Genomic DNA, 115343 nt, shown 5'->3' with positions numbered 1-115343 from the left:
TGTCCGTCTTCGCTGCCCGGCTCGTGCAGCTGCAGGGCGTCGACCCCGACAAGTACGCCGAGATGGCGGCTGCCGAGGGCTCGCAGACGGTGATCCTGCCGGCGACCCGCGGCGAGATCCTCGACCGGCTGGGCGAGCCGCTCGCCGTGTCGATCGACGGCAGGATGATCGTGGCCGACCCGTCGATGACGGCCGACGACGCTCCCGAGCTCGCGACCCTCCTCGCCCGGCGGCTCGACCTCGACTACGTCGAGGTGCTCGAGCGGCTCCGGGTCGAGGGCAGCCGGTTCCAGTACATCGCCCGCCAGGTGCCCACGTCGAAGGCCGAGGCGGTGGTCGCGGAGGCCGAGAAGAAGGGCTTCGTCGGCCTCTTCATGCACCGCGACCCCGTACGGCGGTACCAGTTCGGAGACCTCGCCGCGAACCTGCTCGGCTTCCTCGGGACGCCGAAGAAGGACGGCTCGGCCCGCGCGCTCGCCGGTCTGGAGGACTCGTTCAACGACTACCTCTCCGGCGAGGACGGCGAGGCGCGCTACGAGATGGGCGCCGGCAACCTGATCCCGCTGGGCGACAACACGGTGAGCCCGGCCATCGACGGCTCGGACCTCACCCTGACCCTCGACAAGCGGCTGCAGTTCTACACGCAGAAGGTCCTGCAGCAGACGGTCGAGGGCTCGAACGCGGAGTCCGGGATCGCGATCATCATGGACAGCCGCACCGGGGAGCTGCTCGCCCTGGCCGACTATCCGACGTACGACGCCAGCGAGCCGCAGGAGTGGCCCAAGTCGCGCTACAAGTCCAGCGCCCTGACCGACGTCTACGAGCCGGGGTCCACCGAGAAGGTGCTCACCCTGAGCGCCGTCATCGACGCCGGCCTGGGCCGGCCGCGCCAGCAGTACGTCGTACCGGCGTCCCTCAACCGGCAGGACCGGCCGATCCACGACCACTGGGTGCACGGCATCGAGCACCTCACCCTCGCCGGGATCCTCGCCAAGTCCTCGAACATCGGCACGGTGCTCGCCGCCGACCGGTTCGAGCCCGGGCAGCTCCGGTCCTACCTCACCGCGTTCGGCTTCGGCGAGGAGACCGGGATCGGCCTCCGGGGTGAGACGAAGGGGCTGCTGCCCGACGGCGAGGCATGGACCGACCAGGTCGACGACCGGATCGCGTTCGGCCAGTCGCTCTCGATCAACGCGGTCCAGATGATCGCCGCCGTCAACGCCGTCGCGAACGACGGCATCCGGATCGACCCGAGCCTGGTCGACGGCTCCGCCACTCTCGACGACGGCACCGAGGTCGGCACCGACCAGGCCGAGGAGCGCCGGGTGATCAGCACCGAGGCGGCACGGCAGACTGCCCTGATGATGGAGCGCGTGCTCGACCCCGTCGACGGCGTGGCGCCGCTGGCCGCCGTGCAGGGCTACCGGATCGCGGGCAAGACCGGCACCGCGCAGCGGGTCGCCGACAGCTGCGGCTGCTACGACGGCAGCCACACCGCGTCGTTCGTCGGTTTCGGCCCGACCGACGACCCCCGGTTCACCGTCTACGTCGTCGTCCACGACTCCCGCACCGGTGGCGGTGGCGCGGTCGCCGGTCCGGCGTTCGCGAAGCTGATGAGCTACGCCCTGCGGCAGTACGGCGTGCCCCCGACCGAGACCCGCCCCTCGCGGCTGCCCGTCGAGTGGTGACGGACCCCCTGATGATCCCAGGGACCGCACGCCCGCAGCACCAGGACCCCATGCCCCTCGACGACGTGGTGGCACTGGTCCGGGAGCAGACCGATGCCCGGTTGGTGGGCGCCGACGCGGCCGCCGTCGTCACCGGCATCACCCTCGACTCGCGGCGGGTGCTGCCGGGCGACCTCTACGCCGCCCTGCCCGGCGCCCGCGCGCACGGCATGGACTTCGTCGACCAGGCCGTCGCCGCCGGCGCCGGCGCGGTGCTGACCGACGAGTCGGGCGCGGCCGCCGTACCTCCCGGGCTGCCGGCCGTCGTCGTGGCGTCGCCGCGGTCGGTGCTGGGCGCCGTGTCCGCCGGCATCTACGGGCACCCGGCCCGGGCGATGCGGATGATCGGCGTCACCGGCACCCAGGGCAAGACCACGGTCACCCGGCTGCTCGACGGCGGTCTCGGCGCCGCCGGCATCTCGTCCGCCGTCGTCGGCACCGTCGGCACCCGGATCACGGGCGTCGACCTCAAGACCACGCTGACCACGCCGGAGGCACCCGACCTCCACGCCCTGTTCGCGGTGATGCGCGAGGAGGGGGTCGAGTGCTGCGCGATCGAGGTGTCGAGCCACGCGCTGGTGCTGGGCCGCGTCGACGGCGTCGTGTTCGACGTCGCCGTCTTCACCAACCTCGGCCGCGACCACCTCGACTTCCACGCCGACGTCGACGACTACTTCGCGGCGAAGGCGACCCTGTTCACCCCCGAGCGGGCCCACCTCGGACTCGTCAACGTCGATGATGAGCACGGCCGGCGACTGGTCGAGATCGCGACGATCCCGGTGCGGACGATGTCCACGCGGGGCGCGGAGGCGGACTGGTCGGCGGTCGACATCGACCTCGGTCCGGAGGGCTCCACCTTCACCATCCGTGGCCCCCGCGGCTTCTCCCTGCCCGCGGCGGTCGCGCTGCCCGGCGACTTCAACGTCGCCAACGCCCTGTCGGCGGTGGCGGCTGCCGTCGAGGCCGGACTCGACCCGGAGGCCGTCGTTGCCGGCATCGCAGCGACCGGGGGAGTGCCGGGCCGGCTGGAGCGGGTCTCCGCTGCCGCTGATCCGGGCTTCGCGGTTTACGTCGACTACGCGCACAAGCCGGACGCCCTCACCGCGGTGCTCGGGACGCTGCGGCCGGTGACGGCCGGCCGGCTGATCGCCGTGATCGGCGCCGGCGGCGACCGGGACCGCGGCAAGCGGCCGGTGATGGGGGCGATCGCGGCCGCCGAGGCGGACCTCGTGATCGTGACCGACGACAACCCGCGCAGCGAGGACCCGGCCGCCATCCGGGCGGAGGTGCTGGCCGGCGTGGCCGACGTCGAGGCCTCCCGCCGGGCCGACGTGCGCGAGATCGGCGACCGGCGGGCCGCGATCGCGGCCGCCCTCGAGGAGGCGGGGGCCGGCGACGTCGTACTCGTGGCCGGCAAGGGGCACGAGACCGGCCAGGAGGTCGCCGGCGTCGTGCACCCGTTCGACGACCGCGAGGTCGTGCGCGAGCTGCTGGGCGGAGGCGGCCGATGATCCCGATGCGGCTCGAGGAGATCGCCGCCGTCGTGGACGGCGAGGTGCACGGCGACCCGGGCCTGGTGGTGTCCGGTCCCGCATACGTCGACAGCCGCAACCCGGTCGCCGACGGGCTGTTCCTCGCGATCGTGGGGGAGCGCGTCGACGGCCATGAGTACGCCGCCGGCGCGCACGCCGTGCTCGGCAGCCGGCCGACGGACGCGCCCACGGTCGTCGTCGCCGACCCGGTCGTGGCGCTGGGCCGCCTCGCCCGCCACGTGGTCGACCGGACGCCGGCCATGGTGCTGGCGCTCACGGGCTCGGTCGGCAAGACGGGCACCAAGGACTACCTCGCGAGCGTGCTGCGCTCGTTGGCCGGCGCCGACCGGGTCGTCGCCACCGGCGGCAACCACAACAACGAGATCGGCGTCCCGCTCACGGTGCTCCAGTCGGGCGCCGACACCGACTACCTGGTCGTCGAGATGGGCGCTCGGGGCATCGGCCACATCTCCTACCTGTGCGACATCGCGCCACCGCGGGTCGCTGCCGCGCTCAACGTCGGCACCGCGCACGTGGGGGAGTTCGGTGGCCGCGAGCAGATCGCGACGGCGAAGGGCGAGATCGTCGAGGCGCTGCCCGCCGACGGTGCGGCCGTCCTCAACGGCGATGACCCGCTCGTCGCGGCGATGGCGTCGCGGACAGCGGCGCGCGTGGTCACCTTCGGCAGCTCGGGCACGGTGCGGTGGGAGTCGGTCCACCTCGACGAGCTCGGCCGGCCCGGCTTCCGCCTCGTCCACGGCGATGAGTCCGCGGTCGTCCAGCTGCTCCAGGTCGGAGCGCACCAGGTGCAGAACGCGGCCGCCGCGGCCGCGATGGCGATCGCCGCGGGGTTCCCGCTCGCCGACGTCGCCGCGGCGCTCTCCGGTGCCACCGCGGCGTCCCGGTGGCGGATGGAGGTGCACGAGCGTCCCGACGGCATGGTCGTCATCAACGACGCCTACAACGCCAATCCGGATTCGGTGGCGGCAGCCCTGGCGGCGCTGGTCGCCATCGGTCGTCCGCGAAGCGGACGGACGATCGCCGTGCTCGGCCAGATGCTGGAGCTCGGCAGCGAGCACGAGGCCGGCCACCGTGCCGTCGGAGCCGACGCGGTCCGCCTCGGCGTCGACGTCGTCGTGGTGGTGGGCGAGCCCGCAGCGTCGATCGCCGACGCGATCGCGGCGGCGGAGGGACCGATCGTGGTCAGGACCGAGGGGCGCGACGAGGCTCTCGCGTGGGTGCGGCAGAATGCCGCCCCGGAGGACGTGGTCCTCGTGAAGGCGTCCCGGGGGGCGGCGCTCGAATGGGTCGCCGAGCAGCTGCTGGGTGATCCCGAGGACACTGACAGTGCGTGAGAGGACAGCAGCGTGCTAGCGATCCTGCTCGGTGGGGGCATCGCCCTGCTGGTCTCGTTGCTCGGCACCCGGACCGCGATCCGCGTGTTCACCAAGTGGGGCTACGGGCAGGAGATCCGCGAGGACGGCCCGACCAGCCACCACACCAAGCGCGGGACGCCCACGATGGGCGGTGTCGTGATCATCGCGGCGGTGGTCCTCGGCTACGGGCTCGCCAAGCTGCTGACGATGGACGCGCCGAGCGCCTCGGCGCTGCTCCTGCTCTTCCTCTTCGTGGGCATGGGCCTGGTCGGCTTCCTCGACGACTTCATCAAGATCTACAAGCAGCGCAGCCTCGGCCTGCGCAGCAAGGCCAAGATGGTCGGCCAGACCGTGATCGCGGTGGCCTTCGGCATCCTCGCCCTGGCCCCGTGGCTCGAGGACGAGAACGGTCGGTCGCCGGCGTCGGAGAAGGTCTCGTTCCTGCGTGAGATCGAGTGGCTGCAGCTGCCGATCGTGCTCGCGCTGCTGCTGATCTGGCTGCTGGTCACCGGGTTCAGCAACGCGGTCAACCTCGCCGACGGCCTCGACGGCCTTGCCGCCGGCGCGAGCGTGATGGTGTTCGGCGCCTACACGCTGGTGAACATCTGGCAGAACAACCAGTTCTGCCAGGAGGCGCCCAGCGCCAGCTGCTACAACGTGCGAGACCCTCTCGACCTCGCGATCATCGCCGCGGCGATCACCGGCGCCTGCTTCGGGTTCCTGTGGTGGAACGCTTCGCCGGCGGCGATCTTCATGGGCGACACCGGCTCGCTCTCCCTCGGCGGGGCGCTCGCGGGCTTCGCGATCCTCACCCGCACCGAGCTGCTGCTGGTGATCCTCGGCGGGCTCTTCGTGCTCGAGACCGCGTCGGTGATGCTGCAGGTCACCTGGTTCAAGACGACCAAGAGGCTCACCGGCGTCGGCAAGCGGGTCTTCCGGATCGCGCCGATCCACCACCACTTCGAGATGCTGGGCTGGGAGCAGGTCACCGTCGTGATCCGGTTCTGGATCATCACCGGGCTGTTCGTCGCGACCGGCCTGGGCGTCTTCTACGCCGAGTGGGTGGCCAGGCTTTGACCGACGTGCTCACCCTCGGCCGCAAGGACTCCTGGCGCGGCGTGCGGGCGGTCGTCGCGGGCTTCGGCGCGAGCGGGGCGGCCGCGGTCGACAACCTCCTCCACCTCGACGCCGACGTGACGGCCGTCGCCGACGCGATCAGTCCCAAGCTCCAGCCGCGCGCGGAGCTGCTCGAGGCGCTCGGCGCACGGTTCCGGGTCGGCGCGGACGCGGCCGTGCTGCCGGACGACGTCGACCTCGTGGTCACGTCGCCGGGGTTCCGCCCCGACGCGCCGCTGCTCGTCCAGGCGCGGGAGCGGGGGATCCCGGTGTGGGGCGAGGTCGAGCTGGCCTGGCGGCTGCGCGATCCCGATCACCCCGCGCCGTGGCTCTGCGTGACCGGCACCAACGGCAAGACCACGACCGTGCAGATGCTGGACTCGATCCTGCGCGCCGCGGGGCTGCGCAGCGTCGCCGCCGGCAACGTCGGCCTGCCGCTGACCGAGGCGGTGATGGACCCCGAGCCGTACGACGTGATCGCGGTCGAGCTCTCGAGCTTCCAGCTGCACTACGTGTCGACGATGACCGCCGAGTCGGCTGCGGTGCTGAACTTCGCCGAGGACCACTTGGACTGGTACGCCGGTGAGTCCGGCATGGACGACTACGCCCGCGACAAGGGCCGCATCTACCAGGGCGTCGAGCGCGCCTGCGTCTACAACGTCGCCGACCCGACGACCGAGCGGCTGGTCCGCGACGCCGACGTCGTCGAGGGCGCCCGCGCGATCGGCTTCACCCTCGGCATCCCGTCGGTGGGGATGGTCGGCGTGGTCGAGGACGTCCTGGTCGACCGGGCGTTCATCGACGAGCGGCAGAGCGCAGCGGCCGAGCTGTGCGCGATCTCCGACCTCGCCTCGTCCGCCCCGCACTTCGTCGCCAACGCGCTGGCCGCTGCGGCGCTGGCCCGGGCCCACGGCATCAGTCAGGCCGCCGTACGCGACGGCCTGCGGGCGTTCCGTCCCGACGGGCACCGGATCGCCGTGGTCGCCGAGCACGAGGGCGTCACCTGGGTCGACGACTCCAAGGCCACCAACCCGCACGCCGCGCAGTCCTCGCTGGCCGCCTACGACCCCGTCGTGTGGGTGGCCGGCGGCCTGGCCAAGGGAGCCACCTTCGACGAGCTGGTGCAGAAGGTCGGGGACCGTTTGCGCGCGGTCGTGCTCATCGGCCGCGACCGCGCGGTGATCGCGGACGCGCTTGCGCGACACGCGCCGGATGTCCCGGTGATCGAGGTGACCGCCGGAGAAACTGGACCGGTAGACGGGGCTGACCTGATGGGACGCGTCGTCGGGGCGGCGGCCGCGGCTGCTCGCCCCGGGGACACGGTGCTCCTCGCACCGGGGTGCGCCTCGATGGACCAGTTCACCGACTACGCCGCACGGGGCGACGCCTTTGCAGCAGCGGTCCGAGCGGCGATCGGCCAGGGCTAGCCGCACGAGGACAGCGTTCAGACGGGAGGGGGTCGCCATCACCGCCGCGCTCCCCGACTCGACGGTCGGCACCCGTGCCTGGCTGTCGGCGCTGCGCGAGGCGATGGCCCGGCCGCTGACGAACTACTACCTGCTGCTCGGCTCGATCTCGCTGCTGCTGACCATCGGCCTGCTGATGGTCCTGAGCTCGTCGAGCGTCGAGGCCTTCGAGAAGACCGGCGACTCCTACGCGATCGTGAAGCGGCAGCTGATGTGGGTCGCGATCGGCGTGCCCCTGGCGTTCGCCGCGTCCCGGGTCCCGCTCAGCTGGGTCCGGCGCCTCGCCTACCCGGCGTTCTCGGTGTCCCTCATCCTGCTCCTGGCGACCGCGAAGTTCGGCGTCGAGATCTACGGCAACAAGAACTGGCTGGCCCTGGGGCCGGTGCAGATCCAGCCGTCGGAGATCGCCAAGCTCTCGATCATCATCTGGGCGGCACACATCTACGCCAACAAGGACCGCCGGCTCGGCAACCTGCACCAGATGATGGTCCCCGTCGTGCCGGGCATGGTGCTCGCGACCGGGCTGGTCGTCGTCGGGCGCGACCTCGGCACCGCGCTGGTCTTCCTCGCGATCCTCGTCGGCATGCTCTGGGTCGTGGGTGCGCCGGCACGGCTCTTCGTGCTGTGCCTCAGCGTGGTCAGCGTGCTCGCGCTCGGACTCGCCGCGACCTCGTCCGAGCGGCTCGACCGGATCACGACGTTCGTCGATCCGTTCAAGGACTACCACGGCACCGGCTGGCAACCCGCCCACGGCCTCTACGCGATGTCGAGCGGTGGCATTTTCGGCGAGGGCATCGGGGCCAGCCGGCAGAAGTGGGGCACGCTCCCCGAGGCCCACACCGACTTCATCTTCGCGGTGCTGGGCGAGGAGCTCGGACTCGTCGGCACCCTGCTCGTCATCGGGCTGTTCCTCGCCATCGCCTACGCCACGCTGCGGATCGCGCTCCAGACCAAGGACCCGTTCGTCCGCTACTGCAGCTTCGGCATCGTGATCTGGCTCCTCGGCCAGATGATGATCAACGTGGGCATGGTCCTGGCTCTGCTGCCGGTCATCGGCATCCCGTTGCCCCTGGTCTCGTACGGCGGCTCCAGCCTGCTGCCGACGCTGATCGCGCTCGGTCTGGTGATCGGCTTCGCCCGCCGTGAGCCGGCCGCTGCCCGCGCCCTCGCACAACGGCGCCGGACGCGTGCGACCGGGCTGTCGGCCCGCCGGTAGCCTCGCCGTCGATGAAGGTACTGCTCGCCGGCGGTGGCACTGCCGGGCACACGTCTCCTCTGCTCGCGACCGCCGACGCGCTGGTGCGGCTCGATCCGGCGACCGTGATCACCTGCCTCGGCACGCCCCGCGGCCTGGAGAGCACGGTGGTCCCGGCAGCTGGCTACCCGCTCGAGCTGATCCCGCCGGTCCCGCTGCCGCGGCGCCCCAACAAGGACCTGGCGATGGTGCCGTCCCGCCTCCGCGGCGCGGTGAAGGCGACCCTCGAGGTGATCGACCGGACCCAGCCCGACGTGATCGTCGGCTACGGCGGCTACGTGTCGATGCCGGCGTACCTCGCGGCCCGGCGCCGCAAGCTGCCGCTCGTGATCCACGAGCAGAACGCCCTCCCCGGCATCGCCAACAAGGTCGGTGCGCGGATCGCGGACCGGGTCGCCGTCAGCTTCCCCGACACCCCGCTGAAGAACGCCGAGTACGTCGGACTGCCCCTGCGGCGCATGATCTCCCAGCTCGACCGGCCCGCTCTGCGCGCGGAGGCCCGTGCCTTCTTCGGTCTCGATCCCGACCTGCCGACGCTCGTCGTCACGGGTGGGTCACAGGGTGCGTGGAAGCTCAACCGCGCGGTGTCCCGCGCATCCGCCGCGCTCGGCGCGGCCGGTGTCCAGGTGCTCCACGTCATCGGCGCGCGCGGCAAGGAGGACCCGGAGTGGGTCGAGCCGGTCGAGACCGGTACGCCGTACCTCGTGGTGACGTTCGTCGAGCGGATGGACTACGCCCTCGCCGCCGCCGACCTGATGGTGTGCCGCGCCGGTGCCAACAGCGTGGTCGAGGCCGCGGCGAGCGGGGTGCCGACGATCTTCGTTCCGCTCGCCTACGGCAACGGCGAGCAGGTCCACAACGCCCGTCCCGTCGTCGACGCCGGGGGAGCGCTGATGGCCGAGGAGGCCGCGTTCACGGCCGACTACGTCGCCGACACGGTGCCCGGGCTCGCGGGCGACCCCGCGCGGCTCGCCGCGATGAGTGCGGCCGCGTCGGGACTGGTGCCCGCGGACGCCGACGACAGGCTGGCCCGGCTCATCGCCGAGACGGCACGATGAGGGCGGCGCTCCGATGAGAATCCCTGTCCCCGACGAGATCCCGGCCGCTGACCGGCTCGGCCGGGTGCACTTCGTCGGGATCGGCGGTGCCGGTCTCTCCGCGATCGCGCGACTCATGCACCAGTCCGGGATCGCGGTCAGCGGCAGCGACGCCAGCGACTCGGCCGTCGTCCAGGCCCTGCGGAGCGAGGGCATCGTGGTGCACCTCGGACACGACGCCGCGAACCTCGACGGCATCGACACCGTCGTCGCCACGACCGCAGCCCGTGAGGACAACCCGGAGATCGTCGCGGCGACCGCCCGGGGCCTCCGGCTGTGGCCGCGGTCGGCAGGCCTGCAGTCGGTGCTGGTGGGCAGGTCGGTGGTGGCGATCGCCGGCACCCACGGCAAGACGACGACCACGGCGATGACGACCGTCGCCCTGCAGGAGGCGGGGTGCGACCTGACGTTCGCCATCGGCGCCGAGGTCGAGTCGCTCGGCACCAACGCGCGACTGGGCACGGGACCGGTCGCCGTCGTGGAGGCCGACGAGTCCGACGGTGCCTTCCTCGTCTACACACCGGACATCGCCGTCATCACCAACGTCGACGCCGACCACCTCGACCACTGGGGCACCGAGGAGGCCTACGAGGCGGCGTTCGCGGAGTTCGCCCAGCGCGCCCGCGTCACCATCGCCGATCGCCGCGACCTCGCCGACGTGACCGCGGGGTTCTTCCCGGGCGCGACCGTCCGCGGCCACGAGCTGACGACCGCCGACGGTGGCACCCGGTTCCGGGTCGAGGCCCACGGCGAGGACCTCGGCTGGGTCGAGCTCGCCGTCCCGGGACGGCACTACGCGCAGGACGCGCTGTACGCCCTCGCCGTAGGGCTGGAGCTCGACGCCGACCCGGGCGCACTGATCCGTGGCCTGGCGCGCCATCGCGGCGCCAAGCGGCGGATGGAGCCGATCGGCGATGTCTCCGGGATCCGCGTCTACGACAGCTATGCCCACCACCCCAGCGAGATCAAGGGCGACCTCGAGGCCGCCCGGTCGGTGGCCGGAGACGGCCGCCTGGTCGTGTGCTTCCAACCGCACCTGGTCTCCCGCACCCGGATCTTCGGCGCCGAGATGGGCGCCGCGCTCGGTGCCGCGGACGAGGTCGTGGTGCTCGACGTCTACGTCGCGCGCGAGGACCCCGATCCGTCGGTCACGGGAGCGGTGGTCGCGGACGCCGTACCCCTGCCTGCGGAGCAGGTCACGTTCGTCGCCGACCGTGACCGCGCGCTCGACGTCCTTCTCGACCGGGCCCGGCCGGGCGACGTCGTCCTGACCCTCGGAGCGGGCGACGTGACCGCCCTGGCGCCGCAGCTGGTCGCGGCGCTCGAGGAGCGAGCCGGTGGCTGAGCGCGCCGCGCAGGACCGCACCCGCCGCCGGTTCGCACGGCGTCAGTGGGCACGGCGCTGGCTGGTCTGGCGCCGGGTGCTGGTCGGGGTGCTCCTGGTCGCGAGCGTCGCCTTCGCGATCTACGGCATCTACTTCTCGCCGTGGCTGCGGGTCGAGGGCGCCGAGGTCACCGGGACGTCGCAGCTCACGGAGACCGAGGTCCTCGCGGCGGCGGAGGTCCCGACCGGCGACGCCCTGGCCCGGGTGGACCTGGCCGAGATCGAGGCCCAGGTCGAGGGTCGGCTCACGGCGGTGAAGGCAGTCGACGCGTCCCGCCAGTGGCCGCGCGACATCCGCATCGAGGTCGAGGAGTGGCAGCCGCTCGCGGTGGTGACCGAGGGCTCGGGGTACGTGTTCCTCGCCGAGGGCGGCGACACCTTCACCTTCGACCGGATGCCGCAGCAGCCCCCGGCCTCCCTGCCACAGGTCGTCGTCGGCTCGCGGGCCGACCGGTTCGCGCTCGAGGAGGCCGCCGCGGTCGTGGCCGCGCTGGACGAGGAGGTGACGCGGCTCGTCGACCACATCCGGGTCGAGAGCGCGGACGAGATCCTGCTGCAGCTGGGGGAGGGCCGGACGGTCACGTGGGGGAGCTCCGACGAGTCCGACCAGAAGGCCGAGGTCCTCCTCACCCTGCTCGAGGCCCGCCCGGACGCGACGTCGTACGACGTCAGCGTGCCCGGTCTGCCGGCCACGAAGTGACCGGGGTCTGATCCGACCCCACTTCCTTCGGCGTGTCTCCCGAGCAGGGGAGGCCGCTCTCCCTACTGTCATGGGAACCAAGAGGTTGACATAACTATAACCCTCAGGATGAGGGTAAGGGTTGCCAACCAGACCCGGGCACCATCACTGGGACAGTCGAGAGGGGAAGACGGCGTGGCTGCTGCACAGAACTACCTGGCCATCATCAAGGTCGTAGGCATCGGTGGCGGCGGGGTCAACGCCGTCAACCGGATGATCGAGGTCGGACTCAAGGGCGTCGAGTTCATCGCGATCAACACCGACGCGCAGGCGCTGCTGATGAGCGACGCCGACGTCAAGCTCGACATCGGCCGCGAGCTCACCCGCGGGCTCGGTGCCGGTGCCAACCCGGACGTCGGCGGCAAGGCCGCCGAGGACCACGCCGAGGAGATCGAGGAGGTCCTCAAGGGGGCCGACATGGTCTTCGTGACCGCGGGCGAGGGCGGCGGCACGGGCACCGGCGGTGCGCCGGTCGTGGCCCGGATCGCCCGCTCGCTGGGCGCGCTGACCATCGGCGTCGTCACCCGGCCATTCACCTTCGAGGGAATGCGCCGGAAGAAGTCGGCCGACGAGGGCATCGAGCGGCTCCGCGAGGAGGTCGACACCCTCATCGTGATCCCGAACGACCGGCTGCTGCAGATCTCCGACCGCAACGTGTCGGTGATGGACGCGTTCCGCCAGGCCGACCAGGTGCTGCTGCAGGGTGTCTCCGGCATCACCGACCTGATCACCACCCCCGGCCTGATCAACGTCGACTTCGCCGACGTGAAGGCGGTCATGAGCAACGCCGGCTCGGCGCTGATGGGCATCGGCTCCGCCCGCGGCGAGGACCGCGCGCTCGCCGCGGCCGAGATGGCGGTGAGCAGCCCGCTGCTCGAGGCGTCGATCGACGGCGCCCACGGCGTGCTGCTGTCGGTCGCCGGTGGCTCCGACCTCGGCATCTTCGAGATCAGCCAGGCGGCCGGGATGGTCGCCGAGGCCGTGCACCCCGAGGCCAACATCATCTTCGGTGCGATCATCGACGACGCGCTCGGCGACGAGGTGCGGATCACGGTCATCGCCGCGGGCTTCGACGGGGGCACCCCGCCGCGGAAGCGCGAGACCGGCAGCTCGCTGCGCCGGCCGGACGCCCGTCCGCAGCAGACCCAGGAGGAGATGCGGGCAGCCATCGCCACCCGTCGCGAGCCCGAGCCCGTGGCCGAGCAGGCCCCGGTCCGGCAGGAAGCCCCGGCCCGGCAGGAAGCCCCGGTCCAGCAGCCGTCCGTACCGGTGGGTGCGCGGCCGACGTCGCCGCCGATGGACTTCGACGACGACCTGGACGTGCCGGACTTCCTGAAGTAGATCGCGATACCAGCATTCGTGTTCGCCTTCCGTGACACCTGCGCCCTCGACCCGAGCCCCGCTGACGGGGTCCGGGTCGAGGTCGCGTTCACGGACGCCACGCTCGACCTGGAGAACGAGAACGAAGGCTTCGCCGCCTCCCTCGCTGCGGTAGTCGAGGCGACCGGGGTGCCGTTCGCACGGCTGAGGCAGGTCCACGGCGACGAGGTCGTGCAGGTCGTCGACGACCCGGCCGGCGACGACGTACCCGAAGCCGACGCGCTGGTGACCACGCGCCGCGGGGTGGGCCTGATGGTCCGGGTGGCCGACTGCGTGCCGGTCCTGCTGGCCGATCCCGGCGCCGGTGTCATCGGCGCCGTGCACGCAGGCCGGCTCGGCATGACGCTGGGCATCGTCGGCACCACGGTCGCTCGGATGCGGGCACTCGGCGCAGAGGAGATCCGGGCGTGGATCGGGCCGCACGTGTGCGGTCGCTGCTACGAGGTGCCGGAGGAGATGCGTCGCGAGGTCGCGGCGGTCGTCCCTGCCGCGATGTCGGAGACCTCGTGGGGCACGCCCGCCCTCGACCTCGGCGCAGGGGTCGAGGCGCAGCTGGCCGAGGCCGGCGTCTCCGCGACGCACGTCGGCCGGTGCACGCTCGAGGACGAGCAGCTCCACTCCTACCGGCGCGACGGCGGCGACGCGGGCCGGTTCGCAGGGCTGGTGTGGATCCGATGACCGCGAGGCGTGCGCAGGTGGCCGCGGGTCTCGCCGCCGTACGGGAACGGATCGCAGTGGCGTGCGAGGGCTCCGGCCGCAGTCCCGACGAGGTCACCCTGGTGGTCGTCACGAAGTACTTCCCCGCCTCCGACGTCCGGCTGCTCGCCGACCTCGGCGTCACCGACGTCGGCGAGAACCGCCATCAGGAGGCCGAGGCCAAGCAGCAGGAGTGCGCCGACCTGCAAGCTCCTGGGGGTCCCGGGCTGCGTTGGCACTTCGTCGGCGGCCTGCAGAGCAACAAGGCCGCGGCGGTGGCGGCGTACGCCGACGTCGTCCACTCCGTCGACCGGAAGAAGCTCGTCGGCCGGCTCGACTCCGGCGCCCAGGGCCGCGCACACCCCGTCGACGCACTCCTGCAGGTCAGTCTCGACCCGCCGGACCGGCCGGGCCGCGCGGGCGCCGACCCTGCGGAGCTGTCGGCGCTGGCCGCCGCGGTCGAGGCCGCCGGGGCGCTCCGGCTGCGCGGTCTGATGGCGGTCGCCCCGCTCGGGGAGGACCCGGCTGCGGCGTTCGCCCGGCTGTCCGACGTACGCCGCGACTTCCTCGTCGACCACCCCGCTGCCGACTGGCTGTCGGCCGGCATGAGTGGCGACCTGGAAGCGGCGATCCAGGCCGGCGCGACACACGTGCGCGTCGGCACCGCGGTCCTCGGATCGAGGCCCTCGGTCCAGTAATGTCCACAACAAGCCAAGCGGTGTCCCGACCGGGACGCAGACTGAAGAAGACGAGGCGGAGGCAACAGCCATGAGCGGTGCGATGCGCAGGATCGGTGAATACCTCGGCCTGCTCGAGGACACCGGTTACGACGAGTTCGACGTCGACGGGTACGACGCCCAGGAGGCCGCTCCTGCTCGCGACGCCCGTCAGGACCGCGCCCCACGCGCGCGCACGGCTTCCGTCGCCGACATCAACGAGCGCCGCCGCCCGGCGCCGGCAGCGGCGACCGCGGCCCCGGCCGTCGGTGTGGTGGCCGAGCTCTCCCGGATCACGACGCTGCACCCGCGCACCTACAACGAGGCGCGCGCAGTGGGGGAGCAGTACCGCGACGGCACGCCGGTGATCATGAACCTCTCCGAGATGGACGACGCCGACGCCAAGCGCCTCGTCGACTTCGCTGCCGGCCTCATCTTCGCCACCCGCGGCAGCATCGAGCGGGTGACCAACAAGGTGTTCCTGCTGTCGCCGCAGAACGTCACCGTGGCCGCGGCCGACAAGCAGCGGATCGCCGACGCCGGCTTCTTCAACCAGAGCTGAGTCGGAATACCCGCCCCCAGACGAGCCGGATTGGGCGACGCCCCTAGGATCGCGGCAGTCCCATTCAGCCATTGCTAGGAACGGTCGTTGACGCTCGTCGGTCTGATCATCGAGGTTGTCCTCTGGGTCTTCATCGGGCTGCTCTGGATCCGGTTCATCGTCGACTGGGTCCAGGTGTTCGCCCGGTCGTGGGAACCGCGCGGGGTGCTGCTGGTGCTGCTCGAGGTGGTCTACTCGATCACCGACCCGCCGATCAACGCGTTGCGGCGCGTGGTCAAGCCGCTCCGGATCGGCAACTTCGCGCTCGACCTGAGCTTCATCCTGGTCATGATCCTCGCCTACGTGGCGTTGTACCTGAACCGCGCACTGCTCTTGTCCTGATCGGTCGAATCTCTGTTGACACTGGTCAGGCGCTATTGTTCGCGGGACAGTAAGTCCCCGTTTCTCAAAGATAGGTGAGGTCATGCCGCTGACGCCCGAGGACGTGAGCAACAAGCGCTTTACCCCCGTCCGGCTCCGCGAGGGCTACGACATGGGTGAGGTCGACCAGTTCCTCGACGAGGTGGAGGCCGAGCTTGCTCGCCTGACCGCCGAGAACGACGAACTGCGCGCCAAGCTCGCTGCGGCCCAGTCCGGCTCGCCGTCGTCCGAGGCTGCCACCACGCAGCTGACCGCGGTGCGCGAGGCGCCCGCCCCCGAGCCGCCGGCGCCTGTCGTCGCGGCGGCCCCGCAGCCCCCCGCGGCTGCTCCCGTCGAGACCGCCGGTGGCGTCGAGACGATCCGGGTCGAGACCGTCCCCGAGGCGTCGAACGCCGCGGCGCGGCTGCTCGAGATCGCGACGCGCAACGCCGACGAGCTGGTCGAGGACGCGAAGAACGAGGCCGACCGCATCGTCGGCGAGGCCCGCACCAAGGCCGAGCGTCTCGAGAACGAGTCGAAGGGCAAGGCGGACCGGATGGAGTCCGACGCGCGGACCCGCTCCGAGATGCTCGACTCCGAGACCGCGGAGCGGCGTACGCAGCTGTTCGCGGACCTCGAGAAGGAGCGCGACAAGCTCAGCGTCGAGGTCGAGAACCTGCGCTCGTTCGAGCGCGAGTACCGCTCCCGCCTGAAGAGCTACTTCACGCAGCAGCTCGAGGCGCTGCAGGCTCCGGGCGACACCGTCGCCCCGACCGACGAGTCCCCGGCGCCCAAGCGGCTCCGGTCGATCCTCGGCGAGGAGGAGCGCTGACCGGACGGTCACGCAACCAACATCGGCACCGGCCGGCCCCTGCGGGGGCCGGCCGGTGTCAGTTTTCCTCGGGCCCGTGATCTCGGTGGGCGGAGTGGCTCCTTGGTGACGACCGTCGCAGCGGCTAACCTCCGTGCAGCCCGTGGCCCCCGCCGCGGGTGAGACGGTCCGGAGGAGGCCCGAACATGGCCCGCACCACGAAGAAGTCGTTGGCAGGGCGAACGGTGTCGGCAGCCGGCAAGATCATCGGCCGCCGACGCACCGACCAGCCCGCGGCGGCAGCCGCGAAGACCGCGCCGGCCAAGAACGCGAAGAAGGCCGCACCGGCGAAGAAGACCGCGCCCGCGAAGACCGCGCCCGCGAAGAAGGCCGCGCCCGCGAAGAAGGCCGCGCCCGCGAAGAAGACCGCGCCCGCGAAGACCGCGCCCGCGAAGAAGGCCGCGCCCGCGAAGAAGGCCGCGCCCGCGAAGAAGGCCGCACCGGCGAAGAAGGCCGCACCCGTGAAGAAGGCCGCACCCGTGAAGAAGGCCGCACCCGTGAAGAAGGCCGCACCCGTGAAGAAGGCCGCACCCGTGAAGAAGGCCGCCGTGAAGAAGGCTCCCGCGAAGAAGGCAGCCGCGAAGAAGGCGGCGCCCGCGAAGCTGGTCGTTCTCGAGGGCGAGGAGGCGTGGTCGAAGGCGGAGCTGGCCGAGGTGCTCAAGGAGCTGCACGAGCAGCGCGACCACAGCCAGCAGATCGTCGCCGAGCAGGAAGCGGATCTGTCCGGCCTGCTGCGCGACGCAGGCGACGGCGCCGGGCAGGACCAGGCGGACCTGGGTGCGACCAGCTTCGAGCGCGACCACGAGCTCACGGTGCTCAACCATGAGCGGGACAAGGTCGCGCAGATCGACCGTGCCCTGGTCCGCATCGACGACGGCTCGTACGGCGTGTGCGAGTCCTGCGGCAATGCGATCGGCAAGATGCGGTTGATGGCTTTCCCCCGTGCCACACTGTGCATGACATGCAAGCAGCGCGAGGAACGTCGGTAGACAGCAGCAAGAGCGGCCCTGCCGACCACCCGCGGACCGTGCTGACGAGCCGCCGGTCGTGGGCCGTCTTCGCGGTCGTCGCGGTCGTGGTCTACGTCATCGACCAGCTCTCCAAGCGCGCTGCCGTCGAGCAGCTGACGGATCGTGACGACGTCCGGGTCGTCGGCGACCTGCTCCAGCTCCACCTGACCCGCAATCCCGGCGCGGCGTTCTCGCTCGGCACCGAGTTCACGGTTGGTCTCTCCTGCCTGGCGATCGCGGCAACGATGTTCGTGCTCGTCGCGAGCCGGAAGGTGGTCGACCGGGTCTGGGCGGCCGGACTGGGCGCGCTGCTCGCCGGCATCACCGGCAACCTCACCGACCGGATGCTCCGCGAGCCCGGTCCGTTCCGCGGGCACGTCATCGACTTCCTCCAGCTCCCCAACTGGCCGATCTTCAACGTCGCCGACATCGCGATCAACGTCGGCGCGGGCCTGATCCTGCTCCAGGTCTTCCGCGGCATCCGGATGGACGGGACGCGGCATCCCGAGGACGCCGAGGACACCGGGGACACCGACGGGGCCGACGCGTGAGCAGCGTCGACCACCGGAGCCTGCTGGTTCCGGACGGACTCGACGGTCAGCGGGTCGATGTCGCGATGGCGCAGCTCTTCGGGCTGTCCAGGTCGCGCGCGGCCGAGCTGATCGCGGACGGCCGGGTGCGCCTCGACGGGGCGGATGTCAGCAAGAGCGACCGGGTGCTCCAGGGGGCCGCGCTCGACGTCGAGATCCCCGTCGAGGCCGATCCGCTGGAGATCGTTCCCGAGCTGGTCGAGGGCATCAAGATCATCCACGACGACTCGGCCATCGTCGTGATCGACAAGCCGGTCGGCGTCGCCGTACACCCCTCACCGGGATGGCGGGGACCGACCGTCGTCGGGCACCTGGCGGGGGCCGGGTTCCGGATCTCGACCTCGGGGGCCAAGGAGCGCGAGGGCATCGTCCAGCGGCTCGACGTCGGCACGTCCGGCGTCATGGTCATCGCGAAGTCCGAGCACGCCTACTCGATCCTCAAGAACGCGTTCCGCCACCGCACGGTCGACAAGACCTACCACGCCCTCGTGCAGGGTCACCCGGACCCGCTCTCCGGCACCATCGACGCGCCGATCGGTCGACACCCGGGTGCGGACTACAAGTTCGCGGTGATGGACGGCGGCCGGGCGAGTGTCACCCACTACGAGACCCTCGAGGCGCACCGGTTCGCGAGCCTGCTCGAGGTGCACCTGGAGACCGGTCGCACTCACCAGATCAGGGTGCACATGACGGCGCTCAAGCACCCGTGCTGCGGCGACCTGACCTACGGGGCGGATCCGACGCTGGCCAAGCGGCTCGGCCTCACCCGGCAGTGGCTGCACGCCGTACGTCTCGGGTTCGAGCACCCGGAGACCGGCAAGCCGGTCGAGTACGAGTCGTCGTACCCCGACGACCTCCAGCACGCCCTCGACGTGATCCGTGACAGCGACTGACGGCCTGACCATCCGTCCGGCGACGGCCGAGGACCTCGCGCCGATCGCCGAGGTGTTCATCGCCTCCCGAGCGGCCGCGGCTCCGGCGATGCCGCCGTCGATCCACCCGCCGCACGAGGTCCACGCGTTCTACGGCGCCCTCGACCTGCTGGCCGGCGAGCGGGAGCCCTGGGTGGCGGAGGACGAGCGCGGGATCGTCGCGTTCACCGAGCTCAAGGGCGACTGGCTCGACGACCTCTACGTGCTGCCCGAGGCGCAGGGCGAGGGGATCGGGTCCGCGCTGCTCGACCTGGTCAAGACGCTGCGCCCCGGCGGCTTCTCCCTGTGGGTCTTCGAGACCAACACGCCTGCGCGGGAGTTCTACGCGCGGCACGGGCTGGTCGAGCGTGAGCTCACCGACGGCAGCGGCAACGAGGAGAAGGCTCCCGACATCCGGATGGAGTGGCGCGGGTCCGGTGTCGGTGGGTCGGCCTAGTCTCGGGTCCGCGGTCGCGTAGGCTGATGCCCTTCCCCGACCGCTTCTGTCCACGACCCTTTCGAGGAGCCTTCCGCACCGATGGCAGCCCCCGGGGACTTCGTCCACCTCCACGTCCACACGGAGTACTCCATGTTGGACGGGGCCTCGCTCCTCGACGGCCTCTTCACCCGCGTCAGCGACCTCGGCATGCCGGCGATCGCGATGACCGACCACGGCAACCTGCACGGCGCCTACGACTTCTACTCCAAGGCCCGCAAGCACGGGGTGAAGCCGATCATCGGCATCGAGGCCTACGTCACTCCCGGCACTGACCGGTCCGAGCGCCGCCGGGTCCGATGGGGCAAGGGCAACACGGCCGAGGAGGGCGGCGACGACGTCTCGGGCGGCGGTGCCTACACGCACATGACGATGTGGGCCGAGACGACCGAGGGCATGCACAACCTGTTCCGGCTGTCGTCGAAGTCGAGCCTGGAGGGCTACTTCTACAAGCCGCGGATGGACAAGGAGCTGCTGCAGACCTACAGCAAGGGCCTGATCGTCAGCACCGGCTGTCCCAGCGGCGCGATCCAGACCCGGCTCCGGCTCGGGCAGTGGGACGAGGCGGTCCGCGAGGCCGGCGAGCTCCAGGACATCTACGGCCGCGACAGCGTGTTCCTCGAGCTGATGGACCACGGGATCGACATCGAGAAGCGGGTCCGCGACGACCTGCTCAAGCTGGGCAAGCAGCTCGGGATCCCGCCGATCGCCACAAACGACTCGCACTACAACAACCCCGAGGACGCGAGCGCGCACGAGGCGCTGCTCTGCGTCCAGTCCGGCAGCAGGATGTCCGAGCCGCCCTACAGCCAGGGCGGGAGGCGGTTCGCCTTCGAGGGGACGGGCTACTACATCAAGTCCGCGGCCGAGATGCGAGAGCTCTGGGGCGACCACAACGACCTGCGCGAGGCGTGCGACAACACGCTGCTGATCGCGGAGCGGTGTGACGTCGAGTTCACCGAGTCGACCGGCGGCTACATGGCGCGTGCCGACGTGCCGGCCGGGGAGACCGAGGAGTCCTGGTTCGTCAAGGAGGTCTGGCGCGGGATCGAGTCGCGCTACCCGGGCGACCGGCTCACGCCCGAGGTCAAGCAGCGCGTCGACATGGAGCTCGGCGTCATCGCCAGCAAGGGCTACTGCGGCTACTACCTGGTGGTCGCCGACTTCATCCAGTGGGCCAAGGACAACGGCATCCGGGTCGGCCCGGGCCGGGGGTCGGGCGCGGGCTCGATCGCGGCGTACGCCCTGCGCATCACCGACCTCTGCCCGCTCGAGCACGGCCTGATCTTCGAGCGCTTCCTCAACCCGGAGCGCCCCTCGATGCCCGACTTCGACATCGACTTCGACGAGCGTCGGCGCACCGAGGTCATCCAGTACGTGTCGGACAAGTACGGCAGTGACCGGGTCGCCTACATCGCCACGTTCGGACGGCTGAAGGCGAAGGCCGCGATCAAGGACGCCGCCCGGGTGCTCGACTACGGGTTCGCGGTCAGCGACCGGATCACCAAGGCGCTGCCGCCCGACATCATGGGCAAGGGCGTGCCGTTGAAGGAGATCTTCAACGCCGACCACAAGCGCTACGGGGACGGCGCGGAGTTCCGCGCGCTCTACGAGAACGAGAACGACGTCCGCACGATCTACCAGACGGCGCTCGGGCTCGAGGGCCAGATCCGCAACTGGGGCGTCCACGCCGCCGGCGTGATCATGTCCAGCGAGCCGCTGATCGACATCGTGCCGATCATGGCCCGTCCGCAGGACGGCGCGATCATCACCCAGCTCGACTACCCGATGTGCGAGGCGCTCGGGCTGGTCAAGATGGACTTCCTCGGCCTGCGCAACCTGACCGTCCTCGACGACGCGCTCGACAACATCCGCGCCAACCGGGGCGAGGAGGTCGTCCTCGAGGACCTCCCGTTCGACGACCCGGCCACGTACGAGCTGCTGTCGGCCGGTGACACGCTGGGTGTGTTCCAGCTCGACGGCGGTCCGATGCGGGCGCTGCTGCGCAGCATGCGCCCCGACAAGTTCGCCGACATCTCCGCCGTCGGCGCGCTCTACCGCCCGGGTCCGATGGGCGCGGACTCCCACAACAAGTACGCCCGCCGCAAGAACGGCCGCGAGCCGATCGACCCGATCCACCCGGAGCTCGAGAAGCCGCTGGAGACGGTGCTGGGGGAGACCTACGGCCTGATCGTCTACCAGGAGCAGGTGATGGAGATCGCCCAGGTCCTGGCGGGCTTCACGCTGGGACAGGCGGACAACCTCCGCCGCGCGATGGGCAAGAAGAAGAAGGAGGAGCTGGACAAGCAGTACGCCGGCTTCCAGAGCGGGATGCTCGAGCGCGGCTACTCGCAGGCGTCGATCACCGCCCTGTGGGAGATCCTGCTCCCGTTCTCCGACTACGCCTTCAACAAGGCGCACTCGGCGGCGTACGGCGTGGTGTCGTACTGGACCGCCTACCTCAAGGCCAACTACACCGCCGAGTACATGGCCGCGCTCCTCACCTCGGTGAAGGACGACAAGGACAAGATGGCGATCTACCTCGGGGAGTGTCGCCGGCTCAAGATCCAGGTGCTGCCGCCCGACGTCAACGAGTCCGCCAAGAACTTCACCCCGGTCGGCACCGACATCCGCTTCGGCATGACCGCCATCCGCAACGTCGGCGCCAATGTCGTCGAGCAGATCGTCGGCGCCCGCGAGAGCAAGGGGCGCTACGAGTCGTTCAACGACTTCCTCGACAAGGTGCCAGCGCTGGTCTGCAACAAGCGGGTCATCGAGTCGCTGATCAAGGCCGGCGCGTTCGACGACCTCAAGCACCGGCGGCGGGCGCTGGTCGCGATCCACGAGACCGCGGTCGACCAGTACGTCGACATCAAGCGCAACGAGGCGATCGGCCAGGACTCGCTGTTCGCCGGGCTCGACGACCTCGACGGGGGTGACTTCGGGGTCAGCGTGACCATCCCCGACCTCGACGAGTGGGACAAGACCACGCTGCTCGGCCACGAGCGCGACATGCTCGGGCTCTACGTGTCCGACCACCCGCTGCTGGGCCTCGAGCACGTCCTCGCCGGCAGCGCCGACTGCACCATCGGCGAGCTGATGACCGACGAGGAGCGGCCGGACCAGGCGACGGTGACGGTGAGCGGGCTGGTCACCTCCGTCCAGCGCAAGATCACCAAGAAGGGCGACCCGTGGGCGATGGTCACCCTCGAGGACCTCGAGGGTGCGATCGACGTGCTGCTGTTCCCGAGCGCCTACCAGCTGGCCAGCCCGCACCTGGTCCCCGACGCGATCATCACGGTCAAGGGGCGCCTCTCGCGGAGCAAGGAGCAGCCCGAGCTGCACGGCCAGGAGGTCAGCGTCCCCGACCTCGAGACGGGCACCGACGGCCCGGTGGTCATCAGCCTCCCGGCGACCCGCTGCACCGCCCCGGTCATCGCCCAGCTCAAGGAGGTGCTCGGCACCCACCCGGGCCTGACCGAGGTGCGGCTGCGACTGCTGACGCGGGAGGCGACCAAGCTGATGCGGCTCGACGACCGGCTCCGCGTCGCCCCCAGCCCGGCCCTGTTCGCCGACCTCAAGCAGCTGCTCGGTCCCGGCTGCCTGGCAGGATGAGCGAGTGATCGAGCAAGACACCCTGCCGCCGCCTGCGCCCGCGGACGAACGTCGACCGCTTCCGTGGCGGGCCATCGCGGTCGTCGTCGTCGCGGTCATCGCCGGCAGCGCCGCACTGGGTGCGCTCGGCGGCTGGCTCTGGTACCGCTGGTGGGGGCCGCCCAACACCGGCGCGATCGTCGATCTCGGCTACGGCCCGACGTGGTACGACCTCAGCAGTGACGCGGGCCTCACGCACCAGTTCGACGGCCCGGCGCAGTACGCCGTGATCGGGCTCGGGCTCGGGATCGTGCTGGGGGTTCTCGCCGCCGTACTCGGTCGGCGGCAGGCGCTGGCAGCGATGGCCGCCCTGGTGGTGGGCGGCGCGCTCGCGGCGTACCTCTCCTGGGCGGTCGGCACCGCGATGAGCCCGCCCGACCCGGAGCGGTACGCCACCGAGGCCAATCTCTGCACGAAGGGGCCCTGCGAGGAGTACCCCGCCGCCATCGAGGTGAGCGGCTGGACGCCGTTCCTCTGCTGGCCGATCGGCGCTCTCGGCGGCTTCTGTGCGGCGATCGCGGTCATGTCCTTCACCGGCGAGGTGCGGCGACAGCAGGTCGATCAGCAGCAGGCCGGCAACTGGCTGGAGCCGGTCAAGAGCGACCGATCGGAGCAGTCACCGCTGCTGTGAGGTGGACCAGGTCGTCCGGCGCGAGCTCGACCTCCAGGCCCCGTCGTCCGGCGGACACGAAGACCGTCGGATGGTCGAGCGCGGTGGCGTCCACGACGGTCGGGTGCGCGCGCTTCTGGCCCAGGGGCGAGATGCCGCCGACGACGTACCCGGTCGACCGCTCGGCCGCCCGCGGGTCAGCCATGACCGCCTTCCGGCCACCCACCGCGCGGGCCAGGGCCTTGAGGTCCAGCTGTCCCGACACCGGCACCACGGCGACCGTGAGCGCACCGTCGACGTCCGCCAGGAGGGTCTTGAACACCCGGCCGGGTGCGATGCCCAGCGCGGCGGCCGCCTCCTCGCCGTACGACTCCGACCGGGGGTCGTGCGCGTAGTCGTGCACCGTGAACGGGACCGATGCGGCGGTCAGCGCCGTGGTCGCGGGCGTCAATTGGGGGACCACCGCGTGCGGGCGACCTCGGTCGCCGGCAGCGACGTGATCACGTTCATCGCCCGGAGCTCTCCGCGCAGCAGCTCGGTCACCAGCACCAGCCGCTCCTCGGCGTCGGACGCCTCGAGCAGCTGCTGTCGCTCGGACATCGGTAGCGGTGCGCAGGCCGCGAGCACCCAGGAGAGGTACGTCGTGTCGGTCGGCAGCGCGCCGCGGTAGGGATCGGCGGAGATCTCGCCGAGCGCCTGCCGGTACGCCGTGAACGTCGCCCGAGCGAGGACGACCAGCTCCTCGGGGACGCGCACCTCGGGCTCGGGAAGGTCGTCGACCTCACCGACGGGGAACAGGTCGCCGCGATCGAGTCGGTCGAGCCGGATCCGGTCGCGGCCGACGGCGACGATGTCGAAGGTGCCGTCGGGCCGCACCTCGGCTTCGGAGAGCTGGAGCCGGACGCCCACCCGGAACAGCGACTGGGCACCGTGGTCGCCGACCTCGTAGCCCTCCCGGATCGCGACCGACCCGAACACCCGGTCGGCCGGGTCGTCGATCCGGAGCAGGTGGTGCATCAGGGCGCGGTAGCGGTCCTCGAAGACGTGCAGCGGCACGGTGACGCCCGGGAACACCACGCTGTTCAGCGGGAACATCGGGATCCGGTCCGTCACACGTCAAACCTACGGTGCCGGGCTGTCCAGCGGTCGTCAGGACACGGGTACGCGCGGTCCCGGCGAATAGAATCGACCCATGTCCCTCATCCGTCGCATCGACCTGCGCGCGACCGACCCCGCATCGTCGGGCGTCGACTACCGCGCAGCCGTGCCCCGCGCCGACTTCGACGTCGAAGCAGCGGTGCCGGCGGTGCATGCGATCTGCGAGGAGGTCCGCACCGGCGGGCTGGAGGCGATCCGCGATCTCGGCGAACGCTTCGACGGCGTCCGTGTCGAGGACATCCGGGTGACCCCCGAGGCGTTGGCCACGGCGCTCGAGCAGCTCGACCCCGACATTCGGGCCGGACTGGACGAGTCGATCCGTCGGCTGCGGGCGACCTGCGCCAACGAGCTCGAAGCGGACGCCGTGACTGACCTCGGTCCGGGCGCCCGGGTCACCCACCGCAAGGTGCCGGTCGACCGCGTCGGTCTCTACGTGCCGGGCGGGCTTGCGCCTCTCGTGTCGAGCGTGCTGATGAACGTGGTGCCCGCGCAGACGGCCGGGGTGGCGTCGATCGCACTGGCGAGCCCGCCGCAGCAGGAGTTCGGTGGCTCGGTGCACCCGACGATCCTCGCCGCGTGCGCGCTGCTCGGCGTCGACGAGGTCTACGCCGTCGGCGGCGCACAGGCGATCGCGATGTTCGCGTACGGCGTCGCGCCGTGCCGCAAGGTCGATCTCGTCACCGGCCCGGGCAACATCTACGTCGTCACCGCCAAGCGGATCCTCAAGGGCCTGGTCGGCATCGACTCCGAGGCCGGCCCGACCGAGATCGCCATCCTCGCCGACGACACCGCCGACCCGGCCTTCGTCGCCTCCGACCTGATCAGCCAGGCCGAGCACGACCCGCTCGCGGCCTCGGTCTTGGTGACGACCTCGGAGGCACTGGCCGACGACGTCGACGCCGAGCTCGACAAGCAGGTGTCCGCCACGAAGCACGTCGACCGGATCCGGACGTCGCTCAGCGGTCCGCAGTCCGGCATCGTGCTGGTGCGCGACCTGGAGCAGGGCCTCGCCGTGGTCGACGCGTACGCCGCGGAGCACCTCGAGATCCACACCGCGGACGCGGCGTCCTGGGCGGCCCGGGTGCGCAACGCCGGCGCGATCTTCGTCGGCCCCTACGCCCCGGTCAGCCTCGGCGACTACTGCGCGGGGTCCAACCACGTGCTGCCCACGGGCGGCTGCGCGTGCCACTCCTCGGGCCTGTCGGTCCGCGCGTTCACCAAGTCGGTGCACGTCGTCGAGTACTCCCGCGAAGGGCTCGGCGAGGTCGCCGACCACGTCGTGACGCTGGCCGACGCCGAGGACCTCCCGGGCCACGGCGCCGCCGTCAAGGTCAGGTTCGCGGAGTGAGCTTCCCTCCGATCCGCCCCGAGCTCGCCGGGATCGAGCCGTACGGGGCGCCGCAGCTCCCTGTCGACCTGGTGCCCGTCCAGCTGAACGTCAACGAGAACCCGTACGGTCCGTCCGAGGAGTGCGTCGCCGACATCGCCGCGTCGGCGGGGGAGGCGGCGCGCACCCTGAACCGGTACCCCGACCGTGAGTTCGTCGCGCTGCGGACCGCGCTGGCGTCGTACCTCTCTCGCGACGTCCCCGGTGAGATCGTCCCTGAGCAGGTGTGGGCGGCCAACGGGTCCAACGAGGTCATGCTGCAGCTGCTCCAGGCGTTCGGCGGCCCGGGTCGGACCGCGCTGAGCTTCGCGCCGACGTACTCGATGTATCCGGAGTACGCCCGCGACTCGATGACGGCGTGGGTCGCCGGTCGTCGGGAGGACGACTTCTCCCTCGACCTCGACCGCGCCCGGGCGCTGATCGCCGAGGTCCGGCCCGACGTGGTGCTGCTGCCGAGCCCGAACAACCCGACCGGCACCGCGCTGCCGCCGGAGGCGATCACCGTTCTCTGCGAGGCGGTGGGCGACCGCGGGGTCGTCGTCGTCGACGAGGCGTACGGCGAGTTCCGGCGATCCGGCGTCCCGAGCGCGCTGGAGCTCCTGCCCGCGCACCGCAACCTCGTGGTGACCCGGACGATGAGCAAGGCGTTCGCGGCAGCCGGGCTGCGGTTGGGCTACCTCGCGGCCGACCCGGCGATCTGCGACGCGATCCGCGTCGTCCGCCTTCCGTACCACCTGTCCGCGGTCACCCAGGCGACGGCGCTGGCGGCCCTGCGGCACGCTCCGGAGCTGCTCGGCAACGTCGACCAGCTGCGGGCGCAGCGGGACAAGACGGTGGCCTGGCTCCGCGACCAGGGACTGCAGGTGGCGGACAGCGACGCCAATTTCTGCTTGTTCGGGACCGTCGGGGATCGTCATGCTGTCTGGCAGGGACTGCTCGACCGGGGTGTGCTGATCCGGGAGACCGGTCCCGACGGCTGGTTGCGGGTGTCCATCGGGACACCCGAGGAGATGGCGGCGTTCGAGGACGCTCTCGTCGCAGTGATGAAGGAGATGGCATGAGTAGAACTGCCCGCATCGAGCGGCAGACGAGCGAGTCCAAGGTGCTCGTCGAGGTCGACCTCGACGGCTCGGGGCGCCACGACGTCTCCACCGGCGTCGGCTTCTACGACCACATGCTCATCTCGTTCGCCCGGCACTCGCTGGTCGACCTCACGGTCCAGACCTCCGGCGACACCCACATCGACGCCCACCACACGGTCGAGGACACAGCGATCGTGCTCGGACAGGCCCTGCGCGAGGCGCTCGGCGACAAGGTCGGCATCCGCCGCTTCGGCGACGCGACCGTGCCGCTCGACGAGGCGCTGGTGCAGGCCGTGGTCGACGTCTCGGGCCGTCCCTACTGCGTCCACACCGGCGAGCCGGAGGGCCAGCCGTACGTCGCGCTCGGCGGCGGTGGCGAGGCCGTCCCCTACCTCGGCTCGCTGACCCGGCACGTCTTCGAGACGATCGCGTTCCACGCGCACCTAGCGCTGCACGTGCGGGTGCTGGCCGGCCGCGAGCCGCACCACATCGTGGAGACGCAGTTCAAGGCGTTCGCCCGGGCGTTCCGCGACGCGATCGCGATCGACCCGCGCGAGACGGGGATCCCCTCCACCAAGGGCGCCCTGTGAGCGCAGCGAACGGTCGGACGGAGTGACCGGTCCTTCTGTTGTCGTCCTGGACTACGGGTCGGGCAACCTGCGCTCCGCCGTGCGCGCAGTCGAGCGCGCCGGCGCGACCGTCACGCTGACGTCCGACCTCGACCTCGCCATGGAGGCCGACGGGCTGCTGGTGCCGGGCGTCGGTGCCTACGCCGCGTGCATGCGGGGGCTGCTCGGGATCCGGGGGGAGCGGGTCATCGGCCGGCGCCTCGCCGGAGGCCGCCCGGTGCTCGGCATCTGCGTCGGCATGCAGATCCTGTTCGAGCGCGGCATCGAGCACGGGGTCGAGACCGAGGGCTGTGGCGAGTGGCCCGGGGTCGTCGAGCGGCTGCAGGCGCCGATCGTGCCGCACATGGGCTGGAACACGGTCGACGTCCCGGAGGGGTCGCGGCTGTTCGCCGGCATCGAGGACGAGCGGTTCTACTTCGTGCACTCCTACGGCGTGCGGGACTGGACGCTCGTCACCAACGACCGCACCCCCGGCCCGTACCAGCCGCGAGTGATCTGGGCGGAGCACGGTGGCGACCGGTTCGTCGCGGCCGTCGAGAACGGTCCTCTGTGCGCGACCCAGTTCCACCCCGAGAAGTCGGGCGATGCGGGTGCTCAGCTGCTGCGCAACTGGGTCACCGGGCTCTGACGCGGCTCGGATAGCGTTTCGCCATGGCCGCTGACCTCAGCATGAACCAGATCATCCACGCCGCCGTACGCCGCGACCTCAGTCGTACGGCGGCCGCGTTGCGGTCGATGGCCGACGGCGACGCCGAGCGTGCCCGGGACATCCAGCGTGCCTGGAACTTCCTCCGCGCCGAGCTCAAGCACCACCACGAGGGCGAGGACCACCACATCTTCCCGTTCCTCCGTGCCCAGGGTGTCGACGGCGCCCTGCTGGACGCGATGGAGGCCGAGCACGGCGAGCTGCACGACGCGCTGGTCGCCGGCCAGGACGCCATCGACGGAGTCGTCGCCGATCCGTCCGCCACGAAGGCCGCCGAGGCGGCCGCGGTGATCGACGCCTCCAGCGCGGTGGTCGACCGGCACCTCGAGCACGAGGAGCGCGACGTGGAGCCGTTGATCGCCGAGCACCAGGGCGACCCCGGGTTCAAGGTGGCCGAGAAGGAGGTGCGGCACACCGACCTGTCCAAGGCCGGCGACTTCCTCGTCTGGGTCCAGGACGGGGCCACCGAGCGCGAGAAGACCGCACTCAAGCAGACCATCCCGGCGCCCGTCGTACTCATCGTCGGCGCCCTGTTCGGTCGCGGCTACCGCCGTGACATCGCTCCGATCTGGAAGGCATGACCCCGTGAGCGACTACCTCGAGCTCCTGCCCGCTGTCGACATCAAGGGCGGCCAGGCCGTCCAGCTGGTCCAGGGCGTCGACGGGTCCGAGAAGCGCTTCGGCGACCCGATCGAGGCCGCCCTGCGCTGGCAGGAGGCCGGCGCTGAGTGGATCCACCTGGTCGACCTCGACGCGGCGTTCGGGCACGGCAACAACCGCGCGCTCCAGGCCGAGATCGTCGGCAAGCTGGACATCCAGGTCGAGATGAGCGGCGGCATCCGCGACGACGAGTCGCTGGAGGCGGCGATGGCGACCGGCTGCCGGCGCGTCAACATCGGCACGGCGGCGCTCGAGCAGCCGGAGTGGTGCGCGCAGGCGATCGCGACGTACGGCGACCGCGTGGCGGTCGGGCTCGACGTCCGCGGCCGCACGCTCGCGGCCCGCGGGTGGACCCAGGAGGGCGGCGACCTCTACGAGACGCTGGCGCGCCTCGACTCCGAGGGTTGCGCGCGTTACGTCGTCACCGACGTCAACAAGGACGGCATGCTCCAGGGGCCCAACCTGCAGCTGCTGCGCGACGTCTGCGAGGCCACGGACCGGCCGATCGTGGCCTCCGGAGGCGTGACGACGCTCGGCGACATCCGTGCCCTGATGGAGCTGGTGCCGATCGGCGTCGAGGGCGCGATCGCCGGCACCGCGCTCTACACGGGCCAGTTCACGCTCGAGGACGCCCTCGCGCTGACGCTGCCTGCTGCGGGCCGATGAGGGGCTGGCGATGAGCCTCGCGGTCCGGGTCATCCCGTGCCTCGACGTCGACGCGGGCCGGGTCGTCAAGGGCATCAACTTCAAGGAGCTGCGTGACGCCGGTGACCCCGTCGAGCTGGCCCGGACCTACGACGCCGAGGGCGCCGACGAGCTGACGTTCCTGGACATCTCCGCGTCCCACGAGGGTCGGGCGACGACGCTGGAGATCGTGTCGGCCACGGCGGAACAGGTCTTCATCCCGCTCACCGTCGGCGGCGGCATCCGCAGCGTCGACGACGTCGACCGGATGCTCCGCGCGGGCGCCGACAAGATCGCGGTCAACACCGCCGCCATCCACCGCCCCGAGCTGGTCGCCGAGATCGCCGACCGGTTCGGCAACCAGGTCCTGGTGCTGTCGGTCGACGCGCGGCGGGCGCCTGGGACCGACTCCGGGTTCGAGGTCACGACCCACGGTGGCCGCAAGTCCGCCGGCCTCGACGCCATCGCGTGGGCGGTGCAGGCTGCCGAGCTCGGCGCAGGGGAGATCCTGCTCAACGCCATGGATGCCGACGGGACCACCTCGGGGTTCGACCTCGAGCTGATCCGCGCGGTGCGCACCGAGGTCTCGATCCCGGTGATCGCCTCGGGCGGCGCCGGCGCTGTCGAGCACTTCCCACCTGCGGTCGAGGCCGGGGCGGACGCGGTGCTCGCGGCCACCGTCTTCCACTTCGGCACCCTGCGGATCGGTGACGTGAAGCAGACACTGGGCGACGCGGGTTATCCGGTCAGGTGACGGGTAGGACAGCGCCGTGAGCCAGTACGAGGTGTATGACGCCGGCGGCGACGAGGTGCCCTGGGAGCTTCGCGAGGACCCGGTCGCCCCGCGGGGCACGGATGCGGGCGCATGGATGGTCGCCGTCGAGTACTCGAACAAGGGGCAGGCGAAGCCGCCGACCATCGTGAACGTCCTGGGTGGGTCGTACCCGACCCGCGAGGAGGCGCTGGTCGCGGCGCAGAAGGAGGCGTTCGCCTACGACCCGCCCGACCCCTTCTCGCCGCAGGGCCGCCAGGTCTACCGCGACGGTCCCGATGGGTTCCTGACGATCATCCAGGGCGCGATGACGACGTTCCACCTGAGCGTCCGCGTCGTGCAGCACCTCGGCGACGCCTGAGGTCGCCCGCGTTGGGCAGATAGTCGAACAGACGCGCAAGAACGAACAAGGAGCGACGACGCTACTTCTTCTTCTTGCCCTTGCGGCCCTTCCCGTGACCCTTCCCCGACTTCCCGTGCTTCGTCGTCTTGGCCTTGTGCGGCTTCGACTTCTTGGCGCCGTGTGCCTTGTGCTTGCTCCTCGCGGGCCGATCGACCTTCACCGGCGCGACGTCCGTCGCGGAGGAGGTGGGTGAGGACGGGGGAGCGGTCGTAGGTCGGATGCCGTCCGCCCTGGGGCCCGGAGCGCGGGAGTTCTCGACAGCGTCGGCGGCGGACGGCGTGGAGTCCGTCCCGCCCGCGATGCCCCAGGTGATGCCTGCGGCGAGGAGGACGAGAGCGACTGCTGCCGCGCCCGCCAGTGTCCGTCGTCGTGCCCGTCGCTTCTTGCCTGTGCCCGTGCTCGAGTCCGCCCCCGCGACCGACATCGAGGCGGCAAGTGGAAGTGCCGTCGTGCTGGTGGGGTCGAGCCCGGCGGCAGCGGCCGGCGTGGCGCCACCGCGGATCGCCGCCAGCTGCGCGGCGACCTGGTCTGCTCCCGGCCGGTCGGTCGCCTCGCCGGCGGTCATCGCGTCGAGCAGCTGGACCCAGGCGGCGCCGAGGGAGACGGGGATGAGGGGACTGCGGTGGAGCCGGGCCAGCGCCGCCTCGACCGACGTGCCGGTGTAGGCGCGCTGACCGGTCAGCGCCTCCAGCAGGACCAGGCCCAGGGCGTAGACGTCGCTGGCGCCGGTCTGCGGCAGCCCGCGCACCTGCTCGGGGGCGAGGTAGGCCACCGTGCCGATGGTGAAACCGGTGCCGGTGAGGTCGGACTGCTCGTCGACGAGACGGGCGACGCCGAAGTCGGCCAGCTTGGTCAGCCCGGTCCCGGTCACGAGGACGTTGGAGGGCTTCACGTCGCGGTGGACGATGCCGTTGGCGTGCACGTGGCTCAGCGCCGTCGCGAGGCCGGACCCGATCGCGGCCACCTCCTCGGCCGGCAGCGGCCCGCCCGCGAGGCGGCTGGCCAACGTGCCGCCGGTGACCAGCTCCATCACCAGCCACGGGCGGGATGTGCCGTCCCGGTCGTCGACGCCGGCGTCCAGCAACGTCACCAGGTGCGGGTTGTTCAGGCCGGCCAGCAGGCGGGTCTCGGAGGCGAACCGTTGCCGGTCGACATCGGCGACGAGCGCGGCGTGCATGACCTTGACGGCGACCTCGCGGCCGAGCACGTGATCGAAGCCGCGGTAGACCTCCGCCATCCCTCCCCGACCGAGGAGGCCGCGCAGCTCGTAGCGGTCGTTCAGCACGATGGGTGCTGGGTCGGTCATGTCAAGCTCCACAGATCCTTGGGTCGAGCTCTGACAGATGCCCCGAGAGGTGCCGGGCTCGCAGCGACGAAAGGGTGAGTGGAGGAACTACCCGGTACGCCGGGTCGTAGACGGCCTGGGTCGACCCGCCCCGCTAGATTCCGAGCCGCGCCTCGCGCAGCTGGGCGATCCGGTCGTCCGGCCCCTCGAAGGTGAGGCCACGGGTCTGGTCGCGACCGTAGAGGAAGAGCACGATCTCGGACGGCATCCCGGACACGACGACCGGGTCGGAGCCCGCCCGGAGGTTGGTGTCGGCACCGGTGTCGGTCCGTCGCGCGACCACCGGCACGCCGGCCGGCCGGATCAGGCCCTTGCCCGAGATCCGGACGATCCGCCACAGCGCGTCCTCCTCGTCCGGCTCGAGCGTGCGCGGCTGCCAGTCCGGAGCCGCACGGCGGACGTCCTCGTGGTGCACGAAGTACTCCGCGGTGTTGAGGGCCGCGTCGACACCGGGTAGCGCCATCGGGTTCCGCGCCTTCCGGACCCGTGCGACCAGCTTGTCGAACGACTTCTTCGCCACCCGCTCCGTCTCGCGCTCGGTCACCGAGGCCAAGGGGGGCACGACGATGCCGACCGAGAGCGGGCTCGTCTCACGGACGACGAGGTGCGCCATCAGCTCGCGCACCGTCCAGTCGCCGCAGAGGGTCGGCGCATCCGGGCCGGTCTCGAGAGCGAGATCGCAGAGGCGGATGCGCTCGGAGCGGGCGAAGGACGTCATGGGGGCAGGATGGCACGGCGCGGGAATAGACGACCCCTCCGGTCGGGTTGCGACCGGCGACGGACAGGAGCAGGACCGAAGTGACGGACGAGCGGCAGAGCGGCGCCGGTACGACGGGCGCCGGCTTCGCCGTACTCTGGATCGCCATCAAGCGCGAGCCGTGGGTCTTCGCGGCGTCGACCGTCGGCAGCCTGCTGTTCGGCGCGCTGACCGTCGCCGACGCGTGGGTGCTCGGGTGGTCCACCGATCACGTGGTGCTGCCGGCCTTCCGCGACGGCGAGATCGGCGCCGACATGCTCTGGGCGGTGCTCGGGCTCTTCCTCGCCGTCGCGATCCTGCGCGCGGTCGGCATCGTGGCCCGCCGCCTCGGCGCGGGTGTCATGCAGTACCGGATGCAGGCGCGCACCCGCCGCGCCGTGACGCGGCAGTACCTCTCGCTCCCGATGGAGTGGCACCAGCGCCACCCGACCGGAGAGCTGCTCTCCAACGCCAACTCCGACGTGGAAGCGGCCTGGGGACCGATCGCGCCACTGCCGATGGCCGTCGGCACCGTCGCGATGATGGTGATCGCGGTCATCCAGATGCTGTTCGCCGACCTGGTGCTCGCGATCGTCGGGCTCCTGGTCTTCCCGCTGGTGATCGCGACCAACGTCGTCTACCAGAACCTCGCGCAGGGCTGGGCGACCCGAGCACAGCAGCTGCGCGCGGAGCTCAGCGAGATCGCGCACGAGTCGTTCGACGGAGCGATGGTCGTCAAGACGCTCGGTCGCGAGCCCGAGGAGACCGCCCGCTTCCGCGCCAAGGCGGCCGACCTCCGCGAGACGAACATCAAGGTCGGCCGGATCCGCGCGGCCTTCGACCCCACCCTCGCCGCACTGCCGAACCTCGCCGTCCTGGTCGTGCTCGTGCTCGGCGTGCACCGCGTCCTGTCCGGTGCGGCGGACGCCGGCGCTGTCGTCACCGTGGCGTACCTGCTGACGATCGTCTCCTTCCCGATCCGGTCGATCGGCTGGTTGCTCGGTGAGTTCCCCCGCAGCGTGGTCGGCTACCGGCGGGTCGACGCAGTGCTCCGTGCCTCCGGCTCGATGGAGTACGGCGCCGCGCCGGCGCCCTCGGCGACCGCCGGCGCCCGGCTCGACGTCGAGGGTCTGCGCTACGGCTACCACGCGGATCGGGCACTGCTCCGCGACGTGACGTTCTCCGTCGAGCCCGGGCGTACGGTCGCCGTGGTGGGCGCGACGGCCTCGGGCAAGAGCACGCTGACCACCCTGCTGACCCGGCTGGTCGACGTCGACGACGGCAGCATCCGCATCGACGGCGTGGACCTCCGCGACCTGGCCCGCGGCGAGCTCTCCGAGGTGCTCTCTGTGGTGCCGCAGACCGCGTTCCTCTTCGACGACACCGTGCGCGGCAACGTGACCCTGGGCGCCGACGTGCCCGACGAGGACGTGTGGGCGGCGCTGCGGACGGCCCAGGCCGACGGGTTCGTCGCCGCGCTGTCCGACGGGCTCGACACCCGGCTCGGCGAGCGGGGCACCTCGCTGTCGGGCGGTCAGCGGCAGCGGATCTCCCTCGCCCGGGCACTGGTACGGCGCCCGCGGCTGCTCCTGCTCGATGACGCCACCTCGGCGGTCGACCCCGAGGTCGAGGCGCGGATCCTCGCGGCCCTCAAGGGCGCGGATCGCGACGCGACCCTCGTCGTGGTGGCCTACCGCAAGGCGACGATCGGGCTCGCCGACGAAGTGCTCTTCCTCTCCGACGGGGTGATCGCCGACCGGGGTCCGCACCGCGACCTGGTCGCCCGCAACGCCGACTACGCGCGCCTCGTCAACGCCTACGAGCAGCAGGACCATGCGCTCGGCGAGCCCGAGGGGGTCGCCGCACCATGACGACCACGGCACCTGCCGGCACCCGGATGGAGACCGGCGAGGACATCGGCGGCTGGGAGACCATCCGGCGCGGCATCGGCCACTCGCCCGAGCTGGTCGAGGGCATCGGCAAGACACTGGCGCTCGCCCTCGTCGCCTCGGTCGGCCAGGTCGTCGTACCCATTGCCGTGCAGCAGACCATCGACCGAGGTCTGCGTGGCCCCGACGGCCCGGACGCGACCTTCACCACCTGGCTGGCCCTGGCCGCGGCCGCCGCGATCGTCGCGACCAGCTGGGCGTCGTACGCCATGACCGCTCGGCTCTTCGCCAGCTCCGAGCGAGGTCTCGCGACGCTGCGGGTCAAGGCGTTCCGCCACGTCCACGACCTGCCGCTCCTGACCCAGAACACCGAGCGCCGAGGCGCGCTGGTGTCACGGGTGACCAGCGACGTCGACCAGGTCAGCCAGTTCCTGGTGTTCGGCGGCCTCCTGTTCGTCGTCAGCATCGGCCAGATCCTGGTCGCGACCGTCGTGATGATCGTCTACAGCTGGCAGCTCGCGCTCGTGGTGTGGATCTGCTTCGCGCCGCTGTTCCTCAGCCTGCGCTACTTCCAGCGCAAGCTCTCCACCGCCTACGGGACGGTACGACGCCAGGTCGGCGCGCTGCTGTCGGCGATCTCCGAGCCCGTGGTCGGTGCCGCCGTGGTGCGGTCCTACGCTGTCGAGGCACGCACCCAGGAGCGGATCGACGTGGCGGTGGCCGCCCACCAGGCGGCGTCGACCCGCGCCCAGGGATTCACCGCCTTCTCGTTCTCCCTCGGCGGGATCTCGGCCGGGCTGGCCAACGCCGGCGTGCTGATCGTCGGCATCTGGCTCGGGCAGGGACGGCTCTGGGGCGACGACATCACCGCCGGCGAGGTGCTCGCCTTCGCGTTCCTGGTGACCCTCTTCGTCGGCCCGGTGCAGTTCGGCACCCAGGTCCTCACCGATGCCCAGAACGCGATCGCCGGCTGGCGGCGGGTGATCGGCATCCTCGACACCCCGGCCGACCTGGTCGACCCCGGCGCCGATGGCCAGGTGCTGCCCGCCGGTGCGCTCGACGTCGCGTTCGAGGGCGTCGGCTTCGCCTATCCCGGCGGGCCGCCGGTCCTGCGCGACATCGATCTCGCGATCCCGGCCGGTCGCCGGGTCGCCGTCGTCGGCGAGACCGGGTCGGGGAAGTCGACGCTCGCCAAGCTGCTGACCCGGCTGATGGACCCGACCGAGGGCCGGGTGCTGCTCGACGGCGTCGACGTGCGGGACATCACGGAGACTTCGTTGCGGTCGAGCGTGGTGCTCGTGCCGCAGGAGGGCTTCCTGTTCGACGACACGCTCGCCGCCAACGCGCGCTACGGCCGGCTCGACGCCACCGACGACCAGATCGCGGCCGCCGCCGGAGAGCTCGGCCTCGGTGACTGGCTCGCCGGGCTGCCCGACGGGCTCGCGACCAGGGTCGGCCAGCGCGGGGAGTCGCTGTCGGCGGGGGAGCGGCAGCTGGTGGCCCTGTTGCGGGCGCAGCTGGCCGACCCCGACCTGCTGGTGCTCGACGAGGCGACGAGCGCCGTCGACCCCGAGCTCGAGACCCGGATCGGGCGCGCCCTCGACCGGTTGATGACCGGTCGCACCTCGGTGACCATCGCGCACCGGCTGTCGACGGCGGAGGCAGCGGACGAGGTGGTGGTCGTGGACCGGGGGAGGATCGTGCAGCGGGGCCCGCACGCCGATCTCGTCCGGGAGGCCGGATCGGTCTACGCCGGACTGCACGCCTCGTGGATCGCCCAGCACGGCTGAACCACCGGCCGGGATAATGGGGGAGTGAGCTCACTCGATCCCGCCCTGGCCTCCCGGCTCTCGCGCAACGACGACGGCCTGGTGCCGGCGATCGTCCAGCAGCACGACACAGGTGAGGTGCTGATGCTCGCGTGGATGGACGACGAAGCACTCCAGCGCAGCCTCACGACGGGGCGGGCGACGTACTGGAGCCGCTCGCGGCAGGAGTACTGGGTCAAGGGCGAGACGTCCGGCAACCGCCAGCACGTCAAGGAGATCCGGGTCGACTGCGACGGCGACACGCTGCTGGTCAAGGTGGACCAGGAGGGACCGGCCTGCCACACCGGCACCCGCACCTGCTTCGACGACGGGCTGGTCGGATGAGCGGGACGAAGGCTGCTCCTGCGCAGGCCGACCGGCGACGTCGTACGTTCGCGCCCGTCGCCCTCATCGGCATCGGCGCGACCGGCGCCGCCGCTCTCGCCGGCCACCAGCCGATGCTGCGCGTGTCGACCGACGACCTCCGCACGCTCGGGATGGAGTCGATGGCCGGCGAAGGCGCTGCCGACGTGGGCTTCCCCCTTGCCGGCGCCCTCTCGCTGGTCGCCCTCGCTGCCTGGGGGATCGTGCTGGTCGCCCGTGGCCGGGCCCGGCAGGTACTGGCCGTGGTGGCCACCCTCGCCGCTGCTGGCGTCCTCGCCGTGATCATCGTCGGCGGTTTCCTCCAGAACGACGACGCGGGATCGGCGATCTCCGACCAGCTCGGCATCCCCGGCCTCGCCGACGACCTCCCGCTCTACTCGACGCCGTGGTTCTGGATCGGGCTGGTGGCGTCGGCCGTGGCCACCGTCGCGGCGGCGGCAGCGGCGGTGCTCGCGCCGGCCTGGCCCGAGATGGGCAGCCGGTACGACGCCCCCTCGGCCCATGAGGGCAAGTCCTCCGACGCTCCGCCCGAGGAGCGCACCAGCCTCGACCTCTGGAAGTCGATGGACGAGGGCGACGATCCGACGGACGACAAGTCGCACTAGAATCCCCGCGTACCCCGAACCGAGGAGCACCTGCATGTCTGACAACCACGGCAACACCCCTGCGGCCTGGACTGCCGTCATCGTGGCGCTGGCCGGCTTCGTGGTGGGTGGCATCGGTCTGATGCTGAGCCCGATCAGCATGGTCCTCTTCTGGATCGGATTGGTCATCGTGCTCGCCGCGGGCGTCGTCTTCGTCGCCATGGACAAGGCCGGCCTCCACACCTCGAGTCACTGACCGCGGGCCGTGCCGTGAGCACCGTGCAGCCGACCCGCCCGGACAACCGGGTGACGACGGCTGCCCGGGACAGCACCTCGCGGTGGCGCACGATGCTGCCGCCTGCCGCGGTCCTCGGCACGCTGGCCGTGGCGACGATCGCGCTGCACGTCCGCGACCCGCACGAGCAGGGGTCGTGGGGAGAGTGCCCCACGAAGGCCTTCTTCGGGCTGGACTGCCCGGGGTGCGGTGGCCTGCGGGCGGTCAACGACCTGACCAACCTGCGGATCATCGACGCCGCGTCCAGCAACCTGCTCTTCGTCGCGACTCTGCCGGTGATCGCCTACGTCTTCGGGCGGTGGAGCCTCGGGTGCTGGCGGGGGCAGGCCTGGACGCCGTCCGAGCGCGCCAGTACCTGGTCCGCGCTCACACTCGTGGCCGCCTTCCTGGTGTTCGCCGTGCTGAGGAACGTGCCGGCGGGGTCCTGGCTCGCGCCCTGACCCCGCCGCCGTCCGGTCGAGGCCGAGTCAGCTCGTGTAGAAGCTGAAGCTCCCCGTGGTGATCCACAGGATCGTCCAGATCACGCTGATGACGATGCCGACGGCGCCCAGGATCAGGCCCGCCAACGCCATGCCGGCGCCGGTCTTGGCCCCACCCGACTCGGCGATCTCCTTGCGCGCGAGGACGCCCAGCACGATGGCCGCGATGGCGAAGATCCACGACCCGCAGCACACGACGCCGAGGATCCCGGTGACCAGCGAGATGATTGCCATTACCGAGGTGCTCTGCGGCTGGGCGCCGCCGTAGCCCGGCGGGGGACCGCCGTAGCCGCCGCCTCCGGGCGGGGGCGCGCCGTAGCCGCCGCCTCCGGGCGGAGGCGGACTGCCGTATGCGGGAGGTTCGTAGCTCAAGTGATGCCCCTTCGGCGCGAGCCCGGGCACACTCCCGGGCGAGGGCAAAGACTCTAACGGCACCCCGCGCCGGGTTGTGTCGGCCATCGGCCGGATCCCGGGCACTGTCGTGACCAGAGCGGCCGCATGGGAGACTGGGACCCCGCCGATCGAACGCATCCGGGTCGGAGAACAGCAAGTCACGGAGGGTCCATGTCGGTGCTCGACGACATCGTCGCCGGAGTCCGGGAGGACCTCGCTGCCCGCGAGGCAGCCGTGCCAGCGGCAGACCTGCGGGCACTGCTGGCCGAGGCACCCGCGCCCCGCGACCCCATGCCGCACTTCCGGAGCGCCGGCTCGAGCGTGATCGCCGAGGTCAAGCGGCGCAGCCCGAGCAAGGGCGACCTCGCCGACATCCCCGACCCCGCCGCGCTGGCCCAGGAGTACGCCGCCGGCGGTGCAGCCGCGATCAGCGTGCTCACCGAGCAACGCCGGTTCGGCGGCAGCCTCGACGACCTGCGTGCCGTGCGGGCCGCGGTCGACGTACCCCTGCTGCGCAAGGACTTCATCGTCGCCGACTACCAGCTGCTCGAGGCTCGGGCGGCGGGAGCGGACCTGGCGCTGCTGATCGTGGCCGCGCTGCCCGACGATGCGCTCCGCCGGCTCTACGACTCGGCGCGCGAGCTGGGCCTGACCGTGCTCGTCGAGGTGCACGACGAGCCGGAGACGGAGCGCGCGGTCGCTCTCGGCGCCGAGCTGATCGGTGTCAACGCCCGCAATCTCAAGACGCTCGCCGTCGACAACGACACGTTCGGCCGGCTGGCGCCACTGGTGCCGGACGACCGGGTGCTGGTCGCCGAGTCGGGCATCAGCGGCCCGACCGACGTGAAGCGCTACGTCGCGGAGGGCGCGCGCGTCGTCCTCGTGGGTGAGGCACTGGTCAAGGACGGAGCGCCCCGCGAGGCGGTCGCAGCAATGACCCGCATCGACGCCTGAGACGACATCGCCCGGACGCGGACGCGTCCGGGCACTGTGCGGCGGTGGGTCAGTTGCAGCCCTGCCTCTTCGCGGCTTCGGCGATGTTGCTGAGACCCGAGTTCGGGTCGCCGCAGCGAAGCGCGCCCGAGTCGCTGTCCTGCCAGGAGACCCAGCGGCCGCGGCGCCGCTCGACGTGGCCGAAGAACGGCTCGTCGCCCTCCGTGACGCACGTCGTGTAGGTGTACTTGCCGCGGACCCGCTCGATGCCGCGGAAGAACACGAAGCTGGCGCTGTTGCGCAGTACCAGGGTGCGATTGATGCGAACCCGGCTCCTGGTCGCCCAGGTGGCGCTCCCCGCAACCGCCAGGTCCAGGTTGAAGGTCGCCTCCGCCTTGCCGAGCGCCTTCTTGGCGAGCCCCGACGCCTCGATGGAGCCCGAGGAGCTGTACGACGCGCCCGCCTTGACCCGGACTCGCACCCGGGCCTTACGGGAGTACGTGGACTCGTACCGTCCGGGTGCGAGGGTGATGTTCGGTGCACGGCGGTGGATGACGACGTCCTTCTCCCGGTCGAAGACGCGGACGACCCTCGGGACGAAGTGCTCGGTGTGGCAGCCGGTCCCTGCCGCTCGGGTCTCGACGTCCGGCGCCGCGTGGGCTGTCGACGTCGGCGCTACTGCCAGGGCCAGAGGGAGGAGTGCCAGGCAGAGAACGTGTGCGAGCCACTGCCCTGTGCTCGATGCTGGTGCGTTCATGATGCTCCTTGACTGGGGGCGGGGGTCGCCGTGCGGCCAGCGGTCACGCCCGAGATTGGTGTCGGTCCTGAGAACGTCGCCTCGACGCCGGAGGTTGCATCGTCGATCCGACGAGACCGGATCGGAGCGACGCCGGACGGCGTGAAACACTCGACCTGACCCCGAATGGGCCCCGCTGAGCGAGACAGGACTCGAGAAGTGACGCAGTACGACGCCGACCTGCACGGCTGGTTCGGTGGTGCCGGCAGCTTCGGCGGCCGGTTCATGCCGGAGGCGCTGATCGCGGCTCTCGACGAGCTCGAGATCGCGTGGCAGAAGGCCATGGTCGATCCGGCCTTCGTCCAGGAGTTCGAGGGGATGCTGCAGAACTACGCGGGCGTCCCGAGCATGCTCTACGAGGCGCACCGGCTCTCCGACCACGCCGGCGCCCGGATCCTCCTCAAGCGCGAGGACCTCAACCACACCGGCGCCCACAAGATCCGCAACGTGCTGGGCCAGGCCCTGCTGACCAAGCGGATGGGCAAGACCCGGGTGATCGCCGAGACGGGGGCCGGCCAGCACGGTGTCGCGTCGGCGACCGCGGCCGCCTACCTGGGCCTGGACTGCACGGTCTACATGGGCGAGGTCGACACCGAGCGCCAGGCACTCAACGTCGCCCGGATGCAGCTCCTCGGCGCCGAGGTGATCCCCGTGAAGAGCGGGAGCCGCACGCTCAAGGACGCGATCAACGAGGCGCTGCGCGACTGGGTCGCGAGCGTCGACCACACGGCCTACCTGTTCGGCACAGCGGCCGGGCCCCACCCGTTCCCCAGCCTGGTGCTCAGCTTCGTCCGGAGCATCGGCGACGAGGCGCGACGCCAGTGCCTCGACCTCACCGGCCGGTTGCCCGACGCGATCGCGGCCTGCGTCGGGGGCGGGTCCAACGCGATCGGCCTGTTCGCCGGCTTCCTCGAGGACCCCGAGGTCGCGATCTACGGCTTCGAGGCGGGCGGCGACGGTGTCGAGACCGGCCGGCACGCGGCCACGATCGCCGCCGGCAGCGTCGGTGTGCTGCACGGCGCCCGCACGTACGTCCTGCAGGACGAGGACGGCCAGACCGTCGAGTCGCACTCGATCTCGGCCGGGCTCGACTACCCGGGCGTCGGCCCCCAGCACGCTGCGCTCGCGGCGAGCGGGCGGGCGTCGTACTTCCCGGTGACCGACGCCGAGGCGATGGACGCGATGGCGCTCCTGGCCCGCGCCGAGGGCATCATCCCGGCCATCGAGTCCGCGCACGCGGTCGCCGGAGCGCTCCAGATCGCCCCGGAGCGGCAGGGGCAGACGATCCTGATCAACCTGTCCGGCCGCGGCGACAAGGACATGGGCACCGCGCTGGACTACTTCGGCCTCGGCACGGCCGGGCCGTCCCCGGTCTCGGAGCAGGGAGAAGAGGCGTGAGCACCAGCGTCAGCGTTGCGTTCGAGAAGGCCCGTGCCGACGGCCGGGCCGCGCTCGTCGGCTACCTGCCTGCCGGCTTCCCGACGGTCGACGGCGGCATCGCCGCGCTCACGGCCATGGTCGAGGCGGGCTGCGACGTCATCGAGATCGGGCTGCCCTACAGCGACCCGGTCATGGACGGTCCCACCATCCAGGCGGCTGCTCAGCAGGCGCTCGACGCCGGCGTCCGCACCACCGACGTCCTGCGCACGGTCGAGGCGGTCGCCGCGACCGGCACCCCGACCCTCGTCATGACCTACTGGAACCCGATCGAGCGCTACGGAGTGGAGCGCTTCGCGCAGGCGTTGTACGACGCCGGCGGGGCCGGTCTGATCACCCCCGACCTCACGCCCGACTTCGCCCCCGAGTGGATCGCGGCCGCGGACGCGCGCGACCTCGACAAGGTGTTCCTCGTGGCGCCGTCGTCCACCGACGAGCGGATCGCGCTGACGACGGCCGCGAGCCGCGGGTTCGTCTACGCCACCGCCGTGATGGGCGTGACGGGCGCCCGCGCCGCGACGAGCGACCTCGCCGGGCCGCTCGTGGCCCGCACCAAGCGCGCCATCGAGACCACGGCACCGGGCCTCCCGGTCGGCGTCGGCATCGGCGTCAGCGACGGCGCGCAGGCGGCCGAGGTCGCGTCGTACGCCGACGGTGTGATCGTCGGCTCGGCCTTCGTCCGCACCCTGCTCGACCACCCCGGTGACCTCGACGCCGCCCGCCGTGCGCTGGTGGCCCTGACCGAGGACCTCGCCCAGGGAGTGCGTTCCTGATCGTGCGTACCGTCGCGCTCGGTGTCGCTGCCGCCCTGGTCCTCGCCGTCTCCGCCTGCACCTCGGAGGAGCCGGAGACGTTCACGGGCGCCCGGCTCGACCAGCCCTACGCCGCGCCGACGGTGGAGCTGACCGACACCGACGGCGCGCCGTACTCCTTGGCCGCCGACACGGACAAGCCGATGACGGTCGTGTTCTTCGGCTACACCCACTGCCCGGACCTCTGCCCGCTCGTGATGAACAGCCTGTCCGCCGGGCTCAACCGGCTCGACGAGGACGACCGCGAGCAGGTCGACATGGTCTTCGTGACCACCGACCCCGAGCGTGACGACGCGGCGGCGCTGCGCGACTACCTCGACGGCTTCGGCGACGGCTATGTCGGGCTCACCGGCGACCTCGACGACATCGTCGCGGCCGGCGATCCGCTCCACCTCTACGTCAACGACGGCAAGCGGTTGCCGAGCGGTGGTTACGATCTCGGCGGGCACTCCACCTATGTGCTCGGCATCGACGAGGACGACGAGGCCGTGGTCGTCTGGAACCAGGAGACGTCGGCGGTCGAGTTCGCGACTGACATCCACCTTCTGCTGTCCGAGGACTGACCTTGCTCCCTGACCTGATCACTCAGCTGGTTCCGGCGACGATCCCGAGCCCGTCCGACGGGGTCTGGAACATCGGCCCGGTGCCGCTCCGCGGCTACGCGCTGTGCATCATCCTCGGCATCGTCGCGGCGATCTGGATCGGCGAGCGGCGCTGGGTCGCTCGCGGTGGTCGTCCCGGCGACGTGCAGGACATCGCGATCTGGGCGGTGCCGTTCGGCATCATCGGCGCCCGGCTCTACCACGTGGCCACCGACTGGGAGTGCTACTTCGACCAGGCCGCGTGCGTCGCGGCCGACAAGATGTACGGCGGCCCGTGGGCGGTCCTGTACGTGTGGCGCGGAGGACTCGGCATCTGGGGCGGCGTCGCCCTCGGTGCGGTGGGTGCCTACCTCGGGTGCCGGGCGAAGGGCATCCGGTTCCTGCCGATGGCCGACGCGCTCGCCCCGGGAGTCCTGGTCGCCCAGGCGATCGGCCGGTGGGGCAACTGGTTCAACCAGGAGCTGTTCGGCGGCCCGACGGACCTGCCGTGGGCCCTCGAGGTCAGCCCGGACACCGCCCTCGACGCCGGCTACCCGATCGGTACGACGTTCCATCCCACGTTCCTCTACGAGTGCCTGTGGAACCTCGCGGCGTTCGTGGTCGTGCTGTGGCTCGAACGCCGGTTCCGGCTCGGCTACGGCCGGGTGATGGCCGTCTACGTCATGGCCTACACGCTCGGCCGGGGCTGGATCGAGTACCTCCGGGTCGACGACGTGCAGCTCGACAACGTCCTGGGCCTGCGGTTCAACGTGTGGACCTCCATCGTCCTGTTCGTCGCCGCCGCGATCTACCTCGTCATCTCGACCCGGCGACATCCGGGCCGTGAGGAGTCCGTCTACCGGGACGGGTCCGAACCCGAGACCGAGACGGAGTCCGAGGGGGAGTCCCAGGCGGACGCGGAGGCGGACGAGGAGGCTGAGTCCGAGGCTGAGGACGTGTCCACCGAGGACTGACGAGTGACGCCGTCATGTCACGCGGTGGTAACCTGATGCCTCCGCCGCGTGGGCCACTGACGTCCCTTGCGCCCCACCTTCTGTGGACCCTGCCGCTCGGCAGACCCACGGACGAAGCCGACGGGAGAACACTGGTGCCCTACTCGCACGCGTTCCCGCCGCCCGAGGGTCTTTACGACCCGCGCAACGAGCACGACGCCTGTGGCGTCGCCTTCGTCGCGACCATGACCGGAGAGGCCAGCCACGACATCGTGGCCAAGGCCCTCACTGCGCTGCGCAACCTGGACCACCGGGGCGCAGCCGGCGCCGAGGTCAACTCGGGCGATGGCGCCGGCATCCTGATGCAGGTTCCCGACGCGTTCCTGCGTGCGGTCACCGCCGAGGCGGGCTTCGAGCTCCCCGAGCGCTTCTGCTACGCCGTCGGGACCGCGTTCCTGCCCGGCGACGCGGAGCAGGTGGCCAAGACTCGTCAGCGCATCGAGGAGATCGCGGTCGAGGAGGGCCTCGCCGTCGTCGGCTGGCGGGAGGTGCCCGTCAACCCCGAGATCCTCGGCACCATGGCCGCCAGCGTCATGCCGACGTTCAGCCAGGTCTTCGTCCAGGGCGCGGGCCAGCGGCTCACCGGCATGGCGCTCGAGCGCCGCGCGTTCTGCCTGCGCAAGCGCGCCGAGCGCGAGACCGACGTCTACTTCCCGTCGCTGTCAGCGCGGACCCTCATCTACAAGGGCATGCTGACGACCGACCAGCTCGACAACTTCTTCCCCGACCTGGTCGACGAGCGGATCGCCTCCGCTCTCGCGGTGGTCCACTCGCGCTTCTCGACCAACACGTTCCCGAGCTGGCCGCTGTCGCACCCGTTCCGGTTCATCGCCCACAACGGCGAGATCAACACAGTGATGGGCAACCGCAACTGGATGCGGGCCCGCGAGGCACTGCTCGAGAGCGACGTCATCCCCGGTGACCTGGAGCGGCTCTACCCGATCTGCACCACCGGTGCCTCCGACTCGGCCTCGTTCGACGAGGTCCTCGAGCTGCTACACATGGGCGGGCGCAGCCTGCCGCACTCGGTGCTGATGATGATCCCCGAGGCGTGGGAGAACCACACCGAGATGGACGCGCAGCGGCGCGACTTCTACCGGTTCCACTCCGCGCTGATGGAGCCGTGGGACGGCCCCGCCTGCGTGGTGTTCACCGACGGCTCCCAGATCGGCGCCGTGCTCGACCGCAACGGCCTGCGTCCGTCGCGGTTCTGGGTGACCGACGACGGTCTCGTCGTACTCGCGTCCGAGGTCGGCGTGCTCGACCTCGACCCGGCCACGGTGGTCCGCAAGGGCCGCCTCCAGCCCGGCAAGATGTTCCTCGTCGACACCGACGAGCACCGGATCATCGAGGACGAGGAGATCAAGGCCGAGCTCGCGGCCGAGAACCCGTACGGCGAGTGGCTGCACGCCGGTCTGATCCACCTCGATGACATCCCCGACCGTGAGCACATCGTGCACACCCACGCGTCGGTCACCCGTCGCCAGCAGGTCTTCGGCTACACCGAGGAGGAGCTGCGCGTCCTCCTCACGCCGATGGCCAACACCGGCGGTGAGGCCCTCGGCTCGATGGGCACGGACACGCCCATCGCTGCGCTGAGCGACAGGCCGCGGCTTCTGTTCGACTACTTCGCCCAGCTGTTCGCCCAGGTCACCAACCCGCCCCTGGACGCGATCCGCGAGGAGCTGGTCACCTCCCTCAACGGCACCATCGGTCCCGAGGCCAACCTGCTCGAGCCGACGCCGGCGTCGTGCCGCCAGGTCGTCCTGCCGTTCCCGGTCATCTCCAACGACGACCTGGCCAAGATCCGCCACATCAACCGTGACGGCGACATGCCGGGCTTCATCACCCACGTCTCCCGCGGGCTCTACCCCGTCGAGGGCGGGGGAGCGGCGATGGCCCAGCGGCTCGACGAGATCTGCCAGGAGGTGAGCGAGGCGATCGCGGGCGGTGCCCGGATCATCGTGCTGTCCGACCGGCACTCGACCGCCGACCTGGCGCCGATCCCGTCGCTGCTGCTGACCGGCGCGGTCCACCACCACCTGGTGCGCGAGAAGACCCGCACCCAGGTCGGCCTCCTCATCGAGGCCGGCGACGTCCGCGAGGTCCACCACGTCGCCCTGCTGGTGGGCTACGGCGCGGCCGCGGTCAACCCCTACCTCGCGATGGAGTCCGTCGAGGACCTCGCCCGCGAGGGCTACTTCGTCTCGGCCGACCCGGAGAAGGCCGTCGCCAACCTCATCAAGGGGCTCGGCAAGGGCGTCGTGAAGGTGATGAGCAAGATCGGCGTCTCGACGGTCGCCTCCTACACCGGAGCCCAGATCTTCGAGTGCATCGGCCTTTCCCAGGCCGTGGTCGACAAGTACTTCACGGGCACCACGTCGAAGCTCGGCGGCGTCGAGCTCGACGTCATCGCGGAGGAGGTCGCCCGGCGCCACGCCACGGCGTACCCCCGCGGCGGCATCGCGCCCGCCCACCGCGAGCTCGAGATCGGTGGCGAGTACCAGTGGCGTCGCGAGGGCGAGCCGCACCTCTTCAACCCGGAGACGGTGTTCCGCCTGCAGCACGCCACCCGGACCGGTCGCTACGACATCTTCAAGCAGTACACGCAGGCGGTCGACGACCAGTCCGAGAAGCTGATGACCCTGCGCGGGCTCTTCAAGTTCAAGGACCCGTCCGAGATCGGCCGGGCGCCGATCCCGATCGACGAGGTCGAGCCGGTGTCCGAGATCGTCAAGCGGTTCTCGACCGGAGCCATGTCGTACGGCTCGATCAGCCAGGAGGCGCACGAGACCCTCGCCATCGCGATGAACCGGCTGGGCGCGAAGTCCAACACCGGTGAAGGTGGCGAGGACCCCGACCGGCTCTACGACCCGGAGCGCCGCAGCTCGATCAAGCAGGTCGCGTCCGGCCGCTTCGGCGTGACCTCGGAGTACCTCACCAACTCCGACGACATCCAGATCAAGATGGCGCAGGGCGCGAAGCCCGGCGAGGGCGGCCAGCTGCCCGGCAACAAGGTCTACCCGTGGGTGGCCAAGACCCGGCACTCGACGCCGGGCGTCGGCCTGATCAGCCCGCCGCCGCACCACGACATCTACTCGATCGAAGATCTGGCGCAGCTGATCCACGACCTCAAGAACGCCAACCCGGGCGCCCGCGTCCACGTGAAGCTGGTGTCCGAGGTGGGCGTCGGCACGGTGGCCGCCGGTGTGTCGAAGGCGCACGCCGACGTCGTACTCATCTCGGGACACGACGGTGGCACCGGCGCGTCGCCGCTGACGTCGCTCAAGCACGCCGGCGGTCCCTGGGAGCTCGGTCTGGCCGAGACCCAGCAGACGCTGCTGCTCAACGGTCTGCGCGACCGGATCGTCGTCCAGACCGACGGTCAGCTCAAGACCGGCCGTGACGTCGTCGTCGCCGCGCTGCTCGGCGCCGAGGAGTACGGCTTCGCGACCGCGCCGCTCGTGGTGTCGGGCTGCATCCTGATGCGGGTCTGCCACCTCGACACGTGCCCGGTCGGTGTCGCCACCCAGAACCCGGTCCTGCGCTCGCGCTACGCCGGCAAGGCCGAGTACGTCGTGAACTTCTTCGAGTTCATCGCCGAGGAGGTCCGCGAGCTGCTCGCGTCGCTGGGCTTCCGCTCGCTCGACGAGGCCATCGGCCAGGTGCAGGCGCTCGACACCCTCGACGCCCAGCACCACTGGAAGGCCGCCGGGCTCGACCTGGCGCCGATCCTGCACCAGGTCCACGTCGGCGACACGCACTTCCCCGAGCAGGACGTGCGCAACACCGGCACGCAGGACCACGGCCTGGACAAGTCGCTCGACGTCACCGAGCTGCTGCCTCTTGCAGCGGCGGCCATCGAGAGCGGGGAGCCCGTGCGGGCCCAGCTGTCGATCCGCAACGTCAACCGCACCGTCGGCACCATCCTCGGTCACGAGGTGACCAAGAAGTACGGCGGCGCCGGCCTGCCCGACGGCACCATCGACCTCACGTTCACGGGGTCGGCGGGCCAGTCGTTCGGCGCCTTCGTGCCAGGCGGGATCACGCTGCGGCTCGAGGGCGACGCCAACGACTACGTCGGCAAGGGCCTGTCCGGCGGCCGGATCGCGATCCGGCCCGACCGGTCCGCGCAGTTCAAGGCCGACGAGCACATCATCGCCGGCAACACGATCGCCTACGGCGCCACCTCGGGTGAGATCTTCATCCGCGGCGGGGTCGGCGAGCGGTGCTGCGTCCGCAACTCCGGTGCCACCGTGGTGACGGAGGGCGTCGGTGACCACGGATGTGAGTACATGACCGGCGGCCGGGTCGCCGTCCTCGGCAAGATCGGCCGCAACTTCGCGGCCGGCATGTCGGGCGGCATCGCCTGGGTGATCGACCTGAAGGACATCCGCGTCAACCGGGAGCTGGTCGAGCTCGGTCCCGTGGCCGAGGCCCACGAGGAGGAGCTGCGCAGCATGGTGCAGCGCCACTTCGAGGAGACCGGCTCGAAGGTCGCCGAGGAGCTGCTCGGCGACTGGGAGACCGCGCTCACCCGGTTCACCGAGGTCATGCCGCGCGACTACCGGATCGTGCTCGAGGCCGCGGCGAAGGCCGAGGCCGACGGTCTCGACGAGGACGGCGTGGCCAACGCGATGATGGAGGCCCTCCATGGCTGACCCGAAGGGTTTTTTGAAGGCTGACCGGCAGGTCGCTGAGCGTCGTCCGGTCGAGGAGCGCATCAACGACTGGCAGGAGGTCTATCCCGGTGGGATGGGCCGCGCGCTGCTGCCGATCATCACCGAGCAGGCCGGCCGCTGCATGGACTGCGGCATCCCGTTCTGCCACCAGGGCTGCCCGCTCGGCAACATCATCCCCGAGTGGAACGACCTGGTCTGGCGCGACGACTGGCGGGGCGCGATCGAGCGGCTGCACGCGACCAACAACTTCCCGGAGTTCACCGGTCGCCTGTGCCCGGCCCCCTGCGAGACCGCGTGCGTGCTCGGCATCAACCAGCCGGCCGTCACGATCAAGAACGTCGAGGTCTCGATCATCGACAAGGCGTGGGAGGCGGGCTACGTCTCTCCCCAGCCGCCGGAGTGGCTCTCGGGCAAGACGGTCGCGGTCGTCGGCTCTGGTCCGGCGGGTCTCGCCGCGGCGCAGCAGCTGACCCGCGCGGGCCACACCGTCGCCGTCTACGAGCGCGACGACAAGCCGGGTGGCCTGCTCCGCTACGGCATCCCCGAGTTCAAGATGGAGAAGCAGCACCTCGACCGTCGCCTCGAGCAGATGAAGCGCGAGGGCACGGTCTTCCGGTCCGGCGTGGAGGTCGGTGCCGGCGTCCTGACCGGCGGTGCCCTCAAGGACCGGTACGACGCCGTGGTGCTCGCGATCGGTGCGACCGTGCCGCGCGACCTGCCGGTGCCCGGGCGCGAGCTCAAGGGCATCCACCAGGCGATGGAGTTCCTGCCCCAGGCCAACCGGGTGGCACTCGGCGAGACGGTCGAGGACCAGATCCGCGCCGACGGCAAGCACGTCGTCATCATCGGCGGCGGCGACACCGGTGCGGACTGCCTCGGCACGTCGACCCGGCAGGGTGCCGCGTCGATCACGCAGCTCGAGATCCTGCCCGAGCCGCCGACCGACCGGCCCGAGGGCCAGCCGTGGCCGACGTACCCGATGACCTTCCGGATCTCCTCGGCACACGAGGAGGCCGGCGACCGCGTCTACTCGGTCTCCACCAAGGAGTTCCTCGGCGACGACGAGGGCAACGTCCGGGCGCTGCGCCTGGTCGAGGTGAGGTTCGAGGGCGGCACGTTCGTCGAGGTCGAGGGCAGCGAGCGCGAGATCCCGGCCGAGCTGGTGCTCTTCGCGATGGGCTTCCTCGGCCCCGAGGGTCCGGGTCTGGTCGACCAGCTCGGCGTCGAGCTCGACGGCCGGAGCAACGTGGTCCGCGACTCGTCGTACATGTCCTCCGTGCCGGGCGTCTTCGTCGCCGGCGACGCCGGCCGCGGGCAGTCGCTCATCGTGTGGGCGATCGCCGAGGGACGGGCCGCTGCCTCGGCTGTCGACAAGTACCTCACCGGGTCCACCACGCTGCCGGCGCCGATCCCGCCGACTGCTCGCCCACTGGTCGTGTGAACGTTCCAACTCGATAGGGTGCACACGTGCGAAGAGCAAAGATCGTGTGCACCCTGGGCCCGGCGACCAATTCGGAGCGCCGGATCCGTGAGCTCGTCTACGCCGGGATGGATGTCGCCCGGCTCAACATGAGCCACGGCAGCCACGCCGACCACGCCGAGGTCTACCGCCTGGTGCGGGAGGCGTCGGACGCGAGTGGCCGTGGGGTCGGGATCTTCGCCGACCTCCAGGGCCCGAAGATCCGGCTCGAGCGGTTCGCCGACGGCCCGGTCACGCTGCGCCGCAGTCAGCGGTGGACGATCACCACGCGCGACGTGCTCGGTGACGGCGAGATCTGCGGTACGACGTACAAGGGCCTCCCCGGTGACGTCGGCCCCGGCGACCCGCTCCTCATCGACGACGGCAAGGTCCGGCTGCGGGTGGTGTCGGTGACCGACACCGACGTCGTGACCGAGGTCCTCGTCGGCGGGCAGGTCAGCAACAACAAGGGCATCAACCTGCCGGGCGTGGCCGTCTCGGTGCCCGCGCTCTCCGAGAAGGACGCGGCGGACCTGCGGTTCGCGCTGCGCCTCGGCGTCGACTTCATCGCCCTCAGCTTCGTCCGCAACGCTGCCGACGCCGAGGACGTGCGGGTGATCATGCGCGAGGAGGGCGTGCTGCTCCCCGTGATCGCGAAGATCGAGAAGCCGCAGGCGATCGAGAACCTCGACGAGGTCGTCGAGGCGTTCGACGGCTTCATGGTGGCTCGCGGCGACCTCGGCGTGGAGTGCCCGCTGGAGGAGGTGCCCTTCCTCCAGAAGAAGGTCATCGTCGCCGCCCGACGCAACGCGAAGCCGGTCATCGTGGCGACCCAGATGCTGGAGTCGATGGTGGTCAACCCGGCGCCCACCCGGGCCGAGGCCAGCGACGTCGCCAACGCGGTCCTCGACGGTGCCGACGCCGTGATGCTGTCGGGCGAGACCAGCGTCGGCGAGCACCCGATCCACACCGTGGAGACGATGGCGCGGATCATCTCCGCCACCGAGGACCACGCGCTCGTCGACGACACGTTCAGCCGGTTCGGCCGGATCGACTGGGACCCCCACACCCGCGCCGGCATCATCACGAAGGGCGCCGAGGAGGTGGCCCAGCGGGTCGGGGCGAAGTACGTCGTCGCGTTCACCCAGTCGGGTGACTCGGCCCGGCGCCTGGCCCGGCTGCGCAGCGGCATCCCCGTGCTGGCGTTCACGCCCGAGGCGCGGTGCCGCTCGCAGCTCGCGCTCACCTGGGGCGTCGAGGCGTTCCAGACGGTCACCGTCGAGCACACCGACGAGATGGTGCGTCAGGTCGACGAGGAGCTGCTGCGCATCGGACGGGTGACCGAGGGCGACCTGGTCGTGATCGTCGCCGGCAGCCCGCCCGGCATCCCCGGCTCGACCAACGCGCTGCGCATCCACCGGATGGGCGACGCGATCAACGAGGTCGCGCCCGCCTACCGCCGCGGCTGAGCGCGGCGCGACGGACTACGTCGCTTCCGCCTGAACGTCAAGGCGTCCGTCGGAGGCTCCCTCAAGTACGACGCGGGGGCCGAGGCCGCGCTGAAGAAGGTCGTGGGCGTCTACACGCGAGTGTCGGGCACGTTCAACTGGTCGGTGCGGCTCGGCATCAAGCGCAGCCGGACCTCCGCCGTCGAGGTGGAGAACACCGTCACGATCCCGGGTGGCAAGACCGTGATCTGGTTCCGCGGCCACGTCACGGTGCGGGGGACCTACCGCTACTCCTGGTGCCGCAGCAACGGAGATGGCGGCACCGGCGGCACCAAGAGCCTCTGCATCTGACGGACGCGACGCGTTGACCCGGCCCCGGTGCCGGGTCAACGCGTCGGGCGGTTGGCCCGCGAGCTGAACACCGACTCCGGGCGCTCCTGCGGAACGCCGTCGACGGTGATGTCGGCGACCTCGTTGTAGAACGCGATCCGCCCCTCGACCCGCGCGACAGCAGGGAACGGCGCGGCGTACGACCAGGCGACGTTGTCGCCGTCAGGCACGCCCGGCAGGCTCCAGTACTCCTCTGCGAAGCCCTTGTAGGGGCAGACGCTGGAGTTCGAGTCGGGACCAGGAGGTCGAGCCGGACGTCCTCCCTCGGAAGGTAGTAGCGGGTCGGCAGGTCGGTCTCGAACAGGAGGACGGGGGAGTGGCTGTCGGCCACGACGGTCCCGCCGAGCGACACCTGGACGTGGCGCGAGCTCGCCAGCGCCTCGACCCGCTTGTGCGGGTCCCGCGGGTGGGCGATGACCTCCTCGTCCTCCTCGAGCCACCGGTCGAGCACGCCCGGCTCCCAGCTGACGACGATCCGGTCGCTGATCGCAGGGTCGTCGCGGACCCAGGCAGCGTGCTCCATGACCCGGTCGTCGGCCACGACGTCGTACCACTCCGAGACCGGGCCCTTCGCCGTGTAGAACGACGGCCTCGGCCGGGAGTCCGCCGACGGCCGCAACAGGTCGGTGCGGACGTCGTCACGGGGGAACGCGTACGCCGGCACCGGGAACCTCTCCTCCCAGAACAGCAGCGCGTTACGGCTGTCCACGAGCGCCGCCGCGCCGACGTACCCCCGGATCCATTTGTCCGTCGCCTCTGTCCGCATGGTCATCTGAGCAGCCTACGACTTCGGGCCGATGAGGCGGTCGAGCGCTGCAACGGCTTCGCGCCGGGACACGCTGATCACCCGTGGGTTCGACTGGCGCCAGGCGATGTCCACCAGATCGAGCGCCCAGCAACAGAGCTCCCGGATGTCCGCCGAGGCATTGCTGAACTGCCACCGGGGATAGTGGTAGGTCTTCAGCTCACCTGCGACGACACGACGGGTGGAGTTCATGACGCGACATCCGTCGGAGTGGAACAGGCCGCGGAGGAACGGTCCGGGATACGCCTCGACGATCCGACGCTGCCACTCGTCGAGGAGGATCGGACGTTCGTGCTTGCGCCCTTCACCGTTTTGGGGGAAGAGACAGGGCCAGTGCTGCCAGTTGCTCTGGACGACAGTCACGCCCGGAGCCGCAGGGTGGAACACGCGCCCGCCTGGTCGCACGCGATGGATGAGGTCGGTGACATCGGCGACGATGCATTGCTGGGTGCGGTCGCATGCGACGCGTAGGAAGTGGCATCTCGGCGCGCGGGAGATGCACCCGTCGCCGAGGTAGAAGCCGAGAAGGGCGGCGTACGCCCCGGCGTCGAGATCGCCCGCGCCACAGACCGGACAGTCGTTGGTGCGCATGCTGTGCCCGTTCGCCCAGTCGCGGAGCGTGGACCGACTGACGCCGAGGATTCGCGCGACGCTCGACCAGGACTCGCCAGCCGCACGAAGCCGCGCAGCCTCGTTCCTGAGCCTCGCTGGATACACGCTTCGAGGGTCGAGATGACCTCCGACTCAAAGTGCCCCGGGTGAGATTCGAACTCACACTGAATGGTGTTTGAGACCATCGCCTCTGCCGTTGGGCTACCGGGGCCGGCAGCAGTCGAAAACCGTAGCCGATGAGCTCACCGGGGACCGCATGCGGGCCGCGCACCGCTACCTCGGACATCCCGATGAAATGCAGATCCCGATAGCCTTTCCCGCGTGACCGAGACGCCTACGCCCCGCACTGTCGTCATCGCGGAGGACGAGACCCTGATCCGAATGGACCTCGCCGAGATGCTGGCGGAGGAGGGGTACGACGTGGTCGGCCAGGCGGGTGACGGAGCGAAGGCGGTCGAGCTCGCGGAGGAGCTGAAGCCGGACCTGGTGATCCTCGACGTGAAGATGCCGGTGCTCGACGGGATCGCGGCCGCGGAGGCCATCGCCGGCCAGCGGATCGCCCCGGTGGTCATGCTGACGGCGTTCTCCCAGCGCGACCTCGTCGAACGCGCCCGCGACGCGGGCGCGATGTCCTACCTGGTCAAGCCGTTCACGAAGGCCGAGCTGGTGCCGGCGATCGAGATGGCGGTCAGCCGGTACGCCGAGATCGCCCAGCTCGAGGTGGAGGTCACCGACCTCAAGGACCGGCTGGAGACCCGCAAGGCGGTGGACCGGGCCAAGGGGATCCTCCAGGAGCAGCTGTCCCTCACCGAGCCCGAGGCGTTCCGGTGGATCCAGAAGACCGCGATGGACCTTCGGATGTCGATGCGGCAGGTCGCCGAGGGCGTCATCGACCACGGGCCGGAGGTCGGAAGCGGGCCGTCCTGACACCGGCGAAGGTCACGAATCCGCAACGACGCGGAACGATCCTTGTCGTGGGCGGTCACAACGTGCCCGTTCGGAGTTAGGTTGCACCTGCAGTTCGGTTCCGGACGTGGTCCGGATTTTTCTAGTAAGCCGGAGGTCTCATGATCCGCCCAACACCTGCCCGTCGCATTGCGGCAGTGCTTGCAGCAACCGCTCTCGTTCTTTCCGCCTGCGGTGACGAAGGCGGCGATGACGACGACGACAGCCCTGGAGCCGAAGACTCGCCCACCACCACAGAGCCCAAGGGCGACGGCACCCTGACCTTCGGCACCCTGCTGCCGGCGACCGGTGACCTCGCGTTCCTCGGCCCCCCGGAGTTCGCGGGTGTGACCCTGGCCGTCGAGGACATCAACGCCGCTGGCGGCGTGCTCGGCCAGGACGTCGTCCAGGTGAAGGGCGACTCCGGCGACGGTACGCCGGACATCGCCGGTTCCCAGGTCGACAAGCTGCTCAACGCCAACTCCGACGTGATCGTCGGCGCAGCCTCCTCGGGTGTGTCGATCACGGTCATCGACAAGATCACCGGTGCCGGCGCCGTCCAGTTCTCGCCCGCCAACACCGCGGCCGGCTTCGACACCGACGAGATCGACCCGAACCGCCTGTACTTCCGTACTGCGCCGTCGGACTACCTCCAGGGCGAGGTCCTGGCCAACGAGGTCATCGAGGACGGTTTCGACAACGTCGCGATCATGGGCCGCCAGGACTTCTACGGCGAGGGCCTGGCCGAGCGGACCCGCGACGTCCTCGAGGAGAAGGGCGCGACTGTCAGCGAGTTCATCCTCTACAACAAGGACGCGACGACGTTCACCGCAGAGGTCAACCAGCTCGCCGCGGCCGAGCCGGACGCCATCGTGCTCGTCACGTTCGCCGAGATCACGACGTTGATCCCGCAGCTGATCGCGAAGGGCCTCGGCCCGCAGGACGTGCAGCTGTACTTCGTGGACGGCAACCTGTCCAACTACCCGGACGAGGACTTCAACCTCGACGGCGTCAAGGGCACGGCACCGACCTCGGCGACTCCCGACCCTGAGTTCGAGGCGCGGCTCAAGGCGACTCCGCCGATGGGACCGGACGACGCGTTGCTCTACGGTCCGGAGAGCTACGACGCTGTGATCATCAGTGCGCTCGCAGCGATCGCAGCCGGTGACGACTCGGGCGAGGCGGTCGGCGCCAACATCGTCGACGTCACCCGCGAGGGCACGAAGTGCACGACCTTCGAGGAGTGCAAGACGCTGCTCGAGGACGGCGAGGACATCGACTACGACGGCAAGAGCGGGCAGGCCGACATGACCGACACCGGCAGCCTGGCGGCCGGCACGTACGGCATCTACGAGTACAGCGGAGGCGACAACGCCTACGAGGAGATCGACAAGGTCTCCGGCGTCGTGCCGCCGAGCGAGTGATCTGAACCCGACACACCAGCAAGAACCAGAAAGGGCCCGGCTTCGGCCGGGCCCTTTCGCATGGGCAGGAGTGCGGTCGTGGGGACCGTCGGGGTTCAGCGCTCGCCGAGCGTGCCCAGGTAGAGCTCGATCACCTTGGGGTCGTGGGACAGGTCCTGGCCGGTCCCGGTGTAGGCGTTGCGGCCCTGGTCGAGGACGTAGCCGCGATCGCAGATCTGCAGGCAGCGACGAGCGTTCTGCTCCACCATGACCACGGAGACTCCGGCCCGGTTGATCCGGCGCGTCTGCACGAACACCTCGTCCTGGAGCACCGGCGACAGTCCGGCCGACGGCTCGTCGAGGAGCAGGACCGACGGCTCCATCATCAGGGCGCGACCCATCGCCACCATCTGGCGCTCGCCACCGGAGAGGGAGCCGGCCCGTTGGTTACGCCGGTCCAGGAGCGCGGGAAAAAGCTCGCCGACGAACTCGAACCGCTTCCGGAAGCTGCTGGGACGCTGGTAGCAACCCATCTCCAGGTTCTCCTGGATCGTCAGCGAGGGGAACACGTTGTTCGACTGGGGAACGAACCCGATGCCGCTGGTGACCAGCTTGTCCGCACGCTGGTTGGTGACGTCCTCGCCGTTCAGCAGGACGGTGCCCTCGCTGATCGTGACCAACCCGAAGAGGGCCTTGAGCAGCGTGGACTTGCCGGCCCCGTTGGGACCGATGATGCCGACCAGCTCGCCCTCCTGGCAGTAGAGGTCGGCGCCGTTGAGGATGTTGACCCCCGGCAGGTAGCCGGCGACCAGGCCGTCGGCGCGGAGCACCGCGCCCTCGGCCGCTGCGAGGTGGGCACTCCGCTCCGGGGTGAGCGTGGCTTCGTCACTCATTGCTGTGGGCCTCCTGCTCGATCTCGGCCTCCGCCTCGGCGAGGATCTGCTCCTCCGCCTCGAAGGTGAGCTCGGTGTCGTGGTGCGCTCCGAGGTAGGCGTCGATCACGGCTGGGTCGGCCATCACCGCGTCCGGTGGGCCCTCCGCCACGATCCTGCCCTGAGCCATGACGACGACCCAGTCGGAGATGTCGCGCACCATGTCCATGTCGTGCTCGACGAACAAGACGGTCCGCCCCTCTTCGCGCAGCGACTTCACGTGCCCGAGCAGGGACTGCTTGAGGGCCGGGTTGACCCCGGCCATGGGCTCGTCGAGCATGACCAGCTCCGGCTCCGTCATCAGCGACCGGGCCATCTCGAGGAGCTTGCGCTGTCCTCCGGACAGCGACCCGGCGAAGTCCTCCCGCTTCTTGTCGAGGAGGAACCGCGCGAGCAGCCCGTCCGCGCGCTCGGTGTTGTCGGTCTCCTGCGAGCGCCAAAGCGGGGCGAACAGGGCGGCCAGCAGGCTCTCGCCGCGCTGACCCGTTGCGCCGACCCGCATGTTCTCGATCACCGTGAGCTTCGACAGCACCTTGGTGAGCTGGAAGGTGCGCACCATGCCCATCCGGGCGACCTTGTACGCCGGTGCCCGGTTCAGCGACCGCCCGTTGAAGGACCAGTCGCCGCTGTCCGGACGGTCGAAGCCGGTGAGCAGGTTGAACAGGGTCGTCTTACCGGCTCCGTTGGGACCGATCAGCGCCGTGATCACCCCGCGCTGCACCTCGAGGTGATCGACATCGACCGCCGTGAGACCCCCGAAGGTGCGGACGACGTTGTCGGCCTTCAGGATCGGGTCGGGCTTGGCGACCCCGGGCGTGTGGTCGACGTCTGCGAGCGCGCGCTTCGATGCCGCGACGTCGACGCTGAACGCCGGACCCGCCGGCCCCGCCGGCCCCGCCGTTGTCGTGCTCACGGGCTGGGCGACCGCCCACTCATCGCTGCTGTCCGGGCGTTCCTGCTGCTCATCGGGCATCGATCGCCAACTCCCTTCGGTCACCGAACAGGCCTTGTGGTCGGAAGATCATCAGCAGCATCAGGCCCAGGCCCATGAAGATGAGGCGCATCAGGCTGGCCTGCGTGTCGTTCATGATCGACGCGGGAATGATCGGGTTCGCGCCGGAGGTGGCCTGCCCGAAGAAGAGGTCGAGCACGGTGATCAGGAAGTAGAAGATCACCGCTCCCGCAACGGGGCCCAGCACCCGGGCCGCGCCACCGATCAGCAGCACGGTGTAGGCGAAGAAGGTCACGTCCGTGGCGAAGAAGGAGGGCCCGACCGTCGCCGATCGCAGCGTGACCACCAAACCGGCCAGCGCACCGAACATGCCGCCGATGATCAGCGACTGCATCTTGTAGGCGTAGACGTTCTTGCCGAGCGAGCGGACGGCGTCCTCGTCCTCGCGGATCGACTTCAGCACCCGGCCCCACGGGCTGCGCATCAGCAGCCAGGTGATCAGGCAGGCGGCAGCGACCAGTCCCCAGCCGATCACCATCACCCAGAAGTCGTTGGCGCTCCACATCACGACGCCCTCGATGCCGACGGGTTCGGAGAACGGATTGACCTCACGGAAGGGCCCGATGAACCCGGTCAGCCCGTCCTGGCCGCCGAGGTCCTCGGAGAACTTCGCCGCACTGATCACCTGGCGGATGATCTCGGCCGCGGCGATGGTCACGATGGCGAGATAGTCGGCGCGCAGTCGCAAGGTGGGTACGCCGAGGAGCAGGGCGAACACGATCGTCAGCACGATGCCGAGCAGGACCCCGAGCCAGAGGCTCAGTCCCCAGATCGTCGACATGGTGACCATCGCGTAGCCGGCGATCATCATGAAGCCGGCCTGTCCGAAGTTCAGCAGCCCGGTGTAGCCGAAGTGGATGTTGAGGCCGATGGCGGCCAGGCAGTAGACCGCGGCCGTGGGCCCCAGCGCCTGCTGCAGTGAGCCGGTCAGCAAGTCGTTCCAGTCCATGGGAGCCTCCTCAGCCGATTCTCTGCGCTCGGCCCAACAGGCCCTGTGGCCGGATGAGCAGAATGATGATGAGCAGCAGCAGCGCGCCCACGAACTTGAACTCGGGATCGATGAACAGCGTCGAGAGCTCGGTGAAGAGCCCGATGACGAACGCGCCGACGATGGCACCCCAGATGGTGCCGAGTCCGCCCAGCACGACGGCGGCGAAGACCAGGAGCAGGATCCGGAAGCCGATCTGGAAGTCGAAGCCCTGGGTCACGCCCAGGAGCGCCCCGGCGAGGCCGGCCAGCGCGGCGCCGCCGATCCAGACGATGCCGATCACCCGCTCGACGTTGATGCCCGTGGCGGACGCCAGCCCGGGGTTGTCGGCGACCGCCCTGGTCGCCTTCCCGAGCCGGGTGAACTGCAACAGGCTCGTGGCGGCGACCAGCACCGCTGCCCCCAGCAGGATCACGATCAGCTCCTTGGGCGTCAGCAGGATGTCGCCGATCTCCCACGGCTGCACCGCGCCGTACTGCGAGTAGTTGCGCTGCTGCGCGCCGGCGAAGTACTGGTAGATGTTGCGCAGGAAGAGCGACAGGCCGATGCTCACGATCATCATCGCGACCAGGCCCGTGCCGCGGCGGCGCAGCGGCCGCCACAGGGCGGAGTCGTTCAGCCAGCCGAACACGCCGCCGGCGACGAACGCGGCGAAGACACCGACGATCACCGTGATCTCGGCTCCGCCGACCTCGATCCGGCCGGGCAGACGATCGACGAAGAACGCGGCCAGCGCGCCGAAGGTCACGAGCTCGCCGTGCGCGAAGTTGGTCAGCCCGGTGGTGCCGAAGATCATCGAGAGCCCGAGCGCCGCCATGGCGAGGATCACCGAGAACACCAGCCCGCCGACCGCCAGCTGCAGGGCCTCGGTGAACTTGCTTGGTTTCGACGGGCCGACGTCCCCGATCGGGAAGAGCACGGTCTGGTCGTTGTCGATGTTGATCGACAGCGTGCGGCTGGTGATCTCGGGCTTGGTGCCCTCCGGCAGCGTCGACTCGTCGAGCGCGACTGTGTAGGACTTGCCCAGATGTTCGATGGCTGTTCCCGGCAGGTCGATGACGAAGGTGCCGTCCTCACCCGACGTGGCTTCGCCGATGACGTTTCCGTCCTCGTCCTCGACGGTCACCGCCACGCCCGGGACCGCGATCGGGGGCTTCTCGCGGCGGTCGCAGATCCGGCCGAGGATCGAGATGGTGTCGTCGTCGGTGGGCTTGACGAGCGCGCACCTGACCGCCTCGTCGTCGGCTGTTGACGTGTCGGCATGCGCCGGCTGCGCCGCGAGGATCGCCAGCAGCGCCCCGAGTACGGCGACGAGCAGCACCAGGGCTGCCGCAGATCGGCTGCGCCTCCGTGTCGCGATGAACATGGATCTCCTGTCCTGCCGCCCTCCGGCAGTCGATTCTTTGGCGTCGACAGCCGAACGTTATTAGTGATCCGACCGTAGGGCACGCCGCGGCGGGTAACGACACGGGAACAAAATGCCGCCCCTACCAGGGTTGGGGACACGATGCCACGCCTGTCGTCGCGACGCGATCCAGGCGTAGGGTGTCCCCCACCAGGAGGGGGAGACGGGATGAGCCGCTTCAGCTTGACGCCCAGGATCGCTCAGCGCGAGGACGCGCCGGTCCTCGCTGAGCTCTGGAGCGACGTGCTGCGGCGCGTCGACCGGGCCGAGCAGATCGCCGACCTGGAGCTCGTCATCAAGGCTGCGGCCGAGTCCCCCGAGCACCGCTTCATCGTCGTCGACCTCGACGGCGAGCTGGCGGGCGCCGTCTACCTGCGGCTGACGACGGTGTCACCGATCAACCTGGATCCCTGCGTGCAGTCGATCCAGCCACGGGTCTTCGACCACCTCCGCCGCCGTGGCGTGGGTCGGGCCCTGATGGAGGCGTCCGTCGCGTTCGCCGAGGAGAACGGCGTCCTGCACGTGACCACCGCTGTACCGGCGACCGCCCGCGACGCCAACCGGTTCATGGCGCGGCTCGCGCTGGCGCCCGTGGCGACGCTCCGGCTGGCACCCACCTCCGTCGTACGGAGCCGGCTCACGCCGCCCGCACCCGGGTCCGGGCGCAGCACGCCTCGGGTGCTGGTCGCGCGGCGCAACCAGCGGCGGGCCCGCGCGGCGCAGGTCCAGGTCCCCTTCCCGGACTGACGGTCCGCTCGGCCAGCTCGGCCAGCTCGGCCAGCTCGGCCAGCTCCGTCAGCGGGGGTCGATCAACGCGCAGGTGATGCGCGAGGTGCACAGGCGCTTGCCGCGCTCGTCGGTGATGACGACCTCGTACGCAGCGCTGGTGCGGCCCAGGTGGATCGCGGTCGCAGTTCCGGTGACGGTGCCGGACGTGGCCGAACGGTGGTGGGTGGCGTTGATGTCGACGCCGACCGGGATCTTGCCGTACTGCTCGGCGTGGACCATCGCCCCGGTCGAGCCGAGCGTCTCGGCGAGCGCCACCGAGGCGCCGCCGTGGAGCAGCCCGTAGGGCTGGGTGTTGCCCTCGACCGGCATCGTCCCGACCATTCGTTCGGCCGAGATCTCGAGGAGCTGGACGCCGAGCTTCTCGTTGAGGGCGCCCATGTGATCGGAGGTCATGGGCACCATTCTGCTGTCCGTGGCCACGGCTAGAGTCGTCGGGTGCCCGAAGCTTCCGCCGTTCGTCCGCGCCTGCTGCTCCTCGACGGCCACTCCCTGGCCTACCGAGCGTTCTTCGCCCTCCCGGTCGAGAACTTCTCGACCGCCACGGGGCAGAACACCAATGCTGTCTACGGATTCACCTCGATGCTCGTCAACGTGCTGCGCGACGAGCGGCCGACCCACGTCGCGGTGGCCTTCGACATCTCGCGCCAGACGTTCCGGCTCGCGGAGTACTCCGAGTACAAGGCCAAGCGCAACAAGACGCCGACCGAGTTCAGCAGCCAGCTGCCGCTGATCGAGCGGGTGCTCGACGCGTTCTCGATCCCCTACCTCAAGGCCGACGGCTACGAGGCCGACGACATCATCGCGACCCTGGTCACCCAGGCGCTCGCCGCCGATGATGCAGGGACCGACGGCTTTGAAGTTCTCATCCTCACCGGCGACCGCGACTCGCTGCAGCTGGTGACCGACCGGTCGACGGTGCTCTACCCGATGCGCGGGGTGTCCGACCTGGCCCGGATGACCCCGGATGCCGTCCTGGAGAAGTACGGCGTGCCGCCGGAGCGCTACCCCGAGCTCGCCGCGATCGTGGGCGAGACCTCCGACAACCTGCCGGGCGTGCCCGGGGTCGGCCAGGGCTTCGCCGCGAAGTGGCTCAACACCTACGACGGTCTCGACAACGTGATCGCGCACGCCGACGAGATCACCGGCAAGAAGGGCGAGGCACTCCGTGAGCACCTCGGCGACGTGATCCGCAACCGCAGGCTCAATGCGCTGGTGACCGACCTCGACCTGGGGGTGCGGCCGTCCGAGATGGCGCTCCAGCCCTGGGACCGCCAGGCTGCGCTCGCGCTCTTCGACGAGCTGGAGTTCCGCGGCGAGCTTCGCACCCGCACGATCGAGACCCTGGCGGGCGAGGAGCCGATCGAGGAGGGCGGCTTCGAGCTGGCCGGGCGCACCCTCGGCGAGGGCGAGGTCGCTGCGTTCCTCGAGGGCCTCGGCCTCGACGACCAGGTGGTCGGGCTCCACGTCCGCGGCAGCTGGGCCGCCGGCACCGGCGCCGTCGACGGCCTCGGGTTCGCGGTCGCCGACGGCCAGGCGGCGTACGTCGACGTGGCCGGGCTCGGCGCCGACGACGAGGCCGCTCTCGCGGGATGGCTGGCCGACCCGAACCGTCCCAAGGTGCTGCACGACGCGAAGGGCCCCGAGCTCGCCCTCGCGGCGCAGGGGTGGACGCTGGCCGGCGTCGTGAGCGACACCGCCCTCACGGCGTACCTCGCGCGTCCGGACCAGCGCTCCTACGACCTCGCCGACCTGACGCTGGCTTATCTGCGGCGTGAGCTCAAGGGTGAGGCCGACAGCGACCAGGGCGCCCTCTTCGACGCCGACGGCGGCTCCGACGCGGCCTCGACGGCGATGCTCTACGCCCGGGCGGTGATCGACCTGTCGAAGGCGCTCGAGGGGGAGCTGGAGCGCGCCGGCGGCTCGAGGCTGCTGACCGACGTCGAGCTGCCGCTGGTGCACCTGCTCGCCCGGATGGAGCAGACCGGCATCGCCGTCGACATCGACCACCTCACCTCCCTCGAGCAGCACTTCGGCGACGAGGTGCGCAACGCCGCGGAAGAGGCGTTCGCGGTGATCGGCAAGGAGATCAACCTCGGCTCGCCGAAGCAGCTGCAGGTCGTGCTCTTCGACGAGCTCGGGATGCCGAAGACCAAGCGCACCAAGACGGGCTACACGACCGACGCCGACGCGCTCCAGGGTCTCTACGCCAAGACCGAGCACCCGTTCCTGCTCCACCTGCTGCGGCACCGCGACGTCATCCGGCTGCGGCAGACCATCGAGGGCCTGCTCAAGACCGTCCAGCCCGACGGCCGGATCCACACCACGTTCAACCAGATGATCGCCGCGACCGGGCGACTCTCGAGCACCGAGCCCAACCTGCAGAACATCCCGATCCGCACGGAGGAGGGGCGCCGGATCCGCGAGGGCTTCGTGGTCGGGAGCGGCTACGAGTCACTGATGACCGCCGACTACAGCCAGATCGAGATGCGGATCATGGCGCACCTGTCGGAGGACAAGCTGCTGATCGAGGCGTTCCGCTCGGGCAGCGACTTCCACTCGATCACCGCCGCGAGGGTGTTCGACGTACCGGCCGACGAGGTCACCCTCGAGATGCGCGCGAAGATCAAGGCGATGAACTACGGCCTCGCCTACGGCCTGTCCGCGTTCGGCCTCTCCCAGCAGCTCGGCATCGAGCCGGGTGAGGCCCGCGGCCTGATGGACGAGTACTTCGAGACCTTCGGCGGCATCCGCGACTACCTGGCCGGGGTCGTCGTCGAGGCGCGCAGCACCGGCTTCACCGAGACCATCATGGGCCGCCGTCGCTATCTCCCCAACCTCACCAGCGACAACCGGATGCAACGGGAGATGGCCGAGCGGATGGCGCTCAACGCCCCGATCCAGGGATCCGCCGCAGACCTGATCAAGGTCGCCATGCTGCAGACGCAGCGGGCGATCGACGAGCAGGGCCTTCGGTCACGGATGCTGCTCCAGGTCCACGACGAGCTCGTGTTCGAGGTCGCGCCGGGGGAGCGGGACGTGCTCGAGGCCGCGGTCCGCGAGCGCATGGGCGGCGCGGCCGACCTCGCGGTCCCGCTCGACGTCTCGGTCGGCACCGGCGCGAGCTGGCACGAGGCAGCGCACTGACGCTGGATCAGCGGCGGCGGGCGATGATCACGCGGCGCGACTCGGAGTCGGTGAAGCAGACCTGGTCGTCGCCGACCAGCCGGCAGGCGATCATCGAGACGTTCGCGCGGGCCGGACCCGGCCGGAACGACTGGTCGAGCGGCGAGAAGCGGGCGGTGTGCGCGCGCTCGACGCCGTCGCAGACGACCGTGCCGTCCAGCCCGCCCTCGCCGCCGGCGCCGGTGCGCGGCTGAGCGATGCCGGCGTGGACCTCCTGGAAGTCCTCGGCGCCCGGCAGAGGTCCGCACCGGACGAAAGCCCGGATCACCACGCTGCCGTCGGCCGTCAGCCGGGCGTGCTTGGCGATCGTGATCGTGATCTGGTCGTCGGCGTGCGCCGAGGCCGGGGACAGCAGTACGGCGGCGAGCGCGAGCCCGATGGCCACGGACAGTCTCTGGAGCATGCGGCACCCCCTTGGGTTGGGAGGGTTCCATCGTCGCACCGGGGTGTGGGCGTGGCGAGGAAAATGTTCGCCGCACAGCCCGGTCATTCCTCGAGCGTCTCCGTGCCCTTCCTGCCGCGGAACACCTGGAGCGCGACGAGCAGTGCGACGACGGTCATGTCGACCACGGCGACGGTGACGGCGAGGCCGGTCACCGTCGAGGCGAGGGCACCCGCGGCGAGCATCGCGATCACGCCGAGCGTGACGAAGTACTTCGTCCAGCGGCCGCGCTTGGCGAGGCCGGCGTAGACGAGCAGCTGCAGCACGGCCAGCAGCCCGCCGAGGGCCGCGAAGAGCCACAGCCTGCCCTGCACGTCGTCGTACTCGTCGCCGCCGATGAAGACCAGGGCGAGGTCGCTCAGCAGGTACGCGCCGGCGACGCAGGCCACGCCGATCCCGGTCAGGAACGCCAGCCCGCGCAGGACAGCCGCCCGGCTCTCGCCGGCGGTGGACATCGACGGGAACAGGATGACGACGGCGAACTGCGGCAGGAACAGCACGGCCTTGGTGACGATCAGGCCGCCTGCGTAGAGGCCGGCCAGGTGGTCGTCGAGGACGTTGCGGGCGACGACCACGTCGAGGTTCGAGAGGGCGACGAACGCGAGCAGCGCCGCGGAGCTGCCGTAGGTCTCACGGCGGACGTCGCGGCGGACCTCGCGGTCGTGCGCGGTGACGATCGCGTCGTGCGTGCGGTTGCGGAGCGTCCAGCTGCCGATGAGGACCGGCAGCCAGGAGGCGGCGAGCACACCGACCATCGCGCTCGTCTCGGTCGCCGCGATCAACAGGCAGCCGCCGCCGAGCAGCACCCGCGGGACGCCGACCGAGAGGTAGACCAGGCTCAGCGGCAACCAGCGGCGCTCGCCCTGCAGCACGCCCGCCTGGCCGCCCATGACTGTCACCGGGACCACGCACATGCCGAGCAGCACCGCGGGCAGGAGGCCGTCCAGGCGCAACAGCCACGCGACCGCTGGTGACGCGGCAACGGCGACCGCGCCCAGCAGGAGGGCGGCGCGCCAGGTCGTGGTGAGGATGGTCTGCTCGATCGCCGCGACGTCGGCGGGAGCGGCGGCGATCCGGCGGGCCGCGGTCGCCTGCAGGCCGAGCTGCACGACCGAGAGCACCATCAGCAGCGCCATCATGCCCGCGACTGCGCCGTACTGACTCGGGCCGAGCAGCCGTGCGGCGACCATCTGGAAGGCGTACGTGCCGATGTTCATGACGGCCATCGCGATCGCGATCCCGGCACTGCTGCGCAGCACCTTGACCAACCGCGAGCGGCCCGCCGACGGGGAGCCGGCGTCCCCGGAGCGCGTGCGGTCGACCGTGCTCGTCACGATCCGAGAGTAGACGGAGCTGCGGAATAGGGTTGCCCCGGCCAGGAGGGAGCACGCGTGCGGGAAGCGGATCGGACAGGGGCGGCAATCGCGTCGTGCCTCTATGCCGTCGTCACCGTCGTGATGCTCGTCCAGCAGCCCGGAGCGACGACGTACGACACCCGCGCCGAGCTCACCGAGCGACCCGGCAGCTTCCTCTCCGGCGCGTTCACGCTCTGGCACCCGGAGTCGAACTTCGGGGAGTTCCAGAACCAGGCGTACGGCTACCTCTTCCCGCAAGGCACCTGGTTCGTCCTTGCCGACGCTCTCGGCTCGCCGGGCTGGGTGAGCCAGCGGCTCTGGTCGGCGCTGCTGCTGATCGTCGCGTGTGAGGGTGCGCGGCGGGTGGCCCGCGCGATCGGGCTCGACGACATTCCCGCCCTGCTGGCCGGGGTGGTGTTCGCGTTCTCGCCGCGGCTGCTGGGCACGGTCGCCGTCCAGACCGGCGAGTCCCTGCCCGGCGCGGTCATGCCGTGGCTGGTGCTCGCGGTTGTCCTGCACCTGAGGGGACGGCTGCCCCCGGTGCGCACCGCCGTCCTCAGCGGCGGAGCCGTGGTCTGCATGGGCGGCGTCAACGCCGTCGAGACGGCAGCCTGCCTGCCGCTGGCGATGATCCTGGTCGTCTGGGGCGTCCGGCGGAGGCTGACGACAGCGCGGACGGCCGTCGGCTGGTTCGCGGCGGTGGGCGCGGGCTGCGTGTGGTGGGCGCTGCCGTTGCTGCTGCTCGCGCGCTACGCGCCGCCGTTCTACCAGTACGTCGAGAGCGCGCGGGACACGACCGCGCTCGTCGGCTGGTCCGAGGCCGCACGCGGCGACTCGTCCTGGATCGCCTACCTGGTCTCCGGCGACCAGCCGTGGTGGCCGGCGGCGTTCCACCTGGCGACCGACCCGGTGCTGGTCGTGGTCGCCGCGGTGGTCGCCGGCGTCGGCCTCGTCGGCCTCGTCCTCATGGACGCCGGGATCAAGCGGCCACTGATGCTCGCCGTCGTCCTCGGCGTCGGGTGCCTGACCGTCGCCCACGGGGGTGCCGCCGGGGCGCCCACCGCCGAGGTGGTCCGCGACCTGCTCGACGGCGCTCTCCAGATCTTCCGCAACGTCCACAAGGTCGACCCGGTCGTCCGGCTGCCGCTGGCGATCGGGTTCGGCGTCGCCGTCGCCCGCGGGACGGCACTGCTGGTGGCGCGCGCTCCGCGGGTCCGGTCCGCCGAGCGGCTGATCCTGCTCGCGCCTCTGCTGGTGGTGCTCGTCCTCGGCCGCCCGTTCCTGCAGGGCGACACCCGCACCCCGGGATGGGACGAGATCCCGTCGTACTGGCACCAGACCCGCGCCTACCTGGCCGAGCACGCGCCGGGCGGTGCCGACGGTGGCCGGGCGCTGGTCGTCCCGGGTTCGCGGTTCGCCCAGCAGGAGTGGGGCTGGACGTTGGACGAGCCGCTGGCGATCCTCGGCGCCGCGCCGATGGTGAGCCGCAGCCAGGTACCGCTGATCCCGGGTGAGTCGATCCGCTACCTCGCCGCGCTCGACCAGCAGATCGCCACCGGGCGGGCGACGGAGGCACTGGTGGGTGAGCTGGCGCGCGCCGGGATCACCCACGTCGTCCTCCGTCGCGACCTGCTGCGCGGGCTGACCGGCTCGCCGCACCCGGGTGCGGCCGCGGTCTCCTTGTCCAGGGCCGGCCTCGAGCGGGTGGCCGGGTTCGGGGAGGTCGCCGACGGTGCGGCGCAGGTCGAGGTCTTCGCGGTGCCCGAGGTGCTGCCGCCACTGCGGACGACGCCGGTCGACGACGTGGTGACCGTGCGGGGCGCTGCCGAGAGCGTGCTCGCGGTGGAGGGCGGCGGGCACGTCGGGCCGGACGTGGCCACGGTGCTCGAGGGGGAGCCGGGCTGGGACCGGCCGGCCACGGTGGTGACCGACAGCGACCAGCGGCGTGAGCGCGCGTTCGGCAACAACGACGAGTCGCTGTCCGCGGTGATGACGGCGACCGAGCCGTGGCGGGTGGACCGCGCCGTGCACGACTTCCCCGGCGGGCCCGGCGACCAGGTCGTCGCGGACTACGACGGGCTCGCCTCGGTCACCGCGTCCTCGGCGCAGGGCTATGCGGACAACTACGGGCCGGTGCTGGTGCAGGCCGGTCCCGCGGCCGCGATCGACGGTGACATCGACACCCAGTGGGTCAGCTCGGTCGCCGGCGACCCCGACGAGCAGTGGCTCCGGCTCGACTTCGACGCTCCCCGGGCGGTGCACGAGGTGACGGTCACGCCGGTGGCGGACGACCGCGCCGTCGCACCGATCCGGACGCTCGAGGTGGTCGCCGGCTCGCAGCGAGCACGGGTCGACGTGAACGCGTCGGGCGCCCCGGCCGTCGTCGCGCTCGACGGCAGCGAGGTCGACAGCGTCGAGATCCGCGTGGTCGCCGCGGCCACCGCCGCACGCGGCGCCCGGGTCGGCCTGCGTGAGGTCTCGGTCGACGGCCTCACGCCCGACCGCACGCTCGTCCTGCCCGGCAGCGTCCCGGCCTCGGCCGCCTGGGCGTTCAGTACGACGCCCGGCCGGCGCGCCTGCTTCGTCGTACTCGATGCCCCGGACTGCGAGGTCGCCCGGATCCGCTCCGCCGAGGAGAAGGCCGGCCTGGACCGGACGTTCACCCTCGACGGTCCGCAGCAGGTCACGCTGACCGGGCACGTGGTCGCCCGCAGCACTCCCGAGGCGGCCCGTCTGCTCGACCTCATCCAGCGCCGGCCGCCGGTGACCGGCTCGTCGGCCTTCGGGCAGGACCCGAGAGTCGCGCCACGGTTCGCCTACGACGGGCAGCCGACCACGGCCTGGGTGTCCGACGACGGCGACCTCTACCCGACGCTGACGTTCCGCTGGGACAAGCCCCGCACCGTCACCGGGATCGCGGTCGCCTCGGACGAGCAGGCCCCGGTGGGCGCCGTGGTGACCGCGCGCGGCCGCACCCAGTCGGTCCCGCTCGGCGGAGACACCGCGGTCGGCATCGAGCCGGTGCGGACCCGCACTCTGCAGGTGCGGTTCGAGAAGGCGCCCACGGCCTCGCACGTCGTGGTTCCGGAGATCGAGCTGACCGGGCCCGACGTCACGCGGCCCCTGGACCCGGCGACCGAGAGCGGCGCGATCTGCGGCCTCGGCCCCGTGCTGCGCATCGACGGACGGGAGGTCGCGACCCGGGTCACGGGGACGATGGCCGACGTCCTGAACGGGAGCCCGCTCGCGCTCGAGGCGTGCGACAAGGAGACCGGAGACCCGGTCGAGATCGACCTCGCGGAGGGCGAGCACCGGCTGCACGCCGTTCCGACCGCCGATTTCGAGGTGATCGACCTGCTGGCCTCGCCTGGGGGGCCTCGGCACGCTGGGCGGGCGACCGAGCGGGCGGTCGAGATCACCGAGTGGGGCGGCACCGAGCGCACCGCGGTCGTCGCGGCGGGCGGGGAGTCCCTGCTGTCGCTGCCCGAGAACTACAACGAGGGCTGGGTCGCCGAGGTCGACGGCGAGGAGCTGACCCCGGTGCGAGTCGACGGCTGGCAACAGGGCTGGGTGCTGCCGGCGGGGGAGGAGGCCACGGTCGAGCTGCGCTACCGCCCGCAGACGACGTACGACGTGGTCCTGCCGCTCGGGCTGGTGGTGAGCGGATCGCTGCTGGTGGGCGCGCTCGTCATCGGGCTCGTCGGCGGCTACCGGCGGCTCCGCCGCTCCTCGCCGCGACCCCCGGAGCCGGAGCAGGTGCCGTGGCCCGCAGCCGAGCCGCCGGGCCGGATCCTGTGCGGTGTCGCTGCCGGTGCCGGGTTGCTGTTCCTCGGACCGGCCGCGCTGGCCGGACTCGTCGTGGGAGCACTCTGCTCGACCCGGCGCGTCCTCGCGCAGGTCGCGGTCGGCGGAGGCGTCCTGGTCGCGCTGTCCGGCCTGCTCGACGCGCTGGGCCGGCCGGAGGCCCTCGAGACCCCCGCCGACCTGGTCGCCGCGGTCGGTGTCGGCCTGCTGGTCGGCCTCGTGCTGGGACTGCCCAGGAGGGAGTCATGAACGCGTGGCGCGGACGCCAGGGCGCGGCCGCGATCGGCGTGATCGCGGTGATGCTGGTCGTGCGCGGCCGGCTGCTGGCCGGCTCGTACTTCAACCAGGACGACTTCTACATGACCGGCCGGGCCCACCGGGCCGACCTCGGCTGGGACTACCTGTTCTCGGACTTCGCCGGCCACGTCAACCCGTTCCAGCAGTTGACGCTCTGGCTGGTCGCGCACCACGCGCCGTACGACTGGGCGGTGATCGCGGCGGCGATCCTCGCGGTCAACCTCGCTGCGACCGTCCTCGTCTGGCTGATCCTGTCCCGGCTGCTGGAAGAGCAGTGGTCGCGGGTGGTGCTGCTCGCGGTCTTCGCGTGGGCGCCGATGACGCTGGCGCCGACGCTGTGGTGGAGCGCCGCGATGTTCCTGTGGCCGCACGTGCTCTGCTCGCTCGCCGCTGTCTGGCTGCTCGTCCGGTGGCGCCAGGGTGACGGCCGGGGCTGGGTCAACGCGGCCGGGATCGTGCTGGTCACCGCGGTCGCGCTGCTGTGGCACGAACGCGCGGTCCTCATCCCGCCGCTCGTCTTCGGCGTCGCGGTCGCGCTGGCCGACGAGGCCAGCGGCTGGCGCCGATTGGTCGCGGCCGTGCGCCGCTACCGGTGGCTGTGGCTGGCGATGGTCGCCACCGCAGCCGGGTTCCTGGTCCTCCACGGGCTGCTGACCGACGTCGAGGGCGGGGGCGGCACCGCCCGGCAGCAGCTCGAGGTGTCCTGGTCCTTCGTCGGCAGGAGCGTCGCGCCCGGCCTGGTCGGAGGGCCGTGGGACGGCGCCACGGCCGGCGGCGCCGTCGTGCCGGCCACCTGGGTGACGGTGGTCAGCGTGATCCTCGTCGTGGCCGTCGCCGGGCTGCTGCTGTGGCGCGGCGGGCCCGCGCGCCGGTGGGGGCTGGCCGTGCTGGCCGGGTACGTCGCCGCGGACCTCGGGCTGCTCCTCGCCGGCCGGTCCGGCTTCGGGCAGATCATCGGGCTCGACCCGCGCTACTCCTCCGACACCCTCCACGCCGCCGTCGTCTGCGTCGCGCTGTGTCTCCGGGGCGCCCCGTCGTGGCCGGCACCGGCCACGAGCCGGCGCCGGGCGCTGGGGGTCGGCGGGCTGCTGGCGTCGTACGGCGTCGCCTCGGCCTTCGGTACGGCGCTGCTCGTGCCGCACTTCCAGAACAAGCAGGACCGGGACTTCGTCACCAACCTCCGTGCCGACCTGGCCGCCGACCCGACCCAGGTGATCTTCGACGGGCCCGCACCCGCCGAGCTGGTGCTGCCGCTCGTCGGCGACGACAACCGCTACTCGGTGATCCTCGGGCCGCTGCCGGAGCTGCCCGCGTTCGACCAGCCGTCGCCCCGGCTGCGGACCGTGGCGGAGGACGGCAGCCTCCGCCCGATCGAGCTGGTCGGCCGGGTGGCGAGCGAGCCGGGTCCCGACGACGACTGCGGGTACGCCGTCTCCGGCGGCTCCACCGAGGTCGAGCTGGCCACCCCGGTGGACGGTCGGGTGCTGCTGCGGGTGCGCTACTACTCGGGCGTCGAGTCCACGGTCGAGGTCGCGGTCGCGGACTGGAGCGCCGAGTTCCTCGCCCGGCGTGGGCCGAACGAGGTGTGGCTGGTGCTGCCGGACATCGACGGTGAGGTCGACGAGCTCGTGCTGACGGGCGACGGCCGCGGCGACGTCTGCGTCACCGAGGTCGCCGCCGGCCTCCCGGAGGAGCAGTGAGACGACCGAGTCGCGCGACTGTCGCGACTGCCTTCGACGTGGCCTGGAGTGCCGGGCTCGCGCTGGTGGTGTTCGGCCCGCTGCTGCTCGGCCCCGGCTACTGGCTGTTCGGAGACATGGTCTTCGTCCCCGAGCAGCCGTGGAAGGCCGCCTGGCTCGGCCTGGACGGCGCGCTCCCGCGGGCGGTGCCGATGGACGCGCTGGTCTCCCTCGTCACCCAGGTCGTGCCCGGGAGCTGGGTCCAGCGAGGGTTGCTCGTCGGCGGCTTCGTGCTCGGCGGCGTCGGCATCGGCCGGGCCACGCGCGACCACGCGTGGTTCGCGCGGGCAGCCGCGATCACGCTGCTGCTGTGGAACCCCTGGGTCTACGAGCGGCTGCTCATCGGACAGTGGGCCATCCTGCTCGGCTACCTCGCCCTGCCCTGGGTCGTGCTGGCCGCCCGGCGGCTCCGCGCCGATCCCCGGCGCGGCTGGGCCGAGGCCGCGATCGCGGTCACGGTCGCGGCGGTGTGCAGCCCGTCCAGCGGCGTGATGGCCGCGGTGGTGCTGGCCGTCCTCGGCCTCACCCGTGACCGGGCGACCTGGCTGGTGACGGCCGTCGTCGGCGTGGTCGCGAACCTGACCTGGCTGGTGCCGGCCGTGACCGCCGACGCGGTCGAGGTGTCCACGGACGGCGTCTTCGCCGGCTTCGCGGCGCGGGCGGAGTCGGGCGCGGGACTGCTGGCGAGCCTCGCCTCGCTCGGCGGCATCTGGAAGACCTCGATCCTGCCCGACGCCCGCACCGGGTCCGTCCTGGTCGTGCTCTCGTGCCTGCTCACCGTCGCCGCGGCGGCGGGGCTGCGCCGCGCGGTCCGGGAGCATCCGGGGGAGTGGCGCCGGCTGGCCGCGCTCGGGATCGGCGCTCTCGTGATCGCGGCCGCGCCCGCCGTCCCCGGCGGCGCCGAGGTGCTCGAGGACCTGGCCTCGCGGCTGCCGGGGCTCGCGTTGCTGCGTGACTCGCACCGGTTCCTCGCCCCGCTGGCCGTCGTGCTCGCGCTCGGCGCGGCCGGTGCCGCGACGGCCGTGCGGGAGCAGGTCCGACCGGGCCGGGGCGCGCTCTGGTCCGTCGTCGGGCTGATCGTGGTCGCTCCGGCGCTGCTGCTCCCGGCACTCGCCTGGGGAGCCGCGGGGGAGCTGGAGCGGTCGTCGTACCCGTCGGAGTGGGACGAGGTCGCGGACGCGCTCGGGGACGACCCGGGCCGCGTCGTCGTACTGCCGTGGGCGGGGTCGTACCGCGGCTACGACTGGAACCACCGGCGTGCCGTGCTCGACCCGGCGCCGCGCTTCTTCCCCGGTGAGGTCCTCGTCGACGACCGGGTGCTCCTCGACGACGGCGTGGTGCCGGCCGAGGACCCCCGGGTCGAGGAGGTACGACGCGCGCTGGCGGCTGCCGATCCGGCCGCGGCGCTGCGCGCGGCCGGCGTGCACTGGGTGGTCGTCGAGAAGGGCATGGCGGCGGTGGAGCGGCCCGAGGGACGCGTCGTCCACGAGGGCGATGAACTGGCCCTGATCGCGATCCCTGCCGCAGATCCTCCGGTGACCGTGGGGCGCGACCGCGATATCGGATCCGGGACAATTGTCCTGATCGTTACCGGACACGCCGCGTCGGCGGTTTTGCTTTTGTCGGGCGGGGCCGTCAGAATCCGTCGTGAGAGACCTGCGTCACTCATCGTGACCGGGTCACACGGCCTGCATAGCCGGGTCGTGAGGGGTCTTTGGGAGGGGACCTTTCGCATGAACTTGATCATTTCTTCGATTGTCGGAGCACTCGCTGCCGGCGCCGTGCTCGTCGGCGGCGTCCAGGCGGCGCAGCCGGACCAGAAGCCCGTCAACAAGTCTGACCTGTACAGCTACTCCAGCGAGTAGCGAGCTCGGTCGCCCGCAGCTGGGGAGCACGCGGTCGACCGTCCTAGGAGACAACGCCCTTCGGGAGCGGGGCGGGTCAGGCGCAGACGGCTTGGGAGGGTCCGATGCTGCATATCGTCATTCCTGCGTACAACGAGGAGCTTCGGCTGCCGCGTACGCTTCGCGCGCTGCGCCGGTACGTCGCCGCGCGCCGGTCGGTGCTCGGCGAGGTCGAGGTGATCGTCGTCGACAACGGGAGCACCGACCGCACCGCTGAGGTCGCGCACGCCGCGGCCACGCCGGCGCTGCCGGTCCGGGTGGTGCACTGCGGCCGCCGCGGCAAGGGTGCCGCGGTCCGTGCTGGCCTGCTCGCGAGCGACGCCGAGCTGGTGGCGTTCATGGACGCCGACGGCGCGACCGACCTCGCCGCGATCGACGACGCGTGGCGCCGGATCCACCTCGGCGCCGACGTCGTCATCGGCTCGCGCGGCCTCGCGCACTCCGTGGCCGAGGTGCGGAGCTGCCGCACCCGCGCGGCCGGCGCCGCGGCCTACCGCCGCATCGCGCGGCTCCTGGTGCCCGGCATCGCCGACACCCAGTGCGGCTTCAAGCTGATGCGCGGTGCGTTCGCGCGCGCCGTCGCCGGCGACCTGGCTGCCACCGGCTTCTCCTTCGACGTCGAGCTCCTGGTCCGGCTGCGTGCCGTGGGTGCCCGGATCGCCGAGATCCCCGTGGCCTGGACCGACGTGCCCGGGTCCACCTTCGTGCCGGCCCGCCACGGCGCCGGCGCCTTCACCGAGCTCGCTGCGATCGCCTGGCGCACGCGGCACCTCGGTGCCCCAGTCGCCGGCAGGGCGGCTGTTGGTGTGCGTGTGCAGTCCCCCATGCCGCTGCCCGCACCCGTCGCCCTGCCGGTCGCGCTGGCCGTTCCTGCCGCCGCCTCGCTCCTGGGTGAGGCCTGAGATGGCCGCCGCGCCCGAGCCGTTCCCGCGGCCGACACCGCTCGCCGGACGGCGCGTGGTCGTGGTCAACTGGCGCGACCTCGACCACTCCCTGGCCGGCGGGTCGGAGATCTACGCCTGGCAGCTCGCCCGCGCTCTCCGCGAGGGCGGCGCCGAGGTCGAGTTCCTCACCGCCCGCGATCGCGGCCAGGCGGCGACGGACACCCGCGACGGCATCGTCGTACGACGACGCGGTGGCGCGCTGTCGTTCTACCCGCACACCGCGCTCCGGCTGATCGCCCGGCGGCGCCGCATCGACGCGGTGATCGACCCGTCGTGCGGGCTGCCGTCCTTCGCGCCGCTGTTCGTGCGGCGCCGTACCCCGGTGCTGCTGGTGATGCACCACGTCCACCAGGAGCAGTTCGCGACGCACTTCCCGGCACTGGTCGCGGCGCTCGGCCGATGGTTGGAGCGGGTCCTGCTGCCCCTGGTCTACGGCCGGAGCCGGGTCGTCGCCGTCTCGGAGTCGACCGTCGAGGAGATGCGCCGCCAGCTCGGCTGGACCGGGCCGGTCGGGCTGCTCCACAACGGTGCGGACCTCCCGCCCGCCGGGACCGGCAACCCGGCACTCAAGGACCCGGACCGGGTAGCGGTGCTCGGCCGGCTGGTCGCACACAAGCGGGTCGACCTGGTCATCCACGCCCTCGACGCCCTGCGGTCGGAGCGTCCGCGGCTGCAGCTCGACATCATCGGTCAGGGACCGGAGCGCCTCCAGCTCGAAGGCCTGGTCGCCCGGCTCGGACTCGCGCACCGCGTCACCTTCCACGGTTTCGTCGACGAGGCGACCAAGGCGGTGCTCCTCGCCCGCGCCGCGGTGCACGTGTGCGCCTCCGACGCCGAGGGCTGGGGACAGGCCGTGATCGAGGCCGCGGGGCACGGCGTCCCGACGCTGGCGCGCGACGTGCCGGGGCTCCGGGACTCCATCCGTCCGGGCGATACCGGCTGGCTGGTGCCCGACGCCGACGACCTCGACGAGGTCGGCCGCCGGCTGACCACGCAGCTGCGTGAGGCGCTCGCCGAGGCGGACCTGCCGATGCACCGGGCCCGGCGGTTCGAGGCCTGCCAGGCCTGGGCCCACCAGTTCGACTGGACGCAGATGCGTCGACAGGCGCTCGGCCTGGTGAACGAAGCACTTGCGGTGCGCACTCCCGTGCCCGCCGCTCAAACTCGCCCGCGAGAAGAACGCGTGGCCGTCATGGGAGGAACGACATGCGTCGACTGATCGGACCCACACTCGTCGGACTGGGGGTGTTCCTCATCGTCGCGGCGGGCCTGGCCCGCTTCTACGCCTACCCGGCGCTGGCCAAGGTGCCTGAGGGCTACAACAGCACGACCGACCTGGAGGCCACCGGCGCCCAGATCTTCAACTCCGACCCCGAGGTGCTCGCGGCCGAGACCCACGACCTCTCCATCACGTCCGACACGCGCGAGGACGTCAACGCGGACGCGCCCGAGGGCGCCGTGGTCTGGGTCAACCTCACCACGATCGAGCGGGCCGACGGCACCGAGTTCCAGAAGTCCACCGAGCGGGTCCCGTTCGGCGAAGCGAGCGGCGAGGCCGTGGACTGCGACGAGTGCGACCCGTTCGTCGAGGTCAGGCGCATCGAGGACAACGAGCTCGAGCGGGTGCCGACGACGTTCGAGGGTCAGGTCTACAAGTTCCCGTTCGGCACCGAGCGCAAGGACTACGACCAGTGGGACGGCACCCTCGGGGAGGCCGTTCCGGCGACGTACGAGGGCGAGGACGACATCCAGGGCGTCACGGTCTACAAGTTCGTGCAGGAGATCGAGCCGACCGTGGTCCAGACCCGGGACCTTCCGGGGTCGATCTTCGGCTCCGACGAGTCCTCGGTCTCGGCCGAGGTGGTCTACGCCATGAAGCGCACGTTCTACGTCGAGCCGGTCACCGGCTCGCCGATCGACCGGGTGGAGGAGCGGACCCAGGAGCTGGTGTACGACGGCGTGCGGGTGCCCGCGTTCGTCGGGACCGTCGAGTACACCGACGCCCAGGTCGACGAGAACGTCGAGAAGGTCGACAGCAAGGCGACGCTGCTCGGCGGGTTGCGGGTCCTGTTTCCGATGATCCTGCTGGTGCTCGGCGCAGTGCTGCTGGGCCTCGGCCTGGTCATCAACCGGCGACTGGAGAGTGACGTCGCCGACCGCGACCACCAGGACCGGCCCCTGGTCACGGCCTGAGCCCCCGACGGCTCCCGGAGGGAGCGGGCGGGCTGGGAGATCCGCTTAATCCACCAGCCTGCCCACGACGGCCTCGAGCACCCGCTCGAGGCCGTCGGCGTCCCAGTCGGAGGCACGGGCACGGAGGCTGATCACGGTGCGGCCGCGGTGACCCACGGCGCCGAGCGAGATGCCCGTGCCGCCTGCCGTCACCGGGTGGAACGCGATCCGGTCGACCTGGGGCGCGGTCACCTCGCCGAGGTGGGAGACGAGCAGGGTCGAGCCGAGCCGGCGGGCCAGCACCCGCATCCCCGCCGCTGCCACCCGGTCGACGGCACCGGACCGGCTGACAGGCGGCCGCTCGACCGGTGCCTCCCGCAGGGCTCGCTCGATCCCCGCGAGGTCGAGCAGCTCGACGTCGCGGAGCCGGAGCAGGACGCTGCGGTCCTGGAGGTCGTCGCCCACCGCGGCCCGCCTCGCCCCTACCGCCACCGCCACGTGCCGGCGTGCGCCGAGCGCGGCGACCGCCCGGCCGGCGGCGTGGATGATCTCAGCGGTGCGCACCGATCCGGGGACCTCCGCCTCGACCATCGTGTCGCCGGCCACCGGGGCGCCGGTTCGTGGTGGCGGGATCGCCGCCGGACGGCGGAAGGCAGCCTCCGCGAGGCGGCGGGCGACGGTGCCGACGTACCCATGACCGGCAGGGCGGTCGCCCACCCCGCGCGCCGCGGAGGTCGCCGGCCCGTACCCGAGCTGCTCCAGGATGCGGAGCAGGCCGAGCCCGTCGACGGTGCTGTGGTGGGCCGACACCACCAGGTCGCGCCCGGCCACGCCGACCAGGACGGGCTCGGGAGCCGGCATGACCAGCGCCCGGCGCAGCTCGGCCGCCGTGGCGGCGGTGCGGTCGGCGGGGATGCCGGGTGCCTCGGGAAGGGTCGCCGTCAGCAGGATCCGCCATCCGATCGTCGGGTCGGCGACCCACCGTCCCGCGGCCGTCACGGCTTGCGCGCCGAGACCACCAGGCTGACTCCCGGCAGGCGCCGCAGCGGCAGCACCCGCTCCAGCGCGACCGCCGTCCGGAGCCCGGCGTTGAGGACCGGGTTCACCGGCTCCATCTCGCTCTCGGCCTCGCTCCGCTTCCGCCGCCGGGCCCGTACGACGGGGCGCAGCAGGACGTTCCACGACCGGAGGTCGACGACCTCGAGGCCGACGCCGGCGACGAGGCGCGCGAGCTCGTCGCGCTCGTAGCGGCGGAAGTGGCCGAGGGCGACGTCGTGACCGCTCCACAGCTTCATGCTGCAGGGGACGGCGACGAGGGCTCGCCCGCCCGGGCGCAGCACCCGCGCGGTCTCCCGCGCGACCGCGCCGTCGTCCTCGATGTGCTCCCAGACGTCGGTCGCCATCACCAGGTCGAAGGACGCGTCGGGGAACGGCAGCGCGGTGGCGTCACCACGGACGACGTCCAGGCCCCGCGACGCAGCGATCTCGGCGCCGGCGGGGGAGTACTCCAACCCGGTCACCGACCAGCCCAGGTCCCGCAGCACCGCGGTGTTGCCGCCGCCGGCGCAGCCGACGTCCAGCGCCCGCCCCGTCGGCCAGTCCGCGGCGGTACGGCGCACCATCGCGCGCCGTTCGGCGTACCACCAGTGGCGCTCCTCGAGCGCCGCCGACTTGGCGATCTCAGCGTCATCCACGGGGAGACCCTAGATCGGCGCCGAAGATCGCCGTACCGGGCGTCAGCCGCCCGCGGACCGCGGACCATCCGCCCCACAGCCGGTCGTGGTCGGCCGGCCATTCGGGCTCGAGCAGCGTGGTGAGACGGAACCCGGCGGCGGCCAGCAGGGCGACCCAGTCGCCGAGGGTGCGGTGGTGCTCGACGTACGCGATGACCCCGGTGGAGTCATCGACCTCGACGTACGGCGTCCGGTCCCAGTACGACTGGGTCGCCGTCAGGCCCTCCTCGGACGGGTCGTCGGGGAACATCCAGCGTGTCGGGTGGGTGATGGAGAACGCGAACCGACCGCCCGGTCGCAGCACCCGCGCGGCCTCCGCGACCGCCTGCTCGATGTCGGCGACGAACTGGAGCGCGCCGAACGCGCAGAAGACGACGTCGAAGCTCCCGTCCGCGAACGGCAGCGCGGTGGCGGTGCCCCGCACGCTCGGCACCACGACGCCGGTGGCGTCGTCGATCCGCAGCGAGTGCTGCAGCTGGCGGTGCGAGAGGTCGAGCCCGAAGGCCCGGCCGCCCTGGCTGCGGATCCACCGTGAGCACTGGCCGGCGCCGGATCCGACCTCCAGCACGTCGCGGTCGGCGAGCGGTCCGAGGATGCCGGCGTCGGCCTCGGTCAGCCCCTCCGGACCCCACACGAAGCCGATGTCTCCGAGGAAGTCGCCGTGCGTCGCCTGGTACTCGTCGGCGTACCGGTCCCAGTCAGGACCGTTGGCGCGACGCGACTCCTCCTCGGACACTGCCCGCCGGTGCGCCGTCACCGGGGGATAGGGCCAGTGCTGTTGACTGGGCTGCTGCCTGGGTTGCCCGGCCTGCTCCACGCGGGAGAGGGTACGCCGCCGGTTGGACTCCGGCATCGGCACCCGCGTACCCTGGAACGTCTGCGGTCACCCGACCGCCTTCATTCCATGCCCTCTACTTCTGCCCATCCAAGGACTGACCTCTCCATATGACCAGCACCCTTTCGACCCCGCTGTACAGCCAGTATGACGACAACGCGCCCCAGGTGGCCGTCAACGACATCGGCTCCGAGGCGGACTTCCTGGCCGCGATCGACCTGACCATCAAGTACTTCAACGATGGTGACATCGTCGACGGCACCATCGTGAAGGTCGACCGGGACGAGGTCCTCCTCGACATCGGTTACAAGACCGAGGGCGTCATCCCCTCGCGCGAGCTCTCGATCAAGCACGACGTCGACCCGTCCGAGGTCGTCTCGGTCGGCGACAAGGTCGAGGCCCTGGTCCTCCAGAAGGAGGACAAGGAAGGCCGCCTGATCCTGTCCAAGAAGCGCGCCCAGTACGAGCGCGCCTGGGGCACGATCGAGGAGATCAAGGAAGCCGACGGCGTCGTCGAGGGCACGGTCATCGAGGTCGTCAAGGGCGGCCTCATCATCGACATCGGCCTCCGCGGCTTCCTCCCGGCCTCGCTGGTGGAGATGCGCCGGGTGCGCGACCTGCAGCCGTACGTCGGTCAGACCCTCGAGGCGAAGATCATCGAGCTCGACAAGAACCGCAACAACGTGGTCCTGTCGCGCCGTGCCTGGCTCGAGCAGACCCAGTCCGAGGTTCGCCACGGCTTCCTCACCCAGCTCCAGAAGGGCCAGATCCGCAAGGGCGTCGTGTCCTCGATCGTCAACTTCGGTGCGTTCGTGGACCTCGGCGGCGTCGACGGTCTCGTCCACGTCTCCGAGCTGTCCTGGAAGCACATCGACCACCCGTCCGAGGTGGTCACCGTCGGTGACGAGGTCACCGTCGAGGTGCTCGACGTCGACATGGACCGCGAGCGGGTCTCGCTGTCGCTCAAGGCGACGCAGGAGGACCCCTGGCAGCACTTCGCCCGGACCCACCAGATCGGTCAGATCGTGCCCGGCAAGGTCACGAAGCTCGTCCCGTTCGGCAGCTTTGTCAGGGTCGAGGAGGGCATCGAGGGCCTGGTCCACATCTCCGAGCTGGCCGAGCGCCACGTCGAGATCCCGGAGCAGGTCGTCCAGGTCAACGACGACGTCATGGTCAAGATCATCGACATCGACCTCGAGCGTCGTCGGATCTCGCTGTCGCTGAAGCAGGCCAACGAGACCACGGCCGCGACCGACGTCGAGGAGTTCGACCCGACCCTCTACGGCATGCCGGCGACCTACGACGAGCAGGGCAACTACGTCTACCCCGACGGCTTCGACCCGGAGACCGGCGAGTGGCTCGAGGGCTACGAGGAGCAGCGTGGCGTCTGGGAGGACCAGTACGCCAAGGCGCACGCCCGCTGGGAGGCGCACGTCAAGCAGCAGGCCGACGCCAAGCAGGCCGAGATCGAGGCCGGCGAGGCGACGTCGTACTCCTCGGGTGGTGCAGTCGACGAGCACACCGAGGACACCGGCGGTTCGCTGGCGTCCGACGAGGCGCTCCAGGCGCTCCGCGAGAAGCTGACCGGCGGGGGCAACTGACCCGAACGCACGACGGCCCGGACACCCATCAGGGTGTCCGGGCCTTCGGCTTTTTTGCTGCTAGCGGAGGGCGGAAGGGGGCGTGAAGGTCGGGTCGGACCGGCGGGATCCGGGAGGCGGCAGCTGGCCGCGGTCGTCGCGCACGATGGCGTCCAACGTGGCTGCGACGCCGGCCACGATGACGAGGATGATGAGGAGAGTGGTCATGGCAGAAAGTCTGCTCTTTGCGAGATCCTGCCACCAGTGGCAGATATGCCGTCGTACGTTGATTTTCTGCCATGTGGGTGCAACCATGGCCGAATGCTGACCAACGTGGCGGTTCTGGCCTACGAGGGCGTGGCCCCGTTCGAGCTCGGCGTGCTGTGCGAGGCCTTCGGCCTCGACCGCACCGAGCACGGCGTGCCGAGGCTCGAGTTCGCCGTCTGCGCCGAGTCGCGTGCGCCGATCCCGACGTCGATGGGCTTCTCCCTGATGGTCGAGGAAGGCCTGGAGCGAGTGCGGGACGCCGACCTGGTTGCGGTCCCGGCACTGCCGCGCGGCAAGGCCGCTCCCGAGCCGGTCCTCGACGCCATCCGCGAGGCCTACGACCGTGGCGCGCGGATCCTCTCGGTCTGCAGCGGGGCGTTCACCCTGGGGGCCGCCGGCCTGCTCGACGACCGCGAGTGCACGACGCACTGGATGTACACCCAGGAGCTCCAGCGCCGCTTCCCGCGGGCGAAGGTCGTGCCCGAGGTGCTGTACGTCGACACCGGCCAGGTCGTGACCAGCGCCGGCACCGCCGCCGGCCTCGACGCCTGCCTGCACATCTGGCGGCAGGAGTACGGCGCAGCCGTCGCGAGCATGGTCGCCCGGCGCGCCGTCGTACCTCCGCACCGGGACGGTGGCCAGGCGCAGTACATCGCCCGCGCTGTGCCCGACTGCGACGCCGACACGCTGCGGCCGCTGCTGACCTGGATCCTCGAGAACCTCGCCGAGGAGCACAGCGTCGACTCGCTCGCGAAGCGCTCGCTGATGTCGCCGCGCACGTTCGCCCGGCGGTTCCGCGACGAGACCGGCACCACGCCCCACAGCTGGGTGACCGCGCAGCGCGTGGCTGCGGCGGAGGAGCTGCTCGAGACGACCGAGCAGCCCGTCGAGTGGATCGCCACCGAGGTCGGCTTCGGCAACGCCGCCGCGCTCCGTCACCACTTCCAGCGGGTCCGTGGAGTCAGCCCGAAGCAGTACCGGCGGACCTTCTGCCCGGCGCCGTCGGCCGCCACCGCCTGACGACGAGGGTTCAGCAGTCTCCTCCCGCAGTCTCCTTTAGGCCAAACGGACCAGGAAGAAAGGGCCCAACGGCCGGTCCGCGCCGTGGTGTTGCCGCCTTAGCCTGCGGTGATACCTCGGGGGGAGGGGACGGCGGTGCGCGCAGGGCGGTGTGCGCGAGCAATGCTCGCGATCGTGGTGGCAGGGGTGCTCGCGATGCCGGGACTCGGTCCGGTCGCGGCGCCGGCTGCCGCCGCCGACGAGGCCGACCCGGTCCGGATCCTGCTCTTCGGTGACTCGATCACGCAGGGGAGCACCGGTGACTGGACCTGGCGGTACCGGCTGTGGCGTGACCTCACCGACGCGGGCATCTCCGTCGACTTCGTCGGCCCCCGCCGTGACCTGCTGACCTATACGCCGCCCGCCTTCGGCAGCCTGCACTACAAGGACCCCGCGTTCGACATCGACCATGCGGCGGCGTGGGGCAAGCGGCTCACCGGCAAGGGCTTCAGCGTGAGCGACGTGACCGAGACCTACCAGCCGGACGTCGTCGTCGGGCTGATCGGGTTCAACGACCTGCGGTACGGCGTCACGCCCACCGCTCTCGGCGAGAAGTGGCGCGCCGAGATCGCTCTCAGCCGCGACGCCGCCCCCGGCGTCGACGTCCTCCTCGTCCCGCTGCCGCACATCGGAGTCGTCGGTGTCCGGGCCTACAACGACGAGCTGGCCGTCGTGGCCGCCGAGATGGACAGCCCGGACCAACGTGTGGTGCTGGCGCCCCGCGCGGACTTCGGGAGCCTCGACGTCTATGACTGGGTGCATCCCAGCGCTTCGGGAGAGCGGAAGCTGGCGGCGGTGGTCGAGGACGGGCTGGCGGTGCTCGGGGTCAGCGGCGGTGCGCGGATGCTCGAGCTCCAGGACCCGGTCCTTGCCGAGCGTTGGGCGCCGTCGCCGACAGCCGGCGCGATCGGGACCGAGATCACGGTCCGGTGGCCCGCTGTCGACTACGCGTCGAGCCAGCGCGTGCGGGTGGCCGACCTGACCACCGGTGTGGTCCGCACCGTGAGGGGCGTCCTCGGCACGTCGTACGTGATGACCGGCGAGCCGGGGCACGCGTACCGGTTCCGGCTCTACCCGGTGAAGGGCTACCTCCCGACCGGGGCCGTGTCCACGGCGGCCCGGGTCACGATCAACTGACCGCCGGGACCCCGGCGCCGTCCGCGCGGCTGCCCTGAGCCGTTTCGCTGCGCGCGGCGCCCGGATGGAGCACCATCGTCGTGGGGAGGCTGGGAAGAAACGGAACCGGTCATGGGGACCCTTCGCATTTTCCGTCTCGGGGTCGTCATCCTGCTCGCCTGGCTGGTCGGCGCACCCGCCGGCGTCTCGACCGCCGGTGTCGCTGCCAGCAGCGCGGCGACCACCACCTGGTCCGTCGAGCTGCGCACGCTGGAGGACGGCCGGACGTACTACATCGACGCGCCGTCCTGTGCGCCTGCTGACGCGACCGAGTGCGTCGCGTTCCTGGGCCGTGCCCGCGAGGTGGTCGTGTGGTTCCACGGGGCGGGTGGCCACGAGGACCTCGACACCGCGACGCGATGGCTGACGTCGCTCCACAGCTGGGGCCGCGACACCCTGTTCGTGTTCGCGACGAGCAAGGGCGGCACCCGGGTCTTCGACGCGGGTGTCTGCTGCACGCGAGCGCCCGTCGACGACGTGGGCTACCTGGTGCGGGTCATCGACGACGTCGCGTCCCGGTGGTCGGTGGACCGAAGCCGGGTCGGCGCCGCCGGCTTCTCCAACGGGGGCATCATGGCCGAGCGGCTGGCCTGCGAGCGTCCCGACGTCGTCGTTGCCGCCAGCTCCCTCGCCGGCACGTTCGCCGGCACCTGCGACCTCGCCACGACCCACATCGCACAGTGGCACGGTGCGCTCGACAAGCCGGTGCCTCTCAACGGCGGCACCACCTGGGTCGTCGGTGCCGAGCGGACGTTCCCGCCCGCGGCGTCGCTCGGTCAGCGGATGCTCAGCGGGTCGACCTTCGCGCTGCGGGTGCGTCCGGGCGTGGGCCACGGACTGCCGTGGGCGGACTACCGGGAGTCGGTGCGGTGGCTGCTCGTCACGATCCGGGCGGGGTGACCGCCTCGGCGGTGAGCTCGGTGCGTCGTACCTTCCCGGTGAGGGTGCGGGGCAGGACGTCGCGGAAGACGTAGGACTTCGGCCGCTTCGGTGGTGCCAGGTGGCTGCGGGCGTACGACGCCAGCTCGTCCTCGTCGACCTCGCCCACGACCGCGGCGCAGACCCGCTGCCCCCACTCCGGGTCCGGCACGCCGTAGACGGCGACGTCGTCGACGCCCGGGCACTCGCCGAGCACCTGCTCGACCTCGGCGGGGTAGACGTTGACCCCGCCGCTGATGATGAGGTCCTCGCGCCGGCCGTCGAGGTAGACGTAGCCGTCGTCGTCGATCCGGCCGTGGTCGCCGACGGTGAAGGCGGGGCCGTCGTCGGTCTCGCGCCAGGCCGCGGCGGTCTTCTCGGGGTCGCCGTAGTAGGTGAAGCGCGCGTGGTCGGGAACGACGCACCAGAGGGTCCCGTCGGGATCCGCGGTCAGCCGGCGGCCGGGTCGCGCCCGGCCGACGGTGCCCGGTCGTTCCCGCCACTCCTCGCTGCGACACGCGGTGAACTGGCCCTCGGTCGAGCCGTAGAACTCCCAGGTCGACCCGGGTGGGAACAGCTCGATCAGTCGCCGCTTGACGTCGGTGGGGCAGGGCGCACCGGCGTGGGCAACCAGCCGGAAGCAGGTCAGGTCGGGGACGCTCGCCCCGGAATCCAGCAGAGCGTCCCAGTGCGCGAAGAGTCTCTGCAGGTGGGTCGGCACGCAGAACATCGTGGTCGGCCGGTCCCGCTCGATCGCCGCCGTCACCGCCTCCGGGTCGAAGGGCCCCGGGATCACGACCCGCCCGCCGGCGAGCAGCGTGCCCATCGCGAACCGGAGCGGGGCGGAGTGGTAGAGCGGGCTCAGCACCAGGTTGACGTCGTCGGAGCGGAAGCCCCACAGCTCGCGTTCCTCGTCGACCAGGGCAGCCGCCGCCGCATCGTCGAGGAGGCCCGACCACACACCCTTCGGCGTACCGGTGGTGCCGCTGGTGCAGTGCATCGGCCGGCCCCGCGGGACGCCGGCCTCGGGCAGGGTCGCGGCGAGCTCGGCGAGATCCTGCTCGTCGTCGACGAACAGGGTCGGGTCGAGGCCGGACAGGATGCGCTCGCGCTCCGCCGTGGTGAGCCGGGGGTCGAGCGGGATCGGGAAGACCCCGCCGGTGAGCAGTCGGAGCACGACGTCGAGGTAGGCGTGCGACCCGGGCACCAGCAGCGCCACCCGGTCGCCCTCGGACAGTGCGCGGTTCGCCACGGGATCACAGTAGGGTCCGGATGTGCGGATCGGACTGACCGGGGGCATCGCCTCGGGCAAGAGCGCGGTCTCGGGCATCCTGCGGGACCTCGGCGCGGTGGTGATCGATGCCGACCTCCTCGCGCGCGAGGTGGTCGCGAAGGGCACGCCCGGGCTGGAGCGGGTCGTCGACGCCTTCGGCTCGGAGGTGCTCACCGAGGACGGTGAGATGGACCGCGCCAAGGTGGGTGCGATCGTCTTCTCCGACGAGGCTCAGCGGCGCGTGCTCGAGTCGATCGTGCACCCGCTGGTGTTCGAGCGGATCGTCGCGCTCGAGGAGGCGGCGACCGAGGCGGACCTCGTCGTGCACGACATCCCGCTGCTCGCGGAGTCCGGTCGGGCCGCCACGTTCGACGCCGTGATCGTGGTCGACGCCCCGCCCGAGGTCCAGGTCGAGCGGATGGTCCGTGACCGCGGCTGGACCCACGAGGAGGCTGAGGCGCGGATCGCCGCCCAGGCGAGCCGCGAGGACCGCCGGGCGATCGCGACGCACGTCATCGACAACACCGGGACGCTCGACGACCTCCGCCAACGGGTGGCGGAGGTCGTCGCAGAGCTCAGGTCGTCGGGGGCCTAGGCAGCCAGGTCCGGGTCTCCGAGGCGGCGCAGCTTCTGGAGGGCCTCGCGCTCGAGCTGGCGGACCCGCTCGGCGGAGATGCCGTGCTTGGCGCCGATGTCGGCCAGCTTGTGCTGGCGGCCGTCCACCAGGCCGTAGCGGGAGCGGATGATGTCGGCGGCGCGCTCGTCGAGCTGGCCGACCAGGCTGTTGAGCCGGTCGCGGGCCTCGGTGTCGAGCACCGTGAGGTCCGGGCCGGGGGCGGTCTCCTGCGCCATCAGGTCACCGAGCGAGGTGTCGCCGTCCTCGTCGACGGGGGTGTCGAGGCTGATGTGCTCGCGGCCCCACGACATCAGGTCGAGGACGCGGTCGAGGTCCATGCCGAGCTCCGCGGCGATCTCGGTGGGGTCGGGGTCCCGGCCGAGCTGACGCTCCAGGGTGCGACGGGCGCCGCCGACCTGGTTGAGCTCCTCGACGACGTGCACGGGGAGGCGCACGACGCGCGCCTGCTGGGCGATGCCACGGGTGATGGCCTGCCGGACCCACCAGGTCGCGTAGGTCGAGAACTTGTAGCCCTTGGCGTAGTCGAACTTCTCGACGGCGCGGATCAGGCCGGTGTTGCCCTCCTGGATCAGGTCGAGCATCGGCATCTGGGCACGGCCGTACTTGCGGGCGATCGAGACCACCAGGCGCAGGTTGGCGTTGATGAACTCGGTGATCGCCTTCTGGCCCTCCTCGGCGAGCCACTCCAGCTCCTCCTGCGTGGCGCGCTTGGGGGCACCGCCCTTGGCCCGGGCGATCCGGCCCTGGTCCAGCAGGTGCTGGGCGAAGAGACCGGCCTCGATGGTCTTGGCGAGCTCCACCTCACGGGCGGCGTCGAGCAACGGGGTGCGCGCGATCTCGTCGAGGTACAGGCCGACGCTGTCGCGTCCCTCGATCTCGCGGCCCCTGCTCCTGGTTGCCACTGCTGCCATCGCGACCCTCCTTCACGTACCTGGCGCGCGGAACGCCGGTACTTCGTCTCCAACGCACTGCCGCCGTGCGGTGTTCCCTTGCGGGCGCCCGGAGAAGTGCTCTCGACTGATCAGACGTCCCAGAAGGCCGGAGAGTTGCCGCCGGAACCAACTCTCAGGGACTTCTCAGGGCAGCGCTCCGGGTTCAGGAGGGGTACCCACGCCTGCCAGCCCCATCCGGTCGAGGATCCAGGCCAGGGTGAAGGCCCGGTCGTGCCAGGCCCGGTAGCGGCCGGAGACACCGCCGTGGCCGGCCGCCATCTCGGTCCGGAGGAGTACGTCGGCGCGCGCCGCTGTCGCTCGCAGGCGGGCCACCCACTTCGCGGGCTCGACGTAGAGCACCCGGGTGTCGTTGAGGGAGGTCTCGGCCAGGATCGGCGGGTAGGGCAGGTCGGCGACGTTCTCGTACGGCGCGTACGACGCGATCAGGTCGTAGGCGGCCGGGTCTGCCTCCGGGTTGCCCCACTCGTCGTACTCGGTGACCGTGAGCGGCAGGCTGGCGTCGAGCATGGAGGTGAGGGCGTCGACGAACGGCACCCCCGCGACGATGCCGCCGAACGCGTCCGGCGCCTGGTTGGCGACCGCGCCGGTCAGCAGCCCACCCGCGCTCGCGCCCTCGGCGATGAGGACGTCCGGCGTGGTCCAGCCGGTCGCGACCAGGTGCCGCGCACACGCGACGAAGTCGTCGAAGGTGTGCTGCTTGTGCGCGAGCTTGCCGTCGTCGTACCAGTGCCGGCCGAGCTCGCCGCCGCCACGGACGTGCGCGATCGCGAAGCCGGCCCCGCGATCGAGGAGGGAGAGGCGACCGACCGAGAAGTACGGGTCGATCGACATCTCGTAGGCGCCGTAGCCGTAGAGCAGGATCGGGACCGGCTGAGCGTCACCGGCGTCGCCAGGGACCCGGGCGTCCTTCCGGACCACGAGCGAGATCGGGACCCGGACGCCGTCCGGCGCGGTCGCCCACAGCCGGTGCTCGGCGTAGTCGGCGGGCTCGTAGCCACCGAGGACCGGCGCCTGCTTGAGCAGGGTGCGCTCGCGGGTGCGGACATCGAGGTCGTAGACCGAGGACGGCTGGATCATGCTGGTCATGCCGACGCGGACCGTCGGCTGGTCGAAGGACGGGTTGCTGCCGGCGCCGGAGGTCGCGAGCTCGCCCGGGAACTCGACCAGCCAGTCGTCGGCGACCGGTTGCTCCGGGTCGGAGCCGAGCTCGAGGATGCGCACCCGCGGCAGGCCGTCGCTGCGCTGCTGGACGACGAGGTGGGTCGCGTAGGCGTCCACGTCCTCGAGCCGTACGGCGGTGTCGTGCGCCAGGAGCGGGACCCAGTCCGCGCGCGGGGTCGGCCGCGGGGGAGCGGTGGCGAGCTCGAACTCGGGGCCACTGGCGTTGTGGAGCACCAGGAAGGTGTCCTCGCCGCCGATGACGGCGTGGTCCAGGGAGTACTCGACCCCCTCCTCCCGGTCGGCGAAGCACCACGGCTCAGCGGTCGGGTCGTCGGCGTCGAGGACGTGGTACTCCGAGGTGTTCCTGGCCGAGGCGGCGATGACGATGTAGCGCCGGCTGCGGGTGCGGCCGACGCCGACCCAGTACCGGCCGTCGGGCTCGTGGAAGACCAGCTCGTCGGCGGACTGGTCGGTGCCGAGCCGGTGCCGCCACACCCGGTCGGGTCGCCAGGTCTCGTCGATGGTCGAGTAGTAGAAGTGGTCCGGCGTCGCGCCCCAGGTGACGCCGCCGAGGACGCCCGTCAGCTCGTCCGGCAGCAGGTCGCCGGTGGTCAGGTCCTTGACCCGCACGGTGTAGCGCTCGTCGCCCACCAGGTCGGTCGCGTAGGCGAGGAGCCGGTCGTCGGGGCTGATCGAGGAGCCGCCGAGCGAGAAGAACTCATGGCCCTCGGCGAGCTCGTCGAGGTCCAGCAGCCGCTCCTCGCCGGGCAGCGCGGGCTCGTCGGGCCGCGCGGCCTCGGCCGGCCGCGGGGGAGCCCAGTCGGTGGGGTCGGAGACCGGCACCCGGCAGCTGGCGCCGTACTGCCGGCCCTCGAAGGAGCGTCCGTAGTACCAGTACCCGCGGACCCGGGTGGGCACCGACAGGTCGGTCTCGAGGGTCCGGGCCTTGATCTCGTCGAAGATCTGCTGCCGGAGGTCGGCGAGGTGGGCGGTGCGGGCCTGGGTGTGGTTGTTCTCGGCCTCGAGGTAGGCGATCACCTCGGGATCGTCCTTGGCCCGGAGCCAGTCGTACTCGTCGGTCCGGGTGCGGCCGTGGTGGGTGGTGGTGACCGGCCGTCGGGCGGCGATCGGAGCCGCCGCTATCGGCGTCGGCGAAGGGGACTCTGCAGGCACGTCGGTCACCGTATCCGGCGGTCCACGATCCACAGGCACCGGTGGAAACCTGTGGAGTCAGCGGTGTTCCTGTGGAGGAATCCGTGCTTTGCTGTGGAGGAGCCTGTGGGACTCGAAGAATGTGGAACTTCTTCGGAGAAAGGCCTTGTGCTGGAGTTCCGGCGCAGCGTAGAACTCTCCCTACCGAACCGGATCGCAAGGCCTTCGGGCCAGGCGAGAAGGATCGGGGAGTCGGACGGAAGTCCTCTCCTACTCGCGGGGCAACCTGCGGGCGTCGGCCCCGGTGGCGGGTCTGACGGAGAGGGTGGAAGCTCGACTCGATCGGAGCCACCGCAGCCGGTCAAGCCGAGGGCCTCCTGATGCTCATACCATCAAGAGGCCCTCACCCTTTTTTCGCGGCCTCCGAGCGCGTCGGCCGACCGCGACGAGACCTATGGTCCCGTTCGCGGCAGCGCCCGGCAACGCTCAGTCCGTGACGACTGGGTTAATTCGGGACAGGGCCGGGTCGTCCACCGCGAACGTGCGGACCGGGCCGGGCGGCGTCTCCGCGGTCTCGAACCGCACCGTCACCACGCCCTTGCCGGCACCCCAGACCCAGCCGCGGCCGTGCTCGTCGTGCACCACGTCGTTCCCGGGACGGAAGCCGCCGGACGGGTCCGGCGGCGGTGGTACGGCGGTCGCCGCCCGGTCCAGCGGCGTTGCCGACCCCTCGGAGGCCGCCTCCGGGTCGGGGTCGTCCTCGGCGGCGAACAGCTCGTCCTGGACCCAGTCGGCGAGCCCGGAGACACCTACGCCGAGGAGCCGGACCCCTCCGGAGGTGTCGAGGTCCTCGAGCAGCCGACGTGCCTGGCGCCCGATCACGGCTTCGTCGTCGGTGGGCGAGGCGAGGGTCGTCGACCGGCTGAGGGTGGTGAAGTCGTAGAGCCTGACCTTGATGGTGACCGTGCGGCCGGACAGGCCGCTCTTGCGCAGCCGCCGTGCCACGTCGGTTGCCTGACGGGTCAGCAGGCTCTCCATCAGCTTGCGGTCGGTCAGGTCCTGCTCGTAGGTGCCTTCGACACTGACCGACTTCGTCTCCCGCTCCGCCTCGACCGGTCGGTCGTCCCGGGCGAAGGCCAGCTGGTGGAGTCCGTGCCCGTGCGCCTTGCCCAGCATCCGCACGAGCTCGTCCTCGCTGATCTGCTGGAGGTCCGCGATCGTGTGGACGCCGACCCGGCGCAGCCGCTCGACCGTCGCCGGGCCGACGCCGGGGACGACCGAGACGTGCATCGGGCGGAGCAGCTCGAGCTCCGTCCCGGGGGGCACCACGACCAGACCGTCGGGCTTCTCCAGGTCGCTGGCCACCTTGGCCACGAACTTCGAGCTGGCCACGCCCACCGAGGCGGTCAGGCCGCCGGTGACGTCGTGGACCCGGTCGCGCAGCTGCTCGGCGAACACCGTCACGGTGTCGATCTCCAGGTCGGGGAGATCGGCCCGCGCCAGGTCGACGAACGCCTCGTCCAGCGAGAGCGGCTCGACGAGCGGGGAGCAGGACCGCAGCAGCCCCATCACCGCGGCGCTGGTGGCGCGGTAGGCCTCGAACCGCCCCGAGAGGTAGGCGGCATGGGGACACCGCGCGCGGGCCTCGCGGGTCGACATCGCGGAGCGGACGCCGTACGCCCGGGCCTCGTAGGAGGCCGTGGCCACCACGCCGCGGCCGCTGACGCCCCCGACCACGACCGGCTTGCCGCGCAGGGACGGCTTGTCGCGCTGCTCGACCGCGGCGAAGAACGCGTCGAGGTCCAGGTGGAGGACCGAAGCCTGGGCGCGCACGGGTGAACCCTAGGCAATCAGGTGGGGACGAGCCGCCTACCGTCCCGGACGGTCACCGCGACACGCGCCGTCCACAGGCGCCGGGCAGCGGCATCGCCAAGGTCGGAGCGGTCGCCGAGCGTGGAGCCATGACCTCGCCCCTGCCGGACCCCGCACCCGATCCCAGGCTGACCTTCCGGGTCCGGTGCCCGGACGACCTGATCGCCCTCGCCCCGCTCGTCATCGGGTTCCACCCTGCCGACTCGGTCGTCATGCTGGCCAGTGACGGTGACCGGCCGTTCCACGCCCGCGTCGACCTGCCGCCGCGTGCGGCGCCGCTCGAGGAGGTCGCCGACCTCGCCGAGATGCTGCTCGCGCCGGCCCGGCGCGACGGCATCCGGGCGTTGGCGTTCGTGTTCTTCAGCGACGACGAGCATGCGGTCCGGCGGGTGTGGTCGGCCCTCCGCCGCGGCACCGACGAGGCGAGGATCAAGGTCCAGGACGTCCTCCGTGTCGACGGCCGCCGTTACTACCCGCTGCTGGCGGGGGCCCGGCTCCGCGAGATCGGCGTCGCGTACGACGTGTCGTCCCACCCGTTCCTGGCCCAGGCGGTCCTGCACGGCCTGGTCGTGGAGAAGGACCGGGCGGCGCTCGTCGCCAGCCTGGTCCCCGACCAGGCCGCGCAGCGGGAGGTCGAGACGGCCCTGGTCCACGCCGCCCTGAGCGATCGCGACCCGCCCCGCACCGGAGCCGACCGTCGGCGCTGGGGCGAGTGGGTGCGGGTCCTGGTGGGGCGTCACGTCGAGGCCCGCACCCGGGCGTCCGCCAACGAGGTCGGCCGGATCGCCTGGGCCGTCCAGGACCTGCGGGTGCGCGACGCGGCGTGGGGGCTGATCGCGCGGTCCGGCGCGCGGGCGCACCAGGAGTTCTGGCTCGACGTCGCGCGCCGGGTCCCCGAGGCCTTGGTCCCTGCCCCGGCTGCGCTCGTCGGCTGGGCCGCGTGGCAGGCGGGCAACGGTGCCCTGGCGTGGATCGCGGTCGACCGCTGCCGCGAGGTCGCACCGGGCTACGGAATGGCCGCGATCCTGGCGGAATGTCTCGAGCGGGCGGTGCCGCCGGACTCCCTCGAGAGCGAGCTCGCGTGGGACGAGGGGTTGCCAGCCTGACCCAAGTCGAGAAAGTGTCGCCCCATGGGCGAGGAGGTCGATGCGCAGGAGTTCACCGGTGCTGACCGGACACGGCACCGCGAGAAGGTCCGGCGGTGTCTCGACGTGTTCGAGCGGATGCTGAGGGAGTCGGCGTTCGACACCGACGACCCGATGACCGGGCTCGAGGTCGAGCTCAACCTCGTCGACGACGCCGGCGACCCGGCGCTCCGCAACGCCGAGGCGCTCGAGGCGATCGCCAACCCGGACTTCCAGACCGAGCTCGGGCAGTTCAACATCGAGATGAACTCGCCGCCCGTGACCTTGCGCGACGAAGGCCTCACCGGGTTCGAGGAAGGGCTGCGGCGCAGCCTCAACGAGGCCGAGCGGCGGTCGTCGGAGGTCGGCGCGCACCTGGTGATGATCGGGATCCTGCCGACGCTCGACGCCGCCCACCTGTCGATCGACGCGATCAGCAGCAACCCGCGCTACCGCCTGCTGAGCGAGCAGGTCCTGCGCGCGCGAGGCGAGGACATCAGCATCGACATCGGCGGTGTCGACGTGCTGCGGACGACAGCCGACTCGGTCCTGCCGGAGGCCGCGTGCACGAGCACCCAGCTCCACGTGCAGACGACCCCCGAGCGGTTCGCCGCCTACTGGAACGCCTCGCAGGCGATCGCCGCGGTCCAGCTGGCACTCGCCGCGAACTCGCCGTACCTCCTCGGCAAGCAGCTGTGGAGGGAGACCCGGGTCCCGCTGTTCGAGCAGGCGACCGACACCCGCAGCGACGAGCTGAAGGCGCAGGGAGTCCGGCCCCGGGTGTGGTTCGGCGAGGGCTGGATCACCTCGGTGTTCGACCTCTTCGAGGAGAACGTCCGCTACTTCCCGGCGCTGCTGCCGGTCACCGACGACGAGGACCCGTTGACCGTCCTCGAGGCCGGCGGTACGCCGAACCTGTCCGAGCTGCGACTCCACAACGGCACGATCTGGCGCTGGAACCGCCCGGTCTACGACATCGCCGGCGGGCGACCGCACCTCCGGGTCGAGAACCGCGTGCTCCCGGCCGGACCGACGGTCGTCGACACGGTGGCGAACGCGGCGTTCTACTTCGGGGTGGTCCGCACGCTCGCCGAGAGCGAGCGACCGCTGTGGTCCCAGATGTCCTTCAGCGCGGCGGAGGAGAACTTCCACGTGGCGGCCCGTGACGGCGTCGACGCCGAGATCTACTGGCCGGGCGTCGGCCGCGTGCGCGCGACCGAGCTGGTGCTGCGCCGGCTGCTGCCGATGGCCTACGACGGGCTCGCCGCCTGGGGCGTCGAACGGTCCGAGGCCGAGCAGTACCTCGGGATCATCGAGGGCCGCTGCCTGGGCGGCACCAACGGGGCGGAGTGGTTCGTCCGCCAGATGGCCGAACGCGAGGACATGGACCGGTACGACGCGCTCCGCGCCGTCCTCGCCGGCTATCGGGAGGGCATGCACGCCAACGTGCCGGTCCACACCTGGTAGCGCCCTATCGCGAGCGGATGCGTTTCCACGTCCGCTGCACCCCGGTCCGCGGGTCGTGCCAGCTGCGCCGGGTGACGATCACCAGTCCCAGGGCGAGCTCCAGCTCGCCGCCGGCCGCGTGCACGGCAGCCGACCAGGCACCGTCGACGTCGTGAGCGGTGGTGTCGCCGCGCCGCGTGAGCCACAGCAACGGGACCACGCCCTTCTCGAGTGCGGGCCGCATCATCGCCTCGACGATGTCGGTGCGCAGGCCGTGGTCGAGGGGGTCCTCGATCTCGAACCGTCGGGACCGGATGCCGGGCACGCCGACGTGGAGTGCCGGCGAGAACGTCTTGCGATGCTCGTCGCGCGCGTGGTCGAGCACGGCCCGTCGCAGCAGCTGCTGCACCGTCCGGTCCACGGGCTCCCGCAGCCCGCCCGCGCCGTCGTACCCCATGCGCGGCAGCCTGCCTGATCCGACGGCAGGCCGGGCCGGTCCTCCACAGGGCGAGGTTCGCCGAAGCGGTTCCGGATCCCTGGTGGCGAGCAGTAGCCTCCGAACAGGGGTGGGAACCCTCGAGGCGGGACAATCGGATGAGCAGGCTGGTCGCGGGTGTCATCGGCGTCGTCGCGGCGAGTGTCCTCGCTGCCTGTGGCTCGGACGACGCGGCCGAGCCGCCGGAGGACCGGGGCGAGCTCACGATCTACTCGAGCCTGCCGCTGCAGGGCGACTCCAAGCCGCAGTCCGAGGACATCGTGCGTGCCTTCGAGCTGGCGCTGGAGGAGCGCGAGGGCCGTGCGGGCGGCTACGACATCAACTACGTCTCGCTCGACGACGCCGACCCCGAGCTGGGCTTCTGGACCCCGGAGCTGGCCGCCGCCAACGCGTGGCAGGCAGGGAAGGACCCGACCACGATCGCCTACCTGGGGGACTTCAACTCGGGTGCGTCCGCGGCCTCGGTCCCGATCCTCAACAACGCCGGCATCCTGCAGGTGTCGCCGAGCAACACCTACCTCGGGCTGACTCGAGCTGCCGAGCCTGAAGAGCCCGACGTGTACTACCCGTCGGGCGAGCGGACCTATGCCCGCGTGGTGCCGGCCGACCACGTGCAGGCGGGGGCGCTGGTCGCCGAGATGACGACCCGGGAGTGCACCGACGTGTTCATCGTGCACCACGACGAGATCTACGGTCTGGGACTGGCCGACGCGGTCGAGGCCAGTGCCGCCGAGGCCGGCATCGACATCCTGGGGAGGACCAGCCTCGGGGCCCGCACGTCCGACGAGGTCGTGGCGGCAGAGCCGGACTGCCTCCTCTTCGCCGGCCTCACCCAGGACGGTGCGACGGAGATCGCCAACGACCTCGGCCAGGCCCTGCCGGAGCTCCGGATGTTCTTCCCGGACGGCTGCGCCGAGCTCGCGTTCGCCGAGGCGATCGACGAGGAGATCCAGGTCCGGGTCTTCATCACCAACCCGACTCTCGACAAGCTTTCCTATCCGGAGGCGGGCCAGCGCTTCTACCGGGACTTCAGCGAGCTGCACGGGCGCGATCCCGAGCCATTCGCGATCTACGGCTACGAGGCGATGAGCCTGGTCCTCGACGCCATCGACCGCGCCGGGGACGCCGCGGCCGCGGACGAGTCCGGCCGGGCCGCCGTCGTGGACGCGGTCTTCGCGACCACGGACCGGGAGTCGGTGCTCGGGACCTACAGCATCGACGCGTACGGCGACACCACGCTGACGGCGTACGGCGGCTATGCCGTGGTCGAGGGCGAGATCGCCTTCGACCACGTCATCGAGCCGGCCGTCATCGAGCCGACCACCGGGCCTGAGATCACCGATCCGCCGGATCCGCCCACGGAGTCGGCGGTGCCGGAGGAGTCGGAGGAACCGGGCGCGGTCAGCCCGATCGAGGGCACCTGGAAGGGTGGTGAGGTCACCGAGGACATGGTCGCCGCCGAGTGGGGCCGCCGAGCCGCGCGTTTCGTGTTCGAGGCCAACGACGCCGAGGAGCACCTGGCCAGCACACTCGAGCTCCACGGCAGCACCTGGCAGGCGCTCGTGAGCGTCGACGGCGGCCCCGAGCAGCCAGCGCAGGGAGGCACCTTCTCGGTCGAGGGCGACCGGATCTTCTTCGAGGAGACCGGATACGCCTCCTACGAGTACCGCTACTCGCTCGAGGGCGAGACGTTGCGGATCACGCTGGTCCGGAGCGACGCCGAGCCGGCAGCGCCCGGCATCCCCGACGACGTGTTCCAGTACGCCCACATCGAGGCGGCGCCGTTCGAGAAGGTCGGGTGACCGCCCGCCTCAGCCGCGCAGGGTCGCATTGAGTCGGGCGGCCTGGCGGGTCAGGTGGTCCCGCTCGGCGAGGTTGGCGGCCGCGGCTGCGGCGTCGGCGTAGAGGCGCGCGGCCGTCGCCGGGTCGCCGTCGCGTTCGTGGAGGTACGCCGAGACGGCGGTGTAGCGGGGGAGCGCACTGTCGAGCCGGGCCAGTGCAGCCAGGCCGGCGCGCGCCCCGTCGGCCTCGCCGATCGCGACCGCCCGGTTGAGGCGGGCGATGGGGCTGTCGGTGATCCGCACGAGCTCGTCGTACCACTCCACGATCTGGACCCAGTCGGTCTCGTCCGCGGTCTGGGCGTCGGCATGGAGGGCCGCGATGGCCGCCTGCGCCTGGAACTCGCCGAGCTGGTCGCGGGCGAGCGCCTGTTGCAGGATCTCGACGCCCTCGGCGATGAGGCGGGTGTCCCACCGGCTGCGATCCTGCTCGGCGAGCGGCACCAGGCTCCCGTCGGCGCGGGTCCGGGCGGGCCGGCGGGCATGGTGCAGGAGCATCAGCGCCAGCAGGCCGGAGACCTCGGGGTGGTCGATCCGCGTCGCGAGCTCCCGGGTGATCCGGATGGCCTCGGCGGCCAGGTCGATGTCTCCGGAGTAGCCCTCGTTGAAGACCAGGTAGAGCACGCGGACGACCGTGGCGACGTCGCCCGTCTGGTCGAACCGGACGTTCGCGACGGTGCGCTTGGCCCGGCTGATCCGCTGTCCCATCGTCGCCTCGGGCACCAGGTAGGCGTCGGCGATCTGCCGGGTGGTCAGGCCCCCGACGGCGCGCAGGGTCAGGGCGACAGCGGAGGCCGGGGTCAGCGACGGGTGGGCGCAGAGGAAGTAGAGCTGCAGGGTGTCGTCGGCCGCAGCGCCCGCACCCGGCGCAGGCTCGGCTTCCACGCGCTCCTCGCGGCGGCGCCGCGACGCGTCGGCCCGCGTGGCGTCGATGAACTTCCGCCACGCGACCTTGACCAGCCAGGGCTTCGGGTCACGGGGCGGGTCGTCCGGCCACACCCGCAGCGCCTCGAGCAGGCTCTCCTGCACGGCGTCCTCGGCCGCCGCGAAGTCTGCTCCGCGGCGGACGAGGATGCCGATGACGGCAGGGGTGAGGGACCGCAGCAGGGTGTCGTCCACGACTGGGTCCGCCACGGTCACTCCGTCACGGTGGGCGGCTCTGCCATGAACGGCCGGAGCTCGAGCCACTCGTGGATCGGCTTGCCCCCCGCGCCCGGGGCGGCCGACAGCTCGCCGGCCAGCTCGAGCGCCCGGTCGTAGCTGTCGACGTCGATCACCATCCAGCCGGCGATCAGGTCCTTGGTCTCCGCGAACGGACCGTCGGTGACCGGCGGCCGTCCCTCCCCGTCGTACCGGACAAAGGTGCCCTCGGGCGAGAGTGCCTGCCCGTCGACGTACTCCCCGGTGCTCTCGAGGCGGGTCGCGAAGTCGCGCATGTACTGCATGTGGTCCGAGATCTCCTCGGGGGTCCACTGGTCCATCGGGATGTTGTTGACCGCGTCCGGGGCGCCTCGGTAGTGCTTCAGCAGCAGGTACTTGGCCATCGTGTCTCTCCTTGGTGTCGTAGGGCCCATTCTGGCCGTCCTCGGGAAGGAGACGGAGCGGGGACGCGGGTCTCGACATCTCTTCCGGAAATACTTTCCTGGGCCGACCAACTAGGGTGCTGACCATGGCGACCGTGGTGACCGGGTACGTCCCGAAGCCGGAGGGCGACGCCGCCCTGCTGGCCGGGATCGACGAGGCGCAGCGCCGTGACGCACGGTTGGTGGTGGTCCACAGCCTCCCCGACCACGATCCGGAGCCGCCGTACGTCGCCGAGGTCCGGGCCGCGCTCGTGGAGTCGGGCCTGGAGCACGACCTGCGGGTGCTCGAGCGCGGGCACGACGCCTCCGACGAGCTGGTCGACGTCGCCGAGGAGGTCGGTGCCGACCTGATCGTGATCGGGCTGCGGCGCCGCTCGCCGGTCGGCAAGCTGATCCTCGGCTCCAACGCACAGCGGGTCCTGCTCGACGCGCCGTGCCCGGTGCTGACGGTCAAGCCGCGCACGGGGCGGCATTGAGCGCCGGCTCCCTCGTCGGCCCGCTGGTCGGCGTCGACGAGGCTGCCGGGCTGCTGCTCGGCTCGGCGTCGTTCCTCGACGTCCGCTACCGGATGGGTGGCGGGCCCGCGGGGCCGGAGGAGTACGCCGCCGGGCACGTGCCGGGCGCGTCGTACGTCGACATGGACACTGCCCTGGCCGCCCCAGCGGGTGCCGGTGGCCGGCACCCGTTGCCGGAGACCGCGGTCTTCGAGGCGGCGATGCGGGCCGCGGGCGTGTCGGCCGACCGCCCGGTGGTCGTCTACGACGACTGGGCCGGTCACGCGGCCGCCCGCTGCTGGTGGCTGCTCCGGTTCCACGGCCACGAAGACGTGCGGGTGCTCGACGGCGGCTGGTCGGCGTGGACCGCGGCCGGGCAGCCGGTCGAGACCGGCGCCGGCCCGGTCGTCGAGCCGGGGACGTTCGTCGCGGCACCGGGCGCGATGCCGGTCGTCACGGCCGACGAAGCCCGGTGGGTCGGGGTGCTCATCGATGCGCGGGCCGCGGTGCGCTTCCGTGGCGAGACCGAGCCGATCGACCCGGTGGCGGGCCGCATCCCGGGCGCCGTCAACGTGCCGACGGCGCTGAACCTCACCGACGACGGGACGTTCCGGTCCGCGGGTGAGCTCCGTGAGCTCTACGCCGCGGTCGGGGCGACCGCCGGGGCATCCGTCGCGGCGTACTGCGGCTCCGGCGTCACGGCCGCCCACGACGTGCTGGCGCTCGAGGTCGCCGGCGTCACCGCCGCGCTCTACCCGGGCAGCTGGAGCGAGTGGATCACCGACCCGAGCCGCCCGGTCGAGACCGGCTGAGCTGCTACCAGTGGACGCCGGGGAACAGCCGGGCCATCAGAATCTGCTCGGACTCCCGGCCGCCTTCGGTCTCGGCCACGGCCGGAGGTACGGCGGCGACGGCCGGCTCGGCCTCCGACGGTCCTGCCTTGGCCTTGGCCGCCGCGCTGTCGGGGAACACCTGGTAGGCGAGGTTGAGGATCCGGAACGCCGCCTTGGGGGCGAACGTGTGCGCGACCGCGCCCGCGTTGCCGGCGAAGGTGTTGATCTCGTGCGGCTTCTCCACCATCGCCTTGATCACCAGGTCGGCGGCCTGGGCGGGGGAGAGGGTCGGGAACTTGTCGTACATCTTGGTCGGCGCGATCATCGGCGTCCGCACCAGCGGCATGTGGATGTTGGTGAACGAGATCCCGTGGCCGACGACCTCGGAGGCCACCACGTTGCTCCAGGCGTCCAGCGCGGCCTTCGAGGCGACGTACGCCGAGAACCGCGGCGGGTTGGTCTGCACGCCGATCGAGGAGATGTTCACGATGTGGCCGGACTTCTGCTGGTGGAGCTTCGGCATCAGGCCGATGATCAGCCGGATCGCGCCGAAGTAGTTGAGCTGCATGGTGCGCTCGAAGTCGTGGAACCGGTCGTGCGAGAGCCGTAGCGAGCGCCGGATCGACCGGCCGGCGTTGTTGACGAGGAAGTCGACCGACGGCAGCTCGGTCGACAGCCGTGCGCAGAGGTCGTCGATGGCCCGCAGGTCGGACAGGTCGCACGGGAACGCGTAGGCCTGCCCGCCACGGAGCTCGATGAACGCCTTCGTCTCCTCGAGCTTGTCCTTGCCGCGGGCGACGAGCACGGGGATGCCGCCGGCTTGGGCGACCTTGAGCGCGGTCACCTTGCCGATACCGGAGGAGGCGCCGGTGATGACGACGTGCTTGCCCTTGAGCGCCGACCGGGTGCGCTTGTCGCGGCCGGTGGTGTCGTCGAGGTTCTCCTCCCAGTAGCCCCACAGGGTGCGGGCGTAGGACTCGAGGTCGGGGACCGCGATCCCGCTGCCGGCCAGCGCCTTCTCCGTCGCCTTCGAGTCGAAGACGGAGGGGAACGACGTGTGGCCGACGACCTCGGCCGGGATGCCGAGCCGACCGAGCGTCTGGTCGAGCAGGAGGTGCGCCGGAGCGGTGCGGACCACGGCGCTGAACAGGCTGCTCGGTCGCAGCGCCCGGGGCAGGAGCCCGGTGGCGCCCGCGGTCACGTTGCGGTCGATCGGGGTGGCGAACCGGGGTGCGCCGGCGGCGGAGCAGAACGAGTTGATCATGTCGACCACCGGCTGCGGCTCGGGGTTGACCAGGTGGAACGCCTCGCCGTCGCGGTCGGGCAGGTGCGCGAGGTGGTCCATCGCCTTGGCGACGTAGTCGACGGGCACCAGGTTGGTGTCGCCGAGGTCGACGCCGACGAGCGGGAGCCAGGACGGCAGGTTGTCGCGCATCCGCTTGATGAGCGGGAAGAAGTAGTAGGGGCCGTCGATCTTGTCCATCGCGCCCGTCTGGGAGTCACCGACGACGATGGCCGGGCGGTATACGCGCCACGAGATGGTCGACTCCTCGCGGACGATCTTCTCCGACTCGTACTTCGTCCGGTGGTACGGCGACGGCAGCGGCTGGCCCTCGTCGAACATCGTCTCGTCGAAGCGACCGTGGTAGTCGCCGGCGGCGGCGACCGACGACACCTGGTGGAAGCAGCCGGCCTGGAGCCCGTCGGCCAGCTCGAGCGCGTAGCGGGTGCCCTGGACGTTCATCGCGTCGTTGGTCGCATCGTCGGCGGTCATGTCGTAGATCGCCGCGAGGTGGAAGAAGTGGTCGATCTTGCCGGCGTGCTCGGCGACCCACTCCGGGTCGACGCCGAGGCCGGGCTGACCGAGGTCACCGACGACAGGGACGACCCGGGAGGACCCCGAGCCGTGCGTCCACTGCTGGATCATCGTCTCCAGCCGGGGGAGGGACGACGCGCGACAGAGCACGAAGACCGGCCCATCGCGGTGGTCGACCAGCTCGCTGACGAGGAAACGACCGATGAAGCCGGTGGCTCCGGTCACGAAGTAAGCCATGCGGGCAGAGTACGCCGATCCGGGGGTGCGGTTGCCAGCGATCCGGCCAGCGTCTCAGAACTTCAGGGTGCTACTGGTCGCCGCCGCCGAACATGATCTCGTCCCAGCTGGGCACCGAGGCCCGCCCGCGCTTCTTGGCGACCGGACGGCGATGCTTGGCCGCCTCGACGGCAGCCGCTTCAGCCGCCGCCGCTGCAGCGTCGGGACCGCGGTCCGCAGAGGTGTCGCGCAGGGGGTCGTCGTACGTCGGACGCAGCGCGGGCGCCTCGACCATCGCCTCGGCCGCCTCTCCGGAGACCATGTCGAGCGCGTCGTCGCCGAGGGGCAGCTCGTCGGGTGCGACCACGGCCAGCCGGCGCTGCCGCACCTGCTGGAGGTCGTCGAGCTGGGTCGCGGTCACCGCGTCGGCGACCAGGCCACCGACCAGCCAGCGGGCGTCGTCGTTGTCGGCCGTGACGTAGTTGCCGGGGGCGTCGAAGGTGAACCGCGCGACGCCCGAGCGCTGCTTGGTCTCGTAGGTGCCGGCGATCTCCCAGCGCCCGTCGTCGCGACGGAAGGCGTCCCAGGAGACGTCGTCGGCCTTGGCCTGCTGGGTGGAGAGATGGGAGCTGACCGCCTCGCCGAGGGCCCGGGTGCCGGATCCAGCGTCGCCGGCGGGGCGACGCAGGGAGGACTTCTGGGCCCGCGCCGCGACGTGCTCGCGCTCGCCCAGCACCGGACCGACGAACGGCATGATCGCCTCGACGGTGGTCTGCGCCGCCGCGGCCACAGCCTCGGGCGTCTCACCGGCTCGGATCCGGGTCTGGATCTCGCGGGGGCGGAGGGTGCTCGTCATCTGGATCTCCAACTGGCCGATGCGGGTGGTCTCACCGCGGAGCGCGGCACGCAGGGCAGGGGTGATCTCGAGGGTGAACTCCTCGCCCTGCCGACCCACCAGGAGCAGCCGACGGCCGTCGGCGCTGACTCCTGCGAGATCGAGGTGCGCCATGCTCCGTCCTTCCGGACCCGTGGGCCGGGCCCGCCGTGCTGTCGTGGGTGGATGTACTCCGGTGCGCCGAGACTACGCCCGCGCGCCCACCGGAATCGGGACCGCGCACGGCGTGCCGATAAGTCGATATCCGGGGGGTGGCCCGATCCGCTACGACTCGATGATCCGGCCGCGGACGTAGCGCCAGCTGCCGTCCTGGCGGCGGAACCTGCTCACCTCGTGGAGCACGCCCGGCTCGCCGCCGATCCGGTGGTGGGCCCGGAACTCCACGACCCCGTTGACGTCGTCCGGTCCGCCGGCCTCGGTCGCCACGATGTCCAGCCCGACCCAGCTGAGTCCGGGGTCGAAGTCGATCGTCGGTGGCCGGGTGGCCGGGTGCCAGGTCCGGAGGAGGTACGTCGCCTCGTGCAGCGCGAAGGCGCTGTAGCGCGACCGCATCAGCTCCTCGGCCGTCATCGCCTCGCGGGCACCGCGGTGCAGCGGTCCGCAGCAGTCGGCGTACGTCGACCCCGACGCGCAGGGACAGGTCCGTGGCTGGGGCACGGGCTACGCCAGGTTGCGCTGGACGTCGCCGACCTCGGCCTCGGACCGACCGGCGGCGGGCACCCGAGTGGCGAGGGCGGCGGTGAGGGCGAGCAGGCCGCCGCCGAAGGCGACGAGGTACGACGCCGACGCGCCGGCCTCCTCGATCACCAGGCCGGCGAGTGCCGCGCCGGGCGCCAGCCCGAGGGCGACCCCGGTCTGGAGCAGCATCATGCCCTCGCTCAGCCGGGTCGGCGGAAGCGCCCGCTCGGCGAGCGACATCGCGGCGATCAGCGTCGGCGAGATCGCCACACCGCCGACCAGCAGCACCAGTCCCATCACCGGGATCGAGGGCACCAGCGCCAGCGGTGCCGTCGCGACCGCCATGCCGAGCGCTCCCCACCGCAGCCGTCCCAGGGGGCCCTGCCGCCAGGTGATGGCGCCGGAGACCAGGCCGGCGAGGAGGCTTCCGAACGCCCACACCGCCAGCAGGAAGCCCGCGGCACCCTGCTGGCCCTCCTCCTCGGCGAACGCGACCGTCGTGACCTCGGCCGCGCCGAACAGCACGCCCAGCGCGAAGGTCAGCAGGGTCAGCGGTCCGATCGCGGGCCACGGCATGGCCGGGCGCTCGCCGCCGGAGGTCGTCGTCGGGTGCACCGGCGGCTCGGTCGAGCGGAGGCCGGCGAAAACATAGGTGCCGACGAGGCCGAACGCCATCGCGGCGCCGAGCCCGGCGTACGGGTGCACCGCCGTGGCGAGCATCGTCACGATGATCGGGCCGAGCAGGAAGACGGTCTCGTCGGCGACCGCCTCGAACGAGAACGCGGTGTGGAGGCCGGACGGGTTGTCCTTCAGCCGGTGGGCCCAGCGGGCCCGCACGCAGGTGCCGACCGAGGGCAGGGTCGCGCCGGCGACCGCGGCCAGGACGTACGTCGTCCAGACCGGCCAGTCGGCGCTGAGCGAAAGCATCGCGCCGGCCAGCGCGAGACCCCACAGCGTGATCGCCGCCGGCAGCACCCGGGCCTGTCCCAGTCGGTCGAGCAGGCGGCCCTGGACCACCGCGAAGCTTGCGTTGGCGACGAGCGCGACCGCGGAGACCGCGCCGGCGAAGGCGTAGGAACCGGTCTCGTGCTCGGCCAGCAGGACGATGCCGAGACCCACCATCGAGATGGGCAGCCGGGCGACCAGACCGGTGAGGCTGAAGAGCGCGGTGGTCGGCGTGAAGATCCGGCGGTAGGGGGCGAGAGCAGACGCGAACATGACGCCCTGATGCTCCTCCCTACGATGGTCGAGTGACGAATCCCCAACCTTCGGCCCTGACAGCGCAGTCGTACGACGCATTGTTGTTGCTGAGCTTCGGCGGGCCCGAGGGGCCGGAGGACGTCGTACCGTTCCTCGAGAACGTGACCCGCGGCCGCGGCATTCCGCGGGAGCGGCTGGCCGAGGTGGGGCAGCACTACTTCCTTTTCGGCGGGAAGTCGCCGATCAACGACCAGAACCAGGCGCTCATCGCCGCGCTCGAGACGGACCTCGCGGCTGCCGGGATCGACCTGCCGGTCTACTGGGGCAACCGCAACTGGGCGCCGTACCTCGTCGACACGGTGCGGCAGATGGCGGCCGACGGCCGGCGCCGGGTCGCGTGCATCGCGACCAGCGCGTACTCCTCGTGGTCGAGCTGTCGTCAGTACCTCGACAACATCGAGGCCGCCGTGGCCGAGGTGCCCGGCGCTCCGCAGATCGACAAGGTCCGGTGGTTCGCCTTCCACCCGGGGTTCGTCGCCGCGGTCGTCGACCGCACGGTGGAGGCGATCGAGGAGCTGCCGGCAGAGCTGCGGGACGATGCCCGGCTGTTGTTCGTCACCCACTCCATCCCGACCGCGATGAACGACGAGAGCGGTCCGGACGGAGGCGCCTACCTCGCCCAGCACCTCGAGGTCGCGGCCGTCGTCGCCGAGTGGGTGGCGCTGGCGACCGGGCGTGATCGCGCGCACGAGCTGGTCTTCTGCTCCCGCAGCGGCTCGCCGCACACGCCCTGGCTGGAGCCCGACGTCAACGACCGGCTCGAGGAGCTGGCGGCCGACGGGGTCGGGGCGGTCGTGCTGATCCCGGTGGGGTTCGTGTCCGACCACATGGAGGTGGTCTACGACCTCGACACCGAGGCCATGGCCACGGCCGCGAAGGTGGGCATCGAGGCTCGCCGGGCCGGCACCGCGGGCGTCGACCCGCGGTTCGTGGCGGCCCTGCGCGAGCTGGCGCTGACCAGGCCGATCGAGGCCTGCCCCGCGCACTGCTGCCTGCCGCGGACGAAGGCATGAGCGTCCTTCCGCAGGAGCTCGGCGACCTGGCGATGCGGGTCGCGCGGGAGGCGGCCACCCTGATCCGGGAGTACGGCGCCCGCGGGGTCGACGTCGCGGCCACCAAGTCCAGCGACGTCGACATCGTCACCCTGGCCGACCGGGCGGCCGAGGACCTGATCCGGGACCGGCTGCTGACGGCGCGTCCCGACGACTCGGTGCTCGGCGAGGAGGGCGACGACGTGGTCGGCTCCACCGGCGTGCGCTGGATCGTCGACCCCATCGACGGGACGGTGAACTTCCTCTACGGCCTGCAGGAGTTCGCGGTGTCCATCGCGGCCGAGGTCGACGGGGAGGTCGTCGCCGGCGTCGTGCTCGACGCGGCCAACGACCGCGCCTACCAGGGCTACGTCGATCCCGCGCTGCCCGGCGGCGGCTCGGCGACCCGCGACGGCACGCCGCTCGCGGTCCGCGGCCCGGCCCCGGTCGCGCAGCGGCTGATCGCCACCGGGTTCTCCTACAGCGCCGAGAAACGCGCTGTCCAGGCCGCCGCCACGGCCCGGATGCTCCCGCTGGTGCGCGACATCCGGCGGCACGGCTCCTGTGCCCTGGAGCTCTGCCACGTGGCGGAGGGAGCGCTCGACGGCTACGTCGAGGAGGGGGTGAACCTCTGGGACTTCGCCGCCGGTGGACTGGTCGCGCGACTGGCCGGAGCACGCCTCGTCGTACTCCCCGGCGCAGGCGGGACGGACCTGGTGGTGTGTGGTCCGGATCACGGCTTCGACGAGCTCGTCGACCTCGCGCGAAGGTCAGGTTTTACCGGGGAATAGCCTGCGTCCTCGCACTGTTCCGAAGACTCGCCCACCCCGAGGTATCGCTGGGCACCGGGATGGTGCACAATCTGCCGCGCCGATCAGTACTTCGCCGGTCCGGGGCGGGGAGGACCGATCGACGGCGACCGAAGGGAGTGAGCGTCATGGCGACCGATTACGACGCACCGCGCAAGAACGAGGACGAGCAGTCCGAGGAGAGCATCGAAGAGCTCAAGGCGCGCCGCCACGACAAGAACTCCGGCAAGGTGGACGAGGACGAGGCCGAGGCCGCCGAGTCGTTCGAACTGCCCGGTGCTGACCTGTCGCACGAGGAGCTGGCGGTCGAGGTGAAGCCCAAGCAGGAGGACGAGTTCACCTGCATGAGCTGCTTCCTGGTGCACCACCGTTCGCAGCTCGCGGACGCCAAGAAGATGATCTGCCGCGACTGCGCCTGACGACTACTGGCCGTCCTTGCGGAGCGGCGGCGGAAGCGTGCCGGTCGACTTGACGTAGTAGCCGGCGGCCCGCCGCTGGGCGTACATCTTGGCCAGCGCCACGGCTGCACCGGTCGTCGCGGCCCACGCGACGGCCTCCCAGATGTCGACGTCGGGGTCGGCGGGGTTCTCCGGCGGCTTCTTGCCGGTGCTGATCTGCCAGGACTTGTCGATCGCCTTGCGCGCTGCTGCGGCTCCACCGAGCGCCGCCGCCAGCGAGAACATCGACCACAACTTGGAACCGTCGCCCTTAGCCATGGGGCGACCCTATCGAGTCGATGCTCCGCGTAGCCCTACCTGGTCCGGGGCAGCGCGGTCAGCGCGTCCGCCAACGCCTCGGGGTGGCGCGAGCTGACCAGCCAGTACGGCGTGGGGTCGGCCGGGTCGACGATCTCGACCTTGACCGCCCGGTGGAGGTAGGGCCGGAGCAGCAGGTAGGCCCGGACGTCGGCGTCGCGGCCCGCGACCAGGCGGGTCTGCTCGACATCCAGCGCCGCGACCTCGCCGACGTGCTCGGCCTCGATCCGCGCCCGGCCGGCCTGGAACCAGCCGTCGCGCACGATCACCCGGGCGTCGCCGTACCAGAAGAGCGCGAGCGCCAGCAGCACCAGCGCGACCGCCGTCACGACCCAGGCCGTCGGCCCGGGGACGGCGACGACCACCGTCAGCCACAAGGTGGCGACGAGCATCGTGCCCTGCGCCCACCAGCGCAGGGGTACGGCGAGGCGCTCGTCGTAATCCGGGCCGCTGGTCACGGGGAGAAGGATCCCATCTGGGGGACGGACGGTCCTCTATAGGGTCTGTCCGTGCCTGTTGACGACCACGACCTGGAGATCCCGGTCTCCCTCCTCGATCCCGACCTGCCGCTGCCCGGCTACGCCCACCCGGGCGACGCCGGCGCCGACCTGGTCACGACCGTCGACGTCGTGCTCACGCCCGGCGAGCGGATGCTCGTGCCGACCGGGATCGCGATCGCCCTTCCGGACGGCTACGTTGCCCTCGTCCATCCGCGCAGCGGCCTCGCCGCCCGGCACGGGCTCTCGATCGTGAACACGCCGGGCACCATCGACGCGGGCTACCGCGGCGAGATCAAGGTGCTCCTCATCAACCACGACCCGGTCGAGCCGATCGTGCTCAGCCGTGGAGACCGGATCGCGCAGCTGGTCGTCCAGCGCTTCGAGCGCGCCCGGTTCGTCGCAGTTGAGGACCTTCCCGAGAGCGTCCGTGGCACCGGCGGCTACGGTTCTACTGGAGGCTTCGGCCCCCCGGATCAGCAGGTGAAGGAGAGCAGCCAGTGAGGTTCCGTCGCAAGCCCGACGCGAACGATCCCGACGCAACACCCGAGGTGGCGGTCGACGAGGTCGTGGGCGACTCTGTCGACCCGCAGTCCGAGGCAGCCGCGGAGGCGGAGGCAGGCCCCTACGACGCCGACGAGCTCCCCGACGACGGCGTGACCCGGATCGACCTCGGTGCGCTCCTCGTCGCTCCGGTCGAGGGCCGTGACCTTCGGGTCCAGATCGATGAGAAGTCCGGCACCGTCCGGTCCGTCGTGCTCGCCGGCAAGGACGGCGCGGTCGAGCTGCGTGCGTACGCCGCCCCGCGCAACGGCGACCTGTGGAGCGAGGTGCGGCCGCAGATCGCGGCGGACGCGGCCCGCCGCGGCGGCACCGCGACCGAGCAGGACGGGCCGTTCGGCACCGAGCTGTTCTGCGAGGTGCAGGTCAAGACCGCCGACGGCAAGGTCGGCAACCAGACCTCGCGCGTCGTCGGCTTCAACGGGCCGCGATGGCTGCTGCGGGCGACGTTCCTCGGGAAGCCTGCGCGCGACCCGGAGGCGCTCGTCGAGTGGCACCGCGCGGTGACCTCCGTCGCCGTACGCCGCGGTGCGCAGGCGATGCCCGTGGGGGAGCAGCTGCCGCTCACGCTCCCCGAGGAGATCCGCCAGGCACAGGCCGAGCAGCAGGAGGCCGCGGCCGCCGCTGCCGCGCAGGAAGCCCCACCGGGAGCCTGAGCCCCGTGGCCACCAAGAGCCGGATCCGGCGCACGATCAGTCGGTGGGCGAGTCCTGCCGAGGCTGAGGCGCGCGACCTCAGGAAGACCTTCGCGGGCAGCGACGTCGTGGCGATCGCGGACGCGCCGAGCCGGACACCGGTCAAGCTGCGCGGCACGGTGCGCACGGTGACGCTCCGGCCCCGCGGGGGCGTGCCGGCCCTCGAGGCCGAGCTGTACGACGGCACGGCCACCCTCACCCTGATCTGGCTCGGTCGCCGGCGGATCGCCGGCATCGGCCCCGGCCGCGCGATCGAGGTGTCGGGACGGATCGGCGAGCACGACGGCGAGCGGATCCTCTACAACCCGCGGTACGAGCTCCTGTGAACGCGGAGGACCACCAGGTGGCGGCACCGGAGGACGAGGACCACTCGCTCACGACCGAGGCGGCCAAGAAGATCGGCGTCGACACCGTCGAGGCGCTGGTGCGGCACCAGCTCGCCTCCTCCCTCGGCGGCAAGCGCGGCATGCTCGAGGCGGCCATCCCCGGGGTGGTGTTCAGCGCGGTCTGGCTGCCGACGAAGGAGCTCCAGATCGCGTTGATCGCGAGCCTGGCGGTGGCGGGGCTCGCCCTCGTCGTACGGCTGGTGCAGCGCAGCTCGACGCAGTACGTCTTCAACGCGATCTTCGGGATCGGCATCGGGTGGGTGTTCGTCCGACTGGCCGAGTCGTCGGGCGGGTCGGAGTCCGACCAGGCGCTGGCGTTCTTCCTCCCGGGCATCTTGCTGAGCCTTGGCTACACCATCGTGTTCGGCGCCTCCTGCCTGGCGGGGTGGCCGGTGCTCGGGTTCATGCTCGGCGCCGCGACCGAGGACCCCATCGGCTGGCACAAGAACCCACAGGTGGTGAAGCTCTGCAGCCGGCTCACCTGGGTGATGCTGATCCCGGGTGCGATCGGTGTCCTCGGGCAGGGCCCGGTGTGGCTCCTCGGCCACTACGACAGGATCGATCCGGACGTCGCGGTGGTGACCATCCTGGTGCTCCGCACCGGTCTCGGCTGGGCGCTGCGGATCGGGTCGTGGGCGCTGATGATCTGGCTGCTCGCCCGCAATGCGACGCCGATCGAGGCCGAGGCCGAGGCCGAGTCGGCCTGAGTCCTACCCCGGGTGGTTGGTGGGCGCCAGCAGGCGCTCGAGGGCGTCCTCGGCCTCGGCCGGTACGACGAACAGCAGCTCGTCGCCTGCCTCCACCGGCTGCTCGGGGGTCGGCACGTAGACCTGGCTGTCGCGGAGGATGGTGACCAGCGCGCAGTTCTCGGGGAGCGGGATCAGGCCGGAGGCCTTGCCGACGTACGGCGAGTCCGCGGGCAGGGTCATCTCGACCAGGTTGGCGTTGCCCTGGCGGAACGTGAACAGCCGCACCAGGTCGCCGACGGTGACCGCCTCCTCGACCAGCGCGGACATGATCCGCGGGGTCGACACGTTGACGTCGACCCCCCACGCCTCGGTGAAGAGCCACTCGTTGTTGGGGTGGTTGACCCGGCCGACGGTGCGCGGCACCCCGAACTCGGTCTTGGCGAGGAGCGCGGTGACCAGGTTGGCCTTGTCGTCACCGGTCGCGGCGATCACGACGTCGCACTTGTCGAGCCGCGCCTCCTCGAGCGACGACAGCTCGCAGCTGTCGGCGAGGAGCCACTCCGCGTCCGGGACCCGCTCGGGGTGGATGGAGCTGGGGGACTTGTCGATGAGCAGCACCTCGTGGCCGTTCTCGATCAGCTCGACGGCGATCGACCGTCCGACGGCGCCGGCACCCGCAATGGCGACACGCATGGCAGTCCCTCCTCAGTCCCCGTGCTCGGGTCCGGCATCGAGCATGTCGTAGGCGTGCGCGGCGTGCTCCTCGCGGACGACGACGTGCAGCAGGTCGCCCTCCTGGACGACGCTGTCGCGGGTCGGCAGCATGCCCTCGCCGAGGCGGTCGATCCAGGCCACGCGGGCCCGGGCCTGCTCCTGGAACGAGCCGACGGTGGAGCCCACCCACTTCTCGGGCACCATCATGTGGTCCATCCGGACGGTGCCGGACGGGTCCCGGAAGTCGGGCTCGGCGCCCGCGGGCAGGAGCCGGCGCAGCACCTGGTCGGCGGTCCACTTCACGGTGGCCACCGTGGTGATGCCGAGCCGCTGGTAGACCTCGGCGCGCCCCGGGTCGTAGATCCGGGCCACGACCTGCTGGATGCCGAACGTCTCGCGCGCCACTCGTGCCGCGATGATGTTGGAGTTGTCGCCGCTCGACACTGCGGCGAACGCGTCGGCCCGCCGGATCCCGGCCTTCTCCAGCACCTGCTGGTCGAAGCCCATGCCGGCGACCTTGTCGCCGTTGAAGCCGGGCCCGAGCCTGCGGAACGCGTCCGGCTCGCTGTCGATGACGGCCACCGTGTGGTTGCGGTCCTCGAGGCTGCGGGCGAGCGTCGACCCGACGCGGCCACAGCCCATGATCACGACGTGCACAGTGGAACGCTATAGCAGCGATCCGAGCTGTGGGGCACGGCACAGGCGTCGCGAGCGAGTTGATGCCCTAACGTTGTCGCCCGTGGGTGTCGGCGACGTCTCTAAGCGGATCCTGCTGGGACGCAAGCTTCGGAGCGCGCAGCTCGGCGAGACGCTGCTACCCAAGCGGATCGCGCTCCCGGTGTTCGCGAGCGACGCCTTGTCGTCGGTGGCCTACGCCCCGGACGAGGTCTTCATCATGCTGGCCATCGCGGGCGCGTCGGCGTACGTCTGGTCGTGGAAGATCGCGATCGCTGTCGCGCTGGTGATGGCGGCGGTGATCGCGTCGTACCGGCAGACCGTGCACGCCTATCCGTCCGGCGGCGGCGACTACGAGGTCGCCACCGTCAACCTCGGCCGTACGGCGGGCACCACGGTCGCGAGCGCACTGCTCATCGACTACGTGCTCACCGTGGCGGTGTCGATCTCGTCGGGCGCGCAGTACGCCGCCGCGGCGATCCCGGCGTTCCTCGACCACGAGGTGATCGTCGCGGTCGTGATGGTGGTCCTGCTGACCGCGATGAACCTGCGGGGCATCCGCGAGTCCGGCTCGTTCTTCGCGGTCCCGACCTACCTGTTCATGTTCGCGATCCTCGGCATGTGCCTCTACGCGTTCATCCAGATGGCCACCGGGACGCTGCCGGACGTCGAGAGTGCGAGCCTCGAGATCGCGGCCGACGAGGGCTGGGAGCAGCCGCTGACCACGATCGGCCTGCTCTTCCTGCTGGCGCGGGCGTTCTCGTCCGGCTGTGCCGCGCTCACCGGCGTCGAGGCGATCTCCAACGGGGTGCCGGCGTTCCAGCGGCCGAAGAGCAAGAACGCCGCGACCACGCTGCTGCTGCTCGGCATGATCGCGATCACGATGATGGTGAGCGTCATCGTGCTGGCCAGGCAGATGGGCCTGAAGTACGTCGACCCGCACGACATCCACAAGCTCACCCGCAACGGCGAGGCGCTGCCGGAGGACTACGACCAGCACACGGTGATCGCCCAGATCGCCCGCGCGGTCTTCATCGACTTCAGCCCCGGCTTCTACTTCGTCGTCACCGTCACCGGCGTGATCCTCGTGCTCGCCGCCAACACCGCTTTCAACGGGTTCCCCGTGCTTGGCTCGATCCTCGCCAAGGACGGCTATGCGCCGCGGGCACTCGGCTCCCGGGGTGACCGGCTCGCCTACAGCAACGGCATCGTGTTCCTCGCGGTATTGGCGATCGCGTTCATCGTGGCTTTCGGCGCGGAGACCACGAAGCTGATCCAGCTCTACATCGTCGGCGTCTTCGTGTCCTTCAACCTGAGCCAGCTCGGCATGATCCGGCACTGGACCCGGGCGCTGGCGAGCGAGCGGGACCCCGCCGAACGGCGCCGGATGTTCAACGCGCGGGCGATCAACGCGATCGGCCTCACCTTCACCGCGGTCGTGCTCGTCGTCGTACTGATCACGAAGTTCCTCGCCGGTGCGTGGATCACCATCCTGGCGATGGGCTTCTTCTTCGTGGTCATGCGCGGGATCAAGGGGCACTACAACTCCGTCGAGATCGAGCTCGCCGCCGACGAGACCGACAAGGCCCTGCCCACCCGCGTCCACGCGCTGGTGCTGGTCTCCAAGCTGCACAAGCCGACCCTGCGTGCGCTGGCCTTTGCCAAGGCGACCCGGCCGAACTCGCTGGAAGGCGTCTACGTCTCGGTCGACAACGCCGAGACGGCGCGGCTGATGGAGGAGTGGGACGAGCGCAACCTGGGCGTCCCGCTCAAGGTCCTGCACTCGCCGTACCGCGAGGTCGTCAAGCCGATCGTCGAGTACGCCTCCGCCATCCGCGGCGCCAACCCGCGATCGGTCGTCGCCGTCTACATCCCGGAGTACGTCGTCGGCCGCTGGTGGGAGCAGCTGCTCCACAACCAGACCGCGCTGCGGCTCAAGGGGCGACTGCTGTTCACGCCCGGCGTGATGGTCACCTCCGTGCCCTACCAGCTCCGCTCCTCGCAGCTCGCCCGCGAGCGGGAGGAGCGCGAGGAGGCCCGGGTCCGGCCCGGTGACCTGCGCCGCGGCCGCACCGAGGACAAGGACCGTCAGGTCCAGTGAGCCCGCCACGCCGCCCGCGGGCCCGGCAGCAGCGGGGGCGGTCCCACGTCGGCGAGCGGTTCGAGGCGGAGGTGGGGCCGGTCGCCCACGGCGGCCACTGCGTGGCGCGGGTCCCGACTGGCTCGGCCGGCGACGAGACCCGCGTCGTCTTCGTGCGGCACGCGCTGCCAGGGGAGCGGGTCGTCGTCGAGATCACCGAGGGCACCGAGGGTGACCGGTTCTGGCGCGGCGACGCGGTCGAGATCGTCTCCCCGTCGCCCGACCGGGTGGCTCCGCCGTGCCCGTACGCCGGGCCGGGGCTGTGCGGCGGCTGCGACTTCCAGCACGTGTCCCTGGCCGCGCAGCGCGGGCTGAAGGCCGAGGTCGTGCGCGAGCAGCTGCGCCGGCTGGCCCGGCTGGACGTCGAGGTCACGGTCGAGCCGGTGCCCGGGGACCAGGAGGGGCTGGGGTGGCGGACCCGACAGCGCTACGTCACGCTGCCGGACGGCGGACGCGGGATGCGCAAGCACCGCTCGCACGAGGTGGTGCCCGTGGACGAGTGCCTGCTGGAGTCCGCGGTGGGCCCGTCCTACGAGGTGCGGGGCACGTCGTTCGCGGTCGCCGACGGGGGCTTCTGGCAGGTCCACCCCGGCGCGCCGGAGGCGCTGGTGGGCGCCGTGCTCGAGGCGCTCGCGCCGCGACCGGGAGAGGCGGCGCTCGACCTCTACGCGGGGGTCGGCCTCTTCAGCCGGTTCCTGCTCGACGCCGTCGGCGCCGGGCATGCGGGCGGCCGGGTCTGCGCGGTCGAGGGGGACGCGGCCGCCGTACGACTGGCGCGGCGCAACTGCCCTGGCCTCCGGGCGACCGCCGGCGACGTCGGTGCCGTGCTGGCGACGGAGTACGACGAGCCGTTCGACCTGGTCGTGCTCGACCCGCCCCGCGTCGGCGCCAAGCGGAAGGTCGTCGAGCAGGTGGTCGACCGGCGCCCGCGGGCCGTCGCGTACGTCGCCTGCGACCCCGCCGCGCTCGCCCGGGACGTCGCGATCTTCGGCGAGCACGGCTACCGGCTGGTGAGCCTGCGGGCGTTCGACCTGTTCCCGATGACGCACCACGTCGAGTGCGTCGCGCTCCTGGAGAAAACCGGGTCTGACCTGCGGTGATGCGAGTCGCGATGACGCGGCTGGCCTCCGCCAATCCGACTGGTGGCGCCTGATGGCTCGCTTTAGGCTCGCTTTGCGCACAGAGCTCCCGACTTCGCGTTGGGATCCCGCGCGCGTGGCGAGTCGTGAGAGCGCGCAGAATCGCCTATACGCGGGCGCGGAGCGTCGGTGGCCTCCGGGGCCAGTTGTGATCCACGAGGCCGGTCAGCGCGGTTTCTCTCGGAGGCAGCGGGTCCGCGTCGGCTAGGTACCGGACTCAAGCATCTCTGCCGGAGGGCATGCCAGGTCTTTCCCGGGCCTCTTGAGAGTTGGAAAGCCATTTCCCTGCGCCCCGACTCGGTCGTGGATACCTTGCACGGACACCTCGGGGTGGCTGCTTGCTGTTGCTCGCCTACACCGGAGTCTGGTTCGGCGAAGGTGACGGTCCAGGCCAGGTCCCGGACCTGGTTGGTGACCATCGCATCGTTGATCGTCCGGTCCGCGACCCGACGGGTGGCTCGTGCCCGGTCGCGGTAGGTCCGGGCGGCGATGTCCGTGGCCATGAAAAAGTCCCCACTGGTGGCCAAGTCGAGGTCCCCACTGGTGGCCAGATAGAAGTCCCCACCCTTCGCGTCGTGTCGTAACCGACGGAGGGCCCTGCGTGGTGACGGTGGCGGTGCCAACCAGACCATCGAGCACCACGCAGGGGCTTCCATTGAAGAACGCGAAGGAACGAATGGACGTGATTGCCGCC

Annotated in this window: 106 protein-coding genes, 1 tRNA gene and 1 pseudogene (1 of these 108 running past the window's edge); 73 read left to right on the top strand and 35 right to left on the bottom strand. The window is 71.4% G+C overall.

Annotation, left to right across the window (positions count from 1 at the left end):
- From D0Z08_RS21050 to D0Z08_RS20950, 21 genes are all read left to right on the top strand, one after another.
- Window positions 1–1688 carry the 3' portion of a peptidoglycan D,D-transpeptidase FtsI family protein gene (locus D0Z08_RS21050; RefSeq protein WP_245994259.1) on the top strand. It extends 97 nt beyond the left edge of the window, so 1688 of the gene's 1785 nt are visible here — the last part of the coding sequence; the start codon falls outside the window, past its left edge; it ends in the stop codon at window positions 1686–1688.
- Window positions 1689–1699: 11 nt separating this feature from the next.
- Entirely contained in the window at window positions 1700–3238 is a 1539-nt protein-coding gene (locus D0Z08_RS21045; protein WP_245994256.1) for a UDP-N-acetylmuramoyl-L-alanyl-D-glutamate--2,6-diaminopimelate ligase, read from the top strand.
- Window positions 3235–4614 (top strand): UDP-N-acetylmuramoyl-tripeptide--D-alanyl-D-alanine ligase, encoded by a 1380-nt coding sequence (locus D0Z08_RS21040; protein WP_118927229.1) that lies wholly within the window; start codon window positions 3235–3237, stop codon window positions 4612–4614. Before D0Z08_RS21045 ends, D0Z08_RS21040 begins: the two co-directional genes overlap by 4 nt.
- 12 nt (window positions 4615–4626) lie before the next feature.
- Window positions 4627–5712: a phospho-N-acetylmuramoyl-pentapeptide-transferase gene (gene mraY / locus D0Z08_RS21035; RefSeq protein WP_118927228.1), complete on the top strand. Its 1086-nt coding sequence runs from the start codon at window positions 4627–4629 to the stop codon at window positions 5710–5712.
- Window positions 5709–7178 carry a UDP-N-acetylmuramoyl-L-alanine--D-glutamate ligase gene (gene murD, locus D0Z08_RS21030; RefSeq protein ID WP_118927227.1) on the top strand — a complete coding sequence of 490 codons (1470 nt, stop codon included), beginning with the start codon at window positions 5709–5711 and terminating at the stop codon, window positions 7176–7178. The genes mraY and murD overlap by 4 nt, the downstream gene beginning before the upstream one ends.
- The gene (gene ftsW, locus D0Z08_RS21025) at window positions 7141–8433 is read left to right on the top strand and encodes a putative lipid II flippase FtsW (protein ID WP_245994253.1); all 1293 of its coding nucleotides are present in this window, start codon (window positions 7141–7143) and stop codon (window positions 8431–8433) included. The genes murD and ftsW overlap by 38 nt, the downstream gene beginning before the upstream one ends.
- A gap of 11 nt (window positions 8434–8444) precedes the next feature.
- The gene (murG, locus tag D0Z08_RS21020) at window positions 8445–9530 is read left to right on the top strand and encodes an undecaprenyldiphospho-muramoylpentapeptide beta-N-acetylglucosaminyltransferase (protein ID WP_118927226.1); all 1086 of its coding nucleotides are present in this window, start codon (window positions 8445–8447) and stop codon (window positions 9528–9530) included.
- Between the two features lie 13 nt (window positions 9531–9543).
- Window positions 9544–10914 carry a UDP-N-acetylmuramate--L-alanine ligase gene (gene murC, locus D0Z08_RS21015; protein WP_118927225.1) on the top strand — a complete coding sequence of 457 codons (1371 nt, stop codon included), beginning with the start codon at window positions 9544–9546 and terminating at the stop codon, window positions 10912–10914.
- Window positions 10907–11653: a cell division protein FtsQ/DivIB gene (locus D0Z08_RS21010; protein ID WP_118927224.1), complete on the top strand. Its 747-nt coding sequence runs from the start codon at window positions 10907–10909 to the stop codon at window positions 11651–11653. The genes murC and D0Z08_RS21010 overlap by 8 nt, the downstream gene beginning before the upstream one ends.
- 174 nt (window positions 11654–11827) lie before the next feature.
- The gene (gene ftsZ / locus D0Z08_RS21005) at window positions 11828–13033 is read left to right on the top strand and encodes a cell division protein FtsZ (RefSeq protein WP_118927223.1); all 1206 of its coding nucleotides are present in this window, start codon (window positions 11828–11830) and stop codon (window positions 13031–13033) included.
- 18 nt (window positions 13034–13051) lie between these two features.
- Window positions 13052–13750 (top strand): peptidoglycan editing factor PgeF, encoded by a 699-nt coding sequence (gene pgeF / locus D0Z08_RS21000; RefSeq protein ID WP_118927222.1) that lies wholly within the window; start codon window positions 13052–13054, stop codon window positions 13748–13750.
- Window positions 13747–14466: a YggS family pyridoxal phosphate-dependent enzyme gene (locus tag D0Z08_RS20995; protein WP_118927221.1), complete on the top strand. Its 720-nt coding sequence runs from the start codon at window positions 13747–13749 to the stop codon at window positions 14464–14466. Before pgeF ends, D0Z08_RS20995 begins: the two co-directional genes overlap by 4 nt.
- A gap of 70 nt (window positions 14467–14536) precedes the next feature.
- Window positions 14537–15046, top strand: coding sequence for a cell division protein SepF (locus D0Z08_RS20990; RefSeq protein ID WP_118927220.1), 510 nt, complete (start codon window positions 14537–14539; stop codon window positions 15044–15046).
- A gap of 87 nt (window positions 15047–15133) precedes the next feature.
- A complete protein-coding gene (locus D0Z08_RS20985) occupies window positions 15134–15427 on the top strand; it encodes a YggT family protein (RefSeq protein WP_118927219.1) in 294 nt (97 codons plus the stop codon).
- Window positions 15428–15509: 82 nt separating this feature from the next.
- Entirely contained in the window at window positions 15510–16277 is a 768-nt protein-coding gene (locus tag D0Z08_RS20980) for a DivIVA domain-containing protein (RefSeq protein ID WP_118927218.1), read from the top strand.
- A 185-nt stretch (window positions 16278–16462) separates the two neighbouring features.
- Window positions 16463–17305 carry a TraR/DksA family transcriptional regulator gene (locus D0Z08_RS20975; protein ID WP_118927217.1) on the top strand — a complete coding sequence of 281 codons (843 nt, stop codon included), beginning with the start codon at window positions 16463–16465 and terminating at the stop codon, window positions 17303–17305.
- Window positions 17278–17877 (top strand): signal peptidase II, encoded by a 600-nt coding sequence (gene lspA / locus D0Z08_RS20970; protein ID WP_118927216.1) that lies wholly within the window; start codon window positions 17278–17280, stop codon window positions 17875–17877. The genes D0Z08_RS20975 and lspA overlap by 28 nt, the downstream gene beginning before the upstream one ends.
- Complete coding sequence (locus D0Z08_RS20965) at window positions 17874–18809, top strand: RluA family pseudouridine synthase (RefSeq protein ID WP_118927215.1); 936 nt, start codon at window positions 17874–17876, stop codon at window positions 18807–18809. Before lspA ends, D0Z08_RS20965 begins: the two co-directional genes overlap by 4 nt.
- On the top strand, window positions 18796–19284 hold the full coding sequence (locus tag D0Z08_RS20960; protein WP_245994249.1) for a GNAT family N-acetyltransferase: 489 nt from the start codon (window positions 18796–18798) through the stop codon (window positions 19282–19284). Before D0Z08_RS20965 ends, D0Z08_RS20960 begins: the two co-directional genes overlap by 14 nt.
- 81 nt (window positions 19285–19365) lie before the next feature.
- Window positions 19366–22938 (top strand): DNA polymerase III subunit alpha, encoded by a 3573-nt coding sequence (gene dnaE / locus D0Z08_RS20955; RefSeq protein ID WP_118927214.1) that lies wholly within the window; start codon window positions 19366–19368, stop codon window positions 22936–22938.
- Window positions 22939–22942: 4 nt separating this feature from the next.
- The gene (locus tag D0Z08_RS20950) at window positions 22943–23608 is read left to right on the top strand and encodes a hypothetical protein (protein WP_118927213.1); all 666 of its coding nucleotides are present in this window, start codon (window positions 22943–22945) and stop codon (window positions 23606–23608) included.
- Here the strand turns inward: D0Z08_RS20950 and ybaK are convergent.
- Both ybaK and D0Z08_RS20940 read right to left on the bottom strand, forming a co-directional pair.
- Window positions 23571–24038: a Cys-tRNA(Pro) deacylase gene (gene ybaK, locus D0Z08_RS20945; RefSeq protein WP_245994247.1), complete on the bottom strand. Its 468-nt coding sequence runs from the start codon at window positions 24036–24038 to the stop codon at window positions 23571–23573. The genes D0Z08_RS20950 and ybaK overlap by 38 nt on opposite strands.
- Window positions 24035–24700, bottom strand: coding sequence for an LON peptidase substrate-binding domain-containing protein (locus tag D0Z08_RS20940; RefSeq protein WP_118927211.1), 666 nt, complete (start codon window positions 24698–24700; stop codon window positions 24035–24037). Before D0Z08_RS20940 ends, ybaK begins: the two co-directional genes overlap by 4 nt.
- A 79-nt stretch (window positions 24701–24779) precedes the next feature.
- On the opposite strand from D0Z08_RS20940, the gene hisD reads away from it, so the two are divergent.
- Genes hisD through D0Z08_RS20900 form a run of 8 tightly spaced genes read left to right on the top strand, consistent with a single transcriptional unit; the run spans window position 24780 to window position 31026 of the window.
- Window positions 24780–26093 (top strand): histidinol dehydrogenase, encoded by a 1314-nt coding sequence (gene hisD / locus D0Z08_RS20935; protein ID WP_118927210.1) that lies wholly within the window; start codon window positions 24780–24782, stop codon window positions 26091–26093.
- On the top strand, window positions 26090–27193 hold the full coding sequence (locus tag D0Z08_RS20930) for a histidinol-phosphate transaminase (RefSeq protein WP_118927209.1): 1104 nt from the start codon (window positions 26090–26092) through the stop codon (window positions 27191–27193). Before hisD ends, D0Z08_RS20930 begins: the two co-directional genes overlap by 4 nt.
- On the top strand, window positions 27190–27804 hold the full coding sequence (gene hisB, locus D0Z08_RS20925) for an imidazoleglycerol-phosphate dehydratase HisB (RefSeq protein WP_118927208.1): 615 nt from the start codon (window positions 27190–27192) through the stop codon (window positions 27802–27804). The genes D0Z08_RS20930 and hisB overlap by 4 nt, the downstream gene beginning before the upstream one ends.
- A gap of 22 nt (window positions 27805–27826) precedes the next feature.
- The gene (hisH, locus tag D0Z08_RS20920) at window positions 27827–28471 is read left to right on the top strand and encodes an imidazole glycerol phosphate synthase subunit HisH (protein ID WP_118927207.1); all 645 of its coding nucleotides are present in this window, start codon (window positions 27827–27829) and stop codon (window positions 28469–28471) included.
- Between the two features lie 23 nt (window positions 28472–28494).
- Window positions 28495–29130 carry a hemerythrin domain-containing protein gene (locus D0Z08_RS20915; RefSeq protein WP_118927206.1) on the top strand — a complete coding sequence of 212 codons (636 nt, stop codon included), beginning with the start codon at window positions 28495–28497 and terminating at the stop codon, window positions 29128–29130.
- Between the two features lie 4 nt (window positions 29131–29134).
- On the top strand, window positions 29135–29875 hold the full coding sequence (gene priA / locus D0Z08_RS20910; RefSeq protein ID WP_118927205.1) for a bifunctional 1-(5-phosphoribosyl)-5-((5-phosphoribosylamino)methylideneamino)imidazole-4-carboxamide isomerase/phosphoribosylanthranilate isomerase PriA: 741 nt from the start codon (window positions 29135–29137) through the stop codon (window positions 29873–29875).
- Between the two features lie 10 nt (window positions 29876–29885).
- Window positions 29886–30647: an imidazole glycerol phosphate synthase subunit HisF gene (gene hisF / locus D0Z08_RS20905; protein ID WP_118927204.1), complete on the top strand. Its 762-nt coding sequence runs from the start codon at window positions 29886–29888 to the stop codon at window positions 30645–30647.
- Window positions 30648–30663: 16 nt separating this feature from the next.
- Complete coding sequence (locus D0Z08_RS20900) at window positions 30664–31026, top strand: hypothetical protein (protein ID WP_118927203.1); 363 nt, start codon at window positions 30664–30666, stop codon at window positions 31024–31026.
- 61 nt (window positions 31027–31087) lie between these two features.
- Here the strand turns inward: D0Z08_RS20900 and D0Z08_RS20895 are convergent, their stop codons facing one another.
- Together D0Z08_RS20895 and D0Z08_RS20890 are read right to left on the bottom strand one after the other, a co-directional pair.
- Entirely contained in the window at window positions 31088–32374 is a 1287-nt protein-coding gene (locus D0Z08_RS20895; RefSeq protein ID WP_118927202.1) for a serine/threonine-protein kinase, read from the bottom strand.
- A gap of 133 nt (window positions 32375–32507) precedes the next feature.
- Complete coding sequence (locus D0Z08_RS20890) at window positions 32508–33131, bottom strand: TIGR03085 family metal-binding protein (protein ID WP_118927201.1); 624 nt, start codon at window positions 33129–33131, stop codon at window positions 32508–32510.
- An 80-nt stretch (window positions 33132–33211) separates the two neighbouring features.
- Here D0Z08_RS20890 and D0Z08_RS20885 point away from each other — a divergent pair, with 80 nt between their 5' ends.
- The 6 genes from D0Z08_RS20885 to D0Z08_RS20860 are packed head-to-tail and all read left to right on the top strand — an operon-like array spanning window position 33212 to window position 38549.
- Complete coding sequence (locus D0Z08_RS20885; RefSeq protein WP_118927200.1) at window positions 33212–35020, top strand: ABC transporter ATP-binding protein; 1809 nt, start codon at window positions 33212–33214, stop codon at window positions 35018–35020.
- The gene (locus tag D0Z08_RS20880; RefSeq protein WP_118927199.1) at window positions 35017–36828 is read left to right on the top strand and encodes an ABC transporter ATP-binding protein; all 1812 of its coding nucleotides are present in this window, start codon (window positions 35017–35019) and stop codon (window positions 36826–36828) included. Before D0Z08_RS20885 ends, D0Z08_RS20880 begins: the two co-directional genes overlap by 4 nt.
- A 24-nt stretch (window positions 36829–36852) precedes the next feature.
- Complete coding sequence (gene hisI / locus D0Z08_RS20875) at window positions 36853–37191, top strand: phosphoribosyl-AMP cyclohydrolase (RefSeq protein WP_118927198.1); 339 nt, start codon at window positions 36853–36855, stop codon at window positions 37189–37191.
- A complete protein-coding gene (locus D0Z08_RS20870; RefSeq protein WP_118927197.1) occupies window positions 37188–37835 on the top strand; it encodes a Trp biosynthesis-associated membrane protein in 648 nt (215 codons plus the stop codon). Before hisI ends, D0Z08_RS20870 begins: the two co-directional genes overlap by 4 nt.
- Window positions 37836–37869: 34 nt before the next feature.
- Entirely contained in the window at window positions 37870–38070 is a 201-nt protein-coding gene (locus tag D0Z08_RS20865) for an HGxxPAAW family protein (RefSeq protein WP_118927196.1), read from the top strand.
- Between the two features lie 14 nt (window positions 38071–38084).
- Window positions 38085–38549, top strand: a complete 465-nt coding sequence (locus D0Z08_RS20860) for a DUF2752 domain-containing protein (protein ID WP_118927195.1) — start codon at window positions 38085–38087, stop codon at window positions 38547–38549.
- 27 nt (window positions 38550–38576) lie between these two features.
- Here the strand turns inward: D0Z08_RS20860 and D0Z08_RS33120 are convergent, their stop codons facing one another.
- Window positions 38577–38960, bottom strand: a complete 384-nt coding sequence (locus D0Z08_RS33120) for a DUF4190 domain-containing protein (protein ID WP_182481413.1) — start codon at window positions 38958–38960, stop codon at window positions 38577–38579.
- Between the two features lie 192 nt (window positions 38961–39152).
- Between D0Z08_RS33120 and trpC the strand changes: the two genes are divergently transcribed.
- Window positions 39153–39935 carry an indole-3-glycerol phosphate synthase TrpC gene (gene trpC, locus D0Z08_RS20850; protein WP_118927193.1) on the top strand — a complete coding sequence of 261 codons (783 nt, stop codon included), beginning with the start codon at window positions 39153–39155 and terminating at the stop codon, window positions 39933–39935.
- A 49-nt stretch (window positions 39936–39984) separates the two neighbouring features.
- On the opposite strand, the gene D0Z08_RS20845 is transcribed toward trpC, so the two are convergent.
- Entirely contained in the window at window positions 39985–40671 is a 687-nt protein-coding gene (locus D0Z08_RS20845) for a hypothetical protein (RefSeq protein WP_118927192.1), read from the bottom strand.
- A 165-nt stretch (window positions 40672–40836) separates the two neighbouring features.
- On the opposite strand from D0Z08_RS20845, the gene trpB reads away from it, so the two are divergent.
- From trpB to D0Z08_RS20805, 8 genes are all read left to right on the top strand, one after another.
- Window positions 40837–42108, top strand: a complete 1272-nt coding sequence (gene trpB, locus D0Z08_RS20840) for a tryptophan synthase subunit beta (RefSeq protein ID WP_118927191.1) — start codon at window positions 40837–40839, stop codon at window positions 42106–42108.
- Window positions 42105–42920, top strand: a complete 816-nt coding sequence (trpA, locus tag D0Z08_RS20835) for a tryptophan synthase subunit alpha (RefSeq protein ID WP_118927190.1) — start codon at window positions 42105–42107, stop codon at window positions 42918–42920. The genes trpB and trpA overlap by 4 nt, the downstream gene beginning before the upstream one ends.
- 2 nt (window positions 42921–42922) lie before the next feature.
- A complete protein-coding gene (locus D0Z08_RS20830; RefSeq protein WP_118927189.1) occupies window positions 42923–43522 on the top strand; it encodes an SCO family protein in 600 nt (199 codons plus the stop codon).
- Between the two features lie 2 nt (window positions 43523–43524).
- A complete protein-coding gene (gene lgt, locus D0Z08_RS20825; RefSeq protein WP_245994245.1) occupies window positions 43525–44514 on the top strand; it encodes a prolipoprotein diacylglyceryl transferase in 990 nt (329 codons plus the stop codon).
- A 134-nt stretch (window positions 44515–44648) separates the two neighbouring features.
- Window positions 44649–49214: a glutamate synthase large subunit gene (gene gltB / locus D0Z08_RS20820; RefSeq protein ID WP_245994242.1), complete on the top strand. Its 4566-nt coding sequence runs from the start codon at window positions 44649–44651 to the stop codon at window positions 49212–49214.
- Complete coding sequence (locus D0Z08_RS20815; RefSeq protein WP_118927187.1) at window positions 49207–50676, top strand: glutamate synthase subunit beta; 1470 nt, start codon at window positions 49207–49209, stop codon at window positions 50674–50676. Before gltB ends, D0Z08_RS20815 begins: the two co-directional genes overlap by 8 nt.
- Before the next feature lie 26 nt (window positions 50677–50702).
- On the top strand, window positions 50703–52163 hold the full coding sequence (pyk, locus tag D0Z08_RS20810; protein ID WP_118927186.1) for a pyruvate kinase: 1461 nt from the start codon (window positions 50703–50705) through the stop codon (window positions 52161–52163).
- 102 nt (window positions 52164–52265) lie between these two features.
- Window positions 52266–52493: a hypothetical protein gene (locus tag D0Z08_RS20805; protein ID WP_118927185.1), complete on the top strand. Its 228-nt coding sequence runs from the start codon at window positions 52266–52268 to the stop codon at window positions 52491–52493.
- A 35-nt stretch (window positions 52494–52528) separates the two neighbouring features.
- Here D0Z08_RS20805 and D0Z08_RS33760 read toward each other — a convergent pair.
- The 3 genes and pseudogenes from D0Z08_RS33760 to D0Z08_RS20790 all read right to left on the bottom strand — a co-directional run bounded on the left by D0Z08_RS33760 (window position 52529) and on the right by D0Z08_RS20790 (window position 54160).
- A pseudogene (locus D0Z08_RS33760) lies at window positions 52529–53298 on the bottom strand (DUF427 domain-containing protein).
- 15 nt (window positions 53299–53313) lie between these two features.
- Entirely contained in the window at window positions 53314–54054 is a 741-nt protein-coding gene (locus tag D0Z08_RS20795; RefSeq protein WP_118927184.1) for a helix-turn-helix domain-containing protein, read from the bottom strand.
- A 33-nt stretch (window positions 54055–54087) separates the two neighbouring features.
- A tRNA-Leu gene (locus tag D0Z08_RS20790) sits at window positions 54088–54160 on the bottom strand.
- 110 nt (window positions 54161–54270) lie between these two features.
- Between D0Z08_RS20790 and D0Z08_RS20785 the strand changes: the two genes are divergently transcribed.
- Together D0Z08_RS20785 and D0Z08_RS20780 are read left to right on the top strand one after the other, a co-directional pair.
- A complete protein-coding gene (locus D0Z08_RS20785; protein ID WP_118927183.1) occupies window positions 54271–54876 on the top strand; it encodes an ANTAR domain-containing response regulator in 606 nt (201 codons plus the stop codon).
- A gap of 176 nt (window positions 54877–55052) precedes the next feature.
- Window positions 55053–56318, top strand: a complete 1266-nt coding sequence (locus D0Z08_RS20780; RefSeq protein WP_245994239.1) for an ABC transporter substrate-binding protein — start codon at window positions 55053–55055, stop codon at window positions 56316–56318.
- A gap of 95 nt (window positions 56319–56413) precedes the next feature.
- Here D0Z08_RS20780 and D0Z08_RS20775 read toward each other — a convergent pair whose 3' ends face one another.
- Genes D0Z08_RS20775 through D0Z08_RS20760 form a run of 4 tightly spaced genes read right to left on the bottom strand, consistent with a single transcriptional unit; the run spans window position 56414 to window position 60595 of the window.
- Window positions 56414–57190 carry an ABC transporter ATP-binding protein gene (locus D0Z08_RS20775; RefSeq protein ID WP_118927181.1) on the bottom strand — a complete coding sequence of 259 codons (777 nt, stop codon included), beginning with the start codon at window positions 57188–57190 and terminating at the stop codon, window positions 56414–56416.
- On the bottom strand, window positions 57183–58202 hold the full coding sequence (locus D0Z08_RS20770) for an ABC transporter ATP-binding protein (protein ID WP_118927180.1): 1020 nt from the start codon (window positions 58200–58202) through the stop codon (window positions 57183–57185). The genes D0Z08_RS20775 and D0Z08_RS20770 overlap by 8 nt, the downstream gene beginning before the upstream one ends.
- Window positions 58192–59190 carry a branched-chain amino acid ABC transporter permease gene (locus D0Z08_RS20765; protein ID WP_118927179.1) on the bottom strand — a complete coding sequence of 333 codons (999 nt, stop codon included), beginning with the start codon at window positions 59188–59190 and terminating at the stop codon, window positions 58192–58194. Before D0Z08_RS20765 ends, D0Z08_RS20770 begins: the two co-directional genes overlap by 11 nt.
- A gap of 10 nt (window positions 59191–59200) precedes the next feature.
- Complete coding sequence (locus D0Z08_RS20760) at window positions 59201–60595, bottom strand: ABC transporter permease subunit (protein WP_147381494.1); 1395 nt, start codon at window positions 60593–60595, stop codon at window positions 59201–59203.
- Window positions 60596–60802: 207 nt separating this feature from the next.
- Here D0Z08_RS20760 and D0Z08_RS20755 point away from each other — a divergent pair, with 207 nt between their 5' ends.
- Window positions 60803–61381: a GNAT family N-acetyltransferase gene (locus D0Z08_RS20755; RefSeq protein WP_182481412.1), complete on the top strand. Its 579-nt coding sequence runs from the start codon at window positions 60803–60805 to the stop codon at window positions 61379–61381.
- Between the two features lie 48 nt (window positions 61382–61429).
- Here D0Z08_RS20755 and D0Z08_RS20750 read toward each other — a convergent pair whose 3' ends face one another.
- Complete coding sequence (locus D0Z08_RS20750) at window positions 61430–61816, bottom strand: hotdog fold thioesterase (protein WP_245994235.1); 387 nt, start codon at window positions 61814–61816, stop codon at window positions 61430–61432.
- A gap of 42 nt (window positions 61817–61858) precedes the next feature.
- On the opposite strand from D0Z08_RS20750, the gene polA reads away from it, so the two are divergent.
- Window positions 61859–64567, top strand: a complete 2709-nt coding sequence (gene polA / locus D0Z08_RS20745; RefSeq protein ID WP_118927175.1) for a DNA polymerase I — start codon at window positions 61859–61861, stop codon at window positions 64565–64567.
- 7 nt (window positions 64568–64574) lie between these two features.
- On the opposite strand, the gene D0Z08_RS20740 is transcribed toward polA, so the two are convergent.
- Together D0Z08_RS20740 and D0Z08_RS20735 are read right to left on the bottom strand one after the other, a co-directional pair.
- The gene (locus tag D0Z08_RS20740) at window positions 64575–65009 is read right to left on the bottom strand and encodes a hypothetical protein (protein ID WP_118927174.1); all 435 of its coding nucleotides are present in this window, start codon (window positions 65007–65009) and stop codon (window positions 64575–64577) included.
- 83 nt (window positions 65010–65092) lie between these two features.
- Complete coding sequence (locus tag D0Z08_RS20735) at window positions 65093–66382, bottom strand: lipopolysaccharide biosynthesis protein (protein WP_245994233.1); 1290 nt, start codon at window positions 66380–66382, stop codon at window positions 65093–65095.
- 57 nt (window positions 66383–66439) lie between these two features.
- On the opposite strand from D0Z08_RS20735, the gene D0Z08_RS20730 reads away from it, so the two are divergent.
- From D0Z08_RS20730 to pgfA, 6 genes are all read left to right on the top strand, one after another.
- Window positions 66440–70456 (top strand): alpha-(1->3)-arabinofuranosyltransferase domain-containing protein, encoded by a 4017-nt coding sequence (locus D0Z08_RS20730; protein WP_118927172.1) that lies wholly within the window; start codon window positions 66440–66442, stop codon window positions 70454–70456.
- Window positions 70453–72204: a hypothetical protein gene (locus D0Z08_RS20725; RefSeq protein ID WP_118927171.1), complete on the top strand. Its 1752-nt coding sequence runs from the start codon at window positions 70453–70455 to the stop codon at window positions 72202–72204. The genes D0Z08_RS20730 and D0Z08_RS20725 overlap by 4 nt, the downstream gene beginning before the upstream one ends.
- Window positions 72201–74108: an MmpA family trehalose lipid delivery protein gene (locus D0Z08_RS32275; RefSeq protein ID WP_182481411.1), complete on the top strand. Its 1908-nt coding sequence runs from the start codon at window positions 72201–72203 to the stop codon at window positions 74106–74108. Before D0Z08_RS20725 ends, D0Z08_RS32275 begins: the two co-directional genes overlap by 4 nt.
- Before the next feature lie 104 nt (window positions 74109–74212).
- Window positions 74213–75049 carry a glycosyltransferase gene (locus tag D0Z08_RS20720; RefSeq protein ID WP_118927170.1) on the top strand — a complete coding sequence of 279 codons (837 nt, stop codon included), beginning with the start codon at window positions 74213–74215 and terminating at the stop codon, window positions 75047–75049.
- A gap of 1 nt (window position 75050) precedes the next feature.
- A complete protein-coding gene (locus D0Z08_RS20715) occupies window positions 75051–76310 on the top strand; it encodes a glycosyltransferase family 4 protein (RefSeq protein WP_118927169.1) in 1260 nt (419 codons plus the stop codon).
- Window positions 76298–77284 (top strand): cell envelope lipid trafficking protein PgfA, encoded by a 987-nt coding sequence (gene pgfA / locus D0Z08_RS20710; RefSeq protein WP_118927168.1) that lies wholly within the window; start codon window positions 76298–76300, stop codon window positions 77282–77284. Before D0Z08_RS20715 ends, pgfA begins: the two co-directional genes overlap by 13 nt.
- A gap of 45 nt (window positions 77285–77329) precedes the next feature.
- Here pgfA and D0Z08_RS20705 read toward each other — a convergent pair whose 3' ends face one another.
- Genes D0Z08_RS20705 through D0Z08_RS20695 form a run of 3 tightly spaced genes read right to left on the bottom strand, consistent with a single transcriptional unit; the run spans window position 77330 to window position 79813 of the window.
- Window positions 77330–78262, bottom strand: a complete 933-nt coding sequence (locus D0Z08_RS20705) for a hypothetical protein (protein WP_118927167.1) — start codon at window positions 78260–78262, stop codon at window positions 77330–77332.
- Window positions 78259–78957 (bottom strand): class I SAM-dependent methyltransferase, encoded by a 699-nt coding sequence (locus D0Z08_RS20700; protein ID WP_118927166.1) that lies wholly within the window; start codon window positions 78955–78957, stop codon window positions 78259–78261. Before D0Z08_RS20700 ends, D0Z08_RS20705 begins: the two co-directional genes overlap by 4 nt.
- Window positions 78950–79813: a class I SAM-dependent methyltransferase gene (locus D0Z08_RS20695; protein WP_245994230.1), complete on the bottom strand. Its 864-nt coding sequence runs from the start codon at window positions 79811–79813 to the stop codon at window positions 78950–78952. The genes D0Z08_RS20700 and D0Z08_RS20695 overlap by 8 nt, the downstream gene beginning before the upstream one ends.
- Window positions 79814–79941: 128 nt before the next feature.
- Here D0Z08_RS20695 and rpsA point away from each other — a divergent pair, with 128 nt between their 5' ends.
- Window positions 79942–81432, top strand: a complete 1491-nt coding sequence (rpsA, locus tag D0Z08_RS20690; protein ID WP_118927165.1) for a 30S ribosomal protein S1 — start codon at window positions 79942–79944, stop codon at window positions 81430–81432.
- Between the two features lie 60 nt (window positions 81433–81492).
- Here rpsA and D0Z08_RS32270 read toward each other — a convergent pair whose 3' ends face one another.
- Window positions 81493–81639, bottom strand: a complete 147-nt coding sequence (locus D0Z08_RS32270) for a hypothetical protein (RefSeq protein ID WP_182481410.1) — start codon at window positions 81637–81639, stop codon at window positions 81493–81495.
- Window positions 81640–81732: 93 nt separating this feature from the next.
- Here D0Z08_RS32270 and D0Z08_RS20685 point away from each other — a divergent pair, with 93 nt between their 5' ends.
- The 3 genes from D0Z08_RS20685 (at window position 81733) to D0Z08_RS20675 (ending at window position 84813) form a co-directional block, all read left to right on the top strand.
- Window positions 81733–82698 carry a GlxA family transcriptional regulator gene (locus D0Z08_RS20685; RefSeq protein WP_118927164.1) on the top strand — a complete coding sequence of 322 codons (966 nt, stop codon included), beginning with the start codon at window positions 81733–81735 and terminating at the stop codon, window positions 82696–82698.
- A 162-nt stretch (window positions 82699–82860) separates the two neighbouring features.
- Entirely contained in the window at window positions 82861–83874 is a 1014-nt protein-coding gene (locus D0Z08_RS20680) for a GDSL-type esterase/lipase family protein (RefSeq protein WP_118927163.1), read from the top strand.
- Between the two features lie 111 nt (window positions 83875–83985).
- Window positions 83986–84813, top strand: a complete 828-nt coding sequence (locus D0Z08_RS20675) for a CE1 family esterase (protein WP_118927162.1) — start codon at window positions 83986–83988, stop codon at window positions 84811–84813.
- Here the strand turns inward: D0Z08_RS20675 and D0Z08_RS20670 are convergent.
- Window positions 84794–86083 carry a class I adenylate-forming enzyme family protein gene (locus tag D0Z08_RS20670; protein WP_245994227.1) on the bottom strand — a complete coding sequence of 430 codons (1290 nt, stop codon included), beginning with the start codon at window positions 86081–86083 and terminating at the stop codon, window positions 84794–84796. The two genes, D0Z08_RS20675 and D0Z08_RS20670, sit on opposite strands and share 20 nt — an antisense overlap.
- Window positions 86084–86105: 22 nt before the next feature.
- Between D0Z08_RS20670 and coaE the strand changes: the two genes are divergently transcribed.
- Complete coding sequence (coaE, locus tag D0Z08_RS20665; RefSeq protein WP_118927255.1) at window positions 86106–86699, top strand: dephospho-CoA kinase; 594 nt, start codon at window positions 86106–86108, stop codon at window positions 86697–86699.
- Here the strand turns inward: coaE and D0Z08_RS20660 are convergent.
- The 3 genes from D0Z08_RS20660 to D0Z08_RS20650 all read right to left on the bottom strand — a co-directional run bounded on the left by D0Z08_RS20660 (window position 86696) and on the right by D0Z08_RS20650 (window position 91840).
- Complete coding sequence (locus tag D0Z08_RS20660) at window positions 86696–87652, bottom strand: sigma-70 family RNA polymerase sigma factor (protein ID WP_118927161.1); 957 nt, start codon at window positions 87650–87652, stop codon at window positions 86696–86698. The genes coaE and D0Z08_RS20660 overlap by 4 nt on opposite strands.
- A gap of 165 nt (window positions 87653–87817) precedes the next feature.
- Complete coding sequence (locus tag D0Z08_RS20655; RefSeq protein WP_245994225.1) at window positions 87818–90028, bottom strand: S9 family peptidase; 2211 nt, start codon at window positions 90026–90028, stop codon at window positions 87818–87820.
- Between the two features lie 465 nt (window positions 90029–90493).
- Window positions 90494–91840: a DNA polymerase IV gene (locus D0Z08_RS20650; protein ID WP_118927160.1), complete on the bottom strand. Its 1347-nt coding sequence runs from the start codon at window positions 91838–91840 to the stop codon at window positions 90494–90496.
- Window positions 91841–91968: 128 nt separating this feature from the next.
- On the opposite strand from D0Z08_RS20650, the gene D0Z08_RS20645 reads away from it, so the two are divergent.
- Window positions 91969–92985: a DUF4192 domain-containing protein gene (locus tag D0Z08_RS20645; protein WP_118927159.1), complete on the top strand. Its 1017-nt coding sequence runs from the start codon at window positions 91969–91971 to the stop codon at window positions 92983–92985.
- Window positions 92986–93009: 24 nt separating this feature from the next.
- Entirely contained in the window at window positions 93010–94470 is a 1461-nt protein-coding gene (locus tag D0Z08_RS20640; RefSeq protein ID WP_118927158.1) for a glutamate-cysteine ligase family protein, read from the top strand.
- 4 nt (window positions 94471–94474) lie between these two features.
- Here the strand turns inward: D0Z08_RS20640 and D0Z08_RS20635 are convergent, their stop codons facing one another.
- Window positions 94475–94906 (bottom strand): hypothetical protein, encoded by a 432-nt coding sequence (locus D0Z08_RS20635; protein ID WP_118927157.1) that lies wholly within the window; start codon window positions 94904–94906, stop codon window positions 94475–94477.
- 137 nt (window positions 94907–95043) lie between these two features.
- Here D0Z08_RS20635 and D0Z08_RS20630 point away from each other — a divergent pair, with 137 nt between their 5' ends.
- Window positions 95044–96747, top strand: a complete 1704-nt coding sequence (locus D0Z08_RS20630; protein WP_118927156.1) for a branched-chain amino acid ABC transporter substrate-binding protein — start codon at window positions 95044–95046, stop codon at window positions 96745–96747.
- A gap of 9 nt (window positions 96748–96756) precedes the next feature.
- On the opposite strand, the gene D0Z08_RS20625 is transcribed toward D0Z08_RS20630, so the two are convergent.
- Window positions 96757–97917, bottom strand: a complete 1161-nt coding sequence (locus D0Z08_RS20625) for an RNA polymerase sigma factor (RefSeq protein WP_245994224.1) — start codon at window positions 97915–97917, stop codon at window positions 96757–96759.
- Window positions 97918–97919: 2 nt separating this feature from the next.
- A complete protein-coding gene (locus D0Z08_RS20620; protein ID WP_118927155.1) occupies window positions 97920–98327 on the bottom strand; it encodes a YciI family protein in 408 nt (135 codons plus the stop codon).
- A 125-nt stretch (window positions 98328–98452) separates the two neighbouring features.
- On the opposite strand from D0Z08_RS20620, the gene D0Z08_RS20615 reads away from it, so the two are divergent.
- Window positions 98453–98842: a universal stress protein gene (locus tag D0Z08_RS20615; protein ID WP_118927252.1), complete on the top strand. Its 390-nt coding sequence runs from the start codon at window positions 98453–98455 to the stop codon at window positions 98840–98842.
- Entirely contained in the window at window positions 98839–99672 is an 834-nt protein-coding gene (locus D0Z08_RS20610) for a sulfurtransferase (RefSeq protein ID WP_245994222.1), read from the top strand. The genes D0Z08_RS20615 and D0Z08_RS20610 overlap by 4 nt, the downstream gene beginning before the upstream one ends.
- A gap of 4 nt (window positions 99673–99676) precedes the next feature.
- Here D0Z08_RS20610 and D0Z08_RS20605 read toward each other — a convergent pair whose 3' ends face one another.
- The 4 genes from D0Z08_RS20605 to D0Z08_RS20590 all read right to left on the bottom strand — a co-directional run bounded on the left by D0Z08_RS20605 (window position 99677) and on the right by D0Z08_RS20590 (window position 104516).
- Complete coding sequence (locus D0Z08_RS20605) at window positions 99677–101746, bottom strand: SDR family oxidoreductase (RefSeq protein ID WP_118927154.1); 2070 nt, start codon at window positions 101744–101746, stop codon at window positions 99677–99679.
- Between the two features lie 70 nt (window positions 101747–101816).
- Complete coding sequence (gene sepH, locus D0Z08_RS20600; RefSeq protein WP_118927153.1) at window positions 101817–102734, bottom strand: septation protein SepH; 918 nt, start codon at window positions 102732–102734, stop codon at window positions 101817–101819.
- Window positions 102735–102884: 150 nt separating this feature from the next.
- On the bottom strand, window positions 102885–103277 hold the full coding sequence (locus tag D0Z08_RS20595) for a YchJ family protein (RefSeq protein WP_118927152.1): 393 nt from the start codon (window positions 103275–103277) through the stop codon (window positions 102885–102887).
- Between the two features lie 3 nt (window positions 103278–103280).
- Entirely contained in the window at window positions 103281–104516 is a 1236-nt protein-coding gene (locus tag D0Z08_RS20590; protein WP_182481409.1) for an MFS transporter, read from the bottom strand.
- A 32-nt stretch (window positions 104517–104548) separates the two neighbouring features.
- On the opposite strand from D0Z08_RS20590, the gene D0Z08_RS20585 reads away from it, so the two are divergent.
- From D0Z08_RS20585 to D0Z08_RS20575, 3 genes are all read left to right on the top strand, one after another.
- Window positions 104549–105571, top strand: a complete 1023-nt coding sequence (locus tag D0Z08_RS20585) for a ferrochelatase (RefSeq protein WP_245994220.1) — start codon at window positions 104549–104551, stop codon at window positions 105569–105571.
- Window positions 105568–106380, top strand: a complete 813-nt coding sequence (locus D0Z08_RS20580) for an inositol monophosphatase family protein (protein WP_118927150.1) — start codon at window positions 105568–105570, stop codon at window positions 106378–106380. The genes D0Z08_RS20585 and D0Z08_RS20580 overlap by 4 nt, the downstream gene beginning before the upstream one ends.
- A 146-nt stretch (window positions 106381–106526) precedes the next feature.
- Window positions 106527–106817, top strand: coding sequence for a DUF4193 domain-containing protein (locus D0Z08_RS20575; protein ID WP_118927149.1), 291 nt, complete (start codon window positions 106527–106529; stop codon window positions 106815–106817).
- 3 nt (window positions 106818–106820) lie between these two features.
- Here the strand turns inward: D0Z08_RS20575 and D0Z08_RS20570 are convergent, their stop codons facing one another.
- Both D0Z08_RS20570 and D0Z08_RS20565 read right to left on the bottom strand, forming a co-directional pair.
- Window positions 106821–107114 (bottom strand): DUF4235 domain-containing protein, encoded by a 294-nt coding sequence (locus D0Z08_RS20570; protein ID WP_118927148.1) that lies wholly within the window; start codon window positions 107112–107114, stop codon window positions 106821–106823.
- Between the two features lie 35 nt (window positions 107115–107149).
- Entirely contained in the window at window positions 107150–107611 is a 462-nt protein-coding gene (locus D0Z08_RS20565) for a DUF3093 domain-containing protein (RefSeq protein WP_118927147.1), read from the bottom strand.
- Window positions 107612–107662: 51 nt separating this feature from the next.
- Here D0Z08_RS20565 and dut point away from each other — a divergent pair, with 51 nt between their 5' ends.
- From dut to D0Z08_RS20545, 4 genes are read left to right on the top strand one after another with little or no spacing between them, the layout of a single operon-like run.
- Window positions 107663–108154 carry a dUTP diphosphatase gene (gene dut / locus D0Z08_RS20560; protein ID WP_118927146.1) on the top strand — a complete coding sequence of 164 codons (492 nt, stop codon included), beginning with the start codon at window positions 107663–107665 and terminating at the stop codon, window positions 108152–108154.
- The gene (locus D0Z08_RS20555) at window positions 108151–108867 is read left to right on the top strand and encodes a DUF3710 domain-containing protein (protein WP_118927145.1); all 717 of its coding nucleotides are present in this window, start codon (window positions 108151–108153) and stop codon (window positions 108865–108867) included. The genes dut and D0Z08_RS20555 overlap by 4 nt, the downstream gene beginning before the upstream one ends.
- A 5-nt stretch (window positions 108868–108872) precedes the next feature.
- Window positions 108873–109232, top strand: a complete 360-nt coding sequence (locus D0Z08_RS20550; protein WP_118927144.1) for an OB-fold nucleic acid binding domain-containing protein — start codon at window positions 108873–108875, stop codon at window positions 109230–109232.
- On the top strand, window positions 109229–109999 hold the full coding sequence (locus D0Z08_RS20545; RefSeq protein ID WP_245994218.1) for a DUF3159 domain-containing protein: 771 nt from the start codon (window positions 109229–109231) through the stop codon (window positions 109997–109999). Before D0Z08_RS20550 ends, D0Z08_RS20545 begins: the two co-directional genes overlap by 4 nt.
- Window positions 110000–110002: 3 nt before the next feature.
- On the opposite strand, the gene D0Z08_RS20540 is transcribed toward D0Z08_RS20545, so the two are convergent.
- Both D0Z08_RS20540 and D0Z08_RS20535 read right to left on the bottom strand, forming a co-directional pair.
- Window positions 110003–110674: a potassium channel family protein gene (locus D0Z08_RS20540; RefSeq protein ID WP_118927143.1), complete on the bottom strand. Its 672-nt coding sequence runs from the start codon at window positions 110672–110674 to the stop codon at window positions 110003–110005.
- 12 nt (window positions 110675–110686) lie between these two features.
- The gene (locus tag D0Z08_RS20535; protein WP_425454069.1) at window positions 110687–111337 is read right to left on the bottom strand and encodes a potassium channel family protein; all 651 of its coding nucleotides are present in this window, start codon (window positions 111335–111337) and stop codon (window positions 110687–110689) included.
- Between the two features lie 97 nt (window positions 111338–111434).
- Between D0Z08_RS20535 and D0Z08_RS20530 the strand changes: the two genes are divergently transcribed.
- Both D0Z08_RS20530 and D0Z08_RS20525 read left to right on the top strand, forming a co-directional pair.
- Window positions 111435–113471: an APC family permease gene (locus tag D0Z08_RS20530; protein WP_245994216.1), complete on the top strand. Its 2037-nt coding sequence runs from the start codon at window positions 111435–111437 to the stop codon at window positions 113469–113471.
- Window positions 113468–114610 (top strand): class I SAM-dependent RNA methyltransferase, encoded by a 1143-nt coding sequence (locus D0Z08_RS20525; RefSeq protein WP_118927140.1) that lies wholly within the window; start codon window positions 113468–113470, stop codon window positions 114608–114610. Before D0Z08_RS20530 ends, D0Z08_RS20525 begins: the two co-directional genes overlap by 4 nt.
- The last annotated feature ends 733 nt before the right edge of the window (window positions 114611–115343 follow it).

The sequence above is a fragment of the Nocardioides immobilis genome (assembly GCF_003515065.1).
Taxonomy (GTDB): domain Bacteria; phylum Actinomycetota; class Actinomycetes; order Propionibacteriales; family Nocardioidaceae; genus Nocardioides; species Nocardioides immobilis.
Note: the sequence above shows the minus strand (reverse complement) of the source record. Positions and strands in the feature narration are given on the sequence as shown.

Bases quoted from the DNA above. Each gene is read 5' to 3' on its own strand.
- D0Z08_RS21045 (WP_245994256.1), top strand. From the start codon at position 1,700: ATGATCCCAGGGACCGCACGCCCGCAGCACCAGGACCCCATGCCCCTC.
- D0Z08_RS21040 (WP_118927229.1), top strand. From the start codon at position 3,235: ATGATCCCGATGCGGCTCGAGGAGATCGCCGCCGTCGTGGACGGCGAG.
- murG (WP_118927226.1), top strand. From the start codon at position 8,445: ATGAAGGTACTGCTCGCCGGCGGTGGCACTGCCGGGCACACGTCTCCT.
- murC (WP_118927225.1), top strand. From the start codon at position 9,544: ATGAGAATCCCTGTCCCCGACGAGATCCCGGCCGCTGACCGGCTCGGC.
- D0Z08_RS20995 (WP_118927221.1), top strand. From the start codon at position 13,747: ATGACCGCGAGGCGTGCGCAGGTGGCCGCGGGTCTCGCCGCCGTACGG.
- D0Z08_RS20990 (WP_118927220.1), top strand. From the start codon at position 14,537: ATGAGCGGTGCGATGCGCAGGATCGGTGAATACCTCGGCCTGCTCGAG.
- D0Z08_RS20980 (WP_118927218.1), top strand. From the start codon at position 15,510: ATGCCGCTGACGCCCGAGGACGTGAGCAACAAGCGCTTTACCCCCGTC.
- D0Z08_RS20975 (WP_118927217.1), top strand. From the start codon at position 16,463: ATGGCCCGCACCACGAAGAAGTCGTTGGCAGGGCGAACGGTGTCGGCA.
- lspA (WP_118927216.1), top strand. From the start codon at position 17,278: ATGCAAGCAGCGCGAGGAACGTCGGTAGACAGCAGCAAGAGCGGCCCT.
- dnaE (WP_118927214.1), top strand. From the start codon at position 19,366: ATGGCAGCCCCCGGGGACTTCGTCCACCTCCACGTCCACACGGAGTAC.
- hisD (WP_118927210.1), top strand. From the start codon at position 24,780: ATGTCCCTCATCCGTCGCATCGACCTGCGCGCGACCGACCCCGCATCG.
- hisB (WP_118927208.1), top strand. From the start codon at position 27,190: ATGAGTAGAACTGCCCGCATCGAGCGGCAGACGAGCGAGTCCAAGGTG.
- D0Z08_RS20915 (WP_118927206.1), top strand. From the start codon at position 28,495: ATGGCCGCTGACCTCAGCATGAACCAGATCATCCACGCCGCCGTACGC.
- hisF (WP_118927204.1), top strand. From the start codon at position 29,886: ATGAGCCTCGCGGTCCGGGTCATCCCGTGCCTCGACGTCGACGCGGGC.
- D0Z08_RS20895 (WP_118927202.1), bottom strand. From the start codon at position 32,374: ATGACCGACCCAGCACCCATCGTGCTGAACGACCGCTACGAGCTGCGC.
- D0Z08_RS20890 (WP_118927201.1), bottom strand. From the start codon at position 33,131: ATGACGTCCTTCGCCCGCTCCGAGCGCATCCGCCTCTGCGATCTCGCT.
- D0Z08_RS20880 (WP_118927199.1), top strand. From the start codon at position 35,017: ATGACGACCACGGCACCTGCCGGCACCCGGATGGAGACCGGCGAGGAC.
- D0Z08_RS20870 (WP_118927197.1), top strand. From the start codon at position 37,188: ATGAGCGGGACGAAGGCTGCTCCTGCGCAGGCCGACCGGCGACGTCGT.
- D0Z08_RS20865 (WP_118927196.1), top strand. From the start codon at position 37,870: ATGTCTGACAACCACGGCAACACCCCTGCGGCCTGGACTGCCGTCATC.
- trpC (WP_118927193.1), top strand. From the start codon at position 39,153: ATGTCGGTGCTCGACGACATCGTCGCCGGAGTCCGGGAGGACCTCGCT.
- D0Z08_RS20845 (WP_118927192.1), bottom strand. From the start codon at position 40,671: ATGAACGCACCAGCATCGAGCACAGGGCAGTGGCTCGCACACGTTCTC.
- trpB (WP_118927191.1), top strand. From the start codon at position 40,837: ATGGGCCCCGCTGAGCGAGACAGGACTCGAGAAGTGACGCAGTACGAC.
- D0Z08_RS20815 (WP_118927187.1), top strand. From the start codon at position 49,207: ATGGCTGACCCGAAGGGTTTTTTGAAGGCTGACCGGCAGGTCGCTGAG.
- D0Z08_RS20775 (WP_118927181.1), bottom strand. From the start codon at position 57,190: ATGAGTGACGAAGCCACGCTCACCCCGGAGCGGAGTGCCCACCTCGCA.
- D0Z08_RS20770 (WP_118927180.1), bottom strand. From the start codon at position 58,202: ATGCCCGATGAGCAGCAGGAACGCCCGGACAGCAGCGATGAGTGGGCG.
- D0Z08_RS20765 (WP_118927179.1), bottom strand. From the start codon at position 59,190: ATGGACTGGAACGACTTGCTGACCGGCTCACTGCAGCAGGCGCTGGGG.
- D0Z08_RS20760 (WP_147381494.1), bottom strand. From the start codon at position 60,595: ATGTTCATCGCGACACGGAGGCGCAGCCGATCTGCGGCAGCCCTGGTG.
- D0Z08_RS20755 (WP_182481412.1), top strand. From the start codon at position 60,803: ATGAGCCGCTTCAGCTTGACGCCCAGGATCGCTCAGCGCGAGGACGCG.
- D0Z08_RS20750 (WP_245994235.1), bottom strand. From the start codon at position 61,816: ATGACCTCCGATCACATGGGCGCCCTCAACGAGAAGCTCGGCGTCCAG.
- D0Z08_RS20740 (WP_118927174.1), bottom strand. From the start codon at position 65,009: ATGCTCCAGAGACTGTCCGTGGCCATCGGGCTCGCGCTCGCCGCCGTA.
- D0Z08_RS20725 (WP_118927171.1), top strand. From the start codon at position 70,453: ATGAACGCGTGGCGCGGACGCCAGGGCGCGGCCGCGATCGGCGTGATC.
- D0Z08_RS20720 (WP_118927170.1), top strand. From the start codon at position 74,213: ATGCTGCATATCGTCATTCCTGCGTACAACGAGGAGCTTCGGCTGCCG.
- D0Z08_RS20715 (WP_118927169.1), top strand. From the start codon at position 75,051: ATGGCCGCCGCGCCCGAGCCGTTCCCGCGGCCGACACCGCTCGCCGGA.
- pgfA (WP_118927168.1), top strand. From the start codon at position 76,298: ATGCGTCGACTGATCGGACCCACACTCGTCGGACTGGGGGTGTTCCTC.
- rpsA (WP_118927165.1), top strand. From the start codon at position 79,942: ATGACCAGCACCCTTTCGACCCCGCTGTACAGCCAGTATGACGACAAC.
- D0Z08_RS32270 (WP_182481410.1), bottom strand. From the start codon at position 81,639: ATGACCACTCTCCTCATCATCCTCGTCATCGTGGCCGGCGTCGCAGCC.
- D0Z08_RS20685 (WP_118927164.1), top strand. From the start codon at position 81,733: ATGCTGACCAACGTGGCGGTTCTGGCCTACGAGGGCGTGGCCCCGTTC.
- D0Z08_RS20680 (WP_118927163.1), top strand. From the start codon at position 82,861: ATGCTCGCGATCGTGGTGGCAGGGGTGCTCGCGATGCCGGGACTCGGT.
- D0Z08_RS20675 (WP_118927162.1), top strand. From the start codon at position 83,986: ATGGGGACCCTTCGCATTTTCCGTCTCGGGGTCGTCATCCTGCTCGCC.
- D0Z08_RS20660 (WP_118927161.1), bottom strand. From the start codon at position 87,652: ATGGCAGCAGTGGCAACCAGGAGCAGGGGCCGCGAGATCGAGGGACGC.
- D0Z08_RS20645 (WP_118927159.1), top strand. From the start codon at position 91,969: ATGACCTCGCCCCTGCCGGACCCCGCACCCGATCCCAGGCTGACCTTC.
- D0Z08_RS20640 (WP_118927158.1), top strand. From the start codon at position 93,010: ATGGGCGAGGAGGTCGATGCGCAGGAGTTCACCGGTGCTGACCGGACA.
- D0Z08_RS20635 (WP_118927157.1), bottom strand. From the start codon at position 94,906: ATGGGGTACGACGGCGCGGGCGGGCTGCGGGAGCCCGTGGACCGGACG.
- D0Z08_RS20630 (WP_118927156.1), top strand. From the start codon at position 95,044: ATGAGCAGGCTGGTCGCGGGTGTCATCGGCGTCGTCGCGGCGAGTGTC.
- D0Z08_RS20620 (WP_118927155.1), bottom strand. From the start codon at position 98,327: ATGGCCAAGTACCTGCTGCTGAAGCACTACCGAGGCGCCCCGGACGCG.
- D0Z08_RS20615 (WP_118927252.1), top strand. From the start codon at position 98,453: ATGGCGACCGTGGTGACCGGGTACGTCCCGAAGCCGGAGGGCGACGCC.
- D0Z08_RS20605 (WP_118927154.1), bottom strand. From the start codon at position 101,746: ATGGCTTACTTCGTGACCGGAGCCACCGGCTTCATCGGTCGTTTCCTC.
- sepH (WP_118927153.1), bottom strand. From the start codon at position 102,734: ATGGCGCACCTCGATCTCGCAGGAGTCAGCGCCGACGGCCGTCGGCTG.
- D0Z08_RS20590 (WP_182481409.1), bottom strand. From the start codon at position 104,516: ATGTTCGCGTCTGCTCTCGCCCCCTACCGCCGGATCTTCACGCCGACC.
- D0Z08_RS20580 (WP_118927150.1), top strand. From the start codon at position 105,568: ATGAGCGTCCTTCCGCAGGAGCTCGGCGACCTGGCGATGCGGGTCGCG.
- D0Z08_RS20575 (WP_118927149.1), top strand. From the start codon at position 106,527: ATGGCGACCGATTACGACGCACCGCGCAAGAACGAGGACGAGCAGTCC.
- D0Z08_RS20570 (WP_118927148.1), bottom strand. From the start codon at position 107,114: ATGGCTAAGGGCGACGGTTCCAAGTTGTGGTCGATGTTCTCGCTGGCG.
- D0Z08_RS20540 (WP_118927143.1), bottom strand. From the start codon at position 110,674: ATGCGTGTCGCCATTGCGGGTGCCGGCGCCGTCGGACGGTCGATCGCC.
- D0Z08_RS20535 (WP_425454069.1), bottom strand. From the start codon at position 111,337: ATGGGCTGTGGCCGCGTCGGGTCGACGCTCGCCCGCAGCCTCGAGGAC.